The sequence below is a fragment of the Novosphingobium sp. 32-60-15 genome (genome assembly GCF_002280675.1).
Lineage (GTDB): Bacteria > Pseudomonadota > Alphaproteobacteria > Sphingomonadales > Sphingomonadaceae > Novosphingobium.
This window is the reverse complement of sequence record NZ_NCEN01000005.1, coordinates 57,172-149,976: the sequence shown is the minus strand read 5'-3', so window position 1 is coordinate 149,976 and position 92,805 is coordinate 57,172. Positions and strand designations below refer to the sequence as shown.

Sequence of the window (92,805 nt, the reverse complement as noted above, 5' to 3'; positions counted from 1 at the left end):
AGCTGCATCACCTCGCCCGGCGTGAGGAGCTGGCGAGCGGTCTCTGACCGCGACACCATCAGATGCCCGAGCCAGGGCGAAAGCCTGTGACCCGCATAGTTCTTCATCGCCCGCATCTCGGTCGCGGTGCCGAGCGCGTCCGAGACGCGCTTGGCGGTCCGCTCATCGTTGGTGGCGAAGCTCACGCGGACGTGGCAGTTGTCGAGGATCGCGTTGTTCGGGCCGTAAGCCTTCTCGATCTGATTGAGGCTCTGCGCGATCAGGAACGCCTTGAGCCCGTAGCCGGCCATGAACGCCAAGGCAGACTCGAAGAAGTCGAGCCGGCCTAAGGCGGGAAACTCGTCGAGCATCAGGAGCACGCGGTGGCGGTTGCCCTTCGGGGTCAGCTCCTCGGTCAAACGGCGCCCGATCTGGTTGAGGATGAGGCGGATGAGTGGCTTGGTGCGCGATATGTCGCTGGGCGGCACGACCAGATAGAGCGTCGCCGGCCGTTCGCCCCCCACCAGATCCGATATGCGCCACTGGCAGGCCCGCGTGACCTGCGCCACAACAGGATCGCGGTAGAGACCGAGGAACGACATGGCCGTGCTGAGCACGCCCGACCGCTCGTTATCCGACTTGTTCAGCAGCTCTCGCGCCGCGCTGGCGACGACGGGATGAACGCCGGCTTCGCCAAGGTGCGGCGTCGCCATCATCGCGGCCAGCGTCTGCTCGATCGTGCGAGATGGATCGGAGAGGTACGACGCGACGCCGGCCAACGTCTTGTCCGGCTCGGCATAGAGGACGTGAAGGATCGCGCCGACCAGCAGCGAGTGCGACGTTTTTTCCCAATGGTTCCGGCGCTCCAGGCTGCCTTCGGGATCGACCAGCACGTCCGCCACATTCTGCACATCGCGCACCTCCCATTGGCCGCGCCGCACTTCCAGCAACGGGTTGTAGGCAGCCGATGCGGCATTGGTCGGATCGAACAGCAGCACGCGGCCGTGTCGCGCGCGGAAGCCCGAGGTCAGCGACCAGTTCTCGCCTTTTATGTCGTGGACGATCGCGGAGGCCGGCCAGGTGAGTAGCGACGGCACAACCAACCCGACGCCCTTGCCGCTCCGCGTCGGAGCGAAGCACAGCACATGCTCGGGGCCATCGTGGCGCAGATAGTCCCGGTCGAGTCTGCCGAGCACGACGCCGTTCGCGCCCAGCAGCCCGGCCGCCCGAACCTCGCGCGTTGTCGCCCAGCGTGCCGAGCCGTAGGTCTCGGCGTTCTTCAACTCGCGCGCACGCCACACAGACATTCCAATGGCGACGGCGATTGACACGAACCCGCCCGACGCGGCGATGAATGCGCCGGTCTTGAAGATGGCTGGCGCGTATGCGTCGAACGAGAACCACCACCAAAAGAAGGCCGGCGGCGGATAGACACGCCAGCCGCCGACGATGAACCAGGGCGGCCCCAGCTCGGGTTGATAGGCCAAGGCCGCGGCGGTCCATTGCGTCGCGCCCCACACACCTGCGAGCACGATCAGAAAGACAGCGATGATCTGGCCCCACAGGATTTTCGTCGCGGACATGGCTGTTTCCTTGTCAGAGGCCGAGGCCGCGCTTGCGGCCGAGCGCTAGGTCGATGCCGCCACCAGCGCGAACGACACCGGACACTTGGCGACCGAGCTGCTGTTCGAGCGCGCTGGCCCAGGGCACGAGACGGAAGCCGAGCCCGTCGTCGATCATGGCGAAGCGACCGGAGGCGAGTGCGAGGCGCTGGCGGACTACGCCGGCAATCTTCTCGCCGGAGGTGGTCGGGCGATACGCAAGGCCCGTTTCGCCCGCGATCTTCGCGCCAACGGCGTCCAGCTCGCGCTTGCGCAGCGTGTCGAGCAAGCCGCGCTCGAACACCGCGCGTTGGCCATAGCGGCGCGCCAGCCCCTCGCGGACAAGATGATCGGTGCGCGCGTCCATCGCACGGCACACCTCCGCACCGAACCCGCCATCCGCGACACCCGTGCCGCGCTCGATCAGCCGATGGTCAAGCCAGGTCGCGCCGGGCGCCTTCACCTGCGCGGCGAGGTCGAGGTCCGATCGCGTGGCGAGGATCAGGGTGGGCTTCGGCTCGCCCGGCTTGCCTATAGCGCGCAGCTCGACGATCCCGCCGAGCGTCGGGCTTTGCTCCAGCGCTTCAATTCCGGGCAGCCGCACATGATGGGTGCGGCCGTCCGTGCCGTCGATCACGGCATAGGCCGCGCCATACAGCTCGTCGTGCAACCCCTTGTCGATCAGCCGGCCGACGATTGGCTTTTCCGGCGCGCCGCTCACAACCGCGTAGCTTTCCAGCGGCCGGTCCTGCCCGTGATCTTTCAGAGCCTGTCCGATGGTGCGGATAATGTCGCCGCGCGCGGCCAGCTCGCGCAGCTTGCCTTGCGCGCCTTCGGCAACCGCCCACTGTCCGGGCTCACCCTCAGCGGCGAGCCCCATCGTCTCCAGATGCTGCAAGCGGCCGACCATTAACCGGCGGAGGCGCGGATCGGCCGGACCGGGCCGCTCGGGGCGCAGGTCGATGACCCCCAGTTCGTCGGCCGCGCGGCCGATCTCGGTATCGAGCCGCGTCCAGCGCTCGGCCGTCACTTCTCGGTCGAGCGCGCGCTGCACTTCATGCTCAGGCTTCGGCCCAAGTTCGGCCTGCGCCAGCTCCTCGGCGTGGGAGCGCAGGTTGTGGCTGATATAGTCCCGCGCCATGACGAGATCGGTGCCGGTGTCGGTGACACCGCGCACGAGCATATGAACGTGCGGGTTGTCGGTGTTCCAATGATCGACCGCGACCCAATCGAGCCGCGTCCCCAAATCCGTTTCCATCTGCCGCACGAGATCGCGGGTGTATTCGCGTAGGTCGGTCAGCTCGGCCGCATCCTCCGGCGAGACGATGATGCGGAAATGATGCCGGTCATCCTTGCACCGCTCGGTGAATGCGCGATCGTCGGCATTGTCTCCGGCCGCGTCGAACATGCGCGTCGGGGAACGGTCACGGGTGACGCCTTCGCGCTTCAAATAGGCGACGTGCGCGGACAGCGGCGCCATGCGTCGGCCCCCGCGACTGCGATGGTTCACGGGTAGCGCCTTCACCATCACTCGACGGCCCGATCCGAATAACCGGCTGCGGGCAAATGCTGTTCGTCCCCGCCCGAAACTGGATTGGCGACCTCGGCGCGAGCCGCCCCCGGTGCGCCGGCCTCCGCTGTGGATCGCGGCCACGCGCAGCACCTCGGCCACCAGGCCGCGCGCATTGCGGCCCTGCGCCTTGCTGCGCTTGGCCTTGCCCGGCCGAACGCGGAACTCACTGTCCTCGCTCACGGCCGGGCCGCTTTCGGCCGTAAATGGCCCGTGGTGCCATTCGAGACGTTGATTTTGCTTGCTTTTCCCTTCCGCGCGGCACGCGCGCCGACCGACGCCCCCGCATGAAGCCACGGAAAAGCCTTGGCTTTTCGGCGAAACGGGGTGCGGCTTATATCTTGCCCTCGTCTGTCCCTGCCGTTTTCCTCCTCCCCAGCCACTTTGCTGCTTCGGACGGATGAAGGGAGTGACAGACCGATCATTGCGGTCGGCCCGCGCGGGCGCGGGACACGAACAGCGTGTCGCGCGCCACATTCGGCGACGGATCGGTGGTGTGAGCGCCGTCAGATTCTACGCTGCCCGAGGGCGTTTCCGGCGCGGTTTCGCCGCTGCCGGACCGCACGCCAACTGCATCTGATGCGGCGCTCCCCGTGCGAACAAACAACGCGGCGCGACGCCAGGCGAACGGATCAGGCGGCACGCTTACCGCCATCTCCACAGCGCCCGATCCGCCAGTGATCGGCGCGAGCCGGGCGAGATAGCCGACCGTCTCACGAGGCAGCGGACGGCCGCGCGACAGATAGTCGTCGTAGCGGCCCGGTCCCGCATTATAGGCCGCCAGCATCGCGCTGGCGTTGCCGTAGCGGTCGTGCATCTCGCGCAGATAGGCCGCGCCCGCCATGATGTTGTCGCGCACGTCGAACGGAGCGGGGCCGAGGCCGTAGCGAGTGCGTAGGCCCGCCCAGGTCGCGGGCATGATCTGCATCAAGCCCATCGCCCCGGCAGGCGAGATTGCGCGGGAAACGCCACGGCTCTCGACGCGCATCACGGCCCAAATCCACGCTTCGGGGATGCCGAACCGACGCGCGGCGTCGGCGACATGGCGGGCATAAGGATGGACGGGTGCCGATCGCGCGGCCGACATATCCTGCGCCAGCACGGAAGCAGGCGCAGCGCTGCCGGACAGCAGCACGACGGCAAGCGCCACCGCCGATCCGACTCCACTCCGTCGCCAGCCTGCCATCGTGCTCGCTGCGGTAAAGGGTGCGCGCGGAGCGCCGGCCGTTGGCCGCCCTTGACCTTCGCTGCGCGCGCCGGCCGGCCTGCGACCGAGCGGGACGAAGGGATGAGACGGCTTTCCCGCGAACAAAGGGATGAGGATGAAGCGCACTGGTTCAGTCCTGCTCGCGCGATTTCGGCTGGCGGTTCCAGCGCAGCGACCAAGCCGATTTGTCATTGCCGTTCTGGAACAGCGCGGCGCGGATCGGCTGCGCAAAGGCGGGATCGTCGATGCGCAGCGAGACGTAATCGCCGGCGCGTTCGCCGCTCTCGTTCCAGCCGGCTCCGATCTCCGGCCCTTCGCCGCTGTCGCCGCGATGGACGCGCCAGTCCGGCGCCTTGTCGGCGTCGCTCGGATCGGCTGGGACAATCGAGATACGGATGTCGAGCGTCGCCGTCTCGATGATGCCTTCGTAGCCGTTGGCAGTGCGGAAGAAGCTGCCGATCTGCATGATGATCTCCTTTGGGTTGGCAGTTGGGAAAAGCGGGTCAGCGCCAGGTGAGCGGCGCTTCGAGGTCGTCGCGGGTAAGGATCGGGATCGCGCGGCCGAGCACGGTCGAGGCCGGCAACCGGCCGAAATAGCGGCCGTCCATGCTGTCGGCGTGGTCGGGATTGAGCATCAGCAGCTCGCCGGCGCGCAGCGTGCGGCAGCCCTGCCAGACCGGCAGCGGGCGGCCCATGCCGTCGGCCAAGCGAGCAACGACGACGGGCTGCGCATCGATGCTCACGACGGCGCCGATCCTGCACACTCGCTGCCCCGGTTTGGCGGCAACGTGCTTGAGGAGCGGCACGCGCTCGCCGAGATAGCCGCGCTCCGCGAGCCACCGCGCCAGCGGCGGTGGCGGCGTCACGGCGACCAACGCGCCGTTCGGCGGATCGGGAAGCGGCTCGATCCGATAAAGTCCGATCGGCGCGCTCGCGCTGGCGTTCCAGACGACGCGCGGGAGCGGGTCGAATACCGCCACGGCTGCGAACGACACGCCGAATAGCGACGCGACAGAGACCGTCGCAATGGCCCATCCACGGCGCGTCATCCTTCGATCTCCCGGCGCTTGAGCCAGGCGCGATGACGCTCCAGCGTGTAGGGACGCGGCTGATGTCCGGCGGCGATGCGGTTGTGGACGTGCCGCCAATGATCGGGCGCGGCGTCGCAGGGATCGACGCCGGCCGCCTCGGCCGCGTCGATCGCGGCAAGCACTTGGCTTACCTTGGGCCAGCCTTCGATCTTGAGCAGGATGTCGCCGCCGGGGCGGACGAACGGCAGAGTCGTGAAGGGCTCGCCGGTGCCGACCGCACGCACGATGTCGATGCGCGAGCTGACCGTGCCGTAGTCGTTGGCGGCCCAGCGGACGAACGCGAAGATGGCGCCGGGACGGAAGCGGACGATGCGGCGGCGGCGATCGACGATCTCATCAACCGCAACGCGCCCGAACCTGATCCAATGCTCGATCCGTTTCTCGATCCACGTCAATTCGACGCGCGTCATGCCGTCATCGGCCGAATCCGCGCGCGGCATGAGATCATCCTGCCCCGGATCGGAGGTCGAATGCTTGATGCCGATGTCGGCCCAGGCGCGCAGGTCATCGACCGAATAGACGACGCGGCCGCCGATCCGGCGGTAAGCAGGACCGGTGCCGAAATAGCGGTGCTTCTCAAGGGTGCGGCCGGAGAGGCCGAGAAATCGCGCGGCTTCCGGCGTGCGCAGGAAACGGGGCGGCAAGTTGGTGGGCGTATCGGACAAGTGACGGCTCCTGCGGGCGGTGGCGGCAGGAGACGTAATTGTCAGAGCGGAGGCGGCCGGGTGGGGTATGAAGATGTGCGGCCGCACGGATGCGACCACCCCCAAATGCGTGCGGCGGCGTGAGCGGGTCAGCGAATGCGGAGCAGCTTGCGGTAGTCGCCCTTCATCATGGCGATGCCGTCGCGAACCAGACGGACTACGAACGAACGCGCGGAAGACATCTTCCAGTCGCTCGCGGACAGCCGCGCTGCCTCGTCGCGTCCTAGCGCGATCGCGATCTCGCGGTAGGTCGCGCCGCCGTCGCGCAGGTCGAGCGCGCGGAGCATCAAGTCGAGCCGCGCGAGCCGGTAAGCCGTGAGCGGCCATCCGCGCGGCAGCGGGCCGGCGGCGCGGCCGAGCAGACGGCGGTGAAAGCGCAGCAGGCTGGCGATGCGGGTGAGGAAATCCTTGTCGAGCGGGATGACGGCGGCGAGCGGCTGGCCCGGCTTGTGGTCGCGCAGCCACAGGCGATGTTCGCCGGCCGCATCGGCGACGATGACATGGCGGCCTTCGATCCCGGCCAGGTCGGCGAGCAGCGCGCCGATCGCGCGCGGATCGACCGGGGCGGCGGTCTCGAAACCCTCCGGCGCGGCGTCGAGGATCACCGTGACGGCGGTCAGCTCCGGGCGCCAGACGACGGGCTCCGAAAGATCATCCGGCGCCGTGGCGAAAGGATAACCCCCAGCGCCGCGCGAACGCCGTCTCGGCGGCGTTCTTTGCGACGGCGCCGTCGGCGATGCGCTGCTGCATCTGCTCATGCTCGGCGCGATAGGTACGGTTTCGTTGAAGAAACTCGGCGGCAAGATCGGCGCGCCCGAGCGCGTCGGACATTCGGCCGGCGCGTCGCTGGCGACGCCCCGGTGGCGTCGGCATTGCATCCTCCCAACCGCGCGGCGCGCGGATAGTACAGGATGAACATCACCGGACTTCCTGACGCATAATAGCGCCAAGGTTGCGCTCAACCATGCCGGGTATGCTGCGGCAACAGCAACAGAATGGCGCCAAATCGGATTGAAACTTAACGCTTTAGCGGGCGCTCACTGCCGAGCAGATAGGCATAGCCAACCTCCGTCATCCATCGTGCGCGGGCAAGGTGACTGTCGTGCATCTCTTTTGCCCGCTGCGGCTCGACGGCTGCGTCCACACCGAGGATGGCAGCGGTTGTCTCGCGCCAGTCGGCCCCGTCACTATCCGCATCGAGCAGCCGCAAATAGGCGACAAGGTGGCTTTCGTCATACGCCGTGAGCTGCGATACCTCGGGCGCGCGATCCTCGAATTGGCTGGTGCTCATGGCGCCCTCGTCATGTTGCCCGTTAACCGTTTAAGCTCAGATTGCTGAACCGGATACGCGCAAGTCCTGCATCGCTGGACGCGCCTTCCGCACCGACGGACGGCGCGCTCCAGCCGATACAACTGATATGAGATAAACCCGATGAGATGTATCGTCCAGCTTGCCGCGCATGGATATGCGTCGTCTCGTGGGATTGAACTTTGCCAAGCTGAGAAAGGATAAGGGCTTTACCCAGGAGCGCTTTGCCGAGATGTCCGGCTTTACCCAACAATATGTCAGCGATCTGGAGCGCGGCCGGCGCAATCCCACGGTCGTCACCCTGTTTCATCTGGCTTCCGCGCTTGGCGTCACGCCCGCGGATCTTGTCGCGGAACTCGATCCGCCCCAGACCGACTAGCTTCGCAGAATTTGAGCGCGAGCCGGGCGTCAGCCCGGCGAGCGCGATTGCGGCCGCGCGGACCTCGGGACGAGCGGCCGCCGCCGATCCAGCGCAGCGGATCGGCGCAAAATGGCGTAGCCGCAGGGCCGGAGTCTCCGGCCCTGCGGTAGTTAGCGTCACGCCGCTTTGAGGCGCTGCATCCCCTCGGCTAGCGTCCAGAGCGCACGGTTGAGCGTCACATTCTGATCGATGCCGTTGATGGCGCGGGTCTGCGCGCGACGGATACGGCCCTCGGCGTTGCGCTTGCGGCCCTGCAACCCGCCACGAACCACATTCTCCTGAATGACGTTGAAGGTGGTCCACAGGCTGCGGTCCACATCCTCGCGGCGGCGCGGCTCGATGATCTGTTCGGGGCGAACCGGGCTTTCGTCCTCGCCATAGCGGGCAACAAGGCTGACCTCGCCAAGCAAGCACTGCTCATCCGGCGAAAGCTGGATCGCCTTCATCGACTCGCTGGCGTCGATCAGCCGGGGGAAGTCCTCGGCAACGGTGAACACGCCGTCGATGATGTCATGCTCGATATTGCCTTTGTGCGGCACGCGGACCTCCTCAAACCGCTCACCCGCGATCATGCTGTTGGTGCAGACGAAGCGCAGCATCCCAGCAAACATCTGATAGGCGCTGGTCCCGTCATGGCTGTTCACGATGATGACTTCGGCGGCCTCGGGCTTGCCGATGCCGTCGTCCCGGCGCAGGCGCAGCATATGCTTGGCGTGGCCGTGGCGGCTGCCGTCGCGCGGAACGGACTGGACCGCGAAGAACGGCGACCATCCTTCCCGGCGCAGCCCCTCCACGATGTCGATGGTCGGGACATAGACATAGCGATCTGAACGGCTGTCGTGCGCCTCGCGGGCGAAGATGGAAGGGACGTGCCGATACAGCGCCTCGTTGTCGAGCGGCTCCCGCGCAGCGGAGCGCCGCGCTGAAACCCTGCCCGTCGGCGAGACCGGGGGTGCAACCGGAGTGGGCGGCTTCGCGGGGAACCGGCTGCACGGAACGCGCAGCGTGGAGGAAGCTGGGCGGAAGCTGCTCCGAAGGGCGCTAGGGGCAGCGCCCCAAGCAGCTCCGACAACATGCCGGGCCGACTGGCCCGTCCGCTTTTGATAACCAGCTAACAACCACACGAAGGCGCCCCGCTCCAATGGAGCGGGGCGCCGTGTCGGGGTCAGCGGGACCAGATCAGCGCGTATTCGCCGGCGGTTTCGGTCTCGGACAGAGTGGCGTAGATCGGGGACGGGAAAGTGGGATCGTCCAGCTTGACCGAGATGTAGTCGCGGTTCTCGCGGCTGGTCTTCTTCCATCCTGCGCCGCACTCGACGGAGCCAACCGCGAGACGGTAGTCGGGGGCTTTCTCGCTCTCCTTGTCGATCGGCCGGAGGCTGGCCTTGGCGTTGAGGGTGAGCGTCTTGATGGTTCCGGTGAAGGAGCCGTTGGCCGCTTGGGTGAAGGTGCCGATGGTCGCCATGTCAAAGTTCCTTTCGCTCTCGGGCCACGACCGCCGCGGCCTCGATGGCGATCGGTGAAGCGGGGATGACCGGACGCGCACCGCTTGCGGCCGAAGCGCAGCGGAGGATGGCGAAGCGCGGCTTTTTTGCTTCGCGATGCAAAGCCGAAGGCGGCGGAAAAAAGCCGCGCGACGGCGTTGCGCCAGGCCGAGCAAGGCATAGCCGGCCCCGGTTAGATCAAGCCAATCGAGAGGCCGTGCGGTCGTGGCGAGGGGCACACGGGATATGCTCGCGGCCATCAAAACTGGATCGCAGCCCTCCCACGGTTCGGCGCCCTGTAAGGTGGGAACGGCCGGTCCTATGCCGACTTGATGGAGCGAGCCGCGAGCAAGGCGGCGTCACAAAGACCGCGACCCGCATCAAGGCGGGTAGCAGATGATGAAAAAGGAGGATGGTTCCAGGAAAATATCCGCTATTCTGGATATATGGAAACCGATTCGACCATCCTTGCCCTTGGCGCACTCGCGCAGACGACTCGCCTCGATACGTTCCGACTGCTTGTGCGATACGAGCCGGACGGCCTGCCGGCCGGCGAGATCGCGCGCCAGCTCGACGTGCCGCAGAACACCATGTCGGCGCATCTGGGCATCCTGTCGCGCGCGGGATTGGTGAAATCCGAACGGCAAAGCCGGTCGATCATCTACCGCGCCGACCTCGATACGCTGCGCGCGCTCACCTTGTTTCTGGTCAAGGACTGCTGCGCCGGAAAGCCGGAGCTATGCGTGCCGCTCGTTGCTGAACTCACTCCCTGCTGTTGAAGGAGACCGCTATGTCCGCCGACCGCATGTTCAATGTCCTGTTCCTATGCACCGGAAATTCGGCGCGCTCGATCCTCGCGGAAAGCGCGCTCAACAAGCTGGGCGAAGGCCGCTTCCGCGGCTTCTCGGCTGGCAGCCTCCCCAAGGGTGCGGTCAACCCGATCGCGCTCCGGCTGCTGGAGCGCATCGACTATCCGACCGAAGGGCTGCGCTCCAAAAGCTGGGAGGAGTTCTCTCAACCGGATGCGCCGCACATGGATTTCGTGTTCACCGTCTGCGACGACGCGGCGGGTGAGACCTGCCCGGTGTGGCCCGGCCATCCAATGACGGCCCATTGGGGTATCGAAGATCCAAGCCGTGCCGAGGGAACGGAGATCGAGCGCGAGCGCGCCTTTGTGACGGCGCTGCGCTATCTGGAAAATCGGATCAAGCTATTCCTCGCGCTGCCCATCGCAGCCCTGGAAGCCAAGGCGCTCGGCGCGAAGCTGCGCGAGATCGGCCATGCCGAAGGCTCTACCGCCCGGCGCGGTGATGCCGCATGACCGACATCATCATCTATCACAACCCGGAGTGCGGCACCTCCCGCAACGCGCTGGCCTTGATCCGCAATGCGGGCATAGAGCCGCATGTCATCGAATACCTGAAAACGCCGCCTTCGCGCGCATTGCTCGTCCAGCTTACCGAGCGCGCGGGTATCACGCCGCGCGACCTGCTGCGTGAGAAGGGCACACCTTATGCCGAACTGGGTCTGGGCGACACCTCACTGTCTGACGCAACCCTGATCGACGCGATGATGTTGCATCCGATCCTCATCAACCGGCCGCTGGTCGTCTCGCCGCTGGGCGTGAAGCTCAGCCGCCCTTCGGAAGTCGTGCTGGACCTGCTGCCCGCGCCGCAACAGGGCGCCTTCGTCAAAGAGGACGGGCAGCAGGTCGTCGATGCTACCGGCGCAAGGGTGAGCTGAAGGATGGCGACCATTCCCGCCGACGCCACAGCGGCGCGTCCCGGCATCTCCTTCTTCGAGCGCTATCTGACGCTGTGGGTGGCGCTCTGTATCGTCGCCGGCATCGCGCTCGGTCACGCGCTACCCGGGCTGTTCGGCGCTATCGCCGCTGCCGAGGTGGCGCGCGTCAATTTCGTGGTCGCGGTGCTGATCTGGCTGATGATCGTGCCGATGCTTCTCAAGATCGACTTCGGCGCGCTCGGGAGTGTCCGCCAGCACTGGAAGGGCGTCGGCGTCACCCTGTTCATCAACTGGGCGGTCAAGCCCTTCTCGATGGCGCTGCTCGGCACACTTTTCCTGGGCTGGCTGTTCGCGCCATTGCTCCCGGCGGGCGAAGCCTCATCCTATATCGCCGGCCTGATCCTGCTCGCCGCCGCGCCCTGCACGGCGATGGTGTTCGTCTGGTCGAACCTGTGCGACGGCGAACCCAATTTCACGCTGAGCCAAGTGGCGCTGAACGACCTCATCATGGTGTTCGCCTTCGCGCCACTGGTCGGCCTGCTGCTCGGCGTCGCCTCGATAACGGTCCCGTGGGACACGCTGCTGCTCTCGGTGGGCCTCTATATTGTCGTGCCGGTGGTCGTCGCGCAGATCGTGCGCCGCGGCGTGCTGGCGTCGGGTGGCCAGGTCGCGCTCGACCGGCTGCTGACCCGTCTCGGCCCGGCGTCGCTCACCGCCCTGCTGGCGACGCTGGTGTTGCTGTTCGGCTTCCAGGGCGAGGCGATCATCGCGCAGCCGCTGGTAATCGCGCTCATCGCCGTGCCGATACTGGTGCAGGTCTATTTCAACGCCGGGCTGGCCTATTGGCTCAGCCGCCGGTTCGGGGTCGCGTGGTGCGTGGCCGCGCCCGCCGCGCTGATCGGTGCGTCCAATTTCTTCGAGCTGGCGGTTGCTGCGGCGATCAGCCTTTTCGGCCTCAAGTCCGGCGCCGCGCTCGCCACGGTCGTCGGCGTGCTGGTTGAGGTGCCGGTGATGCTGACGGTGGTGGCGATCGTGAAGCGGACGCGCGGCTGGTATGAGAAAGGCGCGACCGCTTGACCCGCCTCCGACATCTTTCCGATCCGGATCATCTGCCCGCGCTCGATCCGCGTTATGCCCATGACCGGCCCGCCCTTGGCCTTGGCGCGGGCGATCCGCCGCCGCGTATCCTGCTGCTCTACGGCTCGCTCCGCGAACGGTCCTTCTCGCGCTTCGCAGTCGAGGAGGCCGCGCGGCTGCTTCAGTTCTTCGGCGCCGAGACGCGCATCTTCGATCCGTCCGACCTGCCTTTGCCCGACCAGGTCACAGGGGACGATCATCCCGCCGTCCATGAGCTGCGCGACCATGCGCTGTGGTCAGAAGGCATGGTGTGGTGCAGCCCGGAGCGTCACGGCCAGATCACCGGACTCATGAAAACGCAGATCGACCATCTGCCACTGGAGATGAAGGGGATGCGCCCGACGCAGGGCCGCACGCTCGCGGTCATGCAGGTGTCGGGCGGCTCGCAGTCGTTCAACGCCGTGAACACGCTACGCCTGCTCGGCCGCTGGATGCGAATGGTGACAATCCCTAACCAGTCGAGCGTGGCGATGGCCTACAAGGAGTTCGACGAAGCCGGACGTATGAAGCCGTCCAGCTACTATGACCGCATCGTTGATGTGATGGAGGAATTGGTTCGGTTCACGGTGCTGCTGCGCCCTCACGCTGCGCAGCTTGTGGATCGCTATTCCGAGCGCAAGGCGACGGGCGTAACGATCGATCCGGCAAACGACCTGTCGGCCATCGCCATCGCCAAACAAACATCGAGATAACACGTGGCGCCGCGAGCCGGGCTGTGCCCGGCGAGCGACGATTTCTTCCTGCATGACAAAAGCGGCCGCGCCTGGACAGGGGCGCGGCCGCGATTTTTGGGGGCGACGAAGGAAGGCCGGGACCACTCGCGCGGCCCCGGCCCAATGCCGCTATTCGGCGGCGACGGCGTAGGACGCTTCGCCGTCCTGCGCTCCGGTATCGGGGGACTCCGCTTCGGACGGCTGCTCCACGATGCCGCCATCCTCGGCCTCGACGGGTGCGGACTGATCCGCCCCCGGCTCGGGGGTCCGCAGGATCGCGGGCAACCATCCGGTCCCGGCCAGAAGCTGCTCGGCCGCCTGCGCCATGTCCGGCTTCTTCATGTCGACGATACGGCGGGCGGCGTCCTCTGACACGCCTTCGGTAACGGCCTCCACGATATGCGCCTTGGTGACGCGGCCAAGGTAGCTGTCCACGGTAGGCGTCCAGTCCTTCGCCACGTCCAGCGCCAGCGCGCTCGCCAGCCTGTCCGCCGTTTGCAGCGAACGGGGCTTGCGGTCCCACGGCAGCCGCAGGGCGTTGACGGTGCGGGACGCGCAATGCGCCAGCAGCGCCAGCCGCTTCTCGTCGTCCAGCCCGACGATGAAGCCCCACAGGTCGGCCACGTCACGCGGCATCCGCTCGGCCCACGCCTCGCGCGCCTCGTTCGCCTTGGCGGCAAGCGGCATGTCCTCGATCCCGTCCGCATGACTGCCCAGCGGCGTCACGGTTGGACGAACCTCAAGACAACCGGCCTCGGTGTAGCTGTAGAACAGTTGCGCCGTGAGCGTGTGGGTCAAGGCGATCAGCGCCAGATCGGGCCTCTCGGCCAGCGCAACACGAAGCGCCAGCGTCCGGTAGGCGGACAGGTCGCGGGTGAGGCTGTCGGAAATCGGCTTGCCCGGTTCCTCGTCCTCTTCCTCGATCTCCTGTTCGTCGTCGTCGCCGTCGTCGGCCTGCTCGTCCGCGACGGCCTGCGGGTCGATGGCTTCGCCTTCGCCCTCATCCTCGGGCTGCGGGTCGGCCAGCGCCTCGTCCTCGGCACGAACGAAACCGCGCTCGAGACGGGGAACGCCGTCATGGTTCAACACCACGAACACCCCGCCATGCGCGATCACATTGGCGTCGTAGGCGTAACGCTTGGCCGAAATGGCGTCGATCTCGTCGGACACCGCCTCCAGCTTAGCCGCCACATCCTCGGGCATCTCGTCATAGGACGAATAGCCCTCGGCAAGCTCGTCATACTCGATGGACAGCGCCTCCAGCCGCGCCTCGTCCTCGTCGGACAGGGCGACGGTCTGCGGATAGAAGCGCCGCATCCCGTGGGCGTGGGGATAGTCGATATGGGCTTCGGCCCATTTCCAGCCCTCGGCCTGAACCTCGCTCGCGATCTCGCGCAGCTTCTCGGTCGCGAGCATGTCCAGCAAGCCAGCGTCCTCGAAAAAGCCACCCCGATCCTCGCTGAACAGGTCACGGATGATATTGCCGCCCGCCTCGATATAGGCGTCGGCCCCGACGAACACCGCGCGCCGGTCGGTCGCCGGAACATTGCTCGCGGTCATGTCGCGCCGGATGATCCACGGCTCGCGATTGTGGTGCAGACCCTCGAACACCTGCTCCTGCCGGGCATGATCCTCGGTGATCGCGAAGGCCATAAGCTGATCCAGCGTAAGGCCATCCTCGCGATAGACCTGCAATAGCTTGGGCGAGACAGCGCCAAGGCGAAGCCGCTGCTTCACCACGGAAGCCGACACGCCGAACCGCGCGCCGATCTCTTGCGCTCCCCAGCCCTTGTCGCTGGAAAGCTCCGCAAACCGCTCGAACTGATCGGCGGGGTGCATCGGCGTCCGGGTCACGTTCTCGTCCAGACTGATCTCGCCGGGATCGTTCTGCGTATCGAGCCAGCAGCGCACGGGTTCCGATTTTTTGATCTGCTTGCGCTTGGCGCGCAACAGCATCGCCAGCCTGCGGCCTTCGCCGGCGGTTACGAGGTAGTAGCCGGTCGGCGTTCCGTCCTCCTTAACCTCCGGCTCTATGACAAGGTTCTGGATCAGCCCCTTGTGCTGAATCGAAGCGGCCAGCGCCTCGATAGCGGCTTCCCCATGCGGCACCTTGCGGGCATTGCGCGGGGACTTCTTGAGCTTGGCGAGCGGCACGAAAATCTCGACGCCCGAGACAGGCTCGGCGGCAACGGTTTCGGTAACAGCGTTCATCACACTACTCCTTCTAAAACCACACACACCCCGGAATGGGGTGGGCGGCGAAAGAGCGACCGGAAGGCCCGCCGGCAGAGCCGGGCAGCATCCGAAGGACCGGAACGCAGAGGAGGTAAGCGCGGCACGCGCGTTGCGGCCCGGCGCGGCGGGCCTAAAGGGAAGCGTCGCCCACCCCACAGACGGAGTGAGCAACGACCAGACGCGATCGGGCCGGCGCAGCCCTGGCCCGATCTCCGCAGCATGGGAAAGACCCAAATCCGCCGGGGCGGATTTACGGTTCGGCGTGAACACGCCGAGCGGGGCGTTGCGGGGTGTCCCCGCTAGAAGGGGTCTGGCGAGACCCGCCTGGGGCTCGCCAGCAGGGGAAAGCTTTCCCCCTCAAACCGGAAAATGATAGCAGCAAAAAGACACCATCCGCGCACTGAAGCGAGGTGGATTAGAATACAGCGGGCGGAATCGGATTGCGCCCGGGTCAGGGCTATTAGTTTGGGGAAAGTCTATGGACTGGTCACAATTAACCGGAGCACTGATCGGTCTCGTGGGTGTTCCTCTGGGCATCATCTTGGGAGAGTTATTGAGACGACGGCAAAGAGCAGAACAATTCGCAGCGGCGATCTTCGGCAAGCGCCTCGAAGCTTACGACTCGCTTATCAATATCCTATTTGAGAGCCACCGGATCGCGAACGAAGTGATCGACAATACGAAACTGTCGGCGGCCGAGCGGCACGAGCTGATCTCCGCAGCCATCATGCCGATCGCGGAACATACAACGCGCAGCGTCCTCTATATAGACGAGGAACTGGGCGCCCATTGCACCGCGCTTTTCATGGGTGTGGAAGACCTGCGCGACCTGCCCGAAAGCGAACGTCAAGCGCGTCTCGCGCAGTTCCAACGGGATTGGAGAGAAACTCGCCGGATGATCCTTGAGGACTCTGGTGTCATCAAGGTCAATCGGCTGTTCCGCGACATCAATCGCCCCACGATCAGCTCACCCGTTATCGAGCGCATTAGAGAATTGCGGCGCGAGCAGGACAACGAAATCTGAGACGACCTCTACCCAGCCAGCGCGATAGAGCTTCGATCCTACGGGTGGCGTCTACGCTTGTTCTACAAGCAGGCTTTTGAGATTCCGCATTATCGTGGCGGACATATCAGCGGGCGGCGTTCCATGCAGACGCGCCATACCTTCGACAGCGATCCAGACATCGCTCGGCGTGGTCGGGCGGGCGTCGGTTTGAGTGAATGGCCCATCAGTCTCCGTCAGAACGCGATCCAACGGGAGCGCCTTGGTTATCGCCGCGCGCTTCTCATTCGCGAGCATCTCCGCGTTCACCGAAAAATAGCAGCCGAGATCGACTGCTCTCTTGGCCTCTGCTGCGGTGCCAGTGAACCAATGAAGCACCACGCGCCCACGCGGGGGCGGCATGTATTGCTCGATCATATCGAGGACGGCCTTGGTCGCGCGGACGCTATGCGTCGTGACGATCTTGTTCCCCGCCGCCGCACACAGCGTTAGCACGCGAGCGAAAATCTCCTTCTGCGTCTCGAACGACCTGTAGAACCGCGGGCCAGCGTCCAGCCCGACCTCGCCGACATAGCGGGTGCGCGGCAGCAATTCCTCCCATAGCCCGATCTCATGAGCGCGTTCGGCGACCAGTTGAGGATGCAGGCCGAGAGCCGCCCGAACATGACGCGTGGCGGACGCCACTTCGTGGTTTCGCGGCCAAGCCTTGGGCGTGGTGGTTACGGTGAGGGTGAAAACGCCATCGCGCTCGCAACGCTCCACCGCGGCCGCGTGGTCGGGGTAGAGATCGAGGTGACAATGAAAATCGACTAGACCCGATCGCATGGAGCCTCTTACGACGGTGCGGCGCGAACGCCAGTCAGCAAGCGCCCAACCTCCTCCAGTCCGCGGCGATAGACATCGGCCAGGCCATCGTGGCGGGTGGGATCATCATAGAGCGGCCCCGGCTTGTGGATGAGGGCTTTGGCGAGTTCCGGACGCTTCGATAGCCGCGCGATCGCGATCTGGAAGGATCGAACCTGCTGACCTTCGGCCTGCCTGGTGTCTAATGTGGCAGTCTTCAGGTCGGGCACGCCGTAAACTGTCGAATCCCTGCCTCGCAGAGAGGCCCGCCGAATGAGACATGGCAGGCAGTAACCGCAGTGCCCCTGCGGCTTCTTGGTCCAACGCCCCTTCGTCGGTGATGAACACGATAGCGACAGCGGGGCGAGCTGCTTCAACAGGGTCGGATTGGCGCACTCGGCGACCATTTCCCCCTTGGTCTTGTCCCAATAGGGATTCTCGACCTTCCCTTCGACACCAAGCGCACCGAGCAATTCGTTCCACCGGGCCATGTAGAAAGGATGCGTCGTTCGGGTGCTGAGCGCACCGAGCCGGAGCCGATCGAGCGGCACGTTGAGCGCGATCAGACCGTTCTCGGGAACCTTGAGCACGAAGGCGCGGCCGAGCGCGGTGCCGGCGGCGACACCCAGCGAGAAGAACAGGAAGGATCGACCGCGTGTGGTGTCCTCCGATCCGACATCCTCGACAAACCCGCTATCGAAGCTCATCCACACCCGCAGCCGATCGAAGGCAGATGCTTTATAAGCGGTTTTCAAACCGTCGAAGCACTGCTCCTGCGACTTGCTCACCAGTCCTTCGCCGGCATGGCTGACCAGAAGCGGCGTCTCGCCGGCATTCAAGCTGTCGATCGCGCCGATCAGGCTGTCCAAGCCACCGGAGAACAGACTCACGCCATCGAACGGGGCTGGAATAAGGGTGGGTGCCGCGACGGGAACCAGCGGCGCATAGCCCTTGGCCCGTTTGCGGAAACCCACATCCCATCTGTCGCCGGTCAGAAAGTTCAGGGCGCGGACCAGGATGGGCGCGGCGGCTGTCCATCGCACCGGATCGCTAACGGGGATGACCAGCCGAATCTCGCGCGTCCAGGCGTCCTGCGATTCCGTGGAGCGGGAGATGCGGGTGTCCGCCGCATGAACATGGGCCGCGACGACGAGCATGTCTGCGCCGATCTCGCTCGGGGTCAGGTGCAGCGCCTTAAGGTCGGACAAGGCGCGGCCGATCCCATGATCGAGACGCTTGCCCGCCACCAACTGCAAGGTCGATACAACCTCGTCGCGCGCCTTCGGGACGCGGGTCTTATCGTCCGGCCCGAAACGGCCGATGATGACATGGCGCCTCATTTCGCTGCCTCCCCGTCGCCCATCGTCTGCAACACGTCGAAGGCGGATTGATAGACGTCGGTCACGAAGCCCATCACCGCATCAGGGGTCAGCGACTGGATGTTGACCCCTGCGGCGTTGATCGCGTCGCTGACACCACGCTGGATGAAATCACGCAGTTGCGCCTGAACCCTCTCGGCCGCGCGCGGATCAGCGGGCAAGGTCACGACCTTGGTGCCGATGTCGTTGCAGATGCGGGCCTCGATCGCGTGGGTGGCGTATAGCTCGAAGACAGTCTGAATCTGGCCCGGCGTGAGAGCGTCGATGTCGGTGATGCCCGCGCCAGCGAGGTCGGCGATCGTCTCTACGAAGGCGTCTCGTGCGATGCCCTCGTCGATCGACCCGCCTTCGGGGCAGATATAGTCGGCGAGGCCGGCGAACACTTCCTCGATCGGCCGCCCGGCGAGGCTTTCCAGATTAAGCGTTCGCAGCGCTTCGCGAACGCCATTGGCGCTAGCGTCGTTGAGGAACCGGACGAGCCCGGCGCCGGCGCCGCGCGATGAGCCCATACGTTGCGCGGCCTGGCGCGAACCGCCTGCCGATTTGGACACATATTGCGAGACCGCGCGACCGAGGCTCCGACGGTCGCTGCCACCCGAGCTTGCGAAGCGAGTGAAATTGTTTCGCGCCGACGTGAACCGATCCGATGCACCTGCTGGCGCGGTGGGCCGAGGCGCTGGTGCTGGAGGAACTGCTGGGGGTGTTCCATCAGGTGACGACGGTAGCGCCCCGTCGCCATCCCCCGCGCCCGCGCCGGACCCGCCGTCGCCGTCACCCTGCAACCAACTCGGAATTAGCGGCGTGCCTCCGCCCGCACCCTCATAGGCGTTCGAGGTGCCCATCAGCGCCCACCTTTCCGCGTGCGAAGCGCGGCGCTCGCCGTCGGCTTCAAGAAGGACGAACCGGAGGTTGACCATCCCTGGAGTAGCTTCTCGAAGCGAACCACGGCGTCGGAATCCTTGACGACGCCCTCCCAACCCGACGCGGGCCACGGCCCGCACCGATCGGCCGGTAAGGCTTCTAGCAGGTCGAGAAGATTGGCTTGAAGCGTCGGATGCGCGCGAACCAGCACCGCGAGTCCGTCGATGCCGGGCGGCACGGTATCAAAGGCGTCTCCGCCCATGACGCGGCCGCGCAGCTCCTCGAAGACCTGCGCGGCCTCAGCCGGAACGAGTTGCTTGAGTTCACCTTCGAACGCCTGGACAGCGAGTTTCGGGCCGAGCAGCTTCTCGACCACAGCGGCGAGACGGCCGAGGACGGAGGCCGCGCCGAAATAGTCCTTTCGATCCTTGGTCACGAACAGATAGGGGCGCAGATCGACTTCGGCCAAGGCCGGTGACAGCCGCGCCCAGGCCCGTATCGCGTCGGCCGCCTTCCATTCCGTCAGGATAGCGCTGTCCTTAGAGTCCGGCACGGCGGTCGGCTTGGCGTCATCGGTGGAACTGATCTTAGGCCCGGCCCGCTTCGCCTTGGGGGCTGGCTTCTCCTCCGACGCAGCGGCTTCAAGCGCCGCCAAATCTACGCAGCGGCCGTCCGGATCGCGGGCGGCGGCGCTGGCGATCTGGTCAAACAATCTAGAGAGGAACCGTTCGGCCAGCATAAGCTTCGCCAGAACGGGCAGCTTCACCTCTTCTCCGAAGCCGCGGGCGAGCGCGGTCTGATGGCGTAGCAGCAGGGTGTTCAGGAAGCGCTTGATCTGCCGCGGATTGCCCTGAGTGCCGCTGGCCAGGATCGGACCGATCTGGTCGCTCAAGGTGAGCGCGTTCTGGACCTTGCTGGCTTTGTCGCCCAAGGCGGTCTTGACCGTCTGCGCGTCGAGCCCGGCTGTTTGCCAAGGCCGTTTGAGCAATTCACGCGCGACGGTGATGAGCGCCGAATAAGCGGGATCGTCCTCGCCCAGTTCGGCACCGATGAGCAACAGGGTGACGTAGATACGGGTTTCGGTCTCGCCCAAAGCCGGAATCCGGAACGGAATCTGGATCAGCTTTTCGAGATAGTTGCGCGCATAGTCGCGGGGTCCGGTCGTGTCCGGCAGTTCGGGGAAATGCTTACGCACCGAATATTCAATCATCGCCTCATCGGCCGCGACGATGAACGCGGTGCGGGCGGTGAAGACGAACAGCCGGACGGCTTCGAGCGTTTCGATCGCCGTGTCCGGCAGGCAGCGGTCGAGATCGTCGATGAGGACGATCAGTTGCTTGATACCCGCCTGCTTGAGCAGATCGTCAAAAGCTTTCCGGAATGCCTCGATCTCTTCCGGCACATTTTTCGACTCTCCTGGCTTCAGCAGACCTTGCACACCGTCGATCGCTTTGTCGTAATTCTCCTGCGTGGCGAGTTTTGAGGGATCGGAGAAGATCCCCTTCAAGGTGCCGACCACCGCGCCGATCTGATCGGCTGTGGGAATGCCAGTGAATGCGGTGAAAGCGAGTCCGCCCCCGTGCCGCGCGATCTTTAGCCAGTCGATCCGCCGGAAGATGTCTTTCACGGCTACGCCGGCTTGAGTGAGCAACGGGCGTTTTTCGATAAGCCCGGTGACGATGCCCTCGATCAGCGCGATTTTGGCGTCTTCGAATCCTTGAAAGCGCCATCCGTTGAATTTGATGCAGAGCACGTCCTCATCCGAACTGAGGCCGTTTTCGATCATCTCCAAAATGCTGGATTTGCCCGCACCCCAGTCGCCGTGAACGCCGATCGTCACGGCGCGCTCGGGCTTTTCGCGTAGCAGCTCGATGATAGTCTTGGCGATCGCCTCATTGTTGAGGAGGTCGACCCTTGTCTCATTGTCAGTGAGAATCATCCCGCCCCCGTCCTCCCCCGCGACTCGCAGCGGTTGTAATAGTGAAGCCCCCGCACGCAACACTGCCGGAAGAAGATAGGCTTCGCCATATGTTCTGCCCGGCCTTGGGCAAGTCCAACGAGACGCAACCAAGCAGTTCCTCTTCTATCGGACCTGCTTCACCGGGAAGGACTTTCAGGAGGATGTGATGCCGGTGGAAGGCTCCACCTTGACAATGTAATGCGTTTTCCTTACATTCAGCGGGCAGAGGAGATGAGCCATGCCCGCGCTGCTCGAAGAAATCAGCACCATCACCGCCAAGGGCCAGACGACGATTCCGAAGTCCGTCCGCCAGGCGCTCGGCGTCGATTACGGCGGCAAGATCGCTTTCCGCGTCGATGAGCATGGCGTGTCGGTGCATCGCGCCGATGCCGAGCATGACGATCCGGCGATCGACAGCTTTCTGACGTTTCTGGCCGAGGATATCAAACGCCGGCCCGAGGCGCTGACGGCGCTATCTCCCGCGCTGGCCCAGCGCATTGCGGCTCTGACGGAAGGCGTGAAGGTCGATCTCGACGCGCCGATCGACGGCGATGTCGATCTCTGATGATGACGGTCAACGGGTGGCAGCTCTTTGCCCATCCGCTGTTTCTCGATCAGTTCGAGAAGCTGGGGACGGCCGTTGCGCGCTCGCGGCAGAAAGACCCGCGCGGTTGGCGCAAGTCGGCCAATGCGAAACTGCTCGCCGCGCTGCGCCAGCTCGTATTCGAGACCATTCCCCAAGACCCCACGCGCCCGGAGTATCGCCAGGGCGGCACGCTTGGCGACGACCGCAAGCATTGGTTCCGGGCGAAGTTTGGCGGCGGCAGGTTCCGCTTGTTCTTCCGCTACAGCACCAGCGCGAAGATCATCATCTTTGCCTGGGTGAACGACGAGACGACCCTGCGCACGTATGGCGCGAAGTCGGACGCCTATGCCGTGTTCCGCAAGATGCTCGACAAGGGCAATCCACCCGATTCGTGGGAAGCGCTGCTGAAGGCGGCGAACGATACGAGCGCGCGCGAACGACTGGAGGCGGCGTCGCCGGACACGCCGTGAGCACTTATCTGCGCTACACCGTGTGGCGTCGTTTGCCCGAAGACCGCTCGTGCTGCACGGTCAGCACATGGCCCTTCCGCGTAAGCTCCGCCGGCGCGCGCCTCGTCGCTGGGCCGAAAGCCCGGATGACCTGCACGACTACATCAACCGCGTCACTCCGCGCCGTGCTTCGCGTCCGGTGCGCGAGGATGATGGGCCGATCGTCGTCACCGACGACTGGCCAGAGCAAGTTCCGATCGGCGACGCCGAGCTGCGCGCGATCGAAGGCCATATGCGGCAAGAGCTGGACAAGCTGTTCGGACCGCTGCCGTGAAGTGAGGAGTGAAGCGTCATGACCAGCGCCGCCCTGCGACGAGATGAGGATGAGGCGCCGGTCGTGGCGATCGCCCGCGCCGCGCTCTATCTCCGGGTCTCGACCGGCCGGCAGGCCGAGAGCGACCTGTCGATTCCCGACCAACGCCGCCAGATCGAAGGCTACTGCCTCTCGCGCGGCTGGGAAGTCGCGGCCGAGTTCGTCGAGCCGGGCAACACCGCGACGGACGATCGCCGACCTGCCTTTCAAGCGATGATCGACGCGGCGATGACGAAGCCGCCGACATTCACCGTCATCGTCGTCCACAGCTTCTCGCGGTTCTTCCGCGACCAGTTCCAGTTCGAGTTCTACGTCCGCAAGCTGGCGAAGAACGGGGTGAAGCTCGTCTCGATCACGCAGGACTTGGGCGACGATCCGATGAGCATCATGATGCGCCAGATCATGACGCTGTTCGACGAATATCAATCGAAGGAGAATGGCAAGCACACGCTGCGTGCGATGAAGGAGAACGCCCGGCAGGGCTTCTGGAACGGGGCGCGGGCGCCGATCGGCTACCGCGTGGTTGCAGCCGGGGAGCGCGGCGCGAAGATCAAGAAGAAGCTGGAGATCGACCCGATCCAGGCCGAGACGGTGCGGCGCATCTACCGCATGGCTTTGAATGGTGTCGGTGACCGGGGACCGATGGGGCTCAAGTCAATCGCGACGTGGCTCAACGAGAACAACATCCGCACGCGCGATGGCGGGCGATGGGGTCTCGGCGCGGTGCATATGGTGCTGACACGCACGACCTATATCGGCCAGCACCGCTTCAACACGCGCGATCACAAGACCAGGACGCCCAAGCCCGAGGCCGAGCACGCCGTCATGGAAGTGCCGGCGATCGTCTCGGAAGCGGAGTTCGAGGCGGTCCAGCGGTCGCTCAAGGCGCGCAGCCCGAAGATGATGGCGCCGATGGCGGTGGGTGGGCCGACGCTGCTCACCGGCATTTGCTTCTGCGCGTGCTGCGGCGGCGCGATGACGCTGCGCACAGGCACCAGCAGCGTCGGCCGGGAATATCGCTATTACACCTGCTCGACGAAGGCGCGGCAGGGCGCGACCGGCTGTCCTGGCATCACCGTGCCGATGGACCAGCTCAACAGGGCCGTGGTCGACCATCTCGAAGCGCGGCTGCTCGACCCGGCGCGGCTCGAAGCTCTGATGGATCAGATCCTCGAACGGCGCGACGAGTGGGTGAACCAGCGCCGCCAGCATGTCGCCGATCTTGAGCGGCGTGCGACCGAGGCGGAAGCGAAGCTCAAGCGGCTTTACGACGCGATCGAGAATGGCGTCATCGACGTAAGCGACCCGTCGCTCAAGGATCGCATCGCCGAGCTGACCGCGACGCGCGACCAGGCCAAGGGGGATGCCGAGCGCGCGGTGGCGCACATCGTAAAGATCGGCCCCGCGATCACGCCGGAAAGCCTGCGCGCCTTTGCGGCCGCCGTGCGCAAGAAGCTGCGGAACGGCGACGGCACGTTCGCCCGCGATCAGGTGCGGGCGGTTGCGCAACGTGTGGAAGTCGTGAGCCGAAAAGAGGTTCGCATCCGTGGGCTGCGGAGCGAGCTGCTCCGAACGCTAACCGCCGCCTCCGGCGTAGAGGCGGCGGTGCTAGGCGTTCGTGCCTTTGAACCGAAATGGCGCGCCCGACGGGATTCGAACCCATGGCCCCCAGATTAGGAATCTGGTGCTCTATCCTGCTGAGCTACGGGCGCCCGCGCTCTCTTTAGGCAGGGCGGCTTGTGCTGGCAACGCGCTTTTGGCGTTATGCGTGCTTCAATTGGCTTCTTCGGGCGGGATGACCGGGACCAGCACCGGGGCTACGGGAATGCCCTCTTCGGCCAATTCTTGTGCTTGTTGGAAAGTGGCGCGGCCGTGGATGGGGGCTACTTCCTTTTCACCGTAATGCATGGCGCGGGCATCTTCGGTGAACTTTTCGCCAACCCATTTGGATGATTTCAGCGCTTCGGTTTGCATGGCTGCCACAGCTTTGAGCATGGCGACAGCTTCGGGCGGTAGTGGCGTATTGGCGATCGGTTGCGCCGGGACGTGATCGGACAAATCGGGCTTTGCGGTTGGTACGACCATCTGGTTGCCTTTACGGCCAACCGCAGGGGCCATAACCGCTTTTGACACATCGCCCGTACCGCACATCGGGCACGAAATCAGGCCACGGGCTTGCTGATCTTCATAGTCCGTTGACGAGCCGAACCATCCTTCAAACCGGTGCCCCAAAGGCCCGCATTGCAGATCAAAGACAATCATAGCGCTGACTTAGGGATTTCCCGCTTGTTGGCAAGACTGGGAAGCTGTGAACGCACCTCGCCCGTTCGGACAGGGTCTACAATAGCAAAGCCCAAGCCCGCCGCATCGCCCATATCCAGCACAACATCGCCCCAAGGGTCGATCACCAGCGAATGGCCATAAGTCTCGCGCCCGTCCTCATGGCGTCCGGTTTGCGCTGCGGCAATTACCCAGGCGCTGGCCTCAACCGCGCGGGCACGTTGCAGCAAATGCCAGTGCGCTTTGCCGGTCGGCACGGTAAACGCCGCCGGTATGCGAATGGCATCGCAGCGCATTTGGCCCAGTGCTTCAAACAACGCCGGAAACCGTACATCGTAGCAGATCGCCATCCCCAAGCGGCCAAGCGGTGTCTGAACGCTCACAACCTGATCACCCGGCGTGTAGGCGGCAGATTCCCGCCAAGTCTCGCCCGATGCCAAAGCCACATCGAACATGTGTATCTTGTCATAACGCGCGGCAATTGCGCCCCCGGCGTCAATCACAAAGCCGCGATTGGCCCATTTGCCATCCTTTCGCAGCACCGCCAGCGAGCCCAGATCGATCCAGATAGCATTCTCGCGCGCCGCCTGTTGTGCCGCTGCCAGCACCGGGCTGTCACCCTCGGCCACAATGTTCGGCGTCGCGCGTTTGCGATCCCGGTCTAGCAGCCCGCACATTTCTGGCGTGAATAGCATCGCTGCGCCCTCGCCCTTTGCCTGCTTCGCCGCATGGGTGATGGCCAAAGCATTAGCGCGCGGATCAATCCCGCTTGTCATCTGAAACAACGCGATTTTTACCGCGCCATGCGATGCTCCGGCATTCACAGCGCCAGCATCGCGTCCAGTTTACCTTTGGCCTCAAGCACGGAAAGATCATCCGAGCCGCCGATATGCGCGCCACCGATGAAGATCGACGGGACGGTAGAATGGTGAGGCGCACGCTCCATCATCTCTGCCTTTTTCGGGCCACCCATGGTCACGTCGAATTCCTCGTACGTCACGCCCTTGCCATCCAGCAACGCCTTGGCGCGGTAGCAATAGGGGCAGCCCCATTTGGTATAGATTTCAATTTTCGGCGTATTCGGCATGGAAACCTCAAACTGGGGGTCTTGAAATGCGATTTTCGCTAACACACATGGTGGTTCGTGTCATGCGCCGCAAGTCGGGCATGGCCATAAACCGCCAAGGTGAGCGCCGGTTTCCGGGCGCACTGCGGCAAGTGCAGATTGCTCAAAGATTGAGGATATTGCCATGAACCGTCTTGATTTCACCCCTTATCGCCGGACCACTGTGGGTTTTGACCGCCTGTTCGATTTGCTTGAAAGGCAGGCCCGCGCCAATGCCGGTGACAATTATCCACCCTTCAATATCGAACGGCGCGGCGAAGATGCTTATCGCATTACGCTGGCCGTAGCGGGCTTCAAGCCTGAAGATATTGATATTACCGCCCAGCAAAACCTGCTGACGGTGAAGGGTAGCCGTACCGAACCGCATGATCGCGAATATCTTCATGTCGGCATCGCCAACCGGGGATTTGAACGTCGCTTCGAACTGGCCGATTACGTCCGCGTCGAAGCCGCTGATCTTGCCGATGGCTTGCTGACGATCGACCTTGTGCGCGAAGTGCCCGAGGCGATGAAGCCCAAGAAAGTGCTGATCGGTGCGCAAAACCCGCTAAAGGTTATTGAAGGCGACAATTCTGCCGCTGCGTAATCCTGAACGGGTGTAATTGTGAAGGGGCGGGCACAAAAGCTCGCCCCTTTTTGTTTTACCCTTCACCAAGCCTCGGCGACGTCGGTCAAAGCCTCGCGGTCAAGGATCGTCACACGCCCGCCTTTCAATGCCACAATGCCATTGTCGACCCATGCCGAAAGCTGGCGGTTGATCTGTTCGCGCGACATGCCGGCAAAGTTGCCCAGTTCGCCTTGGCTCAACGCGATTTTCAACTGGTTGCCTGTTTCGCTGCTATCGCCCATCATCAACCGCAGCAGGAACCGCGCAAGCCTTGGGCCAGAAGTATAGGCCCTGTCTGCTTCGATTACCGCGTTGTTCTGGCGCAAACGCCGCGCCATGGCTTTCAGCAGGCGCAGCGATAGTCCTTTGTGTTTATCGATGATTTCGGCAAAGGCCGTTTTGGTCAGCACCAGCGCTTCAACCGGATCGATGGCGATCACCGATGCGGTTCGCTCACCGCCATCGAGGAAGGCGATCTCGCCCAGCACATGGCCTGCTTCGGCATAATCGAGAATGATCTCGCGTCCATTGGCAGCCAGCATGCTCACGCGGGCAAGGCCCCTGATCACGATGAACAGCGTCCGGCCCTGTTCACCTTGCGCCATCAATTCCTGGCCGGGTTTATATGACCGCACATTGCCGCGCGCGATGATGTCGGAAAGTTCGGCCTGTTCGCAATCTGCAAACAGACTTTGCGCCGTTAAAGCTTCCGCCAGTTTCGCCGCGTCCATGCCAGAAAGCCCCCGCTACACGCCCATTACGATAGGCGTTCAAATAATCAGGGAAATCGCGCGCTGACTAGTGCTTTTAGTTGTCTTTAAACAAGACGCATCTGCTTTACAGCCGCTGCAATAAACCCGCTGAACAATGGGTGCGGATCGAACGGGCGGCTTTTCAGTTCGGGATGGAACTGTACACCGATAAACCATGGGTGGTCAGGGCGTTCGACGATTTCAGGCAGTAACCCGTCGGGCGACATGCCGGAAAACACCAACCCGCCCTGCTCCAGACGGTCCTTGTAGGCCACGTTCACTTCGTAGCGGTGACGATGCCGCTCGCTAATCTCGGTCGTGCCATAGACGTTGGCGACGTGGCTGTTGCCGGTCAGCTTTGCGTCATAAGCGCCGAGCCGCATTGTTCCGCCCAGATCGCCACCTTCGGAACGTTGCTCCAGACCTTCGGCGGTCATCCATTCGGTAATGATGCCGACAACCGGTTCATCGGTCGGGCCGAATTCGGTTGATGATGCATTGGCGATGCCGGCCGTGTTGCGCGCGCCTTCGATGCAGGCCATCTGCATGCCAAGGCAAATGCCGAAGAACGGCACTTTGCGTTCACGTGCAAACCGCACAGAAGCGATCTTGCCCTCGGTCCCGCGCTCCCCAAAGCCGCCGGGCACCAAAATGCCATGCATCGGCTCAAGGCTCGCTGCGATTTCGGCATCGTCCTTTTCGAACAGTTCGGCATCAAGCCATTTGATGCGCACTTTGACGCGGTTGGCCATGCCACCGTGCGCCAAGGCTTCGTTCAACGATTTGTAAGCGTCCTGCAGGCCAACATACTTGCCCACAACGCCGATCGTCACTTCGCCCTCAGGGTTCTGATAGCGATCAACGATGTCGTCCCACACGCTCAAATCAGGCTCGGGCGCGGTCAGTCCGAAATGCCGCAGCACTTCGCCATCTAGGCCCTCTGCGTGATACTGCAACGGCACCGAATAGATGCTCGTCGCATCAAGCGCCGGGATGACCGCAGATTTGCGGACATTGCAAAACTGCGCGATCTTGGCGCGTTCAGTGTCGGGCAACGGCTTTTCGCAGCGGCACAGCAAGATGTCCGGCTGAATGCCAAGCCCCGTCAATTCGCGTACCGAATGCTGTGTCGGCTTGGTCTTAAGCTCGCCCGCTGCGGCAATATAGGGCACCAGCGTTACGTGGACGAAGCACGTCTCATCGCGCATTTCGTTGTGCAACTGGCGAAGCGCTTCGATGAACGGCAGGCCTTCAATGTCGCCCACCGTCCCGCCGATTTCGCAAAGCACGAAATCCAAATCGTCGGTTTCTGCCTGCGCGAATTCCTTGATCGCGTCGGTGACATGCGGAATGACCTGCACGGTCGCGCCAAGGTAATCGCCGCGCCGTTCTTTGGTGATAATGTCGCGGTAAATGCGTCCCGACGTGATGTTGTCTGCCTGCCGCGCCGAAACGCCGGTGAAGCGTTCGTAATGCCCAAGATCAAGGTCAGTCTCGGCCCCGTCATCGGTCACATAGACTTCGCCATGCTGATAAGGGCTCATCGTACCCGGATCGACGTTCAGATAGGGGTCGAACTTGCGGATTCGCACGCGAAAACCGCGCGCCTGAAGCAGCGCCGCAAGGCTTGCTGCCATAAGACCTTTGCCGAGCGAGGAGACCACGCCGCCGGTGATGAAAATGTACCGCGCCATGGGAGTTGGGCCTTAGCGTCTGAAGTTGCAATTGCGCAAGCGGTTGCCGCTGAAATCTTTACGGCAATCCACAAGCATGGATTGAACACAACACGAATACCACCCCGCTACCCCAAGGAAGCGAGGCGGCATCACCGCATTGCAAAAAACTTTACTGCCCCGCAGCGCCGCTCAGTGGATCGTTCGCTGGCGCTGGTGCTGCTGGTTGTTGCACAGGCGCTGCGGCCGGTGCCGCGCCACCCTGTGCCGGAGCAAGTGGATCAACTGCAGGCGCATTCTGCAACGGTGCAGCGCGCTCAAGCGAGGTGTCGATCTGGCGGCCTGACGTCTGGCCGACTGCCAGCGTTGCCAGCGCAATGCTCAACACCACAAATGCCGTTGCCAAAACCGTGGTCGCCCGCGTCATGAAATCTGCTGCGCCACGTGCCGACATGAAACCGGCAGGGCTTCCGCCAACGCCAAGGCCGCCGCCTTCGGACTTCTGCATCAGGATCGTCACAACCAACAGGGCGGCAACGATGGCCTGGACAACGGTCAGAAAAATAAACAGCGACATGTATCTCAACCTTTGGCGCGTCCGAACGCAGAAACAACTTGGCTGCCATGTAGGCGGCAGATCGCTTTGGCGCAACCCGCCACGCGCGCAATGCTGGCAGGTCAGCCCTCGCCGTTGCCTGCGGCTGCGATGATCGGCAAGAACGCGTCTGCCGTCAGGCTCGCACCGCCAACCAATGCCCCGCCAACGCCCTGCGCCGCCAGCAATTCGGCTGCGTTCCCTGCGTTGACCGAACCACCATAAAGAATGCGGACCTTTTCGCCTGCTTCCCCATACAAAGCGATCAAGCGTTCTCGGATCGCCGCATGCATCTCGATGACATCAGCCACAGCTGCAACGCGGCCTGTGCCAATGGCCCAGACAGGCTCGTAAGCCACGGCAACTTTGCCCAGTGTTACAGCATCAGCGGTGCCGTCACCCACCGGCATGGAGCCATCAACCTGGCCTGCGACAACTGCCACGGCCTTGCCCGCATCGCGTTCGTCCAGTGTTTCACCGACGCAAACGATCACGCCCAGCCCCGCTGCCAAAGCTGCATTGGCCTTGGCCTGCACAAGGGCATCGCTTTCAGCATGATCCTTGCGCCGTTCGCTATGCCCAACGATGACAAAGTCTGCGCCAGTATCCAGCAGCATCGCTGCCGATACGTCGCCGGTATGCGCGCCTTTTGCTTCGGCATGGCAATCCTGCCCGCCGACGCCCATTGCCGTCACCGCTTCGCGCAGCGCGCCAATCAGCGTGAACGGCGGCGCCAGTGCCACTTGCACATCGGGATAGCGGCCTGCGGCACGATCAATCGCGCGCGCCTCGGCCAACATGGCGCGGCTCCCGTTCATCTTCCAATTGCCCACGATATAAGGACGATGTGGCATATTCGGCCAATTCCCCTGAAAAACCTAAATCACGCCATAGTTTTAAGGGCTATAGCACCCTCGAGTCGTCGGGCGGCTATCAAACCTACGCCTATTTTGCAAAACACGTGATCGCATAACCGGCAAAAACATTTAGTTACCGCAGCCACAGCATTCAACCAAGCGCCTGTGCATCACACCGGGCATTGCGAGAAACGGCAATGCCCCCTAAAGCGTCGGCAAATTTCCCTTCGGGTCCGGTAACGCACCCAGAATGATGAGACGAACACCCGCAAATGCTCGGCTTTTTCCGCTCCTTTATTAAGTCCCGCGTCGGCGCTGCTGTCGCGTTGGTGTTCCTTGGCCTGATCGCGCTGGCTTTCGCCAGCGCCGACATAACGGGCAGCGGCTTTGGCGGCATCGCCGGTGGGGATCGCGCTGCCAGCGTCGGATCTAGCCGGATCGGGACTGCTGAACTCACCAAAGCCCTGACCAACGCGTTTGAACAGGAACGCAAAAAGTCCCCAGGCCTGACGATGAAGCAATTCCTCGATGGCGGCGGTATGGACGGCGTTCTGAACGAAATGATTGACCGCTTGGCGCTTGCCGAATGGGGCAAAAAGCATGGCCTCGTCGTCAGTGATCGTCTGGTCGATAGCGAAATCGTCAAGATCAGCGCGTTCCAGGGGCCTGATGGCAAATTCAGCCAAATGGCTTACGAACAATTGCTCGCCCAGCGCGGCCTTACCGATAAGGAGGTGCGCTCCGACCTTGCGCAAGGATTGATGGCGCGGCAGTTGTTGTTGCCCGCAGCGTTTGGTGCCCAAATGCCCGATGAAGCGGTTGTGCGCTATGCATCGTTGCTTACCGAAAAGCGCAGCGGCGTGGTCCTTACCGTCCCATCGCTGGCCTTTATTCCGCCAAACCCGCCCAGCGCCGAAGCCGTCAGCGCGTTCTACAACGCCAACAAGGCGCGCTACATGCAGCCTGAACGGCGCACGATCCGCTATACGCTGATCAATGAATCCAGCCTCAAGAGCCTCGCTGCTCCTACCGAGGCCGAGATCGCCAACCGTTACAAACAAAACACCGCGCTTTATGCTCCCAGCGAAGAGCGCACGATCACGCAAGTCATCGTTCCCACAGAAGCTGCCGCCAAAGCGCTGATTGCAGAGGTCGGCAAAGGCGGATCACTTGATGCTGCGGCCCGGGCCAAGGGGCTCGCCGCCAGCCAGATGGCCAATCAAACGCGCGAAGGCCTGACCAGACAAACGGCCAAGCCGGTATCCGATGCCGTGTTTGCCGCGGCTGCTGGCACGTTGGCTGCCCCGGCAAAGTCCAGCATCGGCTGGCATGTGATCAAAGTGGATGCGGTCAATCGCAATGCCGGCAAAACGCTTGATCAGGCCCGCCCCGAACTTGTCACGATGCTGACCCTTGAAAAGCGTCGCGCCGCGCTGTCCGATCTTGCCGCGCAAGTGGAACAAGAAGTCGATGGCGGTACCGGCCTTGCCGATATTGCCAAGAATCTGGGCCTCTCCGTCACGTCGACGCAGCCGGTTGTGGCCGATGGGAGTGTGTTCGGCAAACCAACCGAACGCGTGCCCAACGAAATTACCACGCTTGTTCAAGCAGCATTCGCGATGGAGCGTGAAGGCGAACCGCAGCTTGCCGAACTCAAGGCCGGTGAAGTTTTCGCGGTTTATGATGTTGGCCAGCTTACGGTATCCAGCCCCGCCCCGCTTGACCGCATTCGTGATGTTGTCGCCCGTGATTGGGGGCTTGATCAAGGCTCGGCCAAGGCCAAGGCTGCTGCGGATAAAATCCTTGCAGCCTTGAACAAAGGTACGCCCATCGGTGAAGCGGTAAAGCAAGCAGGCGTTGCTTTGCCCGCGCCGCAGCCCGTTGAAATGGCCCGCCAGCAGCTTTCTGCAATGCAAGGCCAAGTGCCACCTGCCCTTGCCTTGCTATTCGCCATGGCTGAAGGCACCAACAAGCGCCTTGAAGGCCCAAACAAGGCTGGCTGGTTCGTCATTTCGCTCAAGGATATCATACCTGGCGCAGTAAAGCGCGCCGACCCGATTTTCGCGCAAGCTTCGCAGGAATTCCGCACGGTGACGGGCAACGAATATGCCAAAAGCCTCAACCTTGCGATCCGCAACGATGTCGGCGTTGAACGCAACGAAGCTGCAATCAAGGCTGTGCGCAATCAGCTAACCGGCGCCAACGCGCAATAATGCCGGTGTCCATGCTCGCAGACTTTACCGCCACCGCGCTGCCCGAAAACCACGGCCCCGCGCTCGTCCAGCTTACCGCTGGAAAACCGGCGCTGGTCTGGCGCAAGTTGATTGTGGACACTGAAACCCCGGTAGGCGCAGCACTGAAACTGATGGAATCAGGCCGCGGCGATTTCCTGCTGGAATCGGTGCAGGGCGGTGAAGTTCGTGGGCGTTACAGCCTTCTCGGCCTCGATCCCGATCTTGTGTTCCGCGCCACTGGCGAAGCGGCTGAAATCAACCGTATCTGGCGGTACGATAAGGCTGCCTTCGCGCCATTACCAGAAGACGCGCTGACTGAACTGCGCGCGCTCGTCGCCGCTTGCCGCATCGATGTTCCCGATGCCTTGCCGCCTGCGCTGGCCTGTCTCGTCGGCTATTTCGGCTATGAAACCATCGGCCTTGTCGAAAAGCTGCCGCGCGCGCCGCAAAGCGATCTGGTCCTGCCCGACATGCTGTTCACCCGCCCCACCGTGGTGTTGGTGTTTGATCGCTTGTCAGATGAACTCTTCGCCATTGCTCCGGTCTGGGCCGAAGGCGGTGCACCAGCGCACCTCCTAGAAGCCGCGACCGACCGGATCGACAGCGCCATCCGCAAGCTGGCCAACGCAGTTCCTGAAGAACAGCGCCTGACCGAAAGCGTGGACGTAACCCCGCAGCCGGTCATGCCGGCCGCGCAATACGCCAGCATGGTCACGCGCGCCAAGGACTACATCGAAGCAGGTGACATCTTTCAGGTCGTCATCGCCCAACGCTTCACCGCGCCCTTTCCGTTGCCGCCCATCGCGCTTTACCGCAGTTTGCGTCGGATCAACCCTTCGCCGTTCCTCTATTTCCTCGACATGCCGGGCTTCGCGCTCACCGGATCTTCGCCTGAGATACTGGTGCGAATTCGTGATGGCGAAGTGACCATTCGCCCAATCGCCGGAACCCGCCCACGCGGCAAAACGCCAGAGGAAGACCGCGCCAACGAAAGCAGCCTGCTTGACGATCCCAAGGAGCGCGCCGAGCACCTGATGCTGCTCGATCTCGGCCGCAACGATGTGGGTCGTGTCGCCCAGGCTGGCACGGTCAAAGTGACCGAAAGCTACACGGTGGAACGCTACAGCCACGTCATGCACATTGTATCGAACGTCATAGGCCAGCTTGACACAAACCGCGCCGATAACGTCGATGCACTGTTCGCCGGTTTCCCTGCAGGCACTGTCAGTGGCGCACCAAAAGTCCGTGCCTGTGAAATCATCGCCGAGCTCGAACCTGAAACGCGCGGCGCTTATGCTGGCGGTGTCGGATACTTCGCCCCCGATGGCTCTGTCGATAGCTGCATCGTCTTGCGTACCGGCATCCTGAAAGACGGGGTGCTTCACGTGCAGGCAGGTGCAGGCATCGTGGCCGACAGCAACCCCGAATACGAACAGCGCGAATGCGAGGCCAAATCCGGCGCGCTATTCGCCGCCGCCCGCGAAGCCGTCCGCGTCGCCTCAGAACCGAAGTTTGGCCAATGATCCTCGTCATCGACAATTACGATAGCTTCACCTGGAACCTCGTCCATTACCTTATGGAAATGGGCGCAGAGGTGGAAGTCGTGCGCAACGACGCGCTTACCGTTGCACAGGCCATTGCCACCGGCGCACAAGGCTTCCTGCTTTCGCCCGGCCCTTGCACCCCCAACGAAGCGGGCATCAGCCTCGATCTTGTCGGAGCCGCAGCCGACGCAAACCTGCCGTTGCTCGGCGTATGCCTCGGCCACCAATCCATCGGTCAGTATTTCGGCGGCAAAGTCGTGCGCGGCGGGCTGATGCACGGCAAGACCAGCCCTGTCACGCACGATGGCACCGGTGTGTTCCAGGGCTTGCCCAGCCCGTTTATTGCCACCCGATACCACTCGCTGATTGTCACAGACATTCCTGAATGCCTGGTGGTTAACGCGCAGTCTGATGATACGCACGTCATGGGCTTCCGCCACACATCACTGCCGATCCACGGCGTCCAGTTTCACCCGGAATCCATTGCCACAGAACACGGCCATGCAATGATCGGCAACTTTCTGAAAATCTGCGGCATCCCCACCAATCCGTTGCCCGCATGAATTTGCCCGATCCCCTTTATCCGCTCGAAGAAGCCGAAGCCGAACACGCCTTTGCTGCAATTCTTGACGGCAAAGTCCCCGACGAAGACATCGCGCAGTTCCTTGTGGGCCTCTCGGACCGGGGCGAAACCGCCAGCGAGATCGCTGGAGCCGCCCGAGCCATGCGCGCTCGCATGATCCCGATCATCGCGCCAGCCAATGCCATCGACGTTTGCGGCACCGGCGGCGATGGCCACCACACGCTCAACGTCTCCACCGCCGTCAGCCTTGTCGTTGCGGCTTGCGGCGTTCCCGTCGCCAAACACGGCAACCGCGCAGCCAGCAGCAAAGCGGGCGCGGCGGACACCTTGGAAGCGCTTGGCCTCAACCTTGATCGCGCTGCGGAAACGGCCGAAGAAACGCTGGCCGATCTTGGCATTTGCTTCCTCTTTGCAGGGCGGCATCACCCGTCGATGGGGCGCATTATGCCTATCCGCAAGGCGCTGGGCCGACGCACGATCTTCAACCTGATGGGTCCCTTGGCCAACCCAGCTGGTGTTCGCCGCCAGCTCGTCGGCGTTGCAAGGCCTTCCTACGTCCCGATTTACGCCGAAGCCCTGTTGCGCCTTGGCACAACGCACAGCTTTGTCATTTCTGGCGATGAAGGCCTCGATGAACTCAGCCTCGCCGGTGGAAATGAACTCGCCGAAGTAAAAGATGGCGAACTTGCGCTTCGCCGCGTCACTCCCGACGATGCTGGCTTGCCCACGGCTCCGGTCGACACCATTCGCGGCGGAGACGCTCGACACAACGCTGCCGCCTTGCGCGCACTCCTTCTGGGTGAAACAAGCCCATACCGCAACGCCGTCCTGTTCAATGCCGCTGCGGCACTCATCATCGCAGGCGAAGCACAAGACTGGCACGAAGGCGTTGAAGAAGCCGCAGAGGCCATCGACAAAGGCCTCGCCAACGCGCTGCTCAACTGCTGGATCGCCGCGCTTAAGTAGCGAGCCAGTCCATCACCCAAAACCCACTCGACTAATTCCGCCCAGCACGGCAAAGACCAATCCACCATGACTGATATGCTCACTGAAATCTGCGACACAAAACGCATCGAGGTGGCCGCCCGCAAGGCCGCCACGAACGTTGCCGAACTGGCAGACAGCGCTGCACAGCAAACGCCGCCACGCGGCTTCGAAGCCGCTCTGCGCACCAAGGCCGCCAAGGGTTACGCCCTGATTGCCGAGATCAAGAAGTCCAGCCCATCCAAAGGGCTGATCCGCGCCGATTTTAGCCCTGCAGCTCACGCCCGTGCCTACGAGGCAGGCGGCGCTACCTGCCTCTCGGTGCTCACCGACGCGCCTTATTTTCAGGGCCACGAAGATTACCTGATCGAGGCCCGCGCTGCCTGCACCCTACCGGTCATCCGCAAGGATTTCATGGTCGATCCGTGGCAGTGCCTCGAAGCGCGCGCCATCGGCGCTGACGCCATCCTGATCATCGCCGCCTGCCTGTCAGACAGCCAAATGGCCGAAATCGAAGCCGCCGCCCGCGAACTTGGCATGGATGCGCTCGTCGAAGTCCACAACGAGGAAGAAATGGAGCGCGCCGCCCATCTCAAGTCGCGCCTGATCGGCATTAACAACCGTGACCTGAAACGCTTTGTCACCGACCTGTCGACTACAGAACGCCTCGCCCCCCTCGCCCCCGAAGGCACCCTTCTGGTTAGCGAAAGCGGCATCAACACTCACGCCGATCTTTTGCGCCTTGAACCATGCGGCGCGCGCACGTTTTTGGTAGGCGAAAGCCTGATGCGACAGACCGACATAACGGCAGCCACCCTTACTTTGCTTAACGGCTGACGAAAACTTGGTCCTCCCTCTCGATTGCGGGGAAGAGCATTGGGGTGTCTTGCCAGACGTCAACCCAGCCGACGAGCATACCACCATCAGCCGATGCAATTGCCACATCGCATGTCGCGCCTCTGCCAAACTCCGCCTTATGCTTGGCCCCTTGCTCTCCACCGAAAAAACCATGCAGTTCCGAGCAGAGGCGGGCATTAGAGTTTCTCTTCGGGAAGTGTAACCTGCGCAAACCCGTTCAGGATTTGAGGGCGAGAGATGAACAAATTGACGCATGTTGATTCGGCTGGAAACGCCCGGATGGTCGACGTTGGCAGCAAGGCAGAAACGCACCGCGTCGCCGTGGCCAGAGGCGCGATCAGGATGTCTGCCACCACGCTGACCGCCATCGCGCAGGGCAACGCGCCCAAGGGCGATGTTCTTGGAACGGCGCGCATTGCCGGGATCATGGCCGCCAAGAAAACCGGCGAGCTCATCCCCCTGTGCCACCCGCTTGGCATCGATGCGGTGAACATTGATTTCGAACTGGTGGAGACTGGCGTGGAATGTACTGCCACCGCCACGCTAACCGGCAAGACCGGCATCGAAATGGAGGCACTCACCGCTGTGTCAGTCGCACTGCTTACCGTTTACGATATGGCCAAAGCCCTCGACAAAGGCATGGTGATCGAAGGCATACGCCTGATTGAAAAACGCGGCGGCAAATCTGGAATCTGGCGGGCGGACGACGCGTGAAAACGCCGCCGCTTCCCCTAGCTGAGGCACAGGCCCGCTTGCTTGCGCTGGCCCCTTCCCTGCCGTTAGAGCAGCGCCCGGTTGCACAATGCCTCGGCCACTACCTCGCCGCACCTGTTGTCGCTCGCCGGACGCAACCTGCCGCCCCTCTCTCAGCTATGGACGGCTATGCGCTCCGCTCGGTTGATCTACCCGGCCCTTGGAACGTGATTGGTGAGAGTGCAGCTGGACACCCCTACGCGAAAACCGTCAGCAAAGGCGAAGCCATAAGGATCAGCACCGGCGCCGTTGTCCCGGCTGGCACAGACATGGTGTTGCTTCAGGAAGACGCCGGCCGCGAAGGCGAAGTACTGAATCTCACCGGAGAGCCTCCCGCGCCGCCCGGACGGCACATCCGTCCCGCCGGAATGGACTTCACGGCCGATACCGTACTGATCGAGGCCGGAACCCGCATCGGCCCCGCCCAAATCGCGCTGGCCATCGCAGGCGGGCATAGCCACCTCCCCGTCCGCCGCACGCTTACGCTGACTGTGATCGATAGTGGCGACGAACTGGTAGCGCCCGGCCAGTTGCCTGAACTCCACCAACTTCCCGCCAGCAACGGTCCGATGCTTTACGCCATGGCCGCTGTCCTACCCGTCCGCGTCACCCACGGCGGACCCGTGGCGGATAACCTCCACGATCTTGCTGCCGCATTCGATACCGCGCGCGATGCTGACGTTATCGTTACAAGCGGCGGCGCGTCGGTTGGGGATCATGACCTTATCCGTCCGGCATTGGCGTCTATCGGCGCAAGTATCGATTTCTGGCGCGTCGGGATAAAGCCCGGCAAGCCCTTGCTCATTGCCACACGCGGACCGCAGATCATCGTCGGACTACCCGGTAACCCTGCGTCTGCCTATGTGACCGCGTTCCTGTTCATGTTGCCCCTCCTGCGCGCCATGCTTGGCGCAGCGCAGCCGCTTCCGCGCACCATCCCTGCCCGCCTGACTGGCCCCATGCCAAAAGGCGGCAGTCGCATGGAATTCCTCCGCGCGCACTGGGACGGTACATCTGTAACCCTTGATCCGCTGCAAGACTCCGGCGCCTTGTCCCCGCTGTCGCGCGCGAATTCGTTCGTTCTGCGCGAAGCATGGGCGGATGCGAAAGCGGCGGGAACAGATGTTCCTGTTTACCTGATCGAAAATGGCGGTATTGCTTGACGAGTTGCAGTAAGTTGCTTATCCGTTCCGCATTCGTTCACCTGCGGAGAACCGCCAATGTTAACGCGCAAGCAGCACGAACTGCTCACTTTCATCCAGGTACGCTTGGAGGAATCCGGCATCTCTCCCAGTTTTGAGGAGATGAAGGAAGCACTCGACCTTAAGTCGAAGTCTGGCGTCCACCGTCTGATCTCTGCCCTGGAAGAGCGCGGCTTCATTCGCCGCCTGCCCAACCGCGCCCGCGCTTTGGAAGTTATCCGCCAACCTGACAGCGCGGTAACAAAGGGCGGCGCTACCGCTGCGCCAACCCGTGCAGCGGCCAACACCAACTCCGCCCTAACCCCGCTGCGCACTGCTCCAAGGGCAACTCCCGCTCCGGCCAACGATGTCATCGAATTGCCCCTCCATGGCAAAATCGCTGCGGGCGTGCCTATTGAAGCCTTTGAAACCAGCGCGACATTGCCTGTACCGGCGGCCTTGCTTGGCGCGGGTGAACATTACGCCCTCGAAGTCTCTGGCGATTCCATGGTCGATGCCGGCATCTTTGACGGTGATTATGCTTTGGTCCGCAAGACAGATGCCGCCCGCGATGGTGAAATCGTCGTCGCATTGGTGCGTGGCGAAGAGGCAACGCTCAAGTACCTCCACCGCGAAAAAGGCATGATCCGCCTTGATCCCGCCAACGCCGCATATGACCCGCAGTTCTACCGACCTGATGAAGTGACGGTTCAGGGCAAACTGGCAGGATTGCTGCGCCGATATCACTGATAAAAGACGGTCATGCCAGCTTGCGCCGATACAAATGTGCGACGGCGCAAGCTGGTGACGCAGCGCTCCTAACTTCGCCGCCTTATGCGGACGCTTACGTGCTGCGCTTTTTTGGCTTCGTCATTGGCAAGCGGCCGTTGGTTTAGAGCGTGATGACGTCAAGCTGAATCAAATCTCCGCTCGTTTCGATCCGTTTGATACACTCAGGATAAACTTTGGCCTTTCAGGGCTAAGTCGAGACACCGCGCAGAGCGTCTCGACTTCGCTCGACACGAACGGGACCTGTTTTTGACTGGCGTAAAGTCATCACGCCATAGGCTTTTGTTTCGTCAGATTGCTTTGACGTTGGTCGCTATGGTTTGTTTCAAGGCTTAAAAGCTGACGGCGCTGCCCCGACTGAAGGCTGGGGGATTTGCTGCTTCAGTCCGCTCTTGATCTCCCCCGTCACAGGCCAGCGATACCACCCGTGCCTCCCTTGTGTTTCGGCCACAGTGCGTATTTTGCCGCTCGCCAAATTGATCGTTATCCCGCCAGTCTTTGCCAAAAATGTCCGGTCTGCCTTGAGCATTTTCGGGCGGCAAGCCCATGGTAGTCGCCGATCAGCGACCACAATGTCGGCACGTTCACAGGCCGATTCAAGTTCCATATCGTCAATGTACTCGCGGGTGCGGGCCATCAGAAGGGTAAAGCGTTTGCCGTTCCTGTTGATAGCGATAGTACAAAAGTCTGCGCTGCAACGGGCAGCGGGCCAGTCTTCCAAAGGGCGCAATTGGCCTTCCATTCCGGCAAGTTCGAGCAGGCTATCCCGCATATAATCGCCACGCCCATCGCGCAGGACAAGCAGGTCCTCGCCCTGGCCGGTAATGCCGACATGGTGGCCGTCACCAGTGACGAGGATATCGGGCGTAGGCGCAAAGATCATCACTGTGACAGCAATGGCGGCAGGGATTGCGCCCCACAAACGGATGCGTCCGGTCCAAAGGGCAAGCCAGAGCATTCCGGTGACGAACAGGCCAAAGCTCCACGGTTCAACCGGAGGCAGCATGGTCACCGCACCGGGCCGCGCAGCCACGAAATGCGCAATCGCCAGCAGAAATTCCAAGGCCTTGCCGGCCAGCCACCACATCGGCGCTCCGATCCCGCCAAGGTCAAGCAGCAGTGCCAGCCCGATCAGCGGCATGATCGCAAACGTCGTTAAAGGGATGGCGATGACATTGGCCAGTGCGCCGTAAACTCCGGCGCGGTGGAAGTGGAACAGGCCGATTGGCATCAGCGCCAATTCGATCACTATACCAGTTGCCAGCAACATCACGATTCCGCGCGCGAAACGTACAACCGGGCCATAATGCGCGGAACTGAGGAAACCGCGTACCGGGGCGGCAGAGTGGAACGCGATGATGGCGATTACTGCCGAGAAACTCATCTGAAAGCTGGGTCCAACGACCGCTTCGGGCCAGAACAGCATAACCAGAAGCCCGCCAACCGCGACAAGGCGCAGTGATAAGGGATCGCGCCCCAAGGCGAGAGCCGCAAGCACCAGCAAAGCGCCTAGGCAAGAGCGGACCGTCGGAACTTCAGCGCCGGTGAGCAAAGTATAAGCGATGCCTGCCAGCGCTCCTGCCAGCGCGCCTGCAATCGGCACACGCACACGAAGCGCGATCCACGGGACGAACGCGAGAGCGCGCGCGACGATCCAATAGACGAAGCCGACCAGTGCGCTAACGTGTAAACCGCTGATCGAAAGCAAGTGCGTAAGGCCTGCATCACGCATCGCGTCTTCATCAGCCATGGCGATGGCGCCGCGATCACCGCTGGCAAGGGCTGCGGCAATGTTGCCGGGTGAACCTGCGAGCATCGAGCGAATGTGACGAGCGAGCGAGGATTGGAGCCCGCGAAGGGTGGTGCCGCGGTCTGATTCGCGCAGGACTTCAACGTTTGAAAGTGCTGAACCGGTGGCGGCGATGCCATTGAACCAGGCAGTTCGCGCGAAATCATAGGCTCCGGGCAGCAAAGGCGGCGCAGGGGGCATTAAACGGGCGCGCAGGCGGACAATCGCGCCTTGGCGTGCAGCCGGATTGTCTTTGTCCGTCGGCAAGTTGACGCGGACCAACACCGGCCCTGCAAAGCCTTCGAAGGGCACCCGTATCAAAAGCCTTGCGCGGGCTTTGGCTGGCTCTTCACGGCGTTCAACCAATCGGCCCTGCACCCAGACCACAAGTGGCCTCGAGATTCCGGGTTGGCCGACCAGTTCAGATTTCGCCCAGATGGTAGTGAGGCCCGCACAGCCCATGGCAGCAAGGCCGATCACAGCAAGGCGAACGTGTCCAAAGTTGGCTTCGTCCAGAAATATTGCGGCCATTAATGCCAGTCCGGACATGCCAAAAAGCAGCGCGATCCAATGAGCCGGACTGGGCAGGGTGACCCACGCCACGATGCCGGCGGCAAATGCAACGACCAGCCACAGCCCCCGCTCAAACGGATGAGCTTCAAGGAAGGCTTCACCATGTTTAAGGATGCTGGACAATCGCGCCGTGATGTCCCAATGCCCGCGGCGTCCGACCAGCGTTGTCGCAGGATTGGCAGCAGGTAGTCCTGTCGCCGGATCATCTGTTGCGGGAGCGTTGGGTAAGGCGGACGCCATGAGTTTTAAAGGGAAGGAAAGCGCGGCCAATGGCAAGCGCCACTGACACCATTTCTGCAGGATTACGCCCCAATGGCGGGGTGGTGACGCGTTTTGCGCCCTCGCCCACCGGCTATCTCCACATTGGCGGTGCGCGAACTGCGCTGTTCAACTGGCTTTATGCCCGCCATCATGGCGGCACATACCTTTTGCGGGTTGAAGATACGGATCGCGCGCGGTCTACCGACGCTGCGATTGATGCGATTTTTGACGGGCTGGAATGGCTGGGGCTTGGTGGAGATGAGCCGCCGGTATTCCAGTTCTCACGGTCTGAACGACACGCGCAAGTGGCGCACCAGTTGCTTGAAGCAGGCCATGCCTATCGCTGCTATCTGACGCAGGAGGAACTGGCGGCGCGGCGCGATCAAGCGCAAGCCGAAAGGCGCCCGTTCCGCATCGACAGCGAATGGCGGGATGCGACACCTGACCAGTGGCCCGATGGCGCGGCTTTTGTCGTGCGGATGAAATCACCGCGCGAGGGTGAAACGGTCATCGCCGATCAGGTCCAAGGATCGATCACGGTTCAAAATAGCGAACTTGATGATTTCATCGTGCTGCGATCTGACGGCACGCCCACGTATATGTTGGCGGTAGTGGTTGACGATCACGACATGGGCGTGACGCACGTGATCCGTGGTGATGATCACATCAACAACGCTTTCCGCCAGTTGGTGGTCATTCGCGGCATGAACAGCATCGATGGCACGTGGCCGGACCCGGTATATGCCCACATTCCGCTGATCCACGGAGCAGACGGAGCCAAGCTTTCCAAACGCCATGGCGCTCTGGGAGTTGATGCTTATCGCGATGAGATGGGCCTGTTGCCAGAAGCTGTATTCAATTACCTGCTACGGCTCGGCTGGGGCCATGGCGATGAAGAAATCATCAGCCGCGATCAGGCGGTTGAATGGTTCGATATTGTCGATGTGAACAAAGGCGCATCACGGTTTGATCTGAAGAAGTTATTGAACCTGAACGGGCATTATATCCGCGAGGCTGATGATGCGCGGCTTGCTGCACTGGTTGCTGAACGCCTGCCTGCACTCGCTCCGGCCTTCGAGGCAAATAGCGGGCTTGAATTGCTGACACGGGCCATGCCAGTGCTGAAAGTTCGGGCGGCGGACCTTAACGAATTGGCGCAAGGTGCCGTGTTCCTGTTTGCGCAGCGCCCCCTGCCCATGGTTGAAAAGGCCGCGGCACTTTTGACCGATGAAGCGCGGACACTGTTAAGCAAAATCACAACAGTGCTTGACGCTGAAAACGGCTGGACAACCGAAAGCCTCGAGGCCACGGTGAAACAAATGGCTGAGGAGTTAGGGATAGGTCTGGGCAAGATTGCCCAACCGTTGCGCGCAAGCTTGACGGGACAGACTACCTCACCGGGAATTTTCGACGTATTGGCACTGCTCGGCAAAGACGAGTCGCTGGCGCGCATTCGCGATCAAGCTGCTTGACCGGCGCAGGGTATTGAAATGAAATGGAACAGGAGGGCAAAGGCGTGAGCGTTAACCAGGCTTCTATGACCGCTGGCGGCAAGACCATCGAAATGCCCGTAAGCAGCGGAACGATCGGTCCTGATGTGATCGACATCCGCAAGCTCTATGCCCAGACGGGTATGTTCACTTACGATCCGGGCTTCACCTCAACGGCAAGCTGCGATTCTGCGATCACGTACATTGACGGTGATGAAGGGGTTCTGCTTCACCGCGGTTATCCGATCGGACAACTGGCCGAACATTCTTCCTTTATGGAAGTCAGCTACTTGCTGCTGAATGGCGAATTGCCGAGCGCGCAGGAATTGGCCGATTTCAGCCGCACGATCACACGCCACACGATGCTGCATGAACAGCTTGCCACGTTCTATCGCGGATTCCGCCGTGACGCACATCCCATGGCGATCATGTGCGGCGTAGTTGGTGCGCTTTCGGCGTTCTATCATGACAGCACCGACATTGCTGACCCCACGCATCGCAAGATCAGCTCGCACCGTCTGATCGCCAAGATGCCGACGATTGCGGCAATGGCTTACAAGTATTCGGTCGGCCAGCCTTTCGTCTATCCGGACAACAAGCTGTCTTACACCGGCAACTTCCTGAAAATGACCTTCGGCGTGCCGGCAGAAGAATATGAAGTGATCCCCGCCGTTGAAAAGGCGATGGACCGCATCTTTACGCTTCACGCCGATCACGAACAGAACGCGTCGACCTCGACCGTGCGTTTGGCGGGTTCTTCGGGTGCAAACCCGTTTGCTTGCATCGCAGCGGGCATTGCCTGCCTGTGGGGCCCTGCCCATGGTGGTGCGAACGAAGCTGCGCTCAACATGCTGAAGGAAATCGGCACGCCTGATCGCATTCAGCATTACATTGATCGCGCCAAGGACAAGAACGATCCGTTCCGTCTGATGGGCTTTGGCCACCGCGTTTACAAGAACTACGATCCGCGCGCGACCGTGATGCAGACGACTGTCCGCGAAGTGTTTGCGGCGCTTAATGTGCAGGATCCGCTGTTCGAAACCGCACTCCGCCTTGAGGAAATCGCGCTCAGCGATCCCTACTTTGCTGAAAAGAAGCTGTTCCCGAACGTCGATTTCTATTCGGGCATCATTTTGTCGGCGATCGGCTTCCCGACAACGATGTTCACAGTGCTGTTCGCGCTTGCCCGGACAGTCGGCTGGGTGGCGCAATGGAATGAAATGATCTCTGACCCAGGCCAGAAGATCGGTCGTCCGCGCCAGCTTTACACTGGCCCCACTGCCCGTGACTATGTGCCCGTAAGCGAACGCTGATAGACTGATAAGGACTGGCGGCGATGGCGAAGCTTCTCAAGGTGTTCGGCATCGCCGCCATAATTATTGGTGCTCTGTGGATCGGACAGGGAACTGGATTGATCTTGTGGCCTGCATCCAGTTTCATGCTGGCACAAAGCCAGTGGGCCTACATTGGCGCTGGCCTGATGGTTCTGGGCATTTTTGCGCTGTGGCGCGCAGGAAAACGGCGCTAGTCAGGCCGCTCCGGTCGTTGCATCTATTTGAGCAGAAGGCAGGCTGAGTATAAAGCGTGCACCGCCATTTTCTGCAGCGGTTGCAATCAATTCCCCGCCCATGGCCCGTGCAAGTTTGCGCGAGATATAGAGGCCAAGGCCGCTGCCACCATCGCCACTGCGGCCCAGTCTTTCAAACTTCTCGAAAACTTTGGCCGATTGTTCGGCATTCAGTCCCGGACCCTCATCAGTGACTGCCAGCCATGACGATTGGCCTTCACTACCCACAGCAATGGTAACAGTGGTGTGTCCGGGGGTGTAGCGGATGGCGTTGCCGATCAGGTTCAACAAAATCTGCAATATCCGGCGGAATTCACCAATTGCCGGAGCACGTTGGTCTGCCGGTGGTGTCACAATTATGATGGAGCGCTCTTGCGCACGCACGCCAAGGATCCCTGCTGCACGGCGTGCACAATCCGCCAGATCAATTTGATCAAGAGACGGGGCAAAATCGGCGTCTTCGACCGTTTCAAGATCGGAAAGGTCCTCGACCAACCCCAGCAAGTGCCGCCCTGCTTCGGCAATATCGCCAGCATAGTTGGCATATTGATCTGCCAGTGGCCCGGCGAGGCGCGTCCGGATCGTTTCGGCATTGGCGACAATGCGATTGATCGGTTGACGCAGCGCCGGAGCCAGATTGCGGCCAAGCAAACCTTTGAAATCGGGTAGTTTGAGCGGCCCTGCATTTTCTGCAATACCGGCTCCAATGACTGTTTCTGCAACAAGCAGAAGTTCAAAGCCTCCTGAACGCAGCGGTAGCAAACGCGCGCGCCAATTGCGGGTGGAACCGGGAAGATCAAGTTCAGCATCGTCCAGCAACCGCCAATGGAGCGGCTGGAGATGGGAATTGCCACGCAGGTTGACCAAATCTGTCCAATAGCGGCCAAATCCCTGGCGTAGCGCTTTGCTGAAATTCGCCAGATCGCTGGCGTCCACCGTGCCGGAGATGACGCGCTGTTCCGCATCAAGCACGACGTGTGCCTCAGCGAGTTGGCGCAACAAGGCCTCGGCGGCGCCGTTCTCGTCCGCCTTCCACGCGTCGGCGGCAAGCTTCCATTCGGTTATTTCGATGGTGGTGCCATCGTCTGATGGCGTTGCCATCACGCGGAATGACACGGGTTGCCGATCATCTTCCAGCGTAAGCAATGCCGACAATGCCACGCCGGCTGTGCGCGCTTTGCGAACCAATGCGAATAGGCCGGGTAGGGCAAGGGTTCCGGGAAAGCTTCCACCCAGGCGCACTTGCAAAGCCGCAAGTGTTTCATCCGCTTCAATCAGGCGATCAGCCCCATCACAGCGTGCGCGGATTGGCCCAGCAGCAGTCATTTCAATTGCGCCAACATATCAGACACCGTCACTGTAATGCGCGGACGCAAGCAGTGCCAGCGCGCGATCCGGGTGCAACTGGGCCAAACCATCGGGCAAGGTGATATCAGGGTGAAGCGCATTGAAGGTTTCGGTCAGACCATCTTTGCCCAACCCGGCCCCAGCCAAAGACAGCGCAAGGCGGGGCATCTGGCTTTCGGTTGTGGACATGATCGCAGTCTCGCGCGGAAGACCGGTACCCAGACTCAATGCAGTCAGGAAAAGCGCAACGCCTGCATTTTGCAGTGATAATGTGGCGGTGGGTTTTGCCCCTGTTGCGGAAATCGCATAAGCTAAAAGATCTAGGCGGGACGCTGTTTCGCTCCGCAATTTACGCTGCATCACTTCGGCCAATTCCGCCGCAGCGACGCCCGATGGATCATCCGCGACGTAACCGTGCATTGTCAGGATCGCGATATGGTGAAGATCGTCCGGCAATTCGGTCAGCGGAAGCTGCATACGGCGGATTGCCTGCCCGAACCGTGCCTGCGCTGCCAACAAATTCATGCCCCGCGCAGCCAGATCATGGTCAGGCGAAGCGATAATGTCTTGCAGCAGCGGCGTTAGTACCGGATCTATGCCAAGCCTGCTTTGCAACTTTTCGGCAAGCTGCCACTCCACGGCAAGCATATGCAGATGATTGAGCAATGCTTGATGGCCCGCCAGAATATCAACCATGCCGGGGCCTGCTTCGCGCGCCCAAGCTGCTGCATCGCTGTGTCCGGCCGCTTCGCCCAATGCCTGGATTAACTGCCGTGCGATGTCTGCCAACATACCGCGAACCCGCGCAATAACTTCGTCGCTGAAAATCGAGCTGTCGTCATTGCGCAGCAAATGGCGCAGGATCGGGCCCATGTGAACAATGACCTGATCCGCATGGAACAAGTCGTCTTTCAGCAACGTCTCAATTGCGCCGGGGTCGATACCGGTGGTTGCGGTCAATGCCATGCGCAACCTTTAACTCCGACTGGTTAACTGCGGGTTAGGCGAACCCTTTGACGATGGACGATTTCCACTTTCATTCTGGCGAACTTTCAATGCCAGCAAACACGCGCCAATCAACGCAATCACCGCAAGGCCAATCGTCACGTCGAATGGCAAAAACAAACTGGCAAGAGCCAGGCATAAACCGATTGTCAATCGATCTTCAAACCAATGAACCCAACGTTCCTGAGGCAAAGCTACCGGCAAAAGACGCAGCGCAATAATGAGCAAGATCGGCGCAAACGCACGTAGGCCCAAAGGTGACGACGGCAGTTCACTGCGCCAAGTGGCCAAAGCGACAAAGCCTGCATCAATGAGCCCGTGAAATACGTCAACGCTGCGCCGCGCTAGTCCCGAAGCCAGCAACGAATCACGCTCGACCTGTCCGAGCAAGCTTGCAACCCGCTCAATCGACCAGCACAGTGCCAGAAGCGCAAACCCTGTGGCGTAATTGCCCAGCCAACCAAGGCCCCCGCCAAGCAATCCCAGCAATCCAGCGGCAAGCCCGACAAGCGCGGGACGCGTTCCTGCGTGAAGCAAAGCCGGGCCAAATTGGCGCACAATCGCAATTGCCGCAGTATTGCCCAATGAGCCTGCGCCAAAATCTGCACTTGCAGTATGCAAACGAAGCCAGCGCCGCTCAACCAGATGGGCTTCGCTTTCATCACGAACGATGCTCCAACGCCCATCATCCAGCAATGCCGATGGCACCGCACGCAGCGTTATCCGTGCTTGTATTGCAAGGCGCAGCAATGCCGACTGGACATTCCATTCGGGCGGCAAATCGGCAAGCGCAGCAGCCACGCGCCCCGGGAAACGCATCGCCGCGGCAAACGCGTTGTTGATGTCGATCCTTTCGAAACCCAGCGGTAGCGCTGTTTCGACTGGCAACGTCAATAGCGCAGGGCCAGCTTCCAGCAGATCACGCAGCGCATCAGGCATGGCCAGCAAGCCATCGCCAAGGACAAACACGTCGTCTTCAGGCTGGATCAAGGGCACCAATGCCCGGGCTGTGGCCACAACGTGGAATTGCGCTTGGCCAGCTTCGACGACGTGTTGCAATGCTACGAGCTCGCCGCTGAGACCTTCGGCCATTACGACGATGCGCTTGCAGCCCAAGGACAGCGCAAAGCCGATTTGATGACGCAGCACCGAGCGTCCGCCAATTGGCAGATATCCACGCAGCGCGCGCGGATCAGTGCCGGCGGCTTCCATCAACGATAAAACTGCGACCCGCAAAGAGCTTTGCCTCCTGAAGAGGCATCGTAGGGGCTGGCGCGCCTGCTGCCAAGCACGGCGGCTCGTTAACTTGAAGAATGCCCGTTCGGCATCAGGGGGTAACTATCATATCTTCTAGCATCTGGTGCAAGCGGCGCAAAATTGCCCGATCACCCGGTACGGTTTCGAGTGCTTCTTCGGCGAGTGCCAGCAGCCCATCGGCATGAAAGCTGGCTGCAAGCCCCTTGAGCCGCATGGCCGCCACTTGCCAATTCCCGTCACAGCGTGACCGTCCCAGAAGATCAATCTGCCGTTCGGCGCTTTCGATGAAGGCTGCGCGAAGTTCGCGGATAAGCTCCGGGTCGTATCCCGCAGCGGCCGCCAAATTCGCGTCTAAGGATCCACCTTCGTAGGCCATAGGAAAGCGCTACGGGCCAAAGTGTTAAGGCGGGGTTTATAACTTGGATGAATTCGTGATAAGCTTCACACCATGAACGGGGGAACACGGATAATTCCGATCGATGGCGCCGAACAGGACGCCAGCCAAGCTGAGGCTGTTGGCGAAACCGTCTTTGACGGTGGCGCGACGCTTTCGGCTGCATCTTGGAATAGTGACGACGAAATCGTCGAAAGCGCGCCCATCAGGGATCTTAGTTGGATCTGCCCTGCACTAGCGTTCGTCGCGGTCGCTGCCTGGACGGCGTTCTTTGCTTGGGCGGTGATCCTGCCAAGTCGAGATGCTAACTCCCCACAGCAATGGGTGTTCTGGATTTCGCAATGGGCGGTTCCCGTGCTGCTCGTTCTGATCACGTTATTGGTCACCATGCGCACCAGCAAGCGCGAGTCAGGCCGGTTTGCTGACGTATCACTCTCGTTGGCGCGTGAATCGGCACTGCTTGAAAGGCGGCTGACCACCGTAAATACTGAGCTCTCACTGGCACGCGATTTTATCGCTGCGCAAAGCCGCGATCTTGAATCACTAGGCCGAATTGCGGTGGATCGCTTGTCGGGTAGCGCCAACAAGTTGGAGGAGTTGGTCACGCTCAACCGGCAAAGGGTTGATCAAATCGGCGAAGTTTCAACCAGCGCGCTGGAGAATATGGAGAAACTCCGCAGTCAGCTTCCGGTAATTGCGAATTCAGCCAAGGATGTGACCAATAACATTGGCAACGCTGGACGCACGGCCCATTTGCAGCTTGAAGAAATGGTGTCGGGATTCCAACGCCTTAATGATTTCGGACTGGCCAGTGAACGCCAAGTGATGGCCGTGCGCGAACGGGTACAGTCCGCGCTTGATCAGTTCGCTCAAGCAAGTGAAGAACTCGCCCAAGTGGCAGAGGGCAGGTTTGAGACACTGGCCGCACAAAGCGCCGAGCAGACTGTTACAATAGCCCAAAGTGAGCAGGCAGCCCTTGCCGCATGGCATGAGCGGACAAATGCACATACCGCTTCGTTGCGTGAAGCCTTGACCCGATTGAGCGCGGATCATGAGGCCTTGTTGGCTGAATCCGCCAATCGCTTGGCGCGGTTTGAAGAAACGGCTGATGCGCTTTCGGCAATGCTTGATGATCAGGCGCTTAACCTTGATGACCAGCTCGCCCGTCGGCGCGCAGCGATTGAAGCAGCTGCAGTTGAACAAGGTGAGGCACTCAATATACGGCTCAGCAATATTGACAGCGCCATTGCGAAGCGCCGTGCAGTGATGGAACAGGCAGCCGTTGATGCGGCCGAGGCATTGGTTGCGAAGCTTGCTGAAGTTGACCAGACCATTGAGGCGCAGCGTAACAAACAAGTCGCCGACATCGCACATCTTGCGCAGACGTGTGAAGAAATCGGTCACAAGGTCAATACCTTCTCTGATGTTCTTCGCAATACGGGCGAGGAAGGCAACAAAGCAGTCGGTACGGTTGAAAAGTCCATCGCCGATATCAATGCGATGCTGTTAGATATGCGGAGCGCGATGGCGGGAAGCGATGCCCAGATTGGTGACTTGACCGATTCTGCGGTACGTCTGCTTGAGATTATTCAGGCCAGTAGCGATCACACCCGCACCCAGATGCCAGAGGCATTGCGCAGCACCGAGGCCGGGCTGAAAGGCTTGGAAAATCGCGTATTCACATTGCGTGACACGTTGCGCGAGGCCGGTGATGGTGGACGTGCGCTGTCAGATACAGTTGGCGGGGTACGCACCGAAATTTCAGAAACGCTCGAAGCTTTGCGCAATGCGCAGACGGCTCTGGCCGAGGCAAAGCAGGATAGCACGACGCTATCCGAGCAAATCGAGCAGCGCCTCAACGGCGCGATCGCCAGCCTGTCAGACGCGGTGAGCAAGACTGGCACTGACCTGCATACCACCACGGCTGAAGAAATTGAGGCATTGGCAGCGAAGCTTGGCGAGGAAAGCAGCGCTGCGATCAACCGCGTTCTGCAAGGCCGTGCTGCCGAACTTGTCGGACGCCTTGAACAGGCGATTGATGCTGCCTCGACCGCAAGCCGCGAGACGGCGATCCAGATGCGCGATCAATTGACCTTGGTCGACGAACTTGCCGGCAATCTGGAGGCGCGGGTTAACAGGGCGCGCGAACGGGCTGAGGAGCAAGTGGATAACGACTTTGCCCGCCGTGCTGCGCTCATCACAGAATCGTTGAACTCCTTCTCTATCGATATTGCCAAGGCCTTGTCGGCAGATGTGTCAGAGACGGCTTGGGCGTCGTACTTGCGCGGGGATCGCGGAATATTTACGCGCCGCGCCGTATCCCTGCTTGAAACCTCCGAAGCCAAGTCCGTGCAGGCCCATTACGAGGCTGAGAGCGAATTCCGCGAGCATGTGAATCGCTACATCCATGACTTTGAAGCGATGTTGCGCCAATTGCTATCCACACGCGACGGTAACGCCCTGGGGGTCACGCTGCTATCGTCGGACATGGGCAAACTTTACGTCGCATTGGCGCAAGGGATTGAGCGGCTGCGCACGTAAAACTAATGAAAGTCACGTGATTTCGGGATGATGCGGACGTCGCGCGGGTGGGCGCGCATATTGGTGCCGCGTTCCGGAATGGGGCGATTGCATTCGTCCGCACGCGCAATCTGCGGAACAAGGCATTCGGCATCCGATAGCGCATCAAGCCTCGCGCTGGCGTCGGTCAGATGCGTGGCGATGACGTGAATCACTTCGTCATCATATTCAACCCGCCCGCGCACTTCCATCAGCCGTGATCCCATGATCACCTTGCGCTGCTTTTCCATAAGATCGGGCCAAATCACCAGATTGACGACGCCGGTTTCGTCCTCAATCGTGATGAAGCAGACCCCCTTGGCACTGCCCGGCCGCTGACGCACGAGTACGACGCCTGCCACTTGCACATTCGCACGGAATTTGTGGTTTCGAAGATCGGCAGCGCGCACAAAGCCACGGTCACCCAATCCTGCACGCAAGAATGCCATCGGATGGGCCTTCAACGACAGGCGATGCGTTTGATAATCGGCGACCACCTCTTCTGATAGCGGCATCACCGGCAGCACCGCCCTCACCCGCTCCTCCCCCTCGGAACGTGCTGTGGCGGCGGCAAACAGCGGCAATTCCTTGGCCGCAACAAGGCTGCGCGCATCCCACAGCGCTTGCCTGCGCGAAAGGCTGATGGAACCGAACGCATCGGCTGCGGCAAGCCGCTCTATCAGCGCAGGCGACAAGGCAGCGCTATCTTTGAGAGCGGCTACATCGCGGAATGGGCCCTGCTCTGCCCGCGCGGCTACCAGCATGGCGGCGGCATGTTCAGGAAAGCCATCAACTTGCCGCAACCCAAGCCGCAGCGCCTGCCCGCGCTGCTCCAACGTGCAATCCCATTCGGAATGATTGACATCCACTGGCAGCACCACAACCCCGTGCTGTGCGGCATCGCGCACGATCTGTGCTGGCGCGTAAAAGCCCATGGGTTGCGAATTGAGCAGCCCGCAGGCAAACGCTGCAGGATAATGGCACTTCAACCACGACGAAACATAGACAAGATGCGCGAAACTGGCTGAGTGGCTCTCGGGGAAGCCATATTCGCCAAACCCCTTGATCTGATTGAAGCAACGAGCCGCAAACTCAGGGTCATAGCCGCGCTGCACCATGCGCCCGACCATCATGTCTTCCAATTCGTGAACCATCCCGCGTGACCGGAAAGTGGCCATCGCCTTGCGCAGACGGTTAGCTTCAAGGCTGGAAAACTTTGCCGCATCCAGCGCAATTTTCATTGCTTGCTCCTGGAAAATCGGCACGCCCAAGGTCCGCGCAAGGATTGATGTCAATTCGTCGGGTGGCCCGTGTTCCGGACCCGGTGCCGGTATTTCTACCCGCTCCTCGCCCCGTCGCCGCTTCAGGTACGGATGGACCATATCACCCTGGATCGGACCGGGCCGTACGATCGCAACTTCGATCACCAGATCATAGAAACAGCGCGGGCGCAGGCGTGGCAGCATATTCATCTGCGCACGGCTTTCAACCTGAAACACGCCCAGCGAATCCCCCTTGCATAGCATGTCGTAAACCGCCGGATCCTCACGCGGGACAGTTGCCAACGTCAGTTCGCGGCCATGATGTGCGGCCAAAAGATCAAGGCATTTGCGGATGCACGTGAGCATACCGAGCGCCAGCACATCGACTTTGAGAATGCCGAGCGCTTCGATATCATCCTTGTCCCATTCAATGAAACTGCGCTCTGCCATCGCGCCATTGCCAATCGGCACCGTTTGCGTCAGCGGGCCTTGAGTAAGGATGAAACCACCCACATGCTGTGACAAATGCCTTGGCATACCAATCATTTGTTCAGCCAATTTCAGAACCCTTCGCAAATGCGGGTCCATTGCGTTCAAGCCGCTTTGTGCGACATTGCGCTCTCCCACTTCATGGCCCCAACTGCCCCACACGGTACGTGCAAGAGCGCCGGTGACATCCTCGGACAAGCCCATAGCCTTGCCCACCTCGCGGATCGCCATACGCGGGCGATAGTGGATCACGGTCGCGCACAAGCCCGCACGATGGCGGCCATAGCGGCGGTAAATGTACTGGATGACCTCCTCGCGCCGCTCATGCTCGAAATCGACGTCAATATCCGGCGGTTCCTTGCGCTCTTCGGAAATGAAGCGGTCAAACAGCAAAGCGTGCTTGGCCGGATCGACCGAGGTTATGCCAAGGCAGAAACACACCGCCGAATTGGCCGCCGATCCACGCCCCTGGCACAAGATTGGCGGATCACAGTTTCGCGCAAAATCAACGATATCCTTGATGGTGAGAAAGTAAGTTGCCAGGTTCAGCTTGCCGATCAGGTCAAGCTCCCGTCGCAGAGTATCCGCCACGCTTTGCGGCACCCCCTCGGGATAACGTTCATCCGCCCCGCGCCAGGTCTGCACCTCCAGCCAGTCTTGCGGTTCGTGACCATCCGGGCAGATCTCTTCGGGATACTCGTACCGCAATTCGCTCAAATTAAAGCGACACGCATCAGCCAGTTCCCGCGCTGCGCGGATCGCATGGGGCCAGCGCTGGAACAACCGCACCATTTCTTCAGCCGATTTCAAATGTCGTTCGGCATTGGGTTCAAGCAAAAGGCCCGCTTCCGCAACAGTCGTCTTGTGGCGGATCGCGGTCATCACATCCTGCAACGGGCGGCGCTCTGCCGCGCTGTACAGCACATCATTGGTCGCCAGCAGCGCCAAGCCATGTGCTTGCGCCAGTGCATTCAGCCGCTCAATCCGGACAATGTCATCGCCTGTGTGGAGGTAACTTGCCGCTATATGTCCAAGGGTCGGAAGCCTGTGGACAAGATGGGGGATAAGGCTGGAAAACGGCAGGGATTGGCGGTGGAATTCCTGTGGAAGAACTGCCTCATCCTGCCCCGGAAAAGCTACCACGTTACTTTCAATATCAAGCGTAAATATCTGATCCAAATCGCGTGGTGGCATAAGGACCAGTTGGATGCCTTCGCTGTGGGCAGCCAGCATCGCAAGATCAATCTCGCACACGCCTTTGGCCTGCCAAGTCCCGTCAAGCCTGGCCATCCGCCCTGCCGAAATCAGGCTGCACAAACGCCCGTAGGCAGCCCGGTCTGTTGGGTAGGCAAGCAACGCCAGCCCTTCGACCGTCTCGATCCGGCAGCCGATGACCGGGCGCAATTGCGCCGCCTCCGCCTCGGTATGCAAACGAACGATGCCAGCGAGTGTGTTGACGTCAGCAATGCCAATAGCATCGTAGCCAAGCCTGCGTGCCTCGGTGACAAGGTCTATCGCATCAGACGCGCCACGCAGGAACGAAAAGCAACTGGCAAGCCCCAGTTCGACAAAGTCGGCGCGCGGCGGTGCGGCACCATCGAAAGGCTCAATATGCCGGCGATCAGGGGTAAGCGGTGGTTCGGGCATCAGGCATCGCTCAGTGCGAAAGCTCAGATACCCGCGCAGCTACACAGCGCAAGTCATTGGCAAACTTTTGTTCTTCATCAGCGCGCCCATGATCTTGCAGCCGCAAGAGGTAGCTGGGATGCGTGGTGATCCACAATTCGCTGCCATCATCCAGCGGCAAAGGCACACCGCGCTCCTTCTGCACACTCACCGTTCGCCCGAGGAGGCCGCGAGCGGCGCTTGCCCCCAATGCCAGCACGATCCGCGGGCGTACCAGTGCGCGCTCACCATCAAGCCACCAGCGGCACACATCGATTTCCTTGGCCGTGGGATTTTGATGCAAACGCCGCTTGCCGCGAAGGGTGAACTTGAAATGCTTCACCGCATTGGTGACGTACGCCTGCTCAATTGCGATTGCGGCATCCTTCAGATGGGCGCGGAGCAATTGCCCTGCAGGACCAACAAACGGGTGGCCCAGTTCTTCTTCATTATCACCCGGCTGTTCGCCCACAATCATCAGCACAGGCGCATCTGCACCCTCACCCATGACGCTGTTCGTGCCGTTGCAGCCAATGTCACAGCGGCGGCATGACTGGACGGCTTCAGCAATGCCTGCCAGCGTATCGGGCAGCACACCAAAGTCTTGCGCGCCAGCTTCAACCATTCCCGCCTCGCGCGCTTGTGCCCCTGCAATCATTTCCGGAATCAGCGAGGCTTCGGGCAGATTCTTCCAATACTTGCGCGGCATTTCCTTGAGCATTGCGCCAACCTTCAGGCGCGCAGGGTTGAAGATTGAGGTATAGTATTTGCGCCACAGCGCTTCGACCGGATCACCCGAAGGCGCATCGGCGCGGGTGGCAGGCGGGCCTTCCTGCAAGGTTTCGCCATCCCAGTGCATGCTGCCTTGCGGGGTGAGGATCGACCAGCGCATCGTGGTGAAACGGCGAACAAAAAACGCGGCGTTCGAACGCAAGATATGATGCCCAGGCTCAAACCAGGCGACGTAGCGTTCGCCATCGGGTTCCTCAATCACGCGGAAGCGCACGAAAGCACGCATCTTGTGAATATCGCGCCGCACTTGGCGGGCCAGTTCGTCAATCCCGCGCACATCGGCATCGGCCCGATCGTCCATCAGACGCGGATTGGTCTGCAACCGCCAAAGCAGACGGTAAAGCAATGAAAATCGTTTAGAGTCAGAGTGTAGGATCGCACTTTTGGCATACTGCAGGAAATCGCGTGAGGCGCGTGGCTGTGGTGCATCAGCGGGAGGCGCAGGCAAGCGCCGCTCTCCTTGCGCGAACAGATCAGTACTTTGATCGGCAGGTGAATCCCACACAATCCGGTCCGGCGGCACATCGGCCTGGATCAGCCGCCGCGCCGTGTCACGCCAGCCTTCGAAATCATCAGGAGCAGCCAGCGAAACGCGAAATGCCTCGGCTGAGCGCATGGTGCGAAAGGGGGTCATGACGCAAACAATTCCAGTTGCTCGGCCTTTTTGGGCGCAATCAGGTTTTGCAAATCTGCGCGGTCGGTCAGCAGTACTGGCCGCCAATCCTCGGCAATGATGAACGGGCGGACTTTTGCGACCGAAACGGTCAGCTTGCCCACATCCTCAAGCCGCAGACGGCGCTGGCGTCTTGCCACAATAAGGGCGTTGACCGCGCGCACGCCAAGGCCCGGAACGCGCAACAGCCGCTCACGTGGCGCGCGATTGACGTCCACTGGAAAGTCTGCGCGAAATTGCAATGCCCATGCCAGCTTGGGATCAATATCCAGCGGCAACATACCGTCTGCGCCTGCCGCTTGCTGTACTTCATGCGGGGCATAGCCGTAGAACCGCATCAGCCAGTCGGATTGGTATAGCCGGTGTTCACGCATCAGCGGCGGGCGCTTCAATGGCAGGACTGCACTGGCATCGGGGATCGGGCTGAACGCGGAATAATAGACGCGGCGCAGGCCAAAGTTGCCGTAAAGCGTGCTGGCGCGGCCAACGATATCGGCATCGGTTGCGGCATCGGCACCGACAATCATCTGGGTGGATTGGCCAGCGGGGGCAAATTTCGGGGCGTGGCGAAAGCGCTTGCGGGCGTCCTTGGCCTCGATGATCGAATCTTTCAGCGACGTCATCGCACCTTCGATCTGCGTGGCGGACTTGTCGGGCGCGAGGCGGGTCAACCCGGCGACGGTTGGCAGTTCGACATTGATCGAGACGCGATCGGCATAAAGCCCGGCGCGGGCGACCAGTTCGGGATCAGCCTCAGGGATCGTCTTGAGGTGGATATAGCCGCGAAAATCGTGTTCTTCCCGCAGGATACGCGCGACTTCTATCAACTGCTCCATAGTGTGGCTGGAGCTCTTGATAATACCAGAAGAGAGGAACAGCCCTTCGATATAATTGCGGCGGTAGAACGACAGCGTCAGATCGACCACTTCTTGCGGCGTGAAACGGGCGCGGCGCGTGTTCGAGCTTTTGCGGTTGATGCAGTAATGGCAATCGAACACGCACTGATTGGTCAGCAGGATTTTGAGCAGCGAAATGCAGCGTCCGTCCGGCGCATAAGCATGGCAGATGCCCATGCCCTCGGTTGATCCGATGCCTTTGCCGCCTTTGCTGTTACGCTTGGAGGTACCAGACGACGCGCACGATGCATCGTACTTGGCGGCATCGGCAAGTATCTCAAGCCGTTCAAGAATTGTCTTTTGTGTAGGTAGGGCTGGCTGCGACATTCGTTCCTTATATGTTCTTTTTGTGCCTTCCGCCACCCCGAACATGTGGACAGGTCGGGGTCATGCAAACAATCCTTGGATAAACCATTCAGGGGCACCACCGCGCCCATCCCCGATGACGCCATGCCGGTAAATCCAGTAGCGACGACCGGCTGCGTCTTCGATGCGGTAGTAATCGCGCAAGCGCACGGTGGAACGTTCGCGCCACCATTCTGGCGCAATCCGTTCCGGCCCTTCGGCTCGGGCGATTTCATGGACTTCACCCCGCCAGCGAAACCGGCGTGGCAAGCCGTCAGGCGTTTCATAAATGACGGCGACAGATTCGGGCTTATCCAGTATTTTCAGTGGTCTGTGGTGAAAAGCGAATTCCTCTTGTGAAGATGGAAGATCGATCAAAGGCGGCTGCCAGCGCTGCGCACGTTCGGGCAAATGGCTGGCGTGAGCGATCGGGCGACGCACCGCTTCGGGCCCAAGTCGCACCGTCAACCGATCCACGCAGGCGGCCAGACTGGTCCCATGGCGTTCGGCGGCGGCATCAAGTTGCGCTTGTGCCAGCGCCAGCGGTTCGGTCCACGAAGCGCGCAGCCGCACCAGTTCGATGCCGAAACCTGCATCCACATCATCAAGACGGGTGGCAAACAGGCGGCACAAGTGGGCCGGATCACGCGTGGCGGCGGCCATTTCAAGGCGGCGGATGGCCACATCACCGTCAACCTTCCACATGCCCAGTTCAAGCCGCCGCGCCCCCTGCCCCAAAGCTTCAAGCAGCCGCGCCATATCCTCCGCCAGATCAGCCACGACCTGATCGAGCAGCGTGCGATGGCGGATTGGCTCCATCAGGCGGCGCTGGACGAGTGGCGCAGTGACGCTGATCACCGGCAACAGCGGTTCGGGCAGGCGTCCCAGCAATTGATCGAGCCGGAGCAGCGGGTTGGACGCGGCCGAGCGGCGGTTGCGGAAACGCCGCGCCAAGGCATCGCGGGCAAGTCCGTGCAGATCGCCAAGGCGTTTGAGGCCAAGGCGGCGCAGCAGCAGGATGACGTCATCATCAAGCCGTAGTGCCGCTGCTGGCAAACCACCAAGACGCACCATCGGATCGTCGCCGGGAGCGATGATTGCCGCCTCTGGCCCGAAATGCGCCAGCGCCCATGCTGCGCCTGCGGTGGGGGCAAGCGCCGCGCGGATGCCGAGGCCACGCCGGGTGAAGGCATTGATGGCATCAGCCAGCAGCGTGCGTTCCCCGCCGAACAGATGCGCAACGCCGGTCGTGTCGATCAACAGGCCATCGGGTGGATCAAGCGCGCTCCACGGCCCCCACCGCTGTGACCACAGCGCAAGGTTTTCCAGCAAGGCAAGATCGCCCGCAGGATCAGCCGGGCGCACGCCGAGCGCCGGGCACAGCGTGCGCGCATCGGCCAGGCGCATGGCAGGAACCGCACCTGCAACTTGGGCGGCATGGTTGGCGGCGGCAATGCGCGGTCCGTGCGCGGTATCTTCAATCAGGGCGAGCGGTTCGGCGTCTGCCCCTTGTCCGCGCGCAAGACCTTCAGAAAGCCGCCAACGATCGATCGCCAGCCCCGTGCACCAGATCGCCATGATCCGGCGGGCTGGCGTTGGCGTAAGGCTGGGCAACGAGGGCGAGACCGTCATCGCGCAAAATCCATTTTCCGGGTTGGTAAGTGTGGGCGCGAAACAATTCCGCTGCCCAAGTGGTTGCGCCGGGCGCATGCGCGTTCCAGCGCGGCGGGGGTGAAGGTGCAGCCTCAACCCGCCAGCGCATGCGTGCAGCGCCAAGATCATGCCTGGCATCCAACCTGATGAGCCATAGCGGCACCCCATGCTTTTCAGCGGCAAGGCCAAGGCGGCGCGAAGCGGTAAAATCAAGCGCGCGCGGATTTCCGGCAATTTCGCCGATTACGAAAGCAAGGTCGCGACAGCGCAAGCCTTCTTCGAGCGCGAACAGCGCGTCTTCGGGTGTGGTGGCAGCAACATGGATCAGGCGGTGGCGCAACTCTGCCGGAAGGCCGGGTAAATAGGGCCGCCCGGACAAACGCAGCGCCGCTTTGTCTTGCACCCACAAAAAGGGGCGATGATCGGGCGTATCGGCAGTCGGATCGGGCGCTGCCATGCGTAGAGCATCTTGCGCCAAGGCGAGCGCCAGCCCTGCCCCTGAAGCCTCACGCGCAGACGCGAACATTTCAGATTGTGCGCAGCCAGTGGCAAGGCCGGGGCGCCAATGCGGTGTGCGTTCGCTTGCCCCGATGCCCCGGATAAGGCCGGGCATGAGGTCAGCAGGATCAGTGATAGGGGCGGGTTCTGGCATACGAATCGTTCCTTGTGTTCTTATTATGTTCTTATTTTCGGAACGCGCAATCCGCTTTGTCTGTCCCTTGTGTGGACAACCTTGGGGAGAAACAGTGGATTTCCTGAGGACAAGCCAGAAGGGAACCTCCCCCGCCCCGGTCCGTTGATTGATCAAATATCAGACGCGAAAGGCAAACTTGCGATGAAATATGATCAAGGCAATCCCGAAGAGCTTCGTGAAAAATTCTGGAAAGCGATGTCGTCTTCGCCTTATGTGATGCTGCAACTTGACGCAGATCCGGACACTGCGGCGCCAATGACAGCGCAACTCGACAAGGGTGCCAACAGTGCAATCTGGTTTTTCACATCGCGCGACAATCGCTTTGCCGAGATGGGCGGTGCAACCGCAACCTTCTCGTCCAAAGGCCACGATGTGTTTGCCCGATTCCACGGCATGTTGACCGAAGAAACAGACCGGGCGCTGCTGGACAAGCATTGGAACAACTTTGTCGAGGCGTGGTTTCCGGGCGGAAAAGACGCGCCAAACCTGCTGTTCCTGCGCATGGATTTGGGCGATGCCTCGATCTGGGCAGGCGATCTTGGCATCATCGGCGTAGCAAAAATGGCGCTGGGCATGGATGTTACGAATGACGTTAAAGGCGGGTTTACCGAGACAAACCTTTGATTTGACCAACCTCTGATTTGACCAACCTTTGATTTGAATCGACGCCAAATGAAAAAGGGCCGCTCCTTTCGGGGCGGCCCTTTTTGTATGCAGGTACCAATCGATCAATCGATGGGCGGCACCGAGGTGGGAGGAACGTCTTTGTCCATTTCATGAACTTCGACCAATCCGCGCCCCACATGGCTGCGACTGCGGCTGTAGGCGTAATAGACCACAAGACCGATGGCTGCCCAGATGACAAACAGCATCTGGCTCTTCGAATCGAGCTTGTAGAACAAGTACAAGCAGCCAAGAAACGCGAGCGGCGAAGTGACATAAATCGCCGGAGTGCGGAACGGGCGATGACGGCCCGGTTCACGGCGACGGATCACCAGTACCGCCACAGAAACCGCAGCAAACGCAAACAGCGTGCCCGAGTTCGAGATATTGGCCAGCAAGCCTACCGGGAAAAACGCTGCGAAAAGTGCCACGAAAATACCGGTGATGATCGTGATGACGTGCGGCGTATTGTAACGCGGATGGATTTTCGAGAACGAGGCGGGAAGCAAGCCGTCACGGCTCATCACGAAAAAGATGCGGGTTTGGCCGAACATCATCATCAAAATGACCGATGGCAGGGCAAGACCGGCGGCAAGACCGATCAGGTTGCCGATTTGCGGCCAGCCGATTTCACGCAGCGTCCACGCAAGCGCTTCCTTTGAACAGACCACTGCCTGATCGCCCATCGCGGCGCATCGTGCGGCAAGTTCTGTGCTGCCCGGTTCCATGCCAAGGCCATTGGCATCAAGCACAGGCTGTGCGCCGACCGAACCGATGACGCCGGCTGCGACCAACAGATAGAATACAGTACAGATCGCAAGGCTGCCGATCAGGCCGATCGGCATGTTGCGTTGTGGATTCTTCGTCTCTTCAGCCGCTGTAGAAACCGCATCGAACCCGACGTAAGCAAAGAAGATAGACGCTGCCGCTGCCCCGATCCCGCCAAAGCCCAAAGGCGAGAACGGTTCGAAGTTTTCCATCTTCATCACCGGCAGCGCCAAAATGCAGAACAGGGTCAGTGCTGCGACCTTGATGGCCACAAGCACTGCGTTGACCGAGGCACTTTCCTTGGTACCGATGACCAACAGCCACGTAACAAGGCCTGCGATCAGCATCGCGGGCAAGTTCACCAGGCCGCCGTCATAAGGGCCGCGCACCAGCAAATCGGGAATGTCGATACTGAACGCGTTTTCGATCAGGCCGACGACATAGCCGGACCAGCCGACGCTTACGGCGCCCGCCGCCACAGCATATTCGAGGATCAGGGCCCAGCCCACCATCCAGGCGATCAATTCGCCCATCACGGCGTAGCTGTATGTATAAGCCGATCCGGAGACCGGGACCATTGACGCCATTTCAGCGTAACATAGCGCCGCTACTGCGCAGACAAATCCGGCGATGATGAAACTGATCATCATGCCTGGACCTGCTTTTTGCGCAGCTTCGGCTGTAAGAACGAAAATGCCAGTGCCGATGACGGCACCAACGCCCAACATCGTAAGCTGGAACGCCCCCAGCGAGCGGTGCAGCGATTTCTTTTCTGCAGTAGCTAGAATGGCGTCGAGCGGTTTGACGCGACCGAACATGAATTTCTCCCGCCTTGGTCCAAAGCACCAAACCGCCGATGCGGTTGCTTTGGAAACCAGGTAATGGCCGGGAAGCTAACGCGAACCGCCCATCGCGCAAGCCATTTTTCCCCAAGATTGCGCATAAGGCGTGTAGCCTTGCGGGTTTGCGCCAAGGCAGTAGAAGCGTGGGCCCGCCTCAAAGGATGCGTATCGATGTCTACAACCTTCCAACTCGACACTTCAACGAGCCGTGCGAACCCTACGCCAAGCCCGATGAAGCGCCTGACGATCCCTGCGATCCGCCAGCGCAAGAAGGATGGTGTCACCGCGCAACCCATTGTAATGTTAACGGCATATACGGCGCGACAAGCCCAGTTGCTGGATGAACATTGCGATTTGCTGCTGGTCGGAGATTCGCTCGGGCAGGTGATTTACGGCCTGCCATCAAGTGTGCCGGTAACGCTCGATATGATGGCGGCACATGGCGCGGCGGTGGTGCGCGGGTCGTTTCATGCGGCGGTTGTGGTCGATATGCCGTTCGGAAGTTACGAGGCCTCGCCGCAGCACGCATTCGAAAGCGCGGCGCGACTGCTCAAGGAAACCGGCTGCGCGGCTGTGAAGTTGGAAGGCGGCGAAGCTATGGCGGAAACCGTGGCGTTCCTTACCGCACGCGGTATTCCCGTGATGGGCCATGTTGGATTGACCCCGCAAGCGGTCAATGTGCTGGGCGGCTATAACGCACGTGGCCGGACCGAGGCAGAGGCTGCCAAGATCATTTGCGACGCCCGCGCGCTTTGCGAAGCCGGTGCCTTTGCAATCGTGATCGAAGGCGTTGTCGAAACAATTGCCATAGCCATTACGCAAGCCGTGGCGTGCCCGACCATCGGCATTGGCGCTTCGGCCCAGTGTGACGGGCAAGTGCTGGTCACCGAAGACATGCTGGGCATGTTTGAACGGGTTCCTCGCTTTGTGAAAATCTATGAAAACATCGCTGGAACCATTTCGGGCGCAGCGGCGCTTTATGCCGAAGAAGTGCGTGCGCGCACCTTCCCCGGTATTGAACAGACCTATCAGCCAAAGTAACGGGCGGTTTCGTTAACCGATCCAACCTCTCCGAACAGGGAATTCAGTTTGCTGCTCCGCTTCTACAAGGGATCGATCCTTTTTACGCTGGTGTGTCTGGCACTGGCAGCCGGCTATGGCTGGATGCAAACCGGCACGATGAGCGGCACGCTATCGCTGCTGTGGATCGTGTTCGTCCTGTCGATCCTCGAAATCTCGCTGTCGTTTGACAATGCCGTGGTCAACGCCGCCGTTCTCGAAGACATGGACGAAGTGTGGCAAAAACGCTTCCTGACATGGGGCATGATCATCGCCGTGTTCGGCATGCGCATCGTATTCCCGTTGGCGATTGTGGCGATTGCCGCGGGACTTGGTCCGATTGAAGCGCTGACGCTGTCGCTCAATGATCCAAAGCGTTACGAGGAAATCGTGAGCAGCGCCCACGTCGGCATTGCCGGATTTGGCGGTGCGTTCCTTGCCATGGTGGGTTTGTCGTTCTTTTTCGATGGCGAAAAAGAAGTGCACTGGATCAAATGGATCGAAGAAAAGCTGGCTGTCGTATCGAACATCAAGGCGGCTGAAATTGCGCTGCTGCTGCTGACGATATATGCCATCTCGCTCACTCTTCCTGCCGAAGATGCCCTGACGTTCGTTATCTCGGGAGTATTGGGCCTTGTTACCTTCATTGCGGTGGAAGCCTTGGGCACCATCCTTGAAATGCGTGACGAAGCGCAGAAGGCAGCAGGCATGGTTGTGCGTTCTGGGCTTGGCGGCTTCCTTTACCTCAACGTGCTGGACGCCTCGTTCAGCTTTGACGGGGTGATCGGGGCATTTGCCCTGTCCAACAACATGGTGATCATTGCACTGGGCCTGTCCATCGGTGCGATGTTCGTGCGTTCGATGACGATCATGCTGGTGCAAAAAGGCACGCTTTCAGAGTACCGCTATCTTGAACACGGCGCGTTCTGGGCGATCATTGCACTGGGTGCGATCATGCTGCTGTCGGCGCGCTATCACATCCCAGAAACGATCACCGGCCTCATTGGCGCTGCGATGATCGGCCTCTCGCTTTGGTGGTCAGTCCGCCACAAGCGCAACAACCCCGATACTGAAATCGAGGCCGCAATTCGCGCCGATTGATTACCCGAACAGCGCTGCCGTTCCTACAGGGGCGGCAGCGCCATAATCAGTTGCGCGTTTTTAGTGTAGGCCGTGGCGCCGGAGTGCCAAGGAAGCGCGGAGCAGGCCCCGGCATCAGGAACCCGTCTTCTTCAACGAAAGTGCCGCGCGCCACGTTATGTGGATGCTGCGGAGCTTCTCGCAGGCTGAGGACAGGAGCGAAACAGATATCGGTGCCGTCCATGATGGCGCACCATTCATCGCGCGTCCTGGTGAGGAACAGCGCGGTTAGCCGGTCCTTGAGATGCGGCCATTTCCTCGCATCCATTTGCACCGAAAACTCGGGGTCTTGGCTCAATCCGGTCTTTTCCAGCAGCAGGGCATAAAACTGTGGCTCTATCGAACCTATCGAGACATGTTTGCCATCGCGTGTTTCATACGTGTCGTAGAAGTGCGCGCCACCATCCAGTAAGTTGACGCCGCGTTCATCCTTCCACATCCCATTGCCCAGGAAGGTGTAAGTCATCGCTGAAAGGATTGCCGCGCCATCAACCATGGCGCAATCTACCACTTGCCCCTTGCCCGTACGCTGGGCCGAAAAAACGGCGGCCATCACGCCGAAGGCCAGAACCATCCCGCCTCCGCCGAAATCGCCGACAAGGTTCACCGGAAACTGCGGTTTACCGCCGGCTTGGCCAAAGCTGTGCAAAGCGCCTGACAAGGCGATGTAATTGATATCGTGGCCAGCCAGCGGTGCCATGGGGCCGTCCTGCCCCCAACCTGTCATCCGCCCGTAAATCAGCTTGGGATTGTCAGCCAGCAAGACATCGGGACCAAGGCCCAAGCGTTCCATCACACCGGGACGGAAGCCTTCAACGATGGCGTCAGCTTCTTTCACCAACGAGCGGATGTGCGCGATGGCAGCGGGATCTTTGAGGTCGAGTTCAAGCCGTTCGCGATTGCGGTTGAGGATGTCGCGCTCTCCCCTGTCGCCGACACGCTCACCACGTGCCGGACGATCAATGCGAATGACGCGCGCCCCGTGATCTGCAAGCATCATGCAGGCAAATGGCGCGGGGCCAAGTCCTGCAAATTCAAGTACAGTCAACCCTTCAAGCGCCCCTGCCATGACATACTCCCCACCATTAATCGAACGTTCGACGGGGAGTTAGTGACGCAAACACACCCTGTCGAGGGGCATTTTATGATGGATTGCGCAAAACCCTTGCGCGCAACAGCACCTCAATCTGCGCTGCGCCATCACGATCGCCCACAGCCTCGCGGCCAAATGATAACAGTTTCAACGCTTGGGGATTGCCCGGATTTTGCCGCAAGAATCGGGCCACCATGGCGTTGGCATCAGCCTGATGTCCAAGGGCACGCATCGCGTAATCAATGCGCAGCATCGTGGGCAGGTTGAAGCGCATCAGCGCGGCGCGGCCATACATGTCGAGTGCACCCAGCTTATCGCCCATAACCATGCGGGTGTCGCCCGATAGAAGCCATGCATCTACCGCACCGGGGTTGGCCAATCGCAAGCGGTCAGCGACTTCTTTTGCGCGCGCCCCTTCACCCGCTCCGATCAGTCCACGAATATAAGGCACCGCATTTCCGGCAAAGTTTGGAGCATCAGCATAGCGCATCGCCAGCGCAGAGAGAGGTTGTGCATTCGGAATGGGCTGTGCAGGCTGCTCACCTGGATCATCTGCCCTTGCCAGCAGCGCTGCCGCTTCCTGCTTGTTCCCCATGGCGGAATAGGCATGTCCGACGTTCGCCAGCAAATAGGGTGGCGCAAAGTCCTGCTTTGGCCACAGGCCAGCGGCATCAATGGCTTCCCTATTCAAATTCTGGCGCCGTAGTGCGCGCACAAACAGCAACCGCGCTTGCACGTTATCCGGCTGCAACCGCACCAATCGGTTGAAATGGCCGATTGCCAAGTTGCTGTTGCCCGCACGGTATTCCAGAATGCCGTTCAACAGCATGACCGCCGGCACATCACGCAGCGCGGTACCGGTTTGCTGCAGGATTTTGCGGGCAAGTGTGGTCTGCCCTGCCCGTGCAGCCAACACCGCCTGAAGATAAAGTGCCCGCACATTACCCCGATCGATAGAGGTCAATTTGCGGCACACCACCAGCATCGCTTTGTACTGGCCCATATCGCCAAGCGTCGCAGCGTATTCGCTCAACAGTCCAAGATCATCCGGAGCGACTTGCAGCCCCGCCTCAAACCACGGCAATGCCGCATAGAGCCCGAATTGCTCACGAATCAGCAGTCCGCGCATCTCAAGCGCGCGCGGGTCTTTCGGGCCAAGCTTTACCGCGCGTTCGGCAGCCGCAATGGCCTGTGATTGTTCACCGCCAGAAAAGCGCAGCCGTGCAATGTCGATCCACAGCGCGGCACTTTCACCATCAAGCCGCAAAGCCTGATCAAACGCCTGTCCGGCTTGTGCCAAATGCCCTTCGGCCAGCTCAAGCCGCCCGCGCATATGCCACCCTTGCGCAGCGCTCCCGGCAATGAAGTCACCGCCGTAAAGCATTTTTCGGGCTTCGCGCCGGTCACCCTGGATCAGCAGCGCCTCACCCAGTTCGGCACGCACGGCATCCGTGACAGCACCTCTGCGCACTGCTGATCGCAAAGGAGCTTCGGCAGCAATCCCGTCCCCTTTGGAGAGCGCTGCGCGCGCTTTTGCCAATGCCACATCCAGTTCGGCACCAGACGCATCGCCGCGCACCGGCGCTGCTGCCGCCAAGACGAGGAGCGCAACGGCTGCCCCCAATTGCTTGTGGTAACGCCGCACGGGCTTATGCCTGCAAGTCGTATTGCTTTAGCAGGTCATACAGCGTCGGCCTGCTGATCCCGAGCATCTTTGCGGTGCTTGAAATATTGCCCTCGCTCCGCGCCAAAGCGTGACGGATGATCTTGCGATCCGTTGCCTCACGCGCAGTTTTAAGGTTGAGCGGGGTCACCTGATCTTGCGCAGAGCCCGGTAAATCAAGATCGGCCGCGGTCACCAACTTGCCATCTGCCATGATCACCGCGCGCTTGACCCGGTTTTCAAGCTCACGCACGTTGCCCGGCCAATTCCAGCTATCAATCGCGGCCAAGGCATCTGCGGCAAGGCCCTTCACTTGCGGGTTCATCTCTGCAGCAAAGCGCAACAGAAATGTCTTGGCGAGCAAAGTGGCATCACCCGGCCGCTCAGCAAGGCCGGGAATACGCACGACGATTTCGGCAAGCCGGTAATACAGATCTTCGCGGAACCGGTTATCGGTGATCATCGCTTCAAGGTTTTGATGGGTTGCACATACAATCCGTGTGTCCACCTCGATCGAGCGCCTGCCACCAATGCGTTCAATCGTGCGTTCTTGCAAAAAGCGCAGCAACTTCACCTGCAATTGCAGCGGAATGTCGCCCACTTCATCAAGGAAGAGCGTGCCCCCGCTGGCCAGTTCAATTTTGCCTTCGGTGGTTTTGACAGCGCCCGTGAATGCCCCTTTTTCATGCCCGAACAATTCGCTTTCGAGCAGGTTTTCAGGAATTGCCGCGCAATTGATGGCAATGAACGATCCCTTGGCGCGGTTCGATGCATCGTGCAGACCGCGTGCCAGCAACTCCTTGCCGGTGCCGCTGGCCCCCAATAACATGACCGATGCATTGGTATTGGCAACGCGCTCAATCGTACGGGCAACTTTGACCATTTCGGGCGCGGCTGTGATCATCCGGCCAAGCACTTTGTTGTCTGATGAGGCGCGGCTTGCCAGATTGCGGTTCTCGGCCTCGATCCGCGAAAGATGCAGCGCGCGCCGGACGATCAATCCCAACGCATCGATATCAACGGGTTTCTGATAGAAATCGTACGCGCCCTTCTCGATTGCCTTTAACGCCGATTCACGCGCACCATGGCCTGATGCTACAATGACTTTGAGATCCGGGCGAAGCGCCATCATCTCGTCCAGCACGGCAAAGCCCTCGGTAGTGCCGTCGGGATCCGGCGGCAGGCCAAGGTCGAGCGTGACGACGACCGGTTCTTCTGCTCGCAACAGGGTAAGCGCGCTGGCGCGATCACCGGCAATGACCACTTCAAAATCTTCGTACGCCCACTTCAATTGCGCCTGAAGACCCGGATCATCTTCGACAATCAGCAGCACAGGGCGCTTTTGGGGCTGGGTATCGCTCATCATGCTACCTTCTTGTCGAGAGGGCCTTGGCCATTCTCGATGGAATTTATCAACGGCTGGGCTGCAGTCAGCGGCAACCGGATGGTGAACCGGCTGCCGAGCCCTTCGCGGCTTTCGACTTCCAATCGTCCCCGCATTGCCTTGACCAGTTCTCGCGCTTCAAACGCGCCAATCCCAAATCCACCTTGTTTGGTTGAAACGAACGGCTTGAACAGCCGGTTCCGGATGAATTCCGCGCTCATCCCTGATCCGGTATCGATCACCTCGATTGTGCCATGCAGGCTATCGACGCCAACTTGCAAGAATACCGCCATGCCATCGGGGCTGGCTTCAAAGGCATTTTGCACCAGATGCAGAATGACTTGCTCCAACACCTCGCGGTTGGCCATCACCCGGCAAGGTTGGCTTTGCGTCACATAAAGCTGCGGCAATCCCGTGGTGCTGTACCGCGCGGCGATGCCTGCAACGACATCGCTTGCGTCAATGTCCTCAACCCGTTCGGTACCGCTTGCGCCATAACGGGAAAGCCGCGCGAGCAGCGCATTGAGTTTGTCTGCAGCATTGCGCAGCGTAATCAGCATATCGGCGCGGAAATCCGGATTTTCGGCGTGCTTTTCCGCATTGCGCACCAGCAGGCTGATCTGGCTCGCCAAGTTTTTGATATCGTGCATCACAAATGCAATGCGGCGGTTGAACTCGTCAAAGCGGCTGGCTTCGAGCAGCGCCGATTGCCCGGAATGTTCAGCAAGGTAGCTGGCCAATTGCATGCCCACCACACGCAGCAGATCGAAGTCTTCCCAATCGAGCTTTCGCGCCACCTGCGGGCGGCCCAACACAACAAGGCCAACCATCCGGTCAAAGTGAAGCAGTGGCACCAGCGCCCAGGCCGATTGCTCTTCCAGCATCCAAGCCGGAACTGCGCCATGTTCGCCATGGTGATCAATCCCCGCCCGCACTTCGTCGAGATCGACAATAAACGCGCTCTTTTCAAAGAATGGCACGCAAGCAGCGCTTAACGCTTCTGCCGGAACATCCGCAGTGGGCCATTGCCAGCGCGATGCAAGCACCAGTTCACCGCTCTCTGCAGGCACCAGCAGCAGTCCTGCCGAACTGTCGGTAATGTCGGCCACAGCTTGGACGACACGCTCGTGCAGTGGCGGGGTTTGCGAACCTGCCCGGCCGATTGTCCGGGTGAACCGCAGCCATTCAGCACGATAATCATAGCGGTGCTGGAAGAAGTGCTTGGCCAGCATAACCTTAAGCCATCCCCGCACCCGCGCTGATGGCATGATAGCCAACACCAGAACGCTTGATACAAAGATAAACCCGAGTTGAGCCAATTGGCTGGCATTCCCGCCCAGCCACGCGAGCGATTGCGCCGCGCCAACCATCACGATCATGTAAGCGCCAATTACCATCAACGAGAGCGATTGGAACGCAACTGTACGCGATGGTGAAAAGCGCATGGCCGAACGGCCGCGCACAGCGCCGATGACCAGCAAACCTGCCGCAATGATCTGTGCCAGCCCGCGCAAGGCTGCCAATTCCATCGGCAATTGGCGCGATAGATAAGCGATCGTGTATAAGTTGAGGTCGTATCCCCAGATCACCGCCAAAGCGGAACACGTCCAGCGCAGCGCCATGCGTTGGTGGGTCGCGGCGCCGACGTAGAGGTTGTGCACAAGCACTAGTCCGCCGATAGCCACCAACAGTCTGAACAGGAACGAAATCTGCAAGATCATGGTCGCTACGCCCACGTCTTGGCCAAAGCGGAACTGCATCATGATCAGCAGAAACTGTAACAATTCGACAAAGACGAGCGCTGCCAGAACCGGGCGGATCGGCCCGACACTGGCGTGCCTGCCATCACGGGTAAACAGCGCCAAAATCAGGCCGAGCAGCGCCAGATTTCGCAAAGTCTCAAAACATTGGCTGACGAGCGTTGCCGTTCCCGTCGCCGCCACAACCAGTGACCATGCGGCCACAATTGCAAATGTTGCAATTTCGGGCCATCCGGCATGATCGCGATCACGCTTGCGTCTGCGTCCGTCCCAACGCCAGCCAATCAACACCAGAAAGGCAAAGGCGGATGTCACAAACATCGCCTGCCCAAGGCCTTGCCACGTAAAGAAGTTCGCCACCCGCCCCGATCCTCAGCGCGCGCCTTCGTGCCACAGCACGACGCGCAAGGTTTGCAACAGGATCAACAGATCAAGGAAAGGCGTGTAGTTTTTGGCGTAATAGAGATCGTATTCAAGCTTGTGCCGCGAATCCTCCAGCGATGCGCCGTAAGGATAGTTGATTTGCGCCCAGCCGGTGATGCCCGGTTTGACCATATGGCGTTCGGCGTAATAGGGCAGTTCATCTTCCAGGCTCGCGACAAATTCAGGCCGTTCAGGGCGCGGGCCGACAAAGCTCATCTTTCCTGTCAGCACTGTCCACGTTTGTGGCAATTCGTCGATGCGCAGTTGGCGGATCAAACGGCCAATTCTCGTCACACGCGGGTCATTTTCCTGCGCAAACTGGGCTCCGTTAACCTCGGCATCCGTGCGCATGGAACGCAGCTTGATCACATCAAACGTCTCACCATACAGACCCACTCGGGTCTGGCGGAAAAACGCTGGGCCTTTGCTGTCAAGCTTCACCAGGATCGCAAACAGCACGATCACCGGCAGCGTTAGAACCAGCAGGAGCAAGCTGGCGGCAATATCAAACAGACGCTTTGACACGCTGGAAATGGCGCGGCCCGATGAAAAGCCGTCCGAGAAAATAAGCCAGCTTGGGTTGACGGTATCAAGATCGACCCGCCCCGTCTCACGTTCCATGAATGTCGAGAAGTCGTTGACGTGAACGCCAGTGGTCTTGATCCGCAGCAGGTCTTTCAGCGGCAAGGCATTGCGGCGCTCTTCCAGCGCCAGAACCACTTCGCTGACGCCAAGATTTTCGACATAGCGTGTCAGGTTGTTGATCGCATCGCGGTGGATCGCCTCAATCACAACCGGCGCAACGCTGCTCATGCCGATATAGCCGACAATCGCAAAACCGGCTTCGGGCCGTTCCCCCAGCTTGCGCAAACGTTCGGCCCGCGCACCGGCACCCAGCACCAACACGCGCCTACGGAACGCGGCTGTCCCCAGCAAGCCACCCAGCAGCAGGCGGATCATCACCAATGACCCCATCGCGAGGAACATCGCGTAGAGCAGATTTGAACGCCACAGCGTGCGGCCCGGCAGCAGGAAATAGACCACGGACAGCGCGATGATCCCAAGGCTGACCGCAACAAGCAATCGCGCGGTGGCATAGCGCATGGAACGCAGCGCTTCCGAACCATAGACCCCGACGGCAATCATCGCCGTTTGGACCAATGCCGCAAACATCAACAGCGGCGTCATGCGCATGGGCACCAGCCCCGGATCCATCCCGATCTGGTGTGCCCGCACTTGCCAGCCCACCTCGCCAGCACCGACCAGAAGGATAAAGTCCAGCAGCCCCAGTAACAGGACTGAATGCGGGATATAATGTTTGAACAAGCGGATCATTGCACCGGCGCTCGATACCCCTGGCAGACCCGGATTGGGTCAAATCGAATTCCGCTCTAGGGACAAAGGGTAAAGCGTCGGTTACTCTGACAATTCTCAAGACAGGCCAATTTGCAACATTGTTGTTTATTTACAATATTTTACTTATTTTTCTTGAATTCTATTGTCGGATGATTTTACATCTCCCAAGCGCAAATCTTGCTGGCAGACACCCGTGATCCCTGCCATGAAGGTTCTCATGCGGCAGAAAGAATTGCGCACCGCACTCGTCTGCTACGGCGGCATCAGCCTCGCAGTGTACATGCACGGCGTGACCAAAGAGCTATGGCATGCCACGCGTGCCAGTCGCGCTTTCCATTCCCCGTTGAACGAAACCAGCACCGGCGTCGAGGCGGTCTACCTTCGCCTGTTCGAAGAAATTGCCTCAACCCGCGAATTGCGCCTGCGTTTGCTGCCCGACATTATCTCGGGCGCAAGCGCTGGCGGGATAAATGGCGTATTCCTCGCCCAAGCCATCGCTACCGGACAAAGCCTTGAACCATTGACCGCGATGTGGCTGGAACGCGCAGACATTGACGTGTTGCTTGATCCGGACGCCAAACCATGGGGCCGTTTTGCCAAGTTCTGGGCGCAACCGCTGGTCTGGTTCGTGTTGAAGCGCCCCGGCAATGTCGTCAGCAGCACAGTCGCCCCGCAGACCCGGTCCGAAGTGCGCCGCAAGGTCTCGCGCTTGATCCGCGCACGATGGTTTGCCCCGCCATTCAGCGGCATCGGATTTTCAAGAATGATCGCCGACGCGCTTGATGCCATGGCATCGAGTTCTGAAGGCGGCCCCTTGCTACCTGATGGTCACCCGATTGACCTTCTGGTCACGGCAACCGACTTTAACGGGCACCTTGAAGAAATTTGCCTGAACAGCCCTCCCGTCGTGGTGGAAAGCGAGCATCGCCTGTCAATCGCCTTTCGCCATACCGCTGACAGCAAACAGCCCGGAGGCCTTGCATCCGCGCCCGAACTGGTCCTAGCTGCGCGGTCTACCGCCAGCTTCCCCGGTGCATTTCCGCCGCTGTTGATTGAAGAAATCGACCAGCTTGTGCAGGAACGCGGAACAATCTGGACCGGGCGTAACCAGTTCCTTGAACGGATAATGCCCAGCCAGTGGAAGCGCGGCCATATTGACAGCGTGGCGTTGATTGATGGCGCGGTTCTGGTCAACCGCCCCTTTGCCCAGGCGATCAGCGTGTTGCGGGACCGACCTGCGCGGCGCGAGGTTGACCGCCGCTTCGTCTATATTGATCCCAGCCCGGATCACATGCGCATCAGCCGCAAAGGCGGCCGGACTATCGGCTTCTTTTCAGCGATCTTCGGCTCGCTCTCGTCCATACCGCGTGAACAACCCATCCGCGACAATCTTGAAGCACTTGAACGCCAATCGCGCCAACGCGCACGGCTGCGCCTCATTGTCGAGGCGTTGCGACCAGAGATTGAAGAAACCGTCGAAAGCTTGTTCGGGCGCACTTTATTCTTTGATCGCCCATCTGCCCGCCGATTGACGGCGTGGCGGCACAAGGCACAGCAATCCGCTGCCGAACGCGCAGGCTTTGCTTTCCACAGCTATGCCCAAACCAAGTTGGCGGGGATCGTCACCAGCTTGGCCGAACTGGTCCACGATGCAGCGCCCCAGACCGCATCGGCTGGCAAAATTGAGGCCATTCTTTGGGCGCACTTGGCGCAAAGCGGGCTTGATCACCTTTCCGCCTTGCGCGGGGGGGCAACCGAACAGGCCATCGCGTTCTTTCGAACGCATGACATCGCCTTCCGCATTCGCCGCCTCAAACTGCTTGCCCGCCGGTTGACCCACGAATGGGAGGGCAGCGACGACATCAGCCCCGCCGCGCGCGAAGTTGCACGAGATGCCGTTTACCGTGCCCAGGCTTTGTATCAGGGCCGCGAAACTGCCGAAGGATTGGGGCCGGGCTTTGCTGAAACCGCCGCCGTCGTCATGGTGGATCCCGGCGCCGTACTGGCCGCCATCGCCGCCCGTCGTGACTTGATCGGGCTTGATCTACAGGTCGATACCATACTCGTCACAGCGCTGGATTGCATGGACAAGCCGCTGCGCCGCCGTTTCTTGCACGCCTATCTCGGCTTTCCATTCTACGATATTGCCACTCTGCCCTTGCTTCAAGGCGAAGGTTTGAACGAATTTGATTCGGTCAAAGTCGACCGCATTTCACCCGATGACGCGACGTCGATCCGAAAGGGCGGCACTTTGGCCTGCCTTCGGGGGGTCGAATTCTTCAACTTTGGCGCATTTTTCAGCCGCGCCTATCGTGAAAACGATTACCTTTGGGGCCGTTTGCACGGGGCGGAGCGGATGATCGATCTTATCGTATCAACCGTAGAAGTGCCGCTTCCCGACGCGGTTATCCGTACCTTTAAACGCGACGCCTTCTTGGCCATTCTGGACGAAGAGCAAGGCCGATTGGTGGCTGAACCGGGTTTGATAGACCGGCTGCGCGCAGAAGTTGTCGCCGCGTTCGAGTGATGTTCGGAGAAGGAAAGCAGGCTTCCTGCAAAGACGCGAAGATGGCCGGGTCAGAACTATTTGTCAGGCACCACTTACGCATTGCGTAAGGTAACTTTGCCAAAAGTGTGACCGCTTTGCATCCTCGCGCCTTTGCGCCAAGCAGATGTTACTCTGTCAAATCTGTCCAAGCGTCTTTGATCCGGTCAAAGAAACCCTTTGACTGCGGGCATTCCTCGCCAGTTTCAGTCGCCTGAAACTCGCGCAGGATTTCCTTCTGACGGGCAGAAAGCTTGCTTGGTGTCTCGACCTGAATTTCCACAACCAGATCACCGACACCGCGCCCTTGCAGGACGGGCATGCCCGCGCCGCGTTTGCGCAATTGTTTGCCCGATTGAATGCCTGCAGGAATTTCAATCGTGTGAACCCGGCCATCCATGCCCGGAATCTCAACCTCTCCCCCCAGCGCAGCCTTGGTGAAGCTGATCGGGCAGCGTGTCAGCAGCGTCGTGCCATCGCGCTCAAACATGGCGTGGCGTTGAACATGCAGGAAAATATACAAGTCGCCTGCGGGCGAACCGAACGGCCCCGCCTCACCCTTTCCGGCCAGACGAATGCGCGTGCCGTTGTCGACACCGGCAGGAATATTGACTGCAAGCTTCTGCTCGGCATCAACCCGGCCTTCGCCGCGGCAGCTCTTGCAGGGTGATTCAATAATTTCACCACGACCGTGGCAGGTTGGACATGGCCGCTCCACCATGAAGAAGCCCTGCTGTGCGCGAACCTTTCCATGCCCTTTGCACAAGTTGCAGCGCCGCGCCGATGTGCCGGGCGTTGCCCCCGAACCACCACATGGATCGCACGTTTGTGAAACTTCAACCGCTATTTCGGCGTCTTTGCCATGGAACGCATCTTCGAGCGTGATCTCCATGTCATAGCGCAAATCGGCACCACGACGGGCCTGCTGGCGACCACCACCACCGCCGAAACCACCGCCAAAGATCGTTTCGAAGATATCGCCGATGTCGCCGAAGTCTCCGCCACCAAAGCCGCCGCCACCGCCGGGATTACCGCCGCCGCCTTGCTGGAACGCAGCATGGCCAAAGCGGTCATAGGCCGCCCGCTTCTGCGGATCAGACAGGCAGGCATACGCCTCGTTGATCTGCTTGAATTTCGCTTCGGATTCAGCGCAGCCCGGATTTTTATCCGGATGATGCACCATCGCCAACTTGCGATAGGCGGATTTCAGCACCTTATCGTCGGCGGTCCGCTCTACTTGAAGCAATTCGTAAAAGTCGATTTCGGTCGACATTGCGTTTCCCTGACAAATAAAGACCCGCCGCTAGCGCGCCTGCGCAAGCGACGGGTCTGGTTCATCGCAACATCACTTGGTGTCGTCGACTTCCGAGAACTCGGCGTCGACCACATCGTCATCAGCCTTGGCACCGGCATCAGCGGCCGGAGAAGCACCAGTTGCCTGCTCCTTCTCATAGATCGCCTGGCCCATTTTCATGGCCTTGTCGGTCAATTCCTGCGTCTTGGCGGTCATTGCTTCAACATTGCCGCTTTCGACAGCGGTCTTGGCTTCGGCAATGGCTGCTTCGATCTCGGCCTTCAACGCGCCGTCGATCTTGTCGCCATTCTCTTCCAGTTGACGCTCGGTCGCGTGGATCAGGCTTTCGGCGTTGTTCTTCGCTTCTGCCTCGGCGCGGCGCTTCTTGTCCTCATCGGCAAACTTCTCGGCATCGCGGACCATCTGGTCGATGTCTGCGTCCGAAAGACCACCCGAGGCTTGGATGCGGATCTGCTGTTCCTTGCCCGTGCCCTTGTCCTTGGCCGATACGTTGACGATGCCGTTGGCGTCGATGTCGAACGTGACCTCGATCTGCGGCACACCACGGCGTGCAGGCGGGATACCGACCAGATCGAACTGGCCAAGCATCTTGTTGTCCTGCGCCATTTCGCGCTCACCCTGGAACACCCGGATCGTCACCGCCTGCTGATTGTCTTCGGCAGTCGAATAGACCTGGCTCTTCTTGGTCGGGATTGTCGTGTTGCGATCGATCATGCGCGTCATGATGCCGCCCAGCGTTTCAATGCCCAGCGAAAGCGGAGTCACGTCGAGCAGCAGCACGTCCTTGACGTCGCCCTGAAGCACGCCTGCCTGAATGGCAGCGCCCATGGCCACAACTTCGTCAGGGTTCACACCGGTGTGTGGTTCCTTGCCGAAGAAGTCCTTCACCACTTCGCGCACCTTGGGCATGCGGGTCATACCGCCAACCAGCACGACTTCATCAATGTCCTTGGCTGTAAGGCCAGCGTCCTGAAGCGCCTTCTTGCATGGATCAAGCGTACGCTGGATCAGGCCGGCAACCAGCTTTTCAAGGTCCGAACGCGTGATCGTTTCCACCAGATGGAGCGGCGTTGTTGCGCCACCTTCCATGCGGGCAGTGATGAACGGCAGGTTGATTTCGGTGGTCTGTGCCGAAGACAGTTCGATCTTCGCCTTTTCAGCCGCTTCCTTCAGGCGCTGCAGAGCAAGCTTGTCGCCGCGCAGGTCCATGTTTTCCTTGGCTTTGAACCGGTCAGCCAGATATTCGACGACAACCGTGTCAAAGTCTTCACCGCCCAGGAACGTGTCGCCGTTGGTCGATTTCACTTCGAACACGCCGTCGCCGATTTCCAGCACGGAAATATCGAACGTACCGCCACCAAGGTCATAAACCGCGATGGTCTTGCCGTCCTGCTTATCAAGGCCATAGGCCAGCGCAGCCGCGGTTGGCTCGTTGATGATGCGCAGCACTTCAAGACCGGCAATCTGTCCGGCATCCTTGGTCGCCTGACGTTGTGCGTCGTTGAAGTATGCTGGCACGGTGATCACAGCTTGCGTGACGGTCTCGCCAAGATAAGCCTCGGCGGTTTCCTTCATCTTTTGCAGCGTGAACGCGCTGATCTGCGAAGGGCTGTAGTCCTGGCCACCGGCCTTGACCCAAGCGTCGCCGTTCTTGCCCTTGGTGATCGTATAGGGGACGAGTTCCGTGTCCTTCTGGGTCAACGGATCGTCAAAGCGGCGGCCGATCAGGCGCTTTACCGCGAAAACTGTGTTGTCCGGATTGGTGACAGCCTGCCGCTTGGCCGGCTGGCCGATCAGACGCTCACCATCCTTGGTGAATGCGACAATCGACGGTGTGGTGCGCGCACCTTCCGAATTTTCAATAACCTTCGGCGTGCCGCCGTCCATCACTGCTACGCAGCTGTTGGTCGTGCCGAGATCGATACCGATTACTTTAGCCATGGTTTCCCCATTTCCTTCCAATCTGGACACCGCGAGGATGGATAGTCCCCCTGCCGGGCAGACCGCCGAACGCGGCTCGATTGACGGCGATATAGGTGCGGTTCTGCTTGGCACAAGGCCCCCGTACGCTTACCGGGTGAAGCAATTAGGCATGAGGAGTCGATGGTTATGCGCAATGGTGTGTTCGCGGGGCTTTCCGCGGTGGCTCTAATCCTGGGCGGATGCGGCGATAAATCCGATAGCCCCAGCGCTTCTGCCAGCCAATCTGCTGAAGCCACGCCAGAAAATGCGCCCGGAACCACAGTCAGCGATGCGATTGTCCGCCTGCCTGCCGTATCTGGATCACCAGGCGTTGCCTATTTCAACATCGCACAAGGCAGCGGGCCTGCGCGCAAAATCGCAGGCGTCTATGTCGAAGGCGTAGAACGCGCCGAAATGCACGAAACTGTGACCGAAAATGGCGTATCGTCCATGCGCCCGGCAAAGGATGTGCCACTTGAAGCAGGCAAAACCGCAGCGTTCAAACCCGGCGGCCTGCACATCATGCTGTTCGGTGTAGCCGATACACTCAAGGCTGGCGACACCACCGAAATCACGGTGACGCTCGATAATGGAGACAAGGTTAGCGCACCTGCCAAAATCGAAAGCATTGCTGGCGGTTCGGGTGACCATGATATGTCCGGCATGGACCATGACATGAGCAAAATGTGAAAGATGATGGCGCTCTTTGCCCACCCGGTTCGGAGCGCCCTCTAACCCCCGGCGAACGCTTGCTGGTGTCCGAGGTTTTCGGCGCAGCTATTGATCCCGACCCCGTCCGCATCCGCCGCCGACGCTGGTTCCCGTTCCAGCCGACCGGTACGGTCATGGCCCCGATGGGGCATATCCACTTCACGCCAGTCTGCTCGCGTTACACCGATGATTTTTCTTGCGCAGGACTATCCGACCAAGGCCTGTTCATTCACGAAATGGTGCACGTCTGGCAAACCCAGCAACGCGGACGGTGGTGGCTTCCGCTGATGCGACACCCCTTCTGCCGCTACAAATACACCTATCGCGAAGGCCAACCGTTCGACCGCTACGGCATCGAACAACAAGCCGAAATCATACGCCACTGGTTCATCGCAAAACGGGGCCATCCGTCACCGGATGCCCCGTCTGTGAAAGCGCTTGAATTGATTAATCCGTTTACGAATCGTTGATATTTTCCCGCCATTTTAGCGATATGGCTATTTCGGCATCTGATAACGCGCTGCATCTCTGGCGTAGTAAGACGATTGATGCATTTGCCCATGCAGAGGCTTCGGTTGACCTTCTCCTCCGTAAATCAAATACCTCCACCAAAACAGACATGTTCAGCGCCAAAATAGATGCCTTGCGCAAAGCGATGCCGAACTCTGCGATCGCTGAAGAGCGGAAAATCAAAATCGATCAGATGTTGGTCGAATTGATGGCGCTATTGCCATTGCGAAACGATATCGTGCACGCACCAATGATCATAGAAAGAGTCGGCGAAGGATCATTTGCAACCTTCGCCAACCCAAATTTTCAATGCAACTACTCAATTTACAAAAGAGTATTGCCTGCACCGCGTTTCCAAGCTCTCGCTACCAAGGTTGCTCAAGTCGCGAAGAGCCTCGAAGTTTCATAATCAGCAATTCACGCGATACTCATTGCCGTTGCGGTCGCGCGCATAGCAGCGATCCCCGTCCTTGCGGATTTGTGAACCGCCTGCTGCACCAACTGCGCCGCCGATAGCCGCACCTGTTGCAATATCACCGCCGGTCACTGCGCCAACACCAGCACCAACGACCGCGCCAAGCGCAGCACCTTCGCCGGTATAGTTGCGCGCGCAGCCACCCAGTGTGACGGCCGAACCCATGATAAGTGTTGCAATCATCATTCTGCGCATAATCGATCTCCAAGTTTCCCTCTCGACGGATGAAACGGCAAGATGTTCCGCAAGCTGCGACGAAGCGTTTCGTGGCTGCGTTTCTCCAGCCGCAATGCCGCGCATATGTGCAAGACGTCTGCGTGATCCGATGGCATCCTGAATTTCGGGAATCGGGAATGGAACCATGCCACACGCAGTCGATCACACCGCAATTCTGGCTCGCTTTGCAGGCGCTCGTGGCGGGACTGGAAATATCTTCAAGGATATCAATCCAAAGCATTTGGCGCATATCATCGTGGATATGCAGAACGGCTTCATGGAAGAAGGTGCCCCGGTTGAAGTACCGGTTGCCCGTAGCATCGTGGGCAACATCAACAGCATATCGGGCGCAATCCGCAAAAGCGGCGGCAAGAACATCTTCCTGCGCTACACAACTCCGCCAGCACAAGGCCCCGATTGGTCTAATTTCATGGTCCGTATGGGCGGCAATGCGCTTTCTCACCGTCAAGCCTTCACGCCCGGTGCCCATTATTGGCAGCTAGCAGATGATCTGGATGTCGATCCGGCTGACATGATCGTGGACAAGCATCGGTTTAGTGGCTTCACGCCCGGCACTTGTAGCCTGAATGAAATTCTCCAAGCCAATCAGATTGATACTGTGCTCATCTCAGGCACTTTGACAAACTGCTGCTGTGAAAGCACCGCAAGGGACGCCATGCAGCATAACTATCGCGTGCTGATCGCCGCTGATGCAAATGCTGCACTGTCCGATGAAGAACATGCTGCCACGTTGCACACGCTGTCGATGATTTTTGCTGATCTTTATTCAACAGACGAATTGGTGAGTCTGTTAGCGGAATAGAGCGCCCCCGCATTTGCAAGGGCGCTCCGTCCCTTTAGTCCGGCTTTTTGGCAACCGCTACCATCGCAGGGCGCAACAGACGGTCCTTGATCATGTAGCCTGCCTGCAATTCCGAAATCACGGTGCCCGGCTCAACGTCGGCAGACGGCATTTCGATCATCGCCTGATGCTGGTGCGGATCAAGCGGCATGCCCATGGCAGCGATGCGGATGATGCCGTGTGCGGCAAAAACCTTCTCAACCTCGCGTCCCGTCGCCTCAAGGCCCGCTACAAGGTTCTTGAACTTGTCATCCTCGCGCAATTCTGCCGGGATCGTCTCCAAAGCGCGAGCAAGGTTGTCTGCCACTGACAGCACATCGCGGGCAAAGCCGGTTGCGGCATAGGCGCGCGCGTCGGCAACGTCCTTTTCCATCCGGCGGCGCACGTTTTGCGTTTCGGCCTTGGCGTAGAGAATGTCCTGCTTGGCCGTCTCGAGATCCTCGCGCAGCCGCGTCAGTTCTTCATCGTTGGAAGGTTGGTCGATCATGTCCTCGGGCACACCCTTCAGTTCCGCCTCGATCTCTGCATCGGTTGGGCGTGTGTCGTTATCGCTCATTTTCTAGAAAACCCGTCTTGTCCGATAAATTTGCCCAATGTCTGGGCTGTGAAATCCACCATGGGGACGACTCGCGCATAATTCAACCGAGTCGGCCCGATTACTCCCACCACGCCAACCACGCGGCCATCGCCATCGCGCCACGGGGAAGCAATGACAGAAGAGCCCGATAGGGAGAACAACCGGTTTTCGCTACCGATAAAAATGCGTGTGGCCTGTGCCTCTCGCGCGGCATCCAGCACAGCGGCAATCGCTTCGGTGCTTTCCAATTCGTCCAGCAATTGCCGCACACGTTCAATGTCATGCAGCGCTGCGTCGTCAAGCAAGTTGGCCTGGCCTCGCACCACCAGAACGGGGCGCTGCGCTGCATCGAAACTCCACACGGCAAGCCCGCGCTCGACCAGACCGGCGCTTACCGCATCAAGTGCCGAGCGCCCGCCCGCGATTTCGGAGCGTACGACCGCCAACGCTTCGGCAAGTGTGCGGCCCATCAAACGGCTGGTAAGGTAATTACCAGCTTGCTCAAGTGCGGACGCGCCAACAGGCTCGGGCAAATCAATCACCCGGTTCTCGATCCCGCCATCTTCGCCCACCAACACGACAAGCGCGCGCAACGGAGACAAAGGCACAAATGATATCTGCGCAAGCCGGGGCTCTCGGCGCGGCACCATCACCACAGCCGCTCCTGCCGAAAGCTCGGACAGGGCAGAACTTGCCGCTGCCAGTGCATTTTCGATTGAACCGCCCGCCGTCAGCCCCCGCTCGATCTGTGCGCGCTCAATCGCAGTGGGTTCGGCCACTTGCATGATGCCATCGACAAACAGCCGCAGCCCCACTTCGGTCGGCATCCGCCCCGCGCTGGTATGCGGTGCCGCCAATAACCCGGCGTCCTGCAATTCCTGCAACACTGACCGGATCGAAGCGGGCGACAGGTTCACCGACCCGCTCCCGGCCAGCGCCTTTGATCCCATCGGATGACCGCTGGCGATATAGCCTTCCACCACAAGACGGAAAATCTCGCGGGCGCGGTCTGTCAAATCGGAGAGGGTGGGGCCGTTCATGATAACATTCTATTGACCGCTCTTGCAGGCGCAAGAGCAATGCGCCAGAGGCTTTGCCGAACTTTTAAGGGAAAACCCATGCGACCGTCAGGACGCGCGCCGGATGAAATGCGCGCTATCACTATTGAAACCGCTTTCACCAAACACGCTGAAGGGTCCGTCCTGATCGGCTTTGGCGATACCAAAGTGCTCGTCACCGCATCGGTTGAAGAGCGCGTACCACCTTTCATGCGCGGCAAAGGCGAAGGCTGGGTTACGGCCGAATATTCCATGCTTCCCCGCGCAACGCATACCCGCGGCAGCCGTGAAGCGGCCAAAGGCAAGCAATCGGGCCGCACACAGGAAATCCAGCGCTTGATCGGCCGTTCCTTGCGTGCGGTCACGGATATGAAGAAGCTGGGCGAACGCCAGATCACGCTGGATTGCGATGTGATTCAGGCCGATGGCGGCACCCGCACCGCGTCAATTTCGGGCGCATGGATTGCACTACGCCTCGCCGTGCAAGGCCTAATGGCCAGCGGCGCGATCAAGGATGACCCGCTAACCCGCAAGGTCGCCGCCATTTCCTGCGGTATCTACAAGGGCAATCCGGTCCTTGATCTTGATTACATCGAAGATTCCTCGGCCGATGCCGATGCCAACTTCGTGCTGATTGAAGGCGGCCACATTGCCGAAGTGCAGGCCACTGCCGAAGGCGCAACCTACGACGAAGAAGCCCTGCTCCGCCTCTTGCGCCTGTCGCGCATGGGCTGCGACCAGATCTTCGCCGCACAAGCCAAGGCCGTCGGCTAACCCGTCTGCCACACAACCCGTCATTCCGGTCTTCGCCGGGATGACGGAAGTTTGGTGGGCAAAAGCCCGACTTGAAGGAACTCTGATGTCCCGCCTTACCCCCGGCAAGCTTGTTATCGCCACGCACAACGCGGGCAAGCTCAAGGAAATTCAGGCCCTGCTCGCCCCTTATGGCATGGAATGCCTGTCAGCGGGCGCATTGGGCTTGGCCGAACCTGCCGAGACGGGCACCACCTTCATTGAAAACGCGCTCATCAAAGCGCAAGCAGCAGCCGAAGCGTCCCAGCTTCCATCGCTTGCCGATGATTCCGGCCTTTGCGTCGAGGCGCTTGGCGGCGCTCCCGGCGTCTACACCGCCGATTGGGCCGAAGCCGATACCTTCGAAGGTGGCCCCGGTCGTGATTGGTACATGGCCATGGGCAAAGTCGAAGGCAAACTGGCCGAGCTTGGCCCTGATATCTCGCGTCGCTGCCACTTCGCCTGTGTGCTTGCCATCGCATGGCCCGATGGTGCGCGCGCCGTTTATGAAGGCCACGCCCCGGGCGCGCTTACATGGCCCCCGCGTGGCATGCTCGGCTTCGGCTATGATCCGGTTTTTGTGCCCGTTGGTTATGACCGCACGTTTGCGGAACTTGACCCTGCTGAAAAGCACGAGATCAGCCACCGCGCCGATGCTTTCGCAAAGCTGGTAGCGGAGCAGTTTTCCGCTTAAGCCTTCTCGCATGGCGCTTGCACTTTACATCCACTGGCCGTTCTGTCTCGCAAAGTGCCCCTATTGCGATTTCAACAGTCACGTCCGCGAACGCACCGATGTCGAGGCGTGGCAGGCTGCCTTGCTGGCCGACATGCGCCACGAAGCCGCGTTAACACAGGGCAGGCCGCTCACCTCCATATTCTTCGGCGGCGGCACCCCATCATTGATGCCGCCAGCCCTTGTCGAAAGCCTGTTGATCGAGGCCGAGCGTCTTTGGGGTTTTGCCCCTGACATTGAGATCACACTGGAAGCCAATCCCAGTTCGGTTGAAGCCGCCAATTTTGCCGCGCTCGCCACAGCAGGGATCAATCGCGTTTCGCTCGGCCTGCAGGCACTGGACAACACCACTCTGAAATTTCTCGGACGGCTGCATGACGTCACGGAAAGTCTTTCCGCACTGGAGCTTGCACAACGCCTGTTCAGCCGCGTCAGCTTCGATCTCATCTATGCGCGCCCCGGCCATACGCCAGCAGCATGGGAGGCCGAACTCAGGCGTGCATTGGGTTTCGGAACCGGCCATCTGTCGCTCTATCAATTGACCATCGAACCCGGCACGCGCTTTGCCACCCTCGTTCGTGAAGGCAAACTTGCCCCGCTCAATGACGATGAAGCTGGCGATCTGTTCAATCTCACGCGTGACCTCACATCTGCTGCGGGCCTGCCTGCATATGAAACAAGCAACCACGCCCGCCCCGGCGAGGAAAGCCGCCACAACCTTACCTATTGGCGCTATCTGGACTATGTCGGCATTGGCCCGGGTGCACATGGCAGGCGGCTAGATATGGCCACGGTCCGCCACAAAAAGCCCGAAAATTACCTGCGGGTCAGTGCCGATCAGGGCCACGGCATTGCCGAAGCCCGCGCGCTCAGCCCATCCGATCAAGCCATGGAAGCGGTGCTGATGGGCTTGCGTCTGACCGAAGGCATCAACCCCGCACAACTCGCCGCCCGCTTCGGTTTTGCCGAGGCCCATTTGATCGATCCTGCCAAGCGCCAATTCTACACAAGCATTGGACATCTGGCAGGCTCACGATCAAATCTGCGTGTGACCGAACAAGGCGCGCCGCTGCTGGAAGCTTTGCTTGCCGAACTAGTGCCCGATGCACTCGTCAGCGCATGACTATTGCGGAAGTCCTTGAAGCATGGAACGCCTACCTCGCTCAATCCCGGCGTCGCTCCCCTCACACGGTCCGCGCCTATGCTGCTACCGCCGCGCGGCTGCTTCACACCCTGCCCGCCGGACAGACCTGGGCCACAATCGCCCGCCTCGACGCCGGAACCTTGCGCACGCATCTGGCTGAACGGCGTGCCGACGGCTTGGGCAATGTCTCGGCGGCGCGCGAACTTTCTGCGCTCAAAACTTTCATCGCATTTGCGCGTGAACAATCGGATGACCATCACGGATTGGGCGATCTTGGTCGCCCCCGCCTGCGCGGTCCTCGCGTCAAAAAAGGCCTGCCTCGTCCGATCACACCAGACGAAGCGGTCAACCTTGCCGAAACTGTAGCCGACGACGCCAGCCAGCCCTGGATCGCCGCGCGTGACCGCGCTGTGCTGCTGCTGCTTTATGGCGCGGGGATGCGCATTGCCGAAGCTCTCGCCCTTCCGGCCTCGGTCCTGCCTTTGGGTGAAACCATCATGATCACCGGCAAAGGCGGCCGCCAGCGCGTTATCCCGCTTTTGCCCATCGTGCGCGCAGGGGTTGAAGATTACATCCGGCAGTGTCCTTGGCCCTTGCCCAAAGACCAGCCGCTGTTCCGTGGCGCGAAAGGTGGGCCTTTGGCTCAAGGCATGGTCCAGCGCGCCGTCGCCCGCGCTCGCACGTTCCTTGGCCTGCCAGCCACAGCCACTCCCCACGCGCTGCGCCATTCCTTTGCCACACATCTACTAAGTGCGGGCGCTGACTTGCGGAGTTTGCAAGAACTGCTCGGCCACGCCAGCCTGTCTTCGACCCAGATCTATACGAAGGTTGATACAGCAACCCTGCTCGACGTTTATCGCAACGCCCACCCGCGCGCCTGACTATTTGCCCGCCCCCAGCGGTCTTGGCAGGCGAAGGACAGACATCAGCCCGCCCAGATCCTCACTCTCGCGCAGATCCACTGCGCCGCCGTAAATTTCGGCAACATCGCGCACGATGGCAAGGCCAAGCCCCGTCCCGGGTTTGCCGGTATCCAGTCGCGCGCCGCGATCAAAGATGCGTTCACGCTCCGCTTCCGGGATGCCCATGCCGTCATCTTCCACCCAGATCTCGCAGAACTTTGCGTCGTTGGGCACAGCATCAACCGTAATGAACACCGATCCGCCGCCGTACTTCGCAGCGTTTTCGATCAGATTTCCCAGTATTTCATCCAGATCCTGCCGCTCGATCGAAACCTCTGCCGCGCGGTTGCCATCCATATCCAACCGCACTTGCGGATAAAGCCGGGTTACTGCGCGTTCTACCGCCTCGACGCTTTCCCACACTTGCGCGCGTGACAGGCCCACCGCCCGCCGACCTACAGCCCGTGCCCGCGCCAAGTGGTGATCGACCTGCCGCCGCATCACAGCAGCTTCGCGGATCACGGTATCGGCAAGGTCATCGGCTTTGGCGGTGGCGGCGTTCATCACCACGGTCAGCGGTGTTTTCAACGCATGAGCGAGGTTACCTGCATGGGTTCGCGCCTCTTCAGCCTGCCGCTCGGAATGTTCGAGCAATGCATTCAATTCCTGCACCATCGGCTGCACTTCCAGCGGTAGCGGATCGTTCACACGGCTTGCCTCGCCCTCTCGCATCCGCGCAATCGCCTGCCGTACGCGGCGCAATGGCCCCAAACCGTAATAGGTCTGCAACCCTGCCATCACGAAAAGGCCCAGGCCCAGCACAAGAAACGACCAGATCAGGATCGCGCGAATACGCCTTATCTGCGCATTCAGTTCGCCCCGGCTGGCAGCAACCTGAAATTCCCATAACGTATTGGTGCCCGGCAGGATCACCGAACGCTTGATTATCCGCAGCGGTTCACCTTCAAACTGGTCGCTATCGGTAATCTTGGGATCGATGTTGTTCTGGTTCAGATTGCTAGTCAGTGACCGGTCCCACAAGGAACGCGACGGAAAGTCTTCGTGCCCCTGCCCCGAAATCTGCCAATACAGCCCGCTGTTCGGCTCCAGAAACCGCTGGTCACCCAAGGGCCGGTTGAAGAACACCTCACCGTCCGGTCCGATCTCTGCCGAGGCGACCATTGCCGTCAGCATATAACCAAGCTGTTCGTCAAAATTCCGCGTAATCAGGCCGGTCAGCGATTGATCCAGCGCCAGCCCGCCGCCCAGCAGCAGGACCGTGACCCAAGCCGATGCAATCAGCAGCATGCGACGCGCCAGCGACCCGGTGTGGGGCGCTGGCGTATCTATCGCCCGCTGCGACGGTGCATCTCTGGCAGGCCTGCTTTCGGCCACGGATTACCCCCGGCCGGGACCAGCCGGATCATCAAGGCTATAGCCAAGCCCGCGGATCGTGGTGATCACATCCGGCCCCAGCTTTTTGCGAATACGCGTGACGAAAACTTCAATCGTGTTCGAATCACGGTCAAAATCCTGATCGTAGATATGTTCGATCAGTTCCGTGCGGCTGACGACCTTGCCCTTGTGGTGCAGCAAATAGGACAAGAGCTTATACTCTTGCGCTGTCAACTTCACCGGCTCACCGTCAAGCGTGACGCGGCCCGAACGCGTATCAAGACGCACATCGCCCGCGGTCAATTCGGAAGATGAATTGCCCGATGCGCGGCGGATCAGCGCCCGCAAACGAGCAATCAGCTCTTCGGTCTGGAACGGCTTGGCCAGATAGTCATCTGCGCCAGCATCAAGGCCGGCAACCTTGTCCGACCATGAATCACGCGCGGTCAGTACCAGTACGGGAAATTTGCGGCCTTCCTTGCGCCACATGCCAAGCACGGTCAGCCCGTCAATCTCGGGCAAGCCAAGGTCGAGCACCACCGCGTCATATTCTTCGGTCGAGCCCATGAAGTGCCCGTCTTCGCCATCAACCGAAAGGTCGACCGCATAGCCGGTCTGTTCAAGCGTTGACTTGAGCTGTTTGCCGAGAGTTGGTTCATCCTCGACGATCAGGATGCGCATGGAAATCTGTCCCCTGCTGGACGCGACTGTCGCGCCGAACTTGAACAGCTAGATGGGGCTGCAAACATGAACGGTCAAGGAACTGCCGCGAAAGGTCCTGTTCAGCGAGATTCGCCAAGCACTTGCCCGGTCTTGGCATCGACATCGACAAACATCACGCGGCCATCCCGGATGAACTTCAACCGATAGACCATCGCCGAAGGGTCATATTCCGGCCCAAGGTACTGCATGCCCTGCTTTGTCGGCAGGACCCGGCGTTCAATATCGCGCAGCGAGCGCACCGCGCCCGATCGCAAATCGCGCCGAACCTCGTTCTGCTCGTCCGGTCGCTGTTGAGCGTGGGACACTGAGGGAAACGCGGTGGCCAGCAAGGCCGCAACAAAGGCAGGTGCATATCGCATGATGTCGGCATGCCTAACGGTGAAGCCTTGAACAAGCCGTGAATATACGAAGAGACATTCATTCAGGCAGGAGCGTTGCGCATTGGCGACAGCACAGCTAAGCGCACGCCATGGCAGCAGCACCGATCCTCAGTTGGGAAGGCCTTGGCCTTATCCAGGGCAATGGCTGGCTTTTCAGCGACCTCGACATTCACATCGGCCCGCGTGATCGCTTGGCGCTGATCGGCCGCAATGGTGCAGGCAAAACTACGCTGCTCAAATTGATCGGCGGGCAAGTCGAAGCCGACAAGGGTACCCGTTCGATCCAGCCCGGCACGCGCATTGTCACGCTGGAACAAGACCCGTTCTTCACCGGCTATGATACACTGATGGACTTTGCGCTTTCGGGTAAGGACGCTCCGCCCCGGCACGAAGTCGAAGCCATCGCCGGACAGCTTGGCATCGATCTGTCGCGCAAAGCCGATAGTGCCAGCGGGGGTGAACGCCGCCGGGCTGCGCTGGCGCGAGCCTTGGCCAGCGAGCCTGACTTGCTGCTGCTGGACGAGCCGACCAACCACCTTGATCTTGCAGCCATCGATTGGCTGGAAGACTGGCTGATGCGCTACAAGGGCGCGTTCGTGGTCATCAGCCATGACCGCACCTTCCTGGACCGGTTGACCAAGGCCACGCTTTGGCTTGATCGTGGCGCGCTGCGCCGCAAGGACATCGGTTTTGGCAGCTACGAAGCGTGGATGGAAACCGTCTATGCCGAAGAAGCCCGCGCGGCTGACAAACTTGACGCCAAGTTGAAGATCGAAGCCCACTGGCTGGAACGCGGCGTCACCGCGCGGCGCAAACGCAACCAGGGCCGCCTTGAAAAGTTGTGGGAGATGCGCGCCCAACGCGCCGCCATGCTTACCCCGCAAGGCACCGCAAAGCTCGCCATCGCCAGCGATGATGCCAAAAGCAAAGCCGTCATCGTTGCCGATCACGCCACCAAGTCTTTCGGGGATCGGCCCATCGTCAAAGACTTCACCCTGCGCATCACGCGCAAGGACCGGATTGGCGTGGTGGGGTCAAACGGCGCGGGCAAAACCACGCTGCTCAAACTGCTCACCGGCGAAATAGAACCTGACAGCGGCACAATCACGCTGGCCAAGACGCTGCAAGGTATCATGATTGACCAGCAGCGCAGCCTGATGGCCCCGGAAAAGCGCGTGCGCGATGTGCTGGCCGATGGCAGCGACTGGATTGACGTGCGCGGGGTGCGCAAACACATCCACGGCTATCTCAAAGACTTCCTGTTCGATCCCAACCTCGTCGAAGCGCGCATCGGCACGCTCTCGGGAGGCGAACGCTCACGTCTGCTGCTCGCCCGCGAATTTGCGCGGTTCTCGAACCTTTTGGTGCTTGATGAGCCGACCAACGATCTTGACCTTGAAACGCTCGATTTGTTGCAGGAAGTCATCTCTGACTACGATGGCACCGTGCTGATCGTCAGCCATGACCGTGATTTCCTTGATCGCACGGTCACGATCACGCTTGGCATGGATGGATCTGGCCGTGTCGATATCGTTGCAGGCGGCTATGCCGACTGGGAAAAGATGCGCAAGTCCCGCAATGCGGCAGGCGCAAAGGCTGCGGCAAAGCAGTCCCCTTCACCCATTGCCGCGCCACCGCCGCCCAAAAAGGGCAAGCTGACGTACAAAGACCAGCGCGATTACGAAATTCTGCCCAAGCGGATCGAGGAACTCGAAGCCGCTATCGTGAGCGGTGAAACCCAGTTGGCGGACCCGGACCTTTACAGCAAAGACCCCAAAAAGTTCGACGCGCTGATGGAAACCATCGCCAAAGCCCGTGCAGAAAAGGATGCTGCGGAAGAACGATGGCTGGAACTTGCAGAAATGGTCGAAGGCTGAGGCGGGTCGATCCGTCCCGGCCGATTGCATCTCTGCTTTCCGAATAATCGAGAAACACGCAAAGCCCTTGCCTCTCCTCAAACTTTGTAGGAAAGCAAAAAATCACCGTTCCGGTTAATGGGCCGCATTATGATCAATCGAATCCGCGATATCCGCCGTCAGAAAGGCCTGACATTGGCCGATGTTGCCACGCGCTGCGATCCGCCGACCACCGCGCAAACCATTGGCCGCCTTGAAACCGGAATGCGCAGCCTGTCGCTTGTCTGGATGAACCGGATTGGCGCCGCATTGGGCGTTGAACCGCAATTGCTGGTCAAAGCTGACGAGGAAACGCCCGCCCGTCTGGTCGCGCGCCTCAACGCCCAAGGTGCAGAAGCGCTCGCAAAGCCGATGGATGCCATCCTTCCCGTTGCACTTGATGGCTCGGCCCGTCTGATGGCCATGGCGGTCGATGCCAGCGCCGGTGAATACCGCGCAGGCGATCAGGTGTGGATCCGCCAGATCGAACCGGAGGACTTCGCCCGCGCCTTCAACCGCGATATCCTCGCCCCACGCCCCGGCGGACGCTTCGCCTTTGGAAGGCTGATCGATCAACGCGATGGCCGCATCGCCTTGCTTCCCCCCGGCGCAGGTCAGCGCCAGGTCATCATTGACCGGCCCGCATGGCTGGGCCTTGCCGAAATGCTCGTGCGAAAGCTTTGACGTGAAGCGCCTGCTGTCAATCTCGACGCTGTATCCTGCCCCGGGACGCTCCGGCTTTGGCCGTTTCGTTGCGCGCCAGATGGAAGCACTTGCCGCGCGGGGGGATTGGCAGGTGACCGTGATCAACCCCATCGGCCTGCCCCCGCTCCCGTTGAAACGCTACGCCCCCTTGCGCGCGATACCGGCGGTTGAAGCGCAAGGCCCGCTCACCATTCACCACCCGCGCTTCACACTACTGCCCGCAATATCAGGCCCGATCAATCCCGCGCTGATTGCGCGCGCTGTGCTGCCTCTGGCGCAAAAGCTCCACGCAGAAACGCCATTCGATCTTGTTGACGCCCAGTTCTTCTACCCCGATGGCCCTGCCGCAGCCAAAATCGCAAGCGCACTTGGCCTGCCGCTGGCCATAAAGGCGCGTGGCTCGGACATCCATTTGTGGGGCGAACGCACGCTCGCCCGCCACCAGATCCTTGCCGCCGCCCACCAAGCAAGCGCTATCCTCACCGTATCGCGCTCTTTGACCAAAGATATGGCCGCAATGGGCATTCCCGAAGCCACCACGCATGTGCACTACACTGGCCTCGACCGCGAGCGCTTTCAACCGCTTGAGCGTAAGGCCGCACGGCAACTCATATCGGCTATCCCGGCCCTCCACGTCTGGTCCACAGGCCCCTTGCTGCTCTGCGTCGGCGCGCTCGTGCCCATCAAAGGCCAGGCCATCGCCATTCGGGCATTGAAACACCTTCCCGAAGATGTGCGCCTTGCCATTGCAGGGACTGGCTTGGATGAATCCGCGCTCAAGGCTCTGACAGTTGAACTTGGCTTGGAACAGCGCGTCCACTTCCTTGGAGCGGTAGAGCATGACCTGCTTCCGCAATTGCTCTGCGCCGCCGATGCCATGGTTCTACCGTCTGAACGCGAAGGCCTTGCCAATGCATGGATCGAGGCCATCGCCTGCGGCACGCCGGTCATCATTCCGGACGTAGGTGGGGCGCGCGAAGTCGTGCTAGACGACACCGCGGGTCGCATCGTGGAACGCACCCCCGAAGCAATTGCCTTGGCCGCAACAGACCTGCTTGCCAATCCGCCAAGCCAGCAATCCGTTGCAGCCAATGCAGAACGCTTCAGTTGGTCAGCCAACGCCGCCGCGCTTGCTGCGATCTATGAAGAGGCCCTGGGCCCTCCAGCAACCGAAAGCGCCTCCTAGACCCCTTCGCGGGCCATCCGCTCTTGCTTGTCGAGCGCGGTTTCGGTCGGCACAAAACTGTTCGGATTGACCTTGAGCCAGATCAGGATCGGCGCGGCCATATAGATCGAGCTATACGTTCCGACGAAAATGCCCAGCGTGATCGCTGCGGTAAACCCGAAGATCACGTCCGGCCCCAATAGCAGCAATGCCGCCAGCGTGATCAGGATCGACAGCGAGGTGACAATCGTACGCGCCAGTGTTTCGTTGACCGAAAGATCAAGCAGTTCGGGCATCGGCATCTTGCGGAACTTCTTCATGTTCTCGCGGATGCGGTCATAAACCACAATCGTATCGTTCAGCGAATAACCGATCAGCGTCAGCAAGGCTGCCACGATATTCAGGTCGAACTCC

At 60.6% G+C, this 92,805-nt stretch carries 87 protein-coding genes, 1 tRNA gene and 1 pseudogene (1 of these 89 only partly in view); 39 read left to right on the top strand and 50 right to left on the bottom strand.

What is annotated here, in order from left to right; translation table 11 throughout:
- From B7Y89_RS06205 to B7Y89_RS06160, 10 genes and pseudogenes are all read right to left on the bottom strand, one after another.
- On the bottom strand, positions 1-1,562 hold a 1,562-nt coding region (locus B7Y89_RS06205; RefSeq protein WP_292936764.1), incomplete at its 3' end, for a conjugal transfer protein TraG.
- 13 nt (positions 1,563-1,575) lie between these two features.
- Positions 1,576-3,333: a DUF3363 domain-containing protein gene (locus B7Y89_RS06200; RefSeq protein WP_054725789.1), complete on the bottom strand. Its 1,758-nt coding sequence runs from the start codon at positions 3,331-3,333 to the stop codon at positions 1,576-1,578.
- A 238-nt stretch (positions 3,334-3,571) separates the two neighbouring features.
- Complete coding sequence (locus tag B7Y89_RS06195) at positions 3,572-4,483, bottom strand: lytic transglycosylase domain-containing protein (RefSeq protein ID WP_125974163.1); 912 nt, start codon at positions 4,481-4,483, stop codon at positions 3,572-3,574.
- A gap of 4 nt (positions 4,484-4,487) precedes the next feature.
- Complete coding sequence (locus B7Y89_RS06190) at positions 4,488-4,823, bottom strand: DUF736 domain-containing protein (RefSeq protein ID WP_125974165.1); 336 nt, start codon at positions 4,821-4,823, stop codon at positions 4,488-4,490.
- A 37-nt stretch (positions 4,824-4,860) separates the two neighbouring features.
- Positions 4,861-5,406 (bottom strand): S26 family signal peptidase, encoded by a 546-nt coding sequence (locus B7Y89_RS06185; protein WP_125974167.1) that lies wholly within the window; start codon positions 5,404-5,406, stop codon positions 4,861-4,863.
- Entirely contained in the window at positions 5,403-5,888 is a 486-nt protein-coding gene (locus B7Y89_RS06180) for a DUF2840 domain-containing protein (RefSeq protein WP_292936779.1), read from the bottom strand. The genes B7Y89_RS06185 and B7Y89_RS06180 overlap by 4 nt, the downstream gene beginning before the upstream one ends.
- A 60-nt stretch (positions 5,889-5,948) precedes the next feature.
- Positions 5,949-6,200 (bottom strand): annotated as a pseudogene (locus B7Y89_RS06175) (helix-turn-helix domain-containing protein); the annotation flags it as partial.
- Between the two features lie 41 nt (positions 6,201-6,241).
- Complete coding sequence (locus tag B7Y89_RS06170; protein ID WP_210252678.1) at positions 6,242-6,757, bottom strand: DUF2285 domain-containing protein; 516 nt, start codon at positions 6,755-6,757, stop codon at positions 6,242-6,244.
- A gap of 46 nt (positions 6,758-6,803) precedes the next feature.
- The gene (locus B7Y89_RS06165; RefSeq protein ID WP_125974171.1) at positions 6,804-7,025 is read right to left on the bottom strand and encodes a DUF6499 domain-containing protein; all 222 of its coding nucleotides are present in this window, start codon (positions 7,023-7,025) and stop codon (positions 6,804-6,806) included.
- A 145-nt stretch (positions 7,026-7,170) separates the two neighbouring features.
- Entirely contained in the window at positions 7,171-7,443 is a 273-nt protein-coding gene (locus tag B7Y89_RS06160) for a DUF2285 domain-containing protein (protein WP_125974173.1), read from the bottom strand.
- 187 nt (positions 7,444-7,630) lie between these two features.
- On the opposite strand from B7Y89_RS06160, the gene B7Y89_RS06155 reads away from it, so the two are divergent.
- Positions 7,631-7,840 carry a helix-turn-helix transcriptional regulator gene (locus B7Y89_RS06155; RefSeq protein ID WP_366415753.1) on the top strand — a complete coding sequence of 70 codons (210 nt, stop codon included), beginning with the start codon at positions 7,631-7,633 and terminating at the stop codon, positions 7,838-7,840.
- Between the two features lie 158 nt (positions 7,841-7,998).
- Here B7Y89_RS06155 and B7Y89_RS06150 read toward each other — a convergent pair whose 3' ends face one another.
- Both B7Y89_RS06150 and B7Y89_RS06145 read right to left on the bottom strand, forming a co-directional pair.
- Positions 7,999-9,024 carry a DUF932 domain-containing protein gene (locus tag B7Y89_RS06150; protein ID WP_292936751.1) on the bottom strand — a complete coding sequence of 342 codons (1,026 nt, stop codon included), beginning with the start codon at positions 9,022-9,024 and terminating at the stop codon, positions 7,999-8,001.
- Between the two features lie 23 nt (positions 9,025-9,047).
- Positions 9,048-9,347, bottom strand: a complete 300-nt coding sequence (locus tag B7Y89_RS06145; RefSeq protein ID WP_125974179.1) for a DUF736 domain-containing protein — start codon at positions 9,345-9,347, stop codon at positions 9,048-9,050.
- Positions 9,348-9,812: 465 nt separating this feature from the next.
- Here B7Y89_RS06145 and B7Y89_RS06140 point away from each other — a divergent pair, with 465 nt between their 5' ends.
- From B7Y89_RS06140 to arsH, 5 genes are read left to right on the top strand one after another with little or no spacing between them, the layout of a single operon-like run.
- On the top strand, positions 9,813-10,145 hold the full coding sequence (locus B7Y89_RS06140) for a metalloregulator ArsR/SmtB family transcription factor (RefSeq protein ID WP_125974182.1): 333 nt from the start codon (positions 9,813-9,815) through the stop codon (positions 10,143-10,145).
- An 11-nt stretch (positions 10,146-10,156) separates the two neighbouring features.
- The gene (locus B7Y89_RS06135) at positions 10,157-10,687 is read left to right on the top strand and encodes an arsenate reductase ArsC (RefSeq protein WP_125974184.1); all 531 of its coding nucleotides are present in this window, start codon (positions 10,157-10,159) and stop codon (positions 10,685-10,687) included.
- Complete coding sequence (gene arsC, locus B7Y89_RS06130; protein ID WP_153876134.1) at positions 10,684-11,109, top strand: arsenate reductase (glutaredoxin); 426 nt, start codon at positions 10,684-10,686, stop codon at positions 11,107-11,109. The genes B7Y89_RS06135 and arsC overlap by 4 nt, the downstream gene beginning before the upstream one ends.
- Before the next feature lie 3 nt (positions 11,110-11,112).
- Positions 11,113-12,186: an ACR3 family arsenite efflux transporter gene (gene arsB / locus B7Y89_RS06125; RefSeq protein ID WP_125974188.1), complete on the top strand. Its 1,074-nt coding sequence runs from the start codon at positions 11,113-11,115 to the stop codon at positions 12,184-12,186.
- Positions 12,183-12,938, top strand: a complete 756-nt coding sequence (arsH, locus tag B7Y89_RS06120; RefSeq protein WP_125974190.1) for an arsenical resistance protein ArsH — start codon at positions 12,183-12,185, stop codon at positions 12,936-12,938. The genes arsB and arsH overlap by 4 nt, the downstream gene beginning before the upstream one ends.
- Before the next feature lie 150 nt (positions 12,939-13,088).
- On the opposite strand, the gene B7Y89_RS06115 is transcribed toward arsH, so the two are convergent.
- Positions 13,089-15,170 (bottom strand): ParB/RepB/Spo0J family partition protein, encoded by a 2,082-nt coding sequence (locus B7Y89_RS06115; RefSeq protein WP_125974192.1) that lies wholly within the window; start codon positions 15,168-15,170, stop codon positions 13,089-13,091.
- A 502-nt stretch (positions 15,171-15,672) separates the two neighbouring features.
- On the opposite strand from B7Y89_RS06115, the gene B7Y89_RS06110 reads away from it, so the two are divergent.
- A complete protein-coding gene (locus B7Y89_RS06110; protein WP_125974194.1) occupies positions 15,673-16,218 on the top strand; it encodes a hypothetical protein in 546 nt (181 codons plus the stop codon).
- A gap of 51 nt (positions 16,219-16,269) precedes the next feature.
- Here B7Y89_RS06110 and qatD read toward each other — a convergent pair whose 3' ends face one another.
- The 4 genes from qatD to qatA are packed head-to-tail and all read right to left on the bottom strand — an operon-like array spanning position 16,270 to position 21,219.
- Positions 16,270-17,022, bottom strand: a complete 753-nt coding sequence (gene qatD / locus B7Y89_RS06105; protein WP_125974196.1) for a Qat anti-phage system TatD family nuclease QatD — start codon at positions 17,020-17,022, stop codon at positions 16,270-16,272.
- Between the two features lie 8 nt (positions 17,023-17,030).
- Positions 17,031-18,380, bottom strand: coding sequence for a Qat anti-phage system QueC-like protein QatC (gene qatC / locus B7Y89_RS06100; protein WP_125974198.1), 1,350 nt, complete (start codon positions 18,378-18,380; stop codon positions 17,031-17,033).
- Positions 18,377-19,261 carry a Qat anti-phage system associated protein QatB gene (qatB, locus tag B7Y89_RS18285; RefSeq protein ID WP_125974200.1) on the bottom strand — a complete coding sequence of 295 codons (885 nt, stop codon included), beginning with the start codon at positions 19,259-19,261 and terminating at the stop codon, positions 18,377-18,379. Before qatB ends, qatC begins: the two co-directional genes overlap by 4 nt.
- Complete coding sequence (qatA, locus tag B7Y89_RS06090) at positions 19,261-21,219, bottom strand: Qat anti-phage system ATPase QatA (RefSeq protein WP_125974202.1); 1,959 nt, start codon at positions 21,217-21,219, stop codon at positions 19,261-19,263. Before qatA ends, qatB begins: the two co-directional genes overlap by 1 nt.
- 259 nt (positions 21,220-21,478) lie before the next feature.
- On the opposite strand from qatA, the gene B7Y89_RS06085 reads away from it, so the two are divergent.
- The 4 genes from B7Y89_RS06085 to B7Y89_RS06070 all read left to right on the top strand — a co-directional run bounded on the left by B7Y89_RS06085 (position 21,479) and on the right by B7Y89_RS06070 (position 24,325).
- Positions 21,479-21,805: a type II toxin-antitoxin system PrlF family antitoxin gene (locus tag B7Y89_RS06085; protein WP_125974204.1), complete on the top strand. Its 327-nt coding sequence runs from the start codon at positions 21,479-21,481 to the stop codon at positions 21,803-21,805.
- Between the two features lie 2 nt (positions 21,806-21,807).
- Entirely contained in the window at positions 21,808-22,296 is a 489-nt protein-coding gene (locus tag B7Y89_RS06080) for a type II toxin-antitoxin system YhaV family toxin (protein ID WP_206434274.1), read from the top strand.
- A 67-nt stretch (positions 22,297-22,363) separates the two neighbouring features.
- Entirely contained in the window at positions 22,364-22,609 is a 246-nt protein-coding gene (locus B7Y89_RS06075) for a hypothetical protein (protein WP_292936738.1), read from the top strand.
- Positions 22,610-22,627: 18 nt separating this feature from the next.
- Positions 22,628-24,325: a recombinase family protein gene (locus tag B7Y89_RS06070; RefSeq protein ID WP_292936775.1), complete on the top strand. Its 1,698-nt coding sequence runs from the start codon at positions 22,628-22,630 to the stop codon at positions 24,323-24,325.
- On the opposite strand, the gene B7Y89_RS06065 is transcribed toward B7Y89_RS06070, so the two are convergent.
- The 4 genes from B7Y89_RS06065 to grxC form a co-directional block, all read right to left on the bottom strand.
- Positions 24,284-24,360 (bottom strand) — tRNA-Arg (locus tag B7Y89_RS06065). The genes B7Y89_RS06070 and B7Y89_RS06065 overlap by 42 nt on opposite strands.
- 61 nt (positions 24,361-24,421) lie before the next feature.
- Positions 24,422-24,910 (bottom strand): DUF1178 family protein, encoded by a 489-nt coding sequence (locus tag B7Y89_RS06060; protein WP_292936736.1) that lies wholly within the window; start codon positions 24,908-24,910, stop codon positions 24,422-24,424.
- Positions 24,907-25,752: a carbon-nitrogen hydrolase family protein gene (locus tag B7Y89_RS06055; RefSeq protein WP_292936734.1), complete on the bottom strand. Its 846-nt coding sequence runs from the start codon at positions 25,750-25,752 to the stop codon at positions 24,907-24,909. Before B7Y89_RS06055 ends, B7Y89_RS06060 begins: the two co-directional genes overlap by 4 nt.
- Positions 25,749-26,015: a glutaredoxin 3 gene (gene grxC, locus B7Y89_RS06050; RefSeq protein ID WP_292936732.1), complete on the bottom strand. Its 267-nt coding sequence runs from the start codon at positions 26,013-26,015 to the stop codon at positions 25,749-25,751. Before grxC ends, B7Y89_RS06055 begins: the two co-directional genes overlap by 4 nt.
- Positions 26,016-26,178: 163 nt before the next feature.
- Between grxC and B7Y89_RS06045 the strand changes: the two genes are divergently transcribed.
- Positions 26,179-26,640 (top strand): Hsp20 family protein, encoded by a 462-nt coding sequence (locus B7Y89_RS06045; RefSeq protein ID WP_292936730.1) that lies wholly within the window; start codon positions 26,179-26,181, stop codon positions 26,638-26,640.
- A gap of 62 nt (positions 26,641-26,702) precedes the next feature.
- On the opposite strand, the gene B7Y89_RS06040 is transcribed toward B7Y89_RS06045, so the two are convergent.
- The 4 genes from B7Y89_RS06040 to tpiA all read right to left on the bottom strand — a co-directional run bounded on the left by B7Y89_RS06040 (position 26,703) and on the right by tpiA (position 30,535).
- Entirely contained in the window at positions 26,703-27,392 is a 690-nt protein-coding gene (locus tag B7Y89_RS06040) for a Crp/Fnr family transcriptional regulator (RefSeq protein ID WP_292936728.1), read from the bottom strand.
- An 86-nt stretch (positions 27,393-27,478) separates the two neighbouring features.
- Complete coding sequence (locus B7Y89_RS06035; protein ID WP_292936726.1) at positions 27,479-29,107, bottom strand: CTP synthase; 1,629 nt, start codon at positions 29,105-29,107, stop codon at positions 27,479-27,481.
- Positions 29,108-29,258: 151 nt separating this feature from the next.
- Positions 29,259-29,663 carry a preprotein translocase subunit SecG gene (secG, locus tag B7Y89_RS06030; RefSeq protein ID WP_292936724.1) on the bottom strand — a complete coding sequence of 135 codons (405 nt, stop codon included), beginning with the start codon at positions 29,661-29,663 and terminating at the stop codon, positions 29,259-29,261.
- Positions 29,664-29,764: 101 nt separating this feature from the next.
- Positions 29,765-30,535, bottom strand: a complete 771-nt coding sequence (tpiA, locus tag B7Y89_RS06025; protein ID WP_292936722.1) for a triose-phosphate isomerase — start codon at positions 30,533-30,535, stop codon at positions 29,765-29,767.
- A 275-nt stretch (positions 30,536-30,810) separates the two neighbouring features.
- Here tpiA and B7Y89_RS06020 point away from each other — a divergent pair, with 275 nt between their 5' ends.
- From B7Y89_RS06020 to lexA, 8 genes are all read left to right on the top strand, one after another.
- Positions 30,811-32,751 (top strand): SurA N-terminal domain-containing protein, encoded by a 1,941-nt coding sequence (locus tag B7Y89_RS06020; RefSeq protein WP_292936720.1) that lies wholly within the window; start codon positions 30,811-30,813, stop codon positions 32,749-32,751.
- Positions 32,751-34,295, top strand: a complete 1,545-nt coding sequence (trpE, locus tag B7Y89_RS06015; protein WP_292936719.1) for an anthranilate synthase component I — start codon at positions 32,751-32,753, stop codon at positions 34,293-34,295. The genes B7Y89_RS06020 and trpE overlap by 1 nt, the downstream gene beginning before the upstream one ends.
- Positions 34,292-34,879, top strand: coding sequence for an aminodeoxychorismate/anthranilate synthase component II (locus B7Y89_RS06010; RefSeq protein WP_292936718.1), 588 nt, complete (start codon positions 34,292-34,294; stop codon positions 34,877-34,879). The genes trpE and B7Y89_RS06010 overlap by 4 nt, the downstream gene beginning before the upstream one ends.
- Entirely contained in the window at positions 34,876-35,865 is a 990-nt protein-coding gene (gene trpD, locus B7Y89_RS06005; RefSeq protein ID WP_292936716.1) for an anthranilate phosphoribosyltransferase, read from the top strand. The genes B7Y89_RS06010 and trpD overlap by 4 nt, the downstream gene beginning before the upstream one ends.
- 66 nt (positions 35,866-35,931) lie before the next feature.
- Positions 35,932-36,720 (top strand): indole-3-glycerol phosphate synthase TrpC, encoded by a 789-nt coding sequence (gene trpC / locus B7Y89_RS06000; protein WP_292936714.1) that lies wholly within the window; start codon positions 35,932-35,934, stop codon positions 36,718-36,720.
- Between the two features lie 258 nt (positions 36,721-36,978).
- The gene (moaC, locus tag B7Y89_RS05995; RefSeq protein WP_292936712.1) at positions 36,979-37,455 is read left to right on the top strand and encodes a cyclic pyranopterin monophosphate synthase MoaC; all 477 of its coding nucleotides are present in this window, start codon (positions 36,979-36,981) and stop codon (positions 37,453-37,455) included.
- The gene (locus B7Y89_RS05990; protein ID WP_292936710.1) at positions 37,452-38,657 is read left to right on the top strand and encodes a molybdopterin molybdotransferase MoeA; all 1,206 of its coding nucleotides are present in this window, start codon (positions 37,452-37,454) and stop codon (positions 38,655-38,657) included. The genes moaC and B7Y89_RS05990 overlap by 4 nt, the downstream gene beginning before the upstream one ends.
- A gap of 57 nt (positions 38,658-38,714) precedes the next feature.
- Complete coding sequence (gene lexA, locus B7Y89_RS05985) at positions 38,715-39,425, top strand: transcriptional repressor LexA (RefSeq protein WP_292936708.1); 711 nt, start codon at positions 38,715-38,717, stop codon at positions 39,423-39,425.
- A gap of 364 nt (positions 39,426-39,789) precedes the next feature.
- Here lexA and B7Y89_RS05980 read toward each other — a convergent pair whose 3' ends face one another.
- Entirely contained in the window at positions 39,790-42,066 is a 2,277-nt protein-coding gene (locus B7Y89_RS05980) for a ComEC/Rec2 family competence protein (protein WP_292936706.1), read from the bottom strand.
- A 29-nt stretch (positions 42,067-42,095) separates the two neighbouring features.
- On the opposite strand from B7Y89_RS05980, the gene gltX reads away from it, so the two are divergent.
- From gltX to B7Y89_RS05965, 3 genes are read left to right on the top strand one after another with little or no spacing between them, the layout of a single operon-like run.
- The gene (gltX, locus tag B7Y89_RS05975; protein ID WP_292936704.1) at positions 42,096-43,559 is read left to right on the top strand and encodes a glutamate--tRNA ligase; all 1,464 of its coding nucleotides are present in this window, start codon (positions 42,096-42,098) and stop codon (positions 43,557-43,559) included.
- 23 nt (positions 43,560-43,582) lie between these two features.
- Positions 43,583-44,890, top strand: a complete 1,308-nt coding sequence (locus B7Y89_RS05970) for a citrate synthase (protein WP_292936702.1) — start codon at positions 43,583-43,585, stop codon at positions 44,888-44,890.
- A 23-nt stretch (positions 44,891-44,913) separates the two neighbouring features.
- Entirely contained in the window at positions 44,914-45,105 is a 192-nt protein-coding gene (locus tag B7Y89_RS05965; protein WP_292936700.1) for a hypothetical protein, read from the top strand.
- Here the strand turns inward: B7Y89_RS05965 and B7Y89_RS05960 are convergent, their stop codons facing one another.
- The 4 genes from B7Y89_RS05960 to B7Y89_RS05945 all read right to left on the bottom strand — a co-directional run bounded on the left by B7Y89_RS05960 (position 45,106) and on the right by B7Y89_RS05945 (position 49,129).
- A complete protein-coding gene (locus B7Y89_RS05960) occupies positions 45,106-46,470 on the bottom strand; it encodes a HAMP domain-containing sensor histidine kinase (protein WP_292936698.1) in 1,365 nt (454 codons plus the stop codon).
- A gap of 18 nt (positions 46,471-46,488) precedes the next feature.
- Positions 46,489-47,457 carry a hypothetical protein gene (locus B7Y89_RS05955; RefSeq protein WP_292936696.1) on the bottom strand — a complete coding sequence of 323 codons (969 nt, stop codon included), beginning with the start codon at positions 47,455-47,457 and terminating at the stop codon, positions 46,489-46,491.
- Between the two features lie 9 nt (positions 47,458-47,466).
- Entirely contained in the window at positions 47,467-48,708 is a 1,242-nt protein-coding gene (locus tag B7Y89_RS05950; RefSeq protein WP_292936774.1) for a hypothetical protein, read from the bottom strand.
- Between the two features lie 115 nt (positions 48,709-48,823).
- Complete coding sequence (locus B7Y89_RS05945; RefSeq protein ID WP_292936694.1) at positions 48,824-49,129, bottom strand: Hpt domain-containing protein; 306 nt, start codon at positions 49,127-49,129, stop codon at positions 48,824-48,826.
- Positions 49,130-49,201: 72 nt separating this feature from the next.
- Here B7Y89_RS05945 and B7Y89_RS05940 point away from each other — a divergent pair, with 72 nt between their 5' ends.
- Positions 49,202-51,688, top strand: a complete 2,487-nt coding sequence (locus B7Y89_RS05940; protein WP_292936692.1) for a hypothetical protein — start codon at positions 49,202-49,204, stop codon at positions 51,686-51,688.
- A 2-nt stretch (positions 51,689-51,690) separates the two neighbouring features.
- Here the strand turns inward: B7Y89_RS05940 and B7Y89_RS05935 are convergent, their stop codons facing one another.
- Genes B7Y89_RS05935 through B7Y89_RS05915 form a run of 5 tightly spaced genes read right to left on the bottom strand, consistent with a single transcriptional unit; the run spans position 51,691 to position 60,133 of the window.
- Positions 51,691-55,104, bottom strand: coding sequence for an error-prone DNA polymerase (locus B7Y89_RS05935; RefSeq protein ID WP_292936690.1), 3,414 nt, complete (start codon positions 55,102-55,104; stop codon positions 51,691-51,693).
- A 10-nt stretch (positions 55,105-55,114) separates the two neighbouring features.
- A complete protein-coding gene (locus B7Y89_RS05930; protein ID WP_292936688.1) occupies positions 55,115-56,548 on the bottom strand; it encodes a UdgX family uracil-DNA binding protein in 1,434 nt (477 codons plus the stop codon).
- Positions 56,545-57,810, bottom strand: coding sequence for a putative DNA modification/repair radical SAM protein (locus B7Y89_RS05925; protein WP_292936687.1), 1,266 nt, complete (start codon positions 57,808-57,810; stop codon positions 56,545-56,547). The genes B7Y89_RS05930 and B7Y89_RS05925 overlap by 4 nt, the downstream gene beginning before the upstream one ends.
- A gap of 60 nt (positions 57,811-57,870) precedes the next feature.
- Positions 57,871-59,460, bottom strand: coding sequence for a DUF6504 family protein (locus B7Y89_RS05920; RefSeq protein ID WP_292936685.1), 1,590 nt, complete (start codon positions 59,458-59,460; stop codon positions 57,871-57,873).
- A complete protein-coding gene (locus B7Y89_RS05915) occupies positions 59,357-60,133 on the bottom strand; it encodes a hypothetical protein (protein WP_292936683.1) in 777 nt (258 codons plus the stop codon). The genes B7Y89_RS05920 and B7Y89_RS05915 overlap by 104 nt, the downstream gene beginning before the upstream one ends.
- Positions 60,134-60,316: 183 nt before the next feature.
- Between B7Y89_RS05915 and B7Y89_RS05910 the strand changes: the two genes are divergently transcribed.
- Positions 60,317-60,799, top strand: a complete 483-nt coding sequence (locus B7Y89_RS05910) for a pyridoxamine 5'-phosphate oxidase family protein (RefSeq protein WP_292936682.1) — start codon at positions 60,317-60,319, stop codon at positions 60,797-60,799.
- A gap of 104 nt (positions 60,800-60,903) precedes the next feature.
- Here B7Y89_RS05910 and B7Y89_RS05905 read toward each other — a convergent pair whose 3' ends face one another.
- Positions 60,904-62,424 carry an amino acid permease gene (locus tag B7Y89_RS05905; RefSeq protein ID WP_292936680.1) on the bottom strand — a complete coding sequence of 507 codons (1,521 nt, stop codon included), beginning with the start codon at positions 62,422-62,424 and terminating at the stop codon, positions 60,904-60,906.
- 195 nt (positions 62,425-62,619) lie between these two features.
- Between B7Y89_RS05905 and panB the strand changes: the two genes are divergently transcribed.
- Together panB and B7Y89_RS05895 are read left to right on the top strand one after the other, a co-directional pair.
- Positions 62,620-63,489, top strand: coding sequence for a 3-methyl-2-oxobutanoate hydroxymethyltransferase (panB, locus tag B7Y89_RS05900; RefSeq protein WP_292936678.1), 870 nt, complete (start codon positions 62,620-62,622; stop codon positions 63,487-63,489).
- Between the two features lie 51 nt (positions 63,490-63,540).
- Positions 63,541-64,608, top strand: a complete 1,068-nt coding sequence (locus B7Y89_RS05895; RefSeq protein ID WP_292936772.1) for a DUF475 domain-containing protein — start codon at positions 63,541-63,543, stop codon at positions 64,606-64,608.
- Positions 64,609-64,654: 46 nt separating this feature from the next.
- Here the strand turns inward: B7Y89_RS05895 and B7Y89_RS05890 are convergent, their stop codons facing one another.
- From B7Y89_RS05890 to B7Y89_RS05870, 5 genes are all read right to left on the bottom strand, one after another.
- On the bottom strand, positions 64,655-65,716 hold the full coding sequence (locus tag B7Y89_RS05890) for a CaiB/BaiF CoA-transferase family protein (RefSeq protein ID WP_292936677.1): 1,062 nt from the start codon (positions 65,714-65,716) through the stop codon (positions 64,655-64,657).
- A 73-nt stretch (positions 65,717-65,789) separates the two neighbouring features.
- On the bottom strand, positions 65,790-67,385 hold the full coding sequence (locus B7Y89_RS05885) for a tetratricopeptide repeat protein (protein WP_292936676.1): 1,596 nt from the start codon (positions 67,383-67,385) through the stop codon (positions 65,790-65,792).
- A gap of 4 nt (positions 67,386-67,389) precedes the next feature.
- On the bottom strand, positions 67,390-68,766 hold the full coding sequence (prsR, locus tag B7Y89_RS05880) for a PEP-CTERM-box response regulator transcription factor (protein WP_292936770.1): 1,377 nt from the start codon (positions 68,764-68,766) through the stop codon (positions 67,390-67,392).
- The gene (gene prsK, locus B7Y89_RS05875) at positions 68,766-70,907 is read right to left on the bottom strand and encodes an XrtA/PEP-CTERM system histidine kinase PrsK (protein WP_292936674.1); all 2,142 of its coding nucleotides are present in this window, start codon (positions 70,905-70,907) and stop codon (positions 68,766-68,768) included. Before prsK ends, prsR begins: the two co-directional genes overlap by 1 nt.
- A 12-nt stretch (positions 70,908-70,919) precedes the next feature.
- Positions 70,920-72,305, bottom strand: a complete 1,386-nt coding sequence (locus B7Y89_RS05870) for a TIGR03013 family XrtA/PEP-CTERM system glycosyltransferase (RefSeq protein ID WP_292936672.1) — start codon at positions 72,303-72,305, stop codon at positions 70,920-70,922.
- A gap of 238 nt (positions 72,306-72,543) precedes the next feature.
- On the opposite strand from B7Y89_RS05870, the gene B7Y89_RS05865 reads away from it, so the two are divergent.
- Positions 72,544-74,853 carry a patatin-like protein gene (locus B7Y89_RS05865; RefSeq protein WP_292936670.1) on the top strand — a complete coding sequence of 770 codons (2,310 nt, stop codon included), beginning with the start codon at positions 72,544-72,546 and terminating at the stop codon, positions 74,851-74,853.
- A 148-nt stretch (positions 74,854-75,001) separates the two neighbouring features.
- Here the strand turns inward: B7Y89_RS05865 and dnaJ are convergent, their stop codons facing one another.
- Both dnaJ and dnaK read right to left on the bottom strand, forming a co-directional pair.
- Entirely contained in the window at positions 75,002-76,144 is a 1,143-nt protein-coding gene (gene dnaJ / locus B7Y89_RS05860; protein ID WP_292936668.1) for a molecular chaperone DnaJ, read from the bottom strand.
- A 72-nt stretch (positions 76,145-76,216) separates the two neighbouring features.
- Positions 76,217-78,127, bottom strand: a complete 1,911-nt coding sequence (gene dnaK, locus B7Y89_RS05855) for a molecular chaperone DnaK (protein ID WP_292936666.1) — start codon at positions 78,125-78,127, stop codon at positions 76,217-76,219.
- Positions 78,128-78,295: 168 nt separating this feature from the next.
- Here dnaK and B7Y89_RS05850 point away from each other — a divergent pair, with 168 nt between their 5' ends.
- The 3 genes from B7Y89_RS05850 (at position 78,296) to B7Y89_RS05840 (ending at position 79,778) form a co-directional block, all read left to right on the top strand.
- Positions 78,296-78,838 (top strand): copper chaperone PCu(A)C, encoded by a 543-nt coding sequence (locus tag B7Y89_RS05850; protein ID WP_292936664.1) that lies wholly within the window; start codon positions 78,296-78,298, stop codon positions 78,836-78,838.
- A 65-nt stretch (positions 78,839-78,903) separates the two neighbouring features.
- The gene (locus B7Y89_RS05845) at positions 78,904-79,329 is read left to right on the top strand and encodes a vgr related protein (RefSeq protein ID WP_292936662.1); all 426 of its coding nucleotides are present in this window, start codon (positions 78,904-78,906) and stop codon (positions 79,327-79,329) included.
- 23 nt (positions 79,330-79,352) lie between these two features.
- On the top strand, positions 79,353-79,778 hold the full coding sequence (locus B7Y89_RS05840; protein WP_292936660.1) for a hypothetical protein: 426 nt from the start codon (positions 79,353-79,355) through the stop codon (positions 79,776-79,778).
- On the opposite strand, the gene B7Y89_RS05835 is transcribed toward B7Y89_RS05840, so the two are convergent.
- Entirely contained in the window at positions 79,779-80,039 is a 261-nt protein-coding gene (locus B7Y89_RS05835; RefSeq protein WP_292936658.1) for a YMGG-like glycine zipper-containing protein, read from the bottom strand. It lies immediately after the preceding gene.
- A 262-nt stretch (positions 80,040-80,301) separates the two neighbouring features.
- Here B7Y89_RS05835 and B7Y89_RS05830 point away from each other — a divergent pair, with 262 nt between their 5' ends.
- Positions 80,302-80,883, top strand: coding sequence for a cysteine hydrolase (locus B7Y89_RS05830; RefSeq protein ID WP_292936656.1), 582 nt, complete (start codon positions 80,302-80,304; stop codon positions 80,881-80,883).
- 34 nt (positions 80,884-80,917) lie between these two features.
- Here B7Y89_RS05830 and grpE read toward each other — a convergent pair whose 3' ends face one another.
- Positions 80,918-81,478, bottom strand: coding sequence for a nucleotide exchange factor GrpE (gene grpE, locus B7Y89_RS05825; protein WP_292936654.1), 561 nt, complete (start codon positions 81,476-81,478; stop codon positions 80,918-80,920).
- Positions 81,475-82,539: a heat-inducible transcriptional repressor HrcA gene (gene hrcA / locus B7Y89_RS05820; protein WP_292936652.1), complete on the bottom strand. Its 1,065-nt coding sequence runs from the start codon at positions 82,537-82,539 to the stop codon at positions 81,475-81,477. The genes grpE and hrcA overlap by 4 nt, the downstream gene beginning before the upstream one ends.
- Before the next feature lie 78 nt (positions 82,540-82,617).
- On the opposite strand from hrcA, the gene rph reads away from it, so the two are divergent.
- The 4 genes from rph to B7Y89_RS05800 all read left to right on the top strand — a co-directional run bounded on the left by rph (position 82,618) and on the right by B7Y89_RS05800 (position 86,107).
- Positions 82,618-83,331, top strand: a complete 714-nt coding sequence (rph, locus tag B7Y89_RS05815) for a ribonuclease PH (protein ID WP_292936650.1) — start codon at positions 82,618-82,620, stop codon at positions 83,329-83,331.
- A gap of 85 nt (positions 83,332-83,416) precedes the next feature.
- Positions 83,417-84,043 (top strand): RdgB/HAM1 family non-canonical purine NTP pyrophosphatase, encoded by a 627-nt coding sequence (rdgB, locus tag B7Y89_RS05810; RefSeq protein ID WP_292936648.1) that lies wholly within the window; start codon positions 83,417-83,419, stop codon positions 84,041-84,043.
- A gap of 10 nt (positions 84,044-84,053) precedes the next feature.
- Entirely contained in the window at positions 84,054-85,205 is a 1,152-nt protein-coding gene (hemW, locus tag B7Y89_RS05805; protein ID WP_292936646.1) for a radical SAM family heme chaperone HemW, read from the top strand.
- Complete coding sequence (locus B7Y89_RS05800; protein WP_292936644.1) at positions 85,202-86,107, top strand: tyrosine recombinase XerC; 906 nt, start codon at positions 85,202-85,204, stop codon at positions 86,105-86,107. Before hemW ends, B7Y89_RS05800 begins: the two co-directional genes overlap by 4 nt.
- Here the strand turns inward: B7Y89_RS05800 and B7Y89_RS05795 are convergent, their stop codons facing one another.
- The 3 genes from B7Y89_RS05795 to B7Y89_RS05785 form a co-directional block, all read right to left on the bottom strand.
- Complete coding sequence (locus B7Y89_RS05795; RefSeq protein WP_292936768.1) at positions 86,108-87,436, bottom strand: HAMP domain-containing sensor histidine kinase; 1,329 nt, start codon at positions 87,434-87,436, stop codon at positions 86,108-86,110.
- A 90-nt stretch (positions 87,437-87,526) separates the two neighbouring features.
- Entirely contained in the window at positions 87,527-88,204 is a 678-nt protein-coding gene (locus B7Y89_RS05790; RefSeq protein WP_292936643.1) for a response regulator transcription factor, read from the bottom strand.
- Between the two features lie 101 nt (positions 88,205-88,305).
- Positions 88,306-88,605 (bottom strand): PepSY domain-containing protein, encoded by a 300-nt coding sequence (locus B7Y89_RS05785; RefSeq protein ID WP_292936641.1) that lies wholly within the window; start codon positions 88,603-88,605, stop codon positions 88,306-88,308.
- Between the two features lie 110 nt (positions 88,606-88,715).
- Between B7Y89_RS05785 and B7Y89_RS05780 the strand changes: the two genes are divergently transcribed.
- The 3 genes from B7Y89_RS05780 (at position 88,716) to B7Y89_RS05770 (ending at position 92,412) form a co-directional block, all read left to right on the top strand.
- Positions 88,716-90,503: an ATP-binding cassette domain-containing protein gene (locus B7Y89_RS05780; protein ID WP_292936639.1), complete on the top strand. Its 1,788-nt coding sequence runs from the start codon at positions 88,716-88,718 to the stop codon at positions 90,501-90,503.
- A 129-nt stretch (positions 90,504-90,632) separates the two neighbouring features.
- The gene (locus B7Y89_RS05775; RefSeq protein ID WP_292936637.1) at positions 90,633-91,205 is read left to right on the top strand and encodes a helix-turn-helix transcriptional regulator; all 573 of its coding nucleotides are present in this window, start codon (positions 90,633-90,635) and stop codon (positions 91,203-91,205) included.
- A gap of 1 nt (position 91,206) precedes the next feature.
- Entirely contained in the window at positions 91,207-92,412 is a 1,206-nt protein-coding gene (locus B7Y89_RS05770) for a glycosyltransferase (protein ID WP_292936635.1), read from the top strand.
- On the opposite strand, the gene secF is transcribed toward B7Y89_RS05770, so the two are convergent.
- A protein-coding gene (secF, locus tag B7Y89_RS05765) for a protein translocase subunit SecF (RefSeq protein WP_292936633.1) crosses the window boundary here: on the bottom strand, positions 92,409-92,805 show its end. Its footprint extends 581 nt past the window's final position; 397 of the gene's 978 nt are visible here — the last part of the coding sequence; the start codon falls outside the window, past its right edge; it ends in the stop codon at positions 92,409-92,411. The two genes, B7Y89_RS05770 and secF, sit on opposite strands and share 4 nt — an antisense overlap.

Excerpts from the sequence above, each read along its gene's own strand:
- B7Y89_RS06190 (WP_125974165.1), bottom strand. The coding sequence starts at position 4,823 with ATGCAGATCGGCAGCTTCTTCCGCACTGCCAACGGCTACGAAGGCATC.
- B7Y89_RS06185 (WP_125974167.1), bottom strand. The coding sequence starts at position 5,406 with ATGACGCGCCGTGGATGGGCCATTGCGACGGTCTCTGTCGCGTCGCTA.
- B7Y89_RS06180 (WP_292936779.1), bottom strand. The coding sequence starts at position 5,888 with ATGCCGCGCGCGGATTCGGCCGATGACGGCATGACGCGCGTCGAATTG.
- B7Y89_RS06165 (WP_125974171.1), bottom strand. The coding sequence starts at position 7,025 with ATGCCGACGCCACCGGGGCGTCGCCAGCGACGCGCCGGCCGAATGTCC.
- B7Y89_RS06160 (WP_125974173.1), bottom strand. The coding sequence starts at position 7,443 with ATGAGCACCAGCCAATTCGAGGATCGCGCGCCCGAGGTATCGCAGCTC.
- B7Y89_RS06145 (WP_125974179.1), bottom strand. The coding sequence starts at position 9,347 with ATGGCGACCATCGGCACCTTCACCCAAGCGGCCAACGGCTCCTTCACC.
- B7Y89_RS06140 (WP_125974182.1), top strand. The coding sequence starts at position 9,813 with ATGGAAACCGATTCGACCATCCTTGCCCTTGGCGCACTCGCGCAGACG.
- B7Y89_RS06135 (WP_125974184.1), top strand. The coding sequence starts at position 10,157 with ATGTCCGCCGACCGCATGTTCAATGTCCTGTTCCTATGCACCGGAAAT.
- arsC (WP_153876134.1), top strand. The coding sequence starts at position 10,684 with ATGACCGACATCATCATCTATCACAACCCGGAGTGCGGCACCTCCCGC.
- arsB (WP_125974188.1), top strand. The coding sequence starts at position 11,113 with ATGGCGACCATTCCCGCCGACGCCACAGCGGCGCGTCCCGGCATCTCC.
- B7Y89_RS06115 (WP_125974192.1), bottom strand. The coding sequence starts at position 15,170 with ATGAACGCTGTTACCGAAACCGTTGCCGCCGAGCCTGTCTCGGGCGTC.
- B7Y89_RS06110 (WP_125974194.1), top strand. The coding sequence starts at position 15,673 with ATGGACTGGTCACAATTAACCGGAGCACTGATCGGTCTCGTGGGTGTT.
- qatD (WP_125974196.1), bottom strand. The coding sequence starts at position 17,022 with ATGCGATCGGGTCTAGTCGATTTTCATTGTCACCTCGATCTCTACCCC.
- qatC (WP_125974198.1), bottom strand. The coding sequence starts at position 18,380 with ATGAGGCGCCATGTCATCATCGGCCGTTTCGGGCCGGACGATAAGACC.
- qatB (WP_125974200.1), bottom strand. The coding sequence starts at position 19,261 with ATGGGCACCTCGAACGCCTATGAGGGTGCGGGCGGAGGCACGCCGCTA.
- qatA (WP_125974202.1), bottom strand. The coding sequence starts at position 21,219 with ATGATTCTCACTGACAATGAGACAAGGGTCGACCTCCTCAACAATGAG.
- B7Y89_RS06085 (WP_125974204.1), top strand. The coding sequence starts at position 21,479 with ATGCCCGCGCTGCTCGAAGAAATCAGCACCATCACCGCCAAGGGCCAG.
- B7Y89_RS06080 (WP_206434274.1), top strand. The coding sequence starts at position 21,808 with ATGACGGTCAACGGGTGGCAGCTCTTTGCCCATCCGCTGTTTCTCGAT.
- B7Y89_RS06075 (WP_292936738.1), top strand. The coding sequence starts at position 22,364 with ATGGCCCTTCCGCGTAAGCTCCGCCGGCGCGCGCCTCGTCGCTGGGCC.
- B7Y89_RS06070 (WP_292936775.1), top strand. The coding sequence starts at position 22,628 with ATGACCAGCGCCGCCCTGCGACGAGATGAGGATGAGGCGCCGGTCGTG.
- B7Y89_RS06060 (WP_292936736.1), bottom strand. The coding sequence starts at position 24,910 with ATGATTGTCTTTGATCTGCAATGCGGGCCTTTGGGGCACCGGTTTGAA.
- grxC (WP_292936732.1), bottom strand. The coding sequence starts at position 26,015 with ATGCCGAATACGCCGAAAATTGAAATCTATACCAAATGGGGCTGCCCC.
- B7Y89_RS06045 (WP_292936730.1), top strand. The coding sequence starts at position 26,179 with ATGAACCGTCTTGATTTCACCCCTTATCGCCGGACCACTGTGGGTTTT.
- B7Y89_RS06040 (WP_292936728.1), bottom strand. The coding sequence starts at position 27,392 with ATGGACGCGGCGAAACTGGCGGAAGCTTTAACGGCGCAAAGTCTGTTT.
- B7Y89_RS06035 (WP_292936726.1), bottom strand. The coding sequence starts at position 29,107 with ATGGCGCGGTACATTTTCATCACCGGCGGCGTGGTCTCCTCGCTCGGC.
- secG (WP_292936724.1), bottom strand. The coding sequence starts at position 29,663 with ATGTCGCTGTTTATTTTTCTGACCGTTGTCCAGGCCATCGTTGCCGCC.
- tpiA (WP_292936722.1), bottom strand. The coding sequence starts at position 30,535 with ATGCCACATCGTCCTTATATCGTGGGCAATTGGAAGATGAACGGGAGC.
- B7Y89_RS06020 (WP_292936720.1), top strand. The coding sequence starts at position 30,811 with ATGCTCGGCTTTTTCCGCTCCTTTATTAAGTCCCGCGTCGGCGCTGCT.
- trpE (WP_292936719.1), top strand. The coding sequence starts at position 32,751 with ATGCCGGTGTCCATGCTCGCAGACTTTACCGCCACCGCGCTGCCCGAA.
- B7Y89_RS06010 (WP_292936718.1), top strand. The coding sequence starts at position 34,292 with ATGATCCTCGTCATCGACAATTACGATAGCTTCACCTGGAACCTCGTC.
- trpD (WP_292936716.1), top strand. The coding sequence starts at position 34,876 with ATGAATTTGCCCGATCCCCTTTATCCGCTCGAAGAAGCCGAAGCCGAA.
- trpC (WP_292936714.1), top strand. The coding sequence starts at position 35,932 with ATGACTGATATGCTCACTGAAATCTGCGACACAAAACGCATCGAGGTG.
- moaC (WP_292936712.1), top strand. The coding sequence starts at position 36,979 with ATGAACAAATTGACGCATGTTGATTCGGCTGGAAACGCCCGGATGGTC.
- lexA (WP_292936708.1), top strand. The coding sequence starts at position 38,715 with ATGTTAACGCGCAAGCAGCACGAACTGCTCACTTTCATCCAGGTACGC.
- B7Y89_RS05980 (WP_292936706.1), bottom strand. The coding sequence starts at position 42,066 with ATGGCGTCCGCCTTACCCAACGCTCCCGCAACAGATGATCCGGCGACA.
- gltX (WP_292936704.1), top strand. The coding sequence starts at position 42,096 with ATGGCAAGCGCCACTGACACCATTTCTGCAGGATTACGCCCCAATGGC.
- B7Y89_RS05970 (WP_292936702.1), top strand. The coding sequence starts at position 43,583 with ATGGAACAGGAGGGCAAAGGCGTGAGCGTTAACCAGGCTTCTATGACC.
- B7Y89_RS05965 (WP_292936700.1), top strand. The coding sequence starts at position 44,914 with ATGGCGAAGCTTCTCAAGGTGTTCGGCATCGCCGCCATAATTATTGGT.
- B7Y89_RS05960 (WP_292936698.1), bottom strand. The coding sequence starts at position 46,470 with ATGACTGCTGCTGGGCCAATCCGCGCACGCTGTGATGGGGCTGATCGC.
- B7Y89_RS05955 (WP_292936696.1), bottom strand. The coding sequence starts at position 47,457 with ATGGCATTGACCGCAACCACCGGTATCGACCCCGGCGCAATTGAGACG.
- B7Y89_RS05950 (WP_292936774.1), bottom strand. The coding sequence starts at position 48,708 with ATGGAAGCCGCCGGCACTGATCCGCGCGCGCTGCGTGGATATCTGCCA.
- B7Y89_RS05945 (WP_292936694.1), bottom strand. The coding sequence starts at position 49,129 with ATGGCCTACGAAGGTGGATCCTTAGACGCGAATTTGGCGGCCGCTGCG.
- B7Y89_RS05940 (WP_292936692.1), top strand. The coding sequence starts at position 49,202 with ATGAACGGGGGAACACGGATAATTCCGATCGATGGCGCCGAACAGGAC.
- B7Y89_RS05935 (WP_292936690.1), bottom strand. The coding sequence starts at position 55,104 with ATGCCCGAACCACCGCTTACCCCTGATCGCCGGCATATTGAGCCTTTC.
- B7Y89_RS05930 (WP_292936688.1), bottom strand. The coding sequence starts at position 56,548 with ATGACCCCCTTTCGCACCATGCGCTCAGCCGAGGCATTTCGCGTTTCG.
- B7Y89_RS05925 (WP_292936687.1), bottom strand. The coding sequence starts at position 57,810 with ATGTCGCAGCCAGCCCTACCTACACAAAAGACAATTCTTGAACGGCTT.
- B7Y89_RS05920 (WP_292936685.1), bottom strand. The coding sequence starts at position 59,460 with ATGACGGTCTCGCCCTCGTTGCCCAGCCTTACGCCAACGCCAGCCCGC.
- B7Y89_RS05915 (WP_292936683.1), bottom strand. The coding sequence starts at position 60,133 with ATGCCAGAACCCGCCCCTATCACTGATCCTGCTGACCTCATGCCCGGC.
- B7Y89_RS05910 (WP_292936682.1), top strand. The coding sequence starts at position 60,317 with ATGAAATATGATCAAGGCAATCCCGAAGAGCTTCGTGAAAAATTCTGG.
- B7Y89_RS05905 (WP_292936680.1), bottom strand. The coding sequence starts at position 62,424 with ATGTTCGGTCGCGTCAAACCGCTCGACGCCATTCTAGCTACTGCAGAA.
- panB (WP_292936678.1), top strand. The coding sequence starts at position 62,620 with ATGTCTACAACCTTCCAACTCGACACTTCAACGAGCCGTGCGAACCCT.
- B7Y89_RS05890 (WP_292936677.1), bottom strand. The coding sequence starts at position 65,716 with ATGGCAGGGGCGCTTGAAGGGTTGACTGTACTTGAATTTGCAGGACTT.
- prsR (WP_292936770.1), bottom strand. The coding sequence starts at position 68,766 with ATGAGCGATACCCAGCCCCAAAAGCGCCCTGTGCTGCTGATTGTCGAA.
- B7Y89_RS05870 (WP_292936672.1), bottom strand. The coding sequence starts at position 72,305 with ATGATCCGCTTGTTCAAACATTATATCCCGCATTCAGTCCTGTTACTG.
- B7Y89_RS05865 (WP_292936670.1), top strand. The coding sequence starts at position 72,544 with ATGCGGCAGAAAGAATTGCGCACCGCACTCGTCTGCTACGGCGGCATC.
- dnaJ (WP_292936668.1), bottom strand. The coding sequence starts at position 76,144 with ATGTCGACCGAAATCGACTTTTACGAATTGCTTCAAGTAGAGCGGACC.
- dnaK (WP_292936666.1), bottom strand. The coding sequence starts at position 78,127 with ATGGCTAAAGTAATCGGTATCGATCTCGGCACGACCAACAGCTGCGTA.
- B7Y89_RS05850 (WP_292936664.1), top strand. The coding sequence starts at position 78,296 with ATGCGCAATGGTGTGTTCGCGGGGCTTTCCGCGGTGGCTCTAATCCTG.
- B7Y89_RS05840 (WP_292936660.1), top strand. The coding sequence starts at position 79,353 with ATGGCTATTTCGGCATCTGATAACGCGCTGCATCTCTGGCGTAGTAAG.
- B7Y89_RS05835 (WP_292936658.1), bottom strand. The coding sequence starts at position 80,039 with ATGCGCAGAATGATGATTGCAACACTTATCATGGGTTCGGCCGTCACA.
- grpE (WP_292936654.1), bottom strand. The coding sequence starts at position 81,478 with ATGAGCGATAACGACACACGCCCAACCGATGCAGAGATCGAGGCGGAA.
- hrcA (WP_292936652.1), bottom strand. The coding sequence starts at position 82,539 with ATGAACGGCCCCACCCTCTCCGATTTGACAGACCGCGCCCGCGAGATT.
- rph (WP_292936650.1), top strand. The coding sequence starts at position 82,618 with ATGCGACCGTCAGGACGCGCGCCGGATGAAATGCGCGCTATCACTATT.
- rdgB (WP_292936648.1), top strand. The coding sequence starts at position 83,417 with ATGTCCCGCCTTACCCCCGGCAAGCTTGTTATCGCCACGCACAACGCG.
- hemW (WP_292936646.1), top strand. The coding sequence starts at position 84,054 with ATGGCGCTTGCACTTTACATCCACTGGCCGTTCTGTCTCGCAAAGTGC.
- B7Y89_RS05800 (WP_292936644.1), top strand. The coding sequence starts at position 85,202 with ATGACTATTGCGGAAGTCCTTGAAGCATGGAACGCCTACCTCGCTCAA.
- B7Y89_RS05795 (WP_292936768.1), bottom strand. The coding sequence starts at position 87,436 with ATGCTGCTGATTGCATCGGCTTGGGTCACGGTCCTGCTGCTGGGCGGC.
- B7Y89_RS05790 (WP_292936643.1), bottom strand. The coding sequence starts at position 88,204 with ATGCGCATCCTGATCGTCGAGGATGAACCAACTCTCGGCAAACAGCTC.
- B7Y89_RS05785 (WP_292936641.1), bottom strand. The coding sequence starts at position 88,605 with ATGCGATATGCACCTGCCTTTGTTGCGGCCTTGCTGGCCACCGCGTTT.
- B7Y89_RS05780 (WP_292936639.1), top strand. The coding sequence starts at position 88,716 with ATGGCAGCAGCACCGATCCTCAGTTGGGAAGGCCTTGGCCTTATCCAG.
- B7Y89_RS05775 (WP_292936637.1), top strand. The coding sequence starts at position 90,633 with ATGATCAATCGAATCCGCGATATCCGCCGTCAGAAAGGCCTGACATTG.